This window comes from Achromobacter sp. Marseille-Q4962 (assembly GCF_943737005.1).
Classification (GTDB): domain Bacteria; phylum Pseudomonadota; class Gammaproteobacteria; order Burkholderiales; family Burkholderiaceae_B; genus Achromobacter.
Window position 1 is genome coordinate 169,161 of the sequence record NZ_CALSFU010000001.1, and the last position, 112,071, is coordinate 281,231.

105 protein-coding genes, 2 tRNA genes and 2 pseudogenes (2 of these 109 running past the window's edge) are annotated in these 112,071 nt (G+C 68.7%); 52 read left to right on the plus strand and 57 right to left on the minus strand.

Annotated features, from left to right (window positions below; translation table 11 throughout):
* On the minus strand, positions 1-933 hold the 5' portion of the coding sequence (locus tag NGJ44_RS00755; protein ID WP_251862820.1) for a TGL-type protein-glutamine gamma-glutamyltransferase. The gene continues 252 nt to the left of window position 1, outside the view; only the first 933 of its 1,185 coding nucleotides appear in the window; its start codon is at positions 931-933; its stop codon lies off the left edge, out of view.
* A 316-nt stretch (positions 934-1,249) separates the two neighbouring features.
* On the opposite strand from NGJ44_RS00755, the gene NGJ44_RS00760 reads away from it, so the two are divergent.
* From NGJ44_RS00760 to NGJ44_RS00785, 6 genes are all read left to right on the plus strand, one after another.
* The gene (locus NGJ44_RS00760) at positions 1,250-3,499 is read left to right on the plus strand and encodes a TonB-dependent receptor (protein ID WP_251862821.1); all 2,250 of its coding nucleotides are present in this window, start codon (positions 1,250-1,252) and stop codon (positions 3,497-3,499) included.
* Between the two features lie 136 nt (positions 3,500-3,635).
* Positions 3,636-3,908, plus strand: a complete 273-nt coding sequence (locus NGJ44_RS00765) for a hypothetical protein (protein WP_053245546.1) — start codon at positions 3,636-3,638, stop codon at positions 3,906-3,908.
* 1 nt (position 3,909) lies between these two features.
* On the plus strand, positions 3,910-4,203 hold the full coding sequence (locus tag NGJ44_RS00770; RefSeq protein WP_251862822.1) for a hypothetical protein: 294 nt from the start codon (positions 3,910-3,912) through the stop codon (positions 4,201-4,203).
* A gap of 34 nt (positions 4,204-4,237) precedes the next feature.
* Positions 4,238-5,857 (plus strand): PepSY-associated TM helix domain-containing protein, encoded by a 1,620-nt coding sequence (locus NGJ44_RS00775; protein WP_251862823.1) that lies wholly within the window; start codon positions 4,238-4,240, stop codon positions 5,855-5,857.
* A 208-nt stretch (positions 5,858-6,065) separates the two neighbouring features.
* Complete coding sequence (locus NGJ44_RS00780) at positions 6,066-7,748, plus strand: methyl-accepting chemotaxis protein (protein ID WP_251862824.1); 1,683 nt, start codon at positions 6,066-6,068, stop codon at positions 7,746-7,748.
* A gap of 203 nt (positions 7,749-7,951) precedes the next feature.
* A complete protein-coding gene (locus tag NGJ44_RS00785; RefSeq protein WP_251862825.1) occupies positions 7,952-8,656 on the plus strand; it encodes a hypothetical protein in 705 nt (234 codons plus the stop codon).
* Between the two features lie 57 nt (positions 8,657-8,713).
* Here NGJ44_RS00785 and NGJ44_RS00790 read toward each other — a convergent pair.
* A pseudogene (locus NGJ44_RS00790) lies at positions 8,714-8,902 on the minus strand (hypothetical protein); the annotation flags it as partial.
* 363 nt (positions 8,903-9,265) lie between these two features.
* On the opposite strand from NGJ44_RS00790, the gene NGJ44_RS00795 reads away from it, so the two are divergent.
* Positions 9,266-9,430 (plus strand): hypothetical protein, encoded by a 165-nt coding sequence (locus NGJ44_RS00795; RefSeq protein ID WP_251862826.1) that lies wholly within the window; start codon positions 9,266-9,268, stop codon positions 9,428-9,430.
* 220 nt (positions 9,431-9,650) lie between these two features.
* The gene (locus NGJ44_RS00800) at positions 9,651-10,157 is read left to right on the plus strand and encodes a LysR substrate-binding domain-containing protein (protein ID WP_251862827.1); all 507 of its coding nucleotides are present in this window, start codon (positions 9,651-9,653) and stop codon (positions 10,155-10,157) included.
* A gap of 119 nt (positions 10,158-10,276) precedes the next feature.
* Here the strand turns inward: NGJ44_RS00800 and NGJ44_RS00805 are convergent.
* Positions 10,277-10,351: transfer RNA gene (locus tag NGJ44_RS00805), tRNA-Arg, on the minus strand.
* Positions 10,352-10,577: 226 nt separating this feature from the next.
* Between NGJ44_RS00805 and NGJ44_RS00810 the strand changes: the two genes are divergently transcribed.
* Complete coding sequence (locus NGJ44_RS00810) at positions 10,578-11,471, plus strand: c-type cytochrome (protein ID WP_251862828.1); 894 nt, start codon at positions 10,578-10,580, stop codon at positions 11,469-11,471.
* A gap of 94 nt (positions 11,472-11,565) precedes the next feature.
* Here NGJ44_RS00810 and NGJ44_RS00815 read toward each other — a convergent pair whose 3' ends face one another.
* From NGJ44_RS00815 to NGJ44_RS00830, 4 genes are all read right to left on the minus strand, one after another.
* Positions 11,566-13,089, minus strand: a complete 1,524-nt coding sequence (locus tag NGJ44_RS00815) for a 3-hydroxyacyl-CoA dehydrogenase (protein ID WP_251862829.1) — start codon at positions 13,087-13,089, stop codon at positions 11,566-11,568.
* Positions 13,090-13,144: 55 nt separating this feature from the next.
* Entirely contained in the window at positions 13,145-14,374 is a 1,230-nt protein-coding gene (locus NGJ44_RS00820; protein WP_053245165.1) for a CaiB/BaiF CoA transferase family protein, read from the minus strand.
* A gap of 197 nt (positions 14,375-14,571) precedes the next feature.
* Positions 14,572-15,720 carry an acyl-CoA dehydrogenase family protein gene (locus NGJ44_RS00825; protein ID WP_053245164.1) on the minus strand — a complete coding sequence of 383 codons (1,149 nt, stop codon included), beginning with the start codon at positions 15,718-15,720 and terminating at the stop codon, positions 14,572-14,574.
* Positions 15,721-15,776: 56 nt separating this feature from the next.
* Positions 15,777-16,400: a TetR/AcrR family transcriptional regulator gene (locus NGJ44_RS00830; protein WP_251862830.1), complete on the minus strand. Its 624-nt coding sequence runs from the start codon at positions 16,398-16,400 to the stop codon at positions 15,777-15,779.
* 232 nt (positions 16,401-16,632) lie between these two features.
* On the opposite strand from NGJ44_RS00830, the gene NGJ44_RS00835 reads away from it, so the two are divergent.
* Together NGJ44_RS00835 and NGJ44_RS00840 are read left to right on the plus strand one after the other, a co-directional pair.
* Positions 16,633-17,604, plus strand: coding sequence for an NAD(P)H-dependent flavin oxidoreductase (locus NGJ44_RS00835; protein WP_053245163.1), 972 nt, complete (start codon positions 16,633-16,635; stop codon positions 17,602-17,604).
* A complete protein-coding gene (locus NGJ44_RS00840; RefSeq protein ID WP_251862831.1) occupies positions 17,601-18,395 on the plus strand; it encodes an enoyl-CoA hydratase-related protein in 795 nt (264 codons plus the stop codon). Before NGJ44_RS00835 ends, NGJ44_RS00840 begins: the two co-directional genes overlap by 4 nt.
* 21 nt (positions 18,396-18,416) lie before the next feature.
* Here NGJ44_RS00840 and NGJ44_RS00845 read toward each other — a convergent pair whose 3' ends face one another.
* Complete coding sequence (locus NGJ44_RS00845) at positions 18,417-19,250, minus strand: enoyl-CoA hydratase/isomerase family protein (RefSeq protein ID WP_251862832.1); 834 nt, start codon at positions 19,248-19,250, stop codon at positions 18,417-18,419.
* Between the two features lie 144 nt (positions 19,251-19,394).
* On the opposite strand from NGJ44_RS00845, the gene NGJ44_RS00850 reads away from it, so the two are divergent.
* The 3 genes from NGJ44_RS00850 to NGJ44_RS00860 all read left to right on the plus strand — a co-directional run bounded on the left by NGJ44_RS00850 (position 19,395) and on the right by NGJ44_RS00860 (position 22,610).
* Positions 19,395-20,246, plus strand: a complete 852-nt coding sequence (locus tag NGJ44_RS00850; RefSeq protein WP_251862833.1) for an NAD(P)H-hydrate dehydratase — start codon at positions 19,395-19,397, stop codon at positions 20,244-20,246.
* A gap of 111 nt (positions 20,247-20,357) precedes the next feature.
* Positions 20,358-20,591 (plus strand): hypothetical protein, encoded by a 234-nt coding sequence (locus NGJ44_RS00855; RefSeq protein WP_053245159.1) that lies wholly within the window; start codon positions 20,358-20,360, stop codon positions 20,589-20,591.
* A gap of 390 nt (positions 20,592-20,981) precedes the next feature.
* Positions 20,982-22,610, plus strand: coding sequence for an ABC transporter substrate-binding protein (locus NGJ44_RS00860; RefSeq protein ID WP_251862834.1), 1,629 nt, complete (start codon positions 20,982-20,984; stop codon positions 22,608-22,610).
* Between the two features lie 63 nt (positions 22,611-22,673).
* Here NGJ44_RS00860 and NGJ44_RS00865 read toward each other — a convergent pair whose 3' ends face one another.
* Positions 22,674-23,567, minus strand: a complete 894-nt coding sequence (locus NGJ44_RS00865; RefSeq protein ID WP_251862835.1) for a LysR family transcriptional regulator — start codon at positions 23,565-23,567, stop codon at positions 22,674-22,676.
* Positions 23,568-23,712: 145 nt separating this feature from the next.
* Between NGJ44_RS00865 and NGJ44_RS00870 the strand changes: the two genes are divergently transcribed.
* The 9 genes from NGJ44_RS00870 to dapD all read left to right on the plus strand — a co-directional run bounded on the left by NGJ44_RS00870 (position 23,713) and on the right by dapD (position 33,404).
* Complete coding sequence (locus NGJ44_RS00870; protein WP_251862836.1) at positions 23,713-25,149, plus strand: M20 family metallopeptidase; 1,437 nt, start codon at positions 23,713-23,715, stop codon at positions 25,147-25,149.
* Between the two features lie 69 nt (positions 25,150-25,218).
* Positions 25,219-26,190 carry a M14 family metallopeptidase gene (locus NGJ44_RS00875; RefSeq protein ID WP_053245158.1) on the plus strand — a complete coding sequence of 324 codons (972 nt, stop codon included), beginning with the start codon at positions 25,219-25,221 and terminating at the stop codon, positions 26,188-26,190.
* A gap of 70 nt (positions 26,191-26,260) precedes the next feature.
* Positions 26,261-27,238 carry an ABC transporter permease gene (locus NGJ44_RS00880; RefSeq protein WP_251862837.1) on the plus strand — a complete coding sequence of 326 codons (978 nt, stop codon included), beginning with the start codon at positions 26,261-26,263 and terminating at the stop codon, positions 27,236-27,238.
* A gap of 5 nt (positions 27,239-27,243) precedes the next feature.
* Positions 27,244-28,164, plus strand: a complete 921-nt coding sequence (locus NGJ44_RS00885; RefSeq protein ID WP_053245156.1) for an ABC transporter permease — start codon at positions 27,244-27,246, stop codon at positions 28,162-28,164.
* A 79-nt stretch (positions 28,165-28,243) separates the two neighbouring features.
* Positions 28,244-29,227, plus strand: coding sequence for an ABC transporter ATP-binding protein (locus NGJ44_RS00890; protein WP_053245168.1), 984 nt, complete (start codon positions 28,244-28,246; stop codon positions 29,225-29,227).
* Between the two features lie 44 nt (positions 29,228-29,271).
* Positions 29,272-30,282, plus strand: coding sequence for an ABC transporter ATP-binding protein (locus tag NGJ44_RS00895; protein ID WP_251862918.1), 1,011 nt, complete (start codon positions 29,272-29,274; stop codon positions 30,280-30,282).
* Between the two features lie 4 nt (positions 30,283-30,286).
* Complete coding sequence (locus NGJ44_RS00900; RefSeq protein ID WP_053245155.1) at positions 30,287-31,192, plus strand: prolyl oligopeptidase family serine peptidase; 906 nt, start codon at positions 30,287-30,289, stop codon at positions 31,190-31,192.
* 36 nt (positions 31,193-31,228) lie between these two features.
* A complete protein-coding gene (locus NGJ44_RS00905) occupies positions 31,229-32,359 on the plus strand; it encodes a M20 family metallopeptidase (RefSeq protein WP_053245154.1) in 1,131 nt (376 codons plus the stop codon).
* A 61-nt stretch (positions 32,360-32,420) separates the two neighbouring features.
* A complete protein-coding gene (gene dapD / locus NGJ44_RS00910; RefSeq protein WP_251862838.1) occupies positions 32,421-33,404 on the plus strand; it encodes a 2,3,4,5-tetrahydropyridine-2,6-dicarboxylate N-succinyltransferase in 984 nt (327 codons plus the stop codon).
* Between the two features lie 32 nt (positions 33,405-33,436).
* On the opposite strand, the gene NGJ44_RS00915 is transcribed toward dapD, so the two are convergent.
* From NGJ44_RS00915 to NGJ44_RS00995, 17 genes and pseudogenes are all read right to left on the minus strand, one after another.
* Positions 33,437-34,291, minus strand: coding sequence for a class II glutamine amidotransferase (locus tag NGJ44_RS00915; RefSeq protein WP_053245152.1), 855 nt, complete (start codon positions 34,289-34,291; stop codon positions 33,437-33,439).
* Between the two features lie 65 nt (positions 34,292-34,356).
* Entirely contained in the window at positions 34,357-36,420 is a 2,064-nt protein-coding gene (locus NGJ44_RS00920; RefSeq protein ID WP_251862839.1) for a UvrD-helicase domain-containing protein, read from the minus strand.
* A 132-nt stretch (positions 36,421-36,552) separates the two neighbouring features.
* Positions 36,553-38,640 (minus strand): primosomal protein N', encoded by a 2,088-nt coding sequence (locus NGJ44_RS00925; protein ID WP_251862840.1) that lies wholly within the window; start codon positions 38,638-38,640, stop codon positions 36,553-36,555.
* A gap of 368 nt (positions 38,641-39,008) precedes the next feature.
* On the minus strand, positions 39,009-40,082 hold the full coding sequence (gene hemE / locus NGJ44_RS00930) for a uroporphyrinogen decarboxylase (protein WP_251862841.1): 1,074 nt from the start codon (positions 40,080-40,082) through the stop codon (positions 39,009-39,011).
* A 115-nt stretch (positions 40,083-40,197) separates the two neighbouring features.
* Positions 40,198-41,172 carry a helix-turn-helix domain-containing protein gene (locus NGJ44_RS00935; RefSeq protein WP_502802094.1) on the minus strand — a complete coding sequence of 325 codons (975 nt, stop codon included), beginning with the start codon at positions 41,170-41,172 and terminating at the stop codon, positions 40,198-40,200.
* 208 nt (positions 41,173-41,380) lie between these two features.
* Positions 41,381-41,806: a F0F1 ATP synthase subunit epsilon gene (locus tag NGJ44_RS00940; RefSeq protein ID WP_053245417.1), complete on the minus strand. Its 426-nt coding sequence runs from the start codon at positions 41,804-41,806 to the stop codon at positions 41,381-41,383.
* A gap of 9 nt (positions 41,807-41,815) precedes the next feature.
* The gene (atpD, locus tag NGJ44_RS00945; protein ID WP_053244702.1) at positions 41,816-43,216 is read right to left on the minus strand and encodes a F0F1 ATP synthase subunit beta; all 1,401 of its coding nucleotides are present in this window, start codon (positions 43,214-43,216) and stop codon (positions 41,816-41,818) included.
* A gap of 43 nt (positions 43,217-43,259) precedes the next feature.
* Positions 43,260-44,165 carry a F0F1 ATP synthase subunit gamma gene (atpG, locus tag NGJ44_RS00950; RefSeq protein ID WP_053244703.1) on the minus strand — a complete coding sequence of 302 codons (906 nt, stop codon included), beginning with the start codon at positions 44,163-44,165 and terminating at the stop codon, positions 43,260-43,262.
* Between the two features lie 97 nt (positions 44,166-44,262).
* Positions 44,263-45,804 (minus strand): F0F1 ATP synthase subunit alpha, encoded by a 1,542-nt coding sequence (gene atpA, locus NGJ44_RS00955; protein ID WP_053244704.1) that lies wholly within the window; start codon positions 45,802-45,804, stop codon positions 44,263-44,265.
* Positions 45,805-45,832: 28 nt separating this feature from the next.
* A complete protein-coding gene (locus NGJ44_RS00960; RefSeq protein ID WP_053245418.1) occupies positions 45,833-46,372 on the minus strand; it encodes a F0F1 ATP synthase subunit delta in 540 nt (179 codons plus the stop codon).
* 12 nt (positions 46,373-46,384) lie between these two features.
* Complete coding sequence (locus NGJ44_RS00965) at positions 46,385-46,855, minus strand: F0F1 ATP synthase subunit B (protein ID WP_053245419.1); 471 nt, start codon at positions 46,853-46,855, stop codon at positions 46,385-46,387.
* Positions 46,856-46,993: 138 nt separating this feature from the next.
* Positions 46,994-47,236 (minus strand): F0F1 ATP synthase subunit C, encoded by a 243-nt coding sequence (atpE, locus tag NGJ44_RS00970; RefSeq protein ID WP_003815363.1) that lies wholly within the window; start codon positions 47,234-47,236, stop codon positions 46,994-46,996.
* 117 nt (positions 47,237-47,353) lie between these two features.
* Entirely contained in the window at positions 47,354-48,235 is an 882-nt protein-coding gene (gene atpB, locus NGJ44_RS00975; RefSeq protein WP_251862843.1) for a F0F1 ATP synthase subunit A, read from the minus strand.
* Positions 48,236-48,319: 84 nt separating this feature from the next.
* Positions 48,320-48,748: an ATP synthase subunit I gene (locus NGJ44_RS00980; RefSeq protein WP_053245425.1), complete on the minus strand. Its 429-nt coding sequence runs from the start codon at positions 48,746-48,748 to the stop codon at positions 48,320-48,322.
* Between the two features lie 376 nt (positions 48,749-49,124).
* Complete coding sequence (locus NGJ44_RS00985) at positions 49,125-50,696, minus strand: DUF1254 domain-containing protein (protein ID WP_251862844.1); 1,572 nt, start codon at positions 50,694-50,696, stop codon at positions 49,125-49,127.
* A 291-nt stretch (positions 50,697-50,987) separates the two neighbouring features.
* A pseudogene (locus NGJ44_RS00990) lies at positions 50,988-51,413 on the minus strand (transposase); the annotation flags it as partial.
* A gap of 220 nt (positions 51,414-51,633) precedes the next feature.
* Positions 51,634-52,410 carry an enoyl-CoA hydratase gene (locus NGJ44_RS00995; RefSeq protein ID WP_053245422.1) on the minus strand — a complete coding sequence of 259 codons (777 nt, stop codon included), beginning with the start codon at positions 52,408-52,410 and terminating at the stop codon, positions 51,634-51,636.
* Positions 52,411-52,440: 30 nt separating this feature from the next.
* Here NGJ44_RS00995 and NGJ44_RS01000 point away from each other — a divergent pair, with 30 nt between their 5' ends.
* The gene (locus tag NGJ44_RS01000) at positions 52,441-54,231 is read left to right on the plus strand and encodes a M61 family metallopeptidase (protein WP_251862845.1); all 1,791 of its coding nucleotides are present in this window, start codon (positions 52,441-52,443) and stop codon (positions 54,229-54,231) included.
* A 24-nt stretch (positions 54,232-54,255) separates the two neighbouring features.
* Here the strand turns inward: NGJ44_RS01000 and otnK are convergent, their stop codons facing one another.
* From otnK to ispB, 7 genes are all read right to left on the minus strand, one after another.
* Positions 54,256-55,530 carry a 3-oxo-tetronate kinase gene (gene otnK, locus NGJ44_RS01005; RefSeq protein ID WP_251862846.1) on the minus strand — a complete coding sequence of 425 codons (1,275 nt, stop codon included), beginning with the start codon at positions 55,528-55,530 and terminating at the stop codon, positions 54,256-54,258.
* Positions 55,527-56,432 carry an L-threonate dehydrogenase gene (gene ltnD / locus NGJ44_RS01010; RefSeq protein ID WP_251862847.1) on the minus strand — a complete coding sequence of 302 codons (906 nt, stop codon included), beginning with the start codon at positions 56,430-56,432 and terminating at the stop codon, positions 55,527-55,529. Before ltnD ends, otnK begins: the two co-directional genes overlap by 4 nt.
* Positions 56,433-56,459: 27 nt before the next feature.
* A complete protein-coding gene (gene denD, locus NGJ44_RS01015) occupies positions 56,460-57,434 on the minus strand; it encodes a D-erythronate dehydrogenase (RefSeq protein WP_251862848.1) in 975 nt (324 codons plus the stop codon).
* 84 nt (positions 57,435-57,518) lie between these two features.
* A complete protein-coding gene (otnC, locus tag NGJ44_RS01020) occupies positions 57,519-58,157 on the minus strand; it encodes a 3-oxo-tetronate 4-phosphate decarboxylase (protein WP_251862849.1) in 639 nt (212 codons plus the stop codon).
* Positions 58,158-58,343: 186 nt separating this feature from the next.
* The gene (locus tag NGJ44_RS01025; protein WP_251862850.1) at positions 58,344-59,414 is read right to left on the minus strand and encodes a glycosyltransferase family 9 protein; all 1,071 of its coding nucleotides are present in this window, start codon (positions 59,412-59,414) and stop codon (positions 58,344-58,346) included.
* Positions 59,415-59,732: 318 nt separating this feature from the next.
* Positions 59,733-59,809: transfer RNA gene (locus NGJ44_RS01030), tRNA-Pro, on the minus strand.
* A 63-nt stretch (positions 59,810-59,872) separates the two neighbouring features.
* Complete coding sequence (ispB, locus tag NGJ44_RS01035) at positions 59,873-60,838, minus strand: octaprenyl diphosphate synthase (RefSeq protein ID WP_251862851.1); 966 nt, start codon at positions 60,836-60,838, stop codon at positions 59,873-59,875.
* A gap of 496 nt (positions 60,839-61,334) precedes the next feature.
* On the opposite strand from ispB, the gene rplU reads away from it, so the two are divergent.
* The 4 genes from rplU (at position 61,335) to proB (ending at position 64,463) form a co-directional block, all read left to right on the plus strand.
* Positions 61,335-61,646, plus strand: coding sequence for a 50S ribosomal protein L21 (rplU, locus tag NGJ44_RS01040; protein ID WP_053244982.1), 312 nt, complete (start codon positions 61,335-61,337; stop codon positions 61,644-61,646).
* 33 nt (positions 61,647-61,679) lie between these two features.
* Positions 61,680-61,937, plus strand: a complete 258-nt coding sequence (gene rpmA, locus NGJ44_RS01045) for a 50S ribosomal protein L27 (RefSeq protein ID WP_053244983.1) — start codon at positions 61,680-61,682, stop codon at positions 61,935-61,937.
* 179 nt (positions 61,938-62,116) lie between these two features.
* A complete protein-coding gene (gene obgE / locus NGJ44_RS01050) occupies positions 62,117-63,253 on the plus strand; it encodes a GTPase ObgE (RefSeq protein ID WP_251862852.1) in 1,137 nt (378 codons plus the stop codon).
* A 70-nt stretch (positions 63,254-63,323) separates the two neighbouring features.
* Positions 63,324-64,463, plus strand: coding sequence for a glutamate 5-kinase (proB, locus tag NGJ44_RS01055; protein ID WP_251862853.1), 1,140 nt, complete (start codon positions 63,324-63,326; stop codon positions 64,461-64,463).
* 76 nt (positions 64,464-64,539) lie between these two features.
* On the opposite strand, the gene NGJ44_RS01060 is transcribed toward proB, so the two are convergent.
* On the minus strand, positions 64,540-65,238 hold the full coding sequence (locus NGJ44_RS01060) for a winged helix-turn-helix domain-containing protein (RefSeq protein WP_251862854.1): 699 nt from the start codon (positions 65,236-65,238) through the stop codon (positions 64,540-64,542).
* Between the two features lie 79 nt (positions 65,239-65,317).
* Here NGJ44_RS01060 and NGJ44_RS01065 point away from each other — a divergent pair, with 79 nt between their 5' ends.
* Positions 65,318-65,767, plus strand: a complete 450-nt coding sequence (locus NGJ44_RS01065; protein ID WP_200908016.1) for a helix-turn-helix domain-containing protein — start codon at positions 65,318-65,320, stop codon at positions 65,765-65,767.
* 81 nt (positions 65,768-65,848) lie between these two features.
* Here the strand turns inward: NGJ44_RS01065 and NGJ44_RS01070 are convergent, their stop codons facing one another.
* Positions 65,849-66,418 carry a SecDF P1 head subdomain-containing protein gene (locus tag NGJ44_RS01070; protein ID WP_251862855.1) on the minus strand — a complete coding sequence of 190 codons (570 nt, stop codon included), beginning with the start codon at positions 66,416-66,418 and terminating at the stop codon, positions 65,849-65,851.
* A 351-nt stretch (positions 66,419-66,769) separates the two neighbouring features.
* Between NGJ44_RS01070 and thiC the strand changes: the two genes are divergently transcribed.
* Entirely contained in the window at positions 66,770-68,683 is a 1,914-nt protein-coding gene (gene thiC / locus NGJ44_RS01075; RefSeq protein WP_251862856.1) for a phosphomethylpyrimidine synthase ThiC, read from the plus strand.
* A 381-nt stretch (positions 68,684-69,064) separates the two neighbouring features.
* Here thiC and NGJ44_RS01080 read toward each other — a convergent pair whose 3' ends face one another.
* From NGJ44_RS01080 to gpmA, 7 genes are all read right to left on the minus strand, one after another.
* On the minus strand, positions 69,065-70,477 hold the full coding sequence (locus tag NGJ44_RS01080; RefSeq protein WP_251862857.1) for an FAD-binding oxidoreductase: 1,413 nt from the start codon (positions 70,475-70,477) through the stop codon (positions 69,065-69,067).
* On the minus strand, positions 70,474-71,193 hold the full coding sequence (locus NGJ44_RS01085) for a FadR/GntR family transcriptional regulator (protein WP_053246459.1): 720 nt from the start codon (positions 71,191-71,193) through the stop codon (positions 70,474-70,476). The genes NGJ44_RS01080 and NGJ44_RS01085 overlap by 4 nt, the downstream gene beginning before the upstream one ends.
* A gap of 75 nt (positions 71,194-71,268) precedes the next feature.
* Positions 71,269-72,456, minus strand: a complete 1,188-nt coding sequence (locus NGJ44_RS01090; protein ID WP_053246460.1) for a GGDEF domain-containing protein — start codon at positions 72,454-72,456, stop codon at positions 71,269-71,271.
* A 68-nt stretch (positions 72,457-72,524) separates the two neighbouring features.
* Positions 72,525-73,307, minus strand: coding sequence for a HesA/MoeB/ThiF family protein (locus NGJ44_RS01095; protein WP_251862858.1), 783 nt, complete (start codon positions 73,305-73,307; stop codon positions 72,525-72,527).
* Positions 73,304-74,749: a S41 family peptidase gene (locus NGJ44_RS01100; RefSeq protein WP_053246462.1), complete on the minus strand. Its 1,446-nt coding sequence runs from the start codon at positions 74,747-74,749 to the stop codon at positions 73,304-73,306. Before NGJ44_RS01100 ends, NGJ44_RS01095 begins: the two co-directional genes overlap by 4 nt.
* Positions 74,750-74,837: 88 nt before the next feature.
* Positions 74,838-76,373: a murein hydrolase activator EnvC family protein gene (locus tag NGJ44_RS01105; RefSeq protein WP_251862859.1), complete on the minus strand. Its 1,536-nt coding sequence runs from the start codon at positions 76,371-76,373 to the stop codon at positions 74,838-74,840.
* A gap of 24 nt (positions 76,374-76,397) precedes the next feature.
* Complete coding sequence (gpmA, locus tag NGJ44_RS01110) at positions 76,398-77,150, minus strand: 2,3-diphosphoglycerate-dependent phosphoglycerate mutase (protein ID WP_251862860.1); 753 nt, start codon at positions 77,148-77,150, stop codon at positions 76,398-76,400.
* A gap of 188 nt (positions 77,151-77,338) precedes the next feature.
* Here gpmA and NGJ44_RS01115 point away from each other — a divergent pair, with 188 nt between their 5' ends.
* From NGJ44_RS01115 to NGJ44_RS01135, 5 genes are all read left to right on the plus strand, one after another.
* Complete coding sequence (locus tag NGJ44_RS01115) at positions 77,339-77,761, plus strand: rhodanese-like domain-containing protein (RefSeq protein WP_251862861.1); 423 nt, start codon at positions 77,339-77,341, stop codon at positions 77,759-77,761.
* 32 nt (positions 77,762-77,793) lie between these two features.
* Positions 77,794-78,054, plus strand: coding sequence for a glutaredoxin 3 (gene grxC / locus NGJ44_RS01120; protein ID WP_251862862.1), 261 nt, complete (start codon positions 77,794-77,796; stop codon positions 78,052-78,054).
* Between the two features lie 37 nt (positions 78,055-78,091).
* Entirely contained in the window at positions 78,092-78,625 is a 534-nt protein-coding gene (gene secB, locus NGJ44_RS01125; RefSeq protein ID WP_251862863.1) for a protein-export chaperone SecB, read from the plus strand.
* Between the two features lie 18 nt (positions 78,626-78,643).
* Complete coding sequence (locus tag NGJ44_RS01130; protein ID WP_251862864.1) at positions 78,644-79,696, plus strand: NAD(P)H-dependent glycerol-3-phosphate dehydrogenase; 1,053 nt, start codon at positions 78,644-78,646, stop codon at positions 79,694-79,696.
* Between the two features lie 68 nt (positions 79,697-79,764).
* A complete protein-coding gene (locus tag NGJ44_RS01135; protein ID WP_053246682.1) occupies positions 79,765-80,757 on the plus strand; it encodes a Bug family tripartite tricarboxylate transporter substrate binding protein in 993 nt (330 codons plus the stop codon).
* 48 nt (positions 80,758-80,805) lie between these two features.
* Here the strand turns inward: NGJ44_RS01135 and NGJ44_RS01140 are convergent, their stop codons facing one another.
* The gene (locus NGJ44_RS01140) at positions 80,806-81,276 is read right to left on the minus strand and encodes a tRNA (cytidine(34)-2'-O)-methyltransferase (protein ID WP_251862865.1); all 471 of its coding nucleotides are present in this window, start codon (positions 81,274-81,276) and stop codon (positions 80,806-80,808) included.
* 83 nt (positions 81,277-81,359) lie between these two features.
* Positions 81,360-82,082, minus strand: coding sequence for a ComFC family protein (locus NGJ44_RS01145; RefSeq protein WP_251862866.1), 723 nt, complete (start codon positions 82,080-82,082; stop codon positions 81,360-81,362).
* 91 nt (positions 82,083-82,173) lie between these two features.
* Here NGJ44_RS01145 and NGJ44_RS01150 point away from each other — a divergent pair, with 91 nt between their 5' ends.
* The gene (locus NGJ44_RS01150) at positions 82,174-83,112 is read left to right on the plus strand and encodes a methyltransferase domain-containing protein (RefSeq protein ID WP_251862867.1); all 939 of its coding nucleotides are present in this window, start codon (positions 82,174-82,176) and stop codon (positions 83,110-83,112) included.
* Between the two features lie 15 nt (positions 83,113-83,127).
* Here the strand turns inward: NGJ44_RS01150 and NGJ44_RS01155 are convergent, their stop codons facing one another.
* The 7 genes from NGJ44_RS01155 to rsmB form a co-directional block, all read right to left on the minus strand.
* Positions 83,128-84,375 (minus strand): YbdK family carboxylate-amine ligase, encoded by a 1,248-nt coding sequence (locus NGJ44_RS01155; protein ID WP_053246569.1) that lies wholly within the window; start codon positions 84,373-84,375, stop codon positions 83,128-83,130.
* Between the two features lie 330 nt (positions 84,376-84,705).
* Positions 84,706-86,175 (minus strand): TrkH family potassium uptake protein, encoded by a 1,470-nt coding sequence (locus tag NGJ44_RS01160; RefSeq protein WP_053246568.1) that lies wholly within the window; start codon positions 86,173-86,175, stop codon positions 84,706-84,708.
* A gap of 49 nt (positions 86,176-86,224) precedes the next feature.
* Positions 86,225-87,604 carry a Trk system potassium transporter TrkA gene (gene trkA, locus NGJ44_RS01165; RefSeq protein WP_251862868.1) on the minus strand — a complete coding sequence of 460 codons (1,380 nt, stop codon included), beginning with the start codon at positions 87,602-87,604 and terminating at the stop codon, positions 86,225-86,227.
* Positions 87,601-88,293, minus strand: a complete 693-nt coding sequence (locus NGJ44_RS01170; RefSeq protein WP_053246713.1) for a response regulator — start codon at positions 88,291-88,293, stop codon at positions 87,601-87,603. The genes trkA and NGJ44_RS01170 overlap by 4 nt, the downstream gene beginning before the upstream one ends.
* A gap of 11 nt (positions 88,294-88,304) precedes the next feature.
* The gene (locus NGJ44_RS01175) at positions 88,305-90,620 is read right to left on the minus strand and encodes a sensor histidine kinase (protein ID WP_053246712.1); all 2,316 of its coding nucleotides are present in this window, start codon (positions 90,618-90,620) and stop codon (positions 88,305-88,307) included.
* A complete protein-coding gene (locus NGJ44_RS01180) occupies positions 90,617-91,225 on the minus strand; it encodes a DUF4390 domain-containing protein (RefSeq protein ID WP_235491086.1) in 609 nt (202 codons plus the stop codon). The genes NGJ44_RS01175 and NGJ44_RS01180 overlap by 4 nt, the downstream gene beginning before the upstream one ends.
* Before the next feature lie 18 nt (positions 91,226-91,243).
* The gene (rsmB, locus tag NGJ44_RS01185; RefSeq protein ID WP_251862869.1) at positions 91,244-92,575 is read right to left on the minus strand and encodes a 16S rRNA (cytosine(967)-C(5))-methyltransferase RsmB; all 1,332 of its coding nucleotides are present in this window, start codon (positions 92,573-92,575) and stop codon (positions 91,244-91,246) included.
* 93 nt (positions 92,576-92,668) lie between these two features.
* Here rsmB and NGJ44_RS01190 point away from each other — a divergent pair, with 93 nt between their 5' ends.
* Positions 92,669-93,304, plus strand: coding sequence for a LysE family translocator (locus tag NGJ44_RS01190; protein ID WP_251862870.1), 636 nt, complete (start codon positions 92,669-92,671; stop codon positions 93,302-93,304).
* 64 nt (positions 93,305-93,368) lie between these two features.
* On the opposite strand, the gene NGJ44_RS01195 is transcribed toward NGJ44_RS01190, so the two are convergent.
* On the minus strand, positions 93,369-94,796 hold the full coding sequence (locus tag NGJ44_RS01195; RefSeq protein WP_251862871.1) for an amidase: 1,428 nt from the start codon (positions 94,794-94,796) through the stop codon (positions 93,369-93,371).
* An 18-nt stretch (positions 94,797-94,814) separates the two neighbouring features.
* The gene (locus NGJ44_RS01200) at positions 94,815-95,807 is read right to left on the minus strand and encodes a Bug family tripartite tricarboxylate transporter substrate binding protein (protein ID WP_053245093.1); all 993 of its coding nucleotides are present in this window, start codon (positions 95,805-95,807) and stop codon (positions 94,815-94,817) included.
* A gap of 151 nt (positions 95,808-95,958) precedes the next feature.
* Here NGJ44_RS01200 and NGJ44_RS01205 point away from each other — a divergent pair, with 151 nt between their 5' ends.
* Positions 95,959-96,897, plus strand: a complete 939-nt coding sequence (locus tag NGJ44_RS01205) for a LysR family transcriptional regulator (RefSeq protein ID WP_053245092.1) — start codon at positions 95,959-95,961, stop codon at positions 96,895-96,897.
* Between the two features lie 16 nt (positions 96,898-96,913).
* Here the strand turns inward: NGJ44_RS01205 and NGJ44_RS01210 are convergent, their stop codons facing one another.
* Positions 96,914-97,870 carry a LysR family transcriptional regulator gene (locus NGJ44_RS01210; protein WP_053245091.1) on the minus strand — a complete coding sequence of 319 codons (957 nt, stop codon included), beginning with the start codon at positions 97,868-97,870 and terminating at the stop codon, positions 96,914-96,916.
* 197 nt (positions 97,871-98,067) lie between these two features.
* On the opposite strand from NGJ44_RS01210, the gene NGJ44_RS01215 reads away from it, so the two are divergent.
* The 7 genes from NGJ44_RS01215 (at position 98,068) to rimO (ending at position 105,416) form a co-directional block, all read left to right on the plus strand.
* The gene (locus NGJ44_RS01215; RefSeq protein WP_053245096.1) at positions 98,068-98,754 is read left to right on the plus strand and encodes a hydrolase; all 687 of its coding nucleotides are present in this window, start codon (positions 98,068-98,070) and stop codon (positions 98,752-98,754) included.
* 35 nt (positions 98,755-98,789) lie between these two features.
* Complete coding sequence (locus tag NGJ44_RS01220; RefSeq protein ID WP_053245090.1) at positions 98,790-99,062, plus strand: XapX domain-containing protein; 273 nt, start codon at positions 98,790-98,792, stop codon at positions 99,060-99,062.
* A gap of 43 nt (positions 99,063-99,105) precedes the next feature.
* The gene (locus NGJ44_RS01225) at positions 99,106-100,998 is read left to right on the plus strand and encodes an amidohydrolase (RefSeq protein ID WP_251862872.1); all 1,893 of its coding nucleotides are present in this window, start codon (positions 99,106-99,108) and stop codon (positions 100,996-100,998) included.
* Positions 100,999-101,022: 24 nt separating this feature from the next.
* Positions 101,023-101,478 (plus strand): DoxX family protein, encoded by a 456-nt coding sequence (locus NGJ44_RS01230; protein WP_251862873.1) that lies wholly within the window; start codon positions 101,023-101,025, stop codon positions 101,476-101,478.
* Complete coding sequence (locus NGJ44_RS01235) at positions 101,475-103,124, plus strand: MFS transporter (protein WP_053245087.1); 1,650 nt, start codon at positions 101,475-101,477, stop codon at positions 103,122-103,124. The genes NGJ44_RS01230 and NGJ44_RS01235 overlap by 4 nt, the downstream gene beginning before the upstream one ends.
* A gap of 134 nt (positions 103,125-103,258) precedes the next feature.
* Positions 103,259-103,972 carry a TonB-dependent receptor domain-containing protein gene (locus NGJ44_RS01240; protein ID WP_251862874.1) on the plus strand — a complete coding sequence of 238 codons (714 nt, stop codon included), beginning with the start codon at positions 103,259-103,261 and terminating at the stop codon, positions 103,970-103,972.
* A 79-nt stretch (positions 103,973-104,051) separates the two neighbouring features.
* A complete protein-coding gene (gene rimO / locus NGJ44_RS01245) occupies positions 104,052-105,416 on the plus strand; it encodes a 30S ribosomal protein S12 methylthiotransferase RimO (protein WP_053245085.1) in 1,365 nt (454 codons plus the stop codon).
* On the opposite strand, the gene NGJ44_RS23180 is transcribed toward rimO, so the two are convergent.
* Complete coding sequence (locus tag NGJ44_RS23180) at positions 105,358-105,798, minus strand: hypothetical protein (RefSeq protein WP_369798731.1); 441 nt, start codon at positions 105,796-105,798, stop codon at positions 105,358-105,360. The genes rimO and NGJ44_RS23180 overlap by 59 nt on opposite strands.
* On the opposite strand from NGJ44_RS23180, the gene NGJ44_RS01255 reads away from it, so the two are divergent.
* Genes NGJ44_RS01255 through NGJ44_RS01275 form a run of 5 tightly spaced genes read left to right on the plus strand, consistent with a single transcriptional unit; the run spans position 105,782 to position 108,820 of the window.
* On the plus strand, positions 105,782-106,369 hold the full coding sequence (locus NGJ44_RS01255; protein ID WP_053245084.1) for an LOG family protein: 588 nt from the start codon (positions 105,782-105,784) through the stop codon (positions 106,367-106,369). The two genes, NGJ44_RS23180 and NGJ44_RS01255, sit on opposite strands and share 17 nt — an antisense overlap.
* Before the next feature lie 38 nt (positions 106,370-106,407).
* Positions 106,408-106,974, plus strand: coding sequence for a hypothetical protein (locus tag NGJ44_RS01260; protein WP_251862875.1), 567 nt, complete (start codon positions 106,408-106,410; stop codon positions 106,972-106,974).
* Between the two features lie 28 nt (positions 106,975-107,002).
* Positions 107,003-107,629, plus strand: coding sequence for an HAD-IA family hydrolase (locus NGJ44_RS01265; RefSeq protein WP_053245095.1), 627 nt, complete (start codon positions 107,003-107,005; stop codon positions 107,627-107,629).
* A 12-nt stretch (positions 107,630-107,641) separates the two neighbouring features.
* Positions 107,642-108,268, plus strand: a complete 627-nt coding sequence (locus NGJ44_RS01270; protein WP_053245082.1) for a pyridoxamine 5'-phosphate oxidase family protein — start codon at positions 107,642-107,644, stop codon at positions 108,266-108,268.
* A 15-nt stretch (positions 108,269-108,283) separates the two neighbouring features.
* A complete protein-coding gene (locus NGJ44_RS01275; RefSeq protein ID WP_053245081.1) occupies positions 108,284-108,820 on the plus strand; it encodes a class IV adenylate cyclase in 537 nt (178 codons plus the stop codon).
* A gap of 26 nt (positions 108,821-108,846) precedes the next feature.
* Here the strand turns inward: NGJ44_RS01275 and fmt are convergent, their stop codons facing one another.
* Together fmt and def are read right to left on the minus strand one after the other, a co-directional pair.
* A complete protein-coding gene (fmt, locus tag NGJ44_RS01280; protein WP_251862876.1) occupies positions 108,847-109,785 on the minus strand; it encodes a methionyl-tRNA formyltransferase in 939 nt (312 codons plus the stop codon).
* Between the two features lie 26 nt (positions 109,786-109,811).
* Entirely contained in the window at positions 109,812-110,324 is a 513-nt protein-coding gene (def, locus tag NGJ44_RS01285) for a peptide deformylase (protein WP_251862877.1), read from the minus strand.
* Positions 110,325-110,531: 207 nt separating this feature from the next.
* On the opposite strand from def, the gene dprA reads away from it, so the two are divergent.
* The gene (gene dprA / locus NGJ44_RS01290) at positions 110,532-111,629 is read left to right on the plus strand and encodes a DNA-processing protein DprA (RefSeq protein ID WP_251862878.1); all 1,098 of its coding nucleotides are present in this window, start codon (positions 110,532-110,534) and stop codon (positions 111,627-111,629) included.
* Between the two features lie 133 nt (positions 111,630-111,762).
* A protein-coding gene (locus NGJ44_RS01295) for a hydroxymethylglutaryl-CoA lyase (protein ID WP_053244969.1) crosses the window boundary here: on the plus strand, positions 111,763-112,071 show its 5' portion. The gene runs 600 nt beyond the window's last position; the window shows 309 of its 909 coding nt (coding positions 1-309); the start codon lies at positions 111,763-111,765; the stop codon falls past the right edge of the window.

Genomic DNA, 112,071 nt, shown 5'->3' on the forward strand with positions numbered 1-112,071 from the left:
GTCCGTGCGCGCGCCATGTCGCCAATGGTAGATCTCCACGCACTTCGAGGTCAGAGTGTAGGGCCGGTCGCGCTCCCAGAAATTATTGAAGCGCCCCGCGCCCAGGTAGAACACCCACGAACCTTCATAACCCTCGACGTTCGAGGAATGCTCGTCGGGATTGCGGAACCACAGCCTGTCTCCCGGCACGTAGAAACGCGGCGGCAGCGGACTGGCCAGCGAGCCGTATTCGCGCAGGAAGGCGTCGTGGAAGCGGCCCGACATCACCGCGCGCGTTTCCCACTGGCGCTGCAGGCGCGCCGCGAGCTCCGGATTGACCTGCTGGAGCTCCTGCGCGATGCCCAGCACCGTAACGTATTCCGTGGCCCGGTAGCACGAGAACGCATAGAGCTGGCCGGAAGCCTCCGGCTGCGTGGCGCGGCGCAAGCCCTCGACCAGCGAGCGGCCCGGCAGGATGGTGAAGCCGCGCGCTTCGTCGTAGGTCCAGTATTCGGGCGGCCGCTCCGCGTGCTCCGTATCGAAGGCCAGCGCGGTCTTGCGCGCGGCCTGCACGATGTAGCGGCGGATGCGCACCGCCGACTCCAGTTCCGCCACGTCGGGAAAGGTGAACGCCACCGGACAGGCCAGCATGGCGAGCACGATCTCGCGGTCCAGGTCCGCCTCGTCCGCGTCCGTGCGCAGGCCCAGCGAGGCGGCCGCGCCGGTCGTGTCGGCCTGGGGCAGATGCGCGGCCGCGAAGGCCGGACGCAGCGCGATCCGCACGCCCGGCGCGTCGCCGGACAGCCTGTCGCACGCCGCGGCTTCGTCCAGCGACAGGCTGGACAGGAACCGGCCGGCCTGCTCCCAGGCTTCGGCGGCGGCGGACGCGCCGGCCGTGTCGATACGGATGCCGCCCACGTCGGGGCGGCCCAGGGAAACCAGGGGCAAAGACATCGAAAACAGCTCCAGCGGTGGCCATGTCCGCCGCCGCGGAAGCGGCGGCGCGCGGACCCGGGTCCGCCATAGACGCCGATCATTGCCGATGCCGCACCGGCGCGCAAGCATCGGCGCGCGGGGCGCCGGGCCGCGTGCCGACAGGCTGCGGTCAGGATGCGCGGCCCCGCTCCCGCGCCGGGCCCGCGCAGCGGAAACGGCCAGGCAGCGGCAGGCCCGCGCCGTTGCGTCTTTCCAACAGAGTCTGCTTTCTCCTGCGGCCGCTGCGCCTATAATCGCAACAAAAATCATTATCAATATTGAAAGAGGAAATATTTTGTCCAAAGAACTCACCCCAGGGACGGCATTCTTCGGCCGCGCGCAGCGCCGCTGCCGCCTGTCGCCGCTGTCGCAGGCCATCAGGCGCGCCGCCCCGGGCATCGCACTTACAGCCCTGCTGCCCTTCCCTTCCGCCTGGGCGCAAGGCGCGCCGGCCGACAGCGCGTCGGGCGCCACCACCCTGCCTACCGTGACGGTCACCGCGACCTCCATGTCCGCGGACAGCGCGCCCGCGCCCTACGCGGGCGGCCAGGTGGCCGAAGGCGCCCGCCTGGGCATTCTGGGCAACCAGAACGTCATGGACACCCCTTTCAACATCACCAGCTACACCTCGGAGCTGATCGAGAACCAGCAGGCCCGCACCCTGGCCGACGTGCTGGCCAACGACCCGTCCGTCCGCTTCACCACTTCGACTGGCCACGCTTACGAGAACTTCCGCATCCGCGGATTCGACGTCAACCAGAACGACATCGCCATCAACGGCATGTTCGGGCTGGCGCCGGGCGGCCACGTGCCGCTGGAATTCGTCGAGCGCGTGGAAGTGCTCAAGGGCCCCAGCGCCATGTTCAGCGGCATGGCGCCCAGCGGCGCGGTGGGCGGCACGGTGAACCTGGTGCCCAAGCGCGCCGAAGACACGCCCAACGCCACAGCCTCGGTGAACTACCAGTCCGACGGGCAGCTGGGCACCGACCTCGACGTAGGCCGCCGCTTCGGCAACAACAACGAATGGGGCGTGCGCGTCAACGGCGCGTTCAGCGACGGCGCGACCGCGGTGGACGGGCAGAAGAAAAAGCGCGAGTTCATTTCGGCCGGGCTGGACTATCGCGGCAGCGCCCTGAGCGCCTCGCTCGACGCTTACCACAGCCAGGAATCGTTCCGGGGCGGCACGCCCGCGATGTACCTGTTCAGCGCGAACGCCACGCACATTCCCGCCGCGCCCGACCCCAGCATCAACCTGTTCAAGGGCACCTACGGCAGCCTGCAGAGCAATGCCGTGATCGGCCGGCTCGAATACCGCTTCAACGACAACCTCTCCGCCTTCGCCGGCCTGGGCAAGCGCGATTACGACGCGATGGGTTTCATCAACGGCACCCATGCGCGCAACGTCGACTCCAACGGCAATTTCAGCGGCATCATTACCGGCCAGCGCAGCTACACCGACACGACCTCGTCCGAAGCGGGCCTGCGCGGACGCTTCAATACCGGCAGCGTCGCGCACGAAGTGGTGCTGCAAGGCACCTTGATGAAGATCGAGGATGGCTCGGCCCCCACCAGCCCCCGCACGACCTTCACCTCCAACATCTACGATCCGATCACGCCCCCCATGCCGGCCGTGCCGGACTCCACTTCCAGGACGGCGAAAAACACGCTGTCCAGCGTCGCGCTGGTGGACACCATCTCCTTCCTGGACGACAAGGTGCGCTTCACGGCCGGCGTGCGCAACCAACGCGTGAAAACCACCTCGTACAACGCCACCACGGGCGATGTCACCGCGCGCTACGACAAGAGCGCGGTCACGCCCGCCTTCGGCCTGGTCGCCAAGCCCTGGGGGCCGGCCGTCTCGCTGTACGCCAACTACGTGCAGGGCCTGAGCAAGGGAGAATCGGTCACCGACACGCTGGCCACCAACTACGGCCAGACCTTCGCGCCCTACAAGACCGAGCAGAAAGAAGTGGGCGTGAAGTGGGACGCCGGCGCCTTCACCAACACGCTGGCGCTGTTCGAGATCACCAAGCCCACGATGGTGGCGTTTGGAACCACGAACAATCCCACCTACTCCGACGGCGGCGAGAAGCGTGTGCGCGGCATCGAGTGGAACACCTTCGGCGAACTGACGCGCGGCGTGCGCGTGCTGGGCGGCGTGACGTACACCCAGGGCGTGCAGACCAAGACCGCCTTCGGCCAATACGACGGCAACACCGCCGTGGGCGCGCCGCGCTGGCAAGGCAACATCGGCATGGAATGGGATACGCCCTGGGTGCCGGGCCTGACGCTCAGCACGCGCCTGCAAGCCTCCACCACGCAATACCTGGATGCCGCGAACAATCTGGAAATCCCCGGCTGGGGCCAGCTCGACCTGGGCGCGCGCTACGCCACCAAACTGGCCGGCCGCGACGTGGTGCTGCGCCTGAACGTCAACAACGTGTTCGACAAGCATTACTACTCGGGCGCCTTCAGCGACACCACGCCCGTCGCCACGCTCGGACCAGGGCGGTCGGTCATGGCGTCGGCGAGCGTGAGCTTCTGATTCTTCCCGGCTGGCCGGGCGCGGACGGGCCTTGCGGGGCCTGTCCGCGCCCGCGGCCTTTCGCTTCCAGCTCGGCGGCCCCCGCCGCCGGCCGCATTCCGCCGACATCATCCATGACTGCCTGGACCGAACAACGATGCAAGCCTTCATCCTCATTGGCCTGACCGCCGTGCTGGCGGGCTGTTTCTGTATCTACATGGCCTCTCCCAACCAGCGGTGGCGGGAGGCGGCCTGGCCCCGCCTGCCGGCCCGCGTCATCGGCGCCGCGCTGCTGGCGGCCGGCGCCTGGAGCTTCCTGCAGCGCATGGACACGGTCGCCGGTCTTTTCGCTTTCGCCACCGCGCTCATGCTTTTCTTCTGGCTGGTGCCCTACGTGGGCGCGCTGGTCGGCATCCGCCGGAGCCGCTGACATGATCCGCAACGAAAAACCCGCCCCCATCCGGCGCGACTGGACCTCCAAGACGCTTGCCGGCGTGCTGCTCGGCCTGGCGCTGGCCCTGGGCGCGAGCGGCCTGCTCTCGCACTTCACCCAGGACATTCCGCTGACCACGCGCGCGCAGCTCGTCATGTGGGTCGTGCCCCCCATCTGGCTGGGCATCGCCGGCTGCGTCTACTTCTTCTCCAGCGGCCTGCGCGCGTGGGCCTGGCTGGGCGGCGCCACGCTGCTCTTCCACGGCGGCCTGTGGCTGGCCCGGCTGGCCTGAAGCCCGCGCCCTTCCCTCCCCGGACACACCGATCATGAGAGCCGACTACATCCGCATCTACAAATCGGTCCACACCTGGACCGGCATCGTCGCCGGCATGGCGCTGTTCATCGCCTTCTATGCCGGCGCGCTCACGGTGTTCAAGGATCCCCTGACACGCTGGGCCTCGCCGCAGCCGGCCATCGAACTCGTGCCGCTGGACCAGGCGCAAGACCTCATCGCCAAGACGCTGCGGGCGCATCCCGAAGTCGCCCGCGATTTCAACATCCACCTCCGGGATGCCGAACACGTGCCCGCCCGCATGGAATGGGCGGTGCGCGACCCCGGCGCGGACGATCACGACGAGTCGTCCGTCCGCCACTACATGGCCTATCTCGACGGCGGCGGCGCGGCCCAGGTCGAGCCGGCCCATCCGTCGGGTCTGGGAGCCTTCATCGACGTGCTGCATCGCGTGGTCGGCCTGCCGGTGGACAACGACCCCAACCGCTGGATCATGGGCGTCATCGCCGCGCTGTACGCGGTAGCCCTGGTGTCGGGCGTCATCGTGCTGCTGCCCTCCCTCGTCAAGGACTTCTTCGCCCTGAGGGTCGGCAAGAACCTCAAGCGCATGTGGCTGGACGCCCACAACGTCGTGGGCATCGTCAGCCTGCCCTTTCACATCGTCATGGCCCTGAGCTCGGTCGTGTTCGCCTATCACGACGGCATCTATCTCATCCAGGACAAGCTGCTGCACGGCGGCCGGCTCGAGGCGTCCTTCCAGCGGCCCGGCGGCGCGGCGCCGGCCGCCGCGCCGCGCGACCCGGCCGCCATGCTGGCGCCGCAGGAACTGGTCGCCCGGGCACGCGCCCTCTCGCCCGGTTTCGAGCCCTACGGCCTGCAATACCAGCAAGTCACCGGCCCGCGCGCGCTCGTGCGCGTATGGGGCAAGGACGCCGCCGCCGTCTCGCCCCGCGCGCGCGGCGGCTTCGTCGCGCTGGATCCCTACACGGGCAAGGTTCTCAACAGCGACTACATGCCGGGCAGACAGAACGCGCCCAACCTGCTGATCAGCAGTTTCTTCGCGCTGCACATGGCCGCGTTCGGCGGCGCCGCCGTGCAGTGGATGTACTTCGTGCTCGGGCTGGCCGGCGCGTGGCTGTTCTACAGCGGCAACCTGCTGTGGATCGAAACCCGCCGCAAACGCGCCGACCGCCAGGGCGGCGCCGTGCCGGCGCAGCGACTGGACACCCGCCTCATGGCCTCGGCCACCGTGGGCGTCTGCCTCGGCTGCGTATGCGGGGTGTCGCTCATGATTGCCGCCTCCAAATGGCTGCATGGCCGCGTCGGCGATCCCGATGCGTGGATCCGGGCGCTCTACTACCTGGCCTTCTTCGGCAGTCTGGCCTGGTCCTTCGCGCGCGGCGCGGCGGCGGCGTCGGTGCACCTGCTGTGGCTGGCCACGGCCCTCACCCTGGCCATTCCCGCCACGTCGCTGCTGGGCTGGCTGTACCCCGCGGCCGGCCCCTGGGCCCATGCCGCCCCCGCCACGCTGGCCGTGGATCTCACCGCCCTGGCCGGCGCCCTGGGCTTCGCATGGATGGCGCGCGCCACGTCCCGGCGCGTCAAACACGGCCCGCGCGAAAGCGTCTGGAGCGCCGGCGCCCAAAGCGCATAACGCGCCGCCCGGCATGCGCCGCCACGGCGGCGCATGGCCGACTGCGCCGCGCCTTGATATAGGTCAAGCGCGCGGGTTTAAGTTCGGCGCCGCGGTCCTCGTAATTGAGACAAGCGGGGCGGGATCGAAGCAGCGAAGTCGACGAAGAATCCTCACTGTGACAACGGAGATTCGAAACAGGAGGGCTTTACGTTGACAGGAAAGAAGCATGGGTTTTCTTAAAAGGCTGCGGCTGGGCCAATTGCTGGGCATGGCGTTTGCCAGCGTTATCGTCTGCGGCGTGCTGGGGCTGCTCGTCGCGCGCCATTACCTCGGCCAGATCCAGACCGACATCAATCTGCTTACCCGCGTGCGCATCGGCAACCTGGTCTATGCCGGCAACATCAAGGACGGCGTGAACGTCCGCGCGCGCCTGGCCCGCGACGCGGTTTTCGAGGAAGACCAGGCCAGGATAGGCTTGCTCATGGCCGAACAACTGAAAGTGCGCGACCAGATCACGGCGGACATCGAGGCGCTCGAAAAGCGCCTGGTCAACGCCGAAGGACGGGAGTTCGTCGTGCGCCTGAAGCAGGCCCGGGGCCCATATGTCGCCACCATGGAAAAAGCGCTCGACCTGGCTTCGCGCAACCAGGACGACGCGGCGACCGCCGTGCTCGTGTCGGAGCTGCCGCCGAAACAGGCCGCGTATTTCAAGGTGCTGGACGACCTGGCGCGCTACCAGCGCGACCAGGCCGACCTGGTGGCCCTGCGGGCCGAAGACAGCGTAACGCGGGCCACGGTGCTCGCCTCCGTCCTGGCCGCCGCGATGGCCGTGCTCGGCATCGCAGTTTCCGTCGCGATCACGCGCTCCATTGTGCGCAAGCTCGGCGGCGAACCCGCCTACGCCGTGCGGATCGCGCAGCAGATCTCGGACGGCGACCTGTCCACGGCCGTGAAGCTGCGCGCGGGCGACGGAACGAGCCTGCTCTCCAGCATGGAATCGATGCGCGTGAAGCTCGCCGGCATCGTCGGGCGGGTGCGGCAAAACAGCGAAGCCATTGCCACCGGCGCCAACCAGATCTCGGCGGGCAATACCGACCTCAGCCAGCGCACCGAAGAACAGGCCGCCAACCTGGAAGAAACCGCGGCGTCCATGGAACAGATGACGTCCACCGTCCGGCAGAACGCGGAAACCGTACGCGCCACGTCGAGCCTGGCAATGCAGGCAAGCGAAACCGCCGAACGCGGCGGACAGGCGGTAGATGCCGTGGTCAGGACCATGGAGGAGATCACCCGCAGCTCCCAGAAGATCGGCGACATCATCGGCCTCATCGACTCCATTGCCTTCCAGACCAACATTCTCGCGCTGAACGCCGCCGTCGAGGCCGCCAGGGCCGGCGAGCAAGGGCGCGGCTTCGCGGTCGTGGCCAGCGAAGTCCGCACCCTGGCGCAACGGTCGGCCAACGCCGCGCGCGAGATCAAGGATCTGGTCGAACACAGCATCGGCAAAGTCCAGCTCGGCAGCCAGACCGTCGACCATGCCGGCCGCACCATCAACGACGTGGTGGAACAGGTCCGCCGCGTCGCCACCCTGATTGCCGAGATCGGGACCGCGACCGGCGAGCAGGAACAGGGCATCTCGCAAGTCGGCCTGGCCGTTTCCCAACTCGACGAAGTCACCCAGCAAAACGCCGCGCTGGTGGAAGAGGCGGCCGCGGCGGCGGAAAGCCTGAACTCGCAGGCCGCCGAACTGGTCCAGCTCATGAGCGTGTTCCGGATCGGGCATTCCCGGCACGACAACCCCGCCGCCGCGGCCGCGCCGCGCGTCTCCCGGCGTGTGTCCCCGCGCCTGGCCCATGGCGCTCCGAAGCCGGGCGAGGCGCCGGCCGCGCAGGACTGGTCCAGCTTCTGAAGCCGCAGGCCCTGGCCGGCATCCGGCATGGCCCAAGCCGTCCACTCGGTTGGAAACGGGCCCCTCAGCCGGAACGGCCGCGTGCGCGCTGAAGCCCACGCCCCGAGCGCGCTCGCTGCCTTCGTCTTCTTCGCGCCCGACCTCGTTTCTGGCATGCTAGACGGCATCGTCGGGCGCTGGCCGCCGCTTCCGGAGCCTTCCACATGCGAAATTTCGATTTCACCTCCTGGCACGGCCTGCTTTCCACGCTGCTGGGGCTGGCCCTCATCACCCTGATCGGCGTGGGCATACGCCTGGTCGTCATGCAGACGCTGCAGCAGCGCCGCGAACGCGAGAACCGGCAGATCAACGAACGGCTGCGCACGCTCATCGCGGCCTACAAGACGCTGGGCGGCTCCTTCACCGGCAACCTGGCCGTCGATCCCACCCACCTGCGCGACCTGCGGCAGCGCGGCGCGGCGGGCGAAGAACAGGGCGAGCCCGAGGAAGACAGCCCCTCCGGCAGCTTCGACCGCCCGCGACGCGTGCGCGACGCGGTCGAGGCCGCGCTTTCCGACATCATCCTGCTGGGCACGGAAGAACAGGTCCGGCTCGCCGCGCAGGCCGCCACGGAACTGGCCGAGGGCCGCCCCATCCATACGGCCGAGCTCGTGGTGTCGCTGCGCAACTTCATCCGCGAAGTGCTGGCCCTGGAACCCGTGCCCGCAAGCCTCGACATTCCGCGCCAGGGCCCCGCCCGCCCCTCCGCGTCCAGCCGCGCCAAGGGCGGCGACAACCGCGCGGCGGCCGGCGGCCGCCAGGGCGGAGGCCGGGGCGGCGGAGGCGGCGCGGCCGGCGCCGGCGTGGGCATGGGACTGGGCCTGGGTGTAGGCGGCAGCACAGGGCAGGACGAGCACGAGCCGCGCTGAGCGCGGCCGCGCCGGGCCGGCGGGCCGGACGTTCGCCGGCCCGCCGAAAACGCGGGATCAGTACGCGTAAGCGACTCCGACGCCGACGCTCCAATTCCGGCCGGGCGCCGGCTCGAAGTAACGTCCATTCCCTTCGTTCACGATCACCGACCCCGCGTACCGGCGGTCGAAGAGATTGTCGATCCGGCCGTAGGTCCGGACCTGCCACCCACCGGCGCGCCAGATATAGCCCGTGCTCAGTGCGGCGAAGCTTGCCGGTGACCGGCGCCCAGCCCGCGCCCTCGGGAACCTTCATGGGCGGCACGAGGAAGTTCTTCGCTTCGGGCAACGGAGGATTCGCGCCCGATTGCTGCGCGGGCTCATAGGCCGCCTTTTCGCAGCCGGCGAGCGCCATCGCCAGGACGACCGCGCACGCCTTGGCCAGATTTGCTTTATGCATGGCTGCCTCCCTGCGTTGCGGCCTGCCGCCATGCGCTGACAATGAACCCGAGGGCCATGAGAACGATTGAGCAGCGCGAACACGGTATATGCCAGCCGTGAGCGCGTCCGTACGGGAGACGTGAGCATTGGAAGCCTCTGGTTCGGGTTTGTTGAGCACAGGTGATCTTCATGATGCGCATCGTGCGCGTTGGCGACTTGCCGCAAGACCAGGGCTGGCCGCGCGGATGCTGCAACCACGCGGGCCAGCGCTCGACAGGCACCCGCAATAGATTCGATGATGGCCTATCAATCAAATCTATTGATAATTGGCAATTGCAGGTTTCGGGTAATTGAGTGAGAAGTAAGTGGTATGCGAATACTCTGGTGCAACGCATTCACCAATACCCAAGCAGAACCTCCACGATCTTCAAGCCTTCGTCGCCGTGGCCCGCGAACGCAGTTTCACCCGCGCGGCCGCGCAACTCGGGTTGTCGCGTTCGGCCCTGAGCCATGCGATGCTGGCCTGGAAGCCCGGCTGGGCGAAATCGAGCGGGAACTGGATTTTCTCGGCGCCATGCGCGAGCAACCGGCCGGCACGGTGCGCATCACGGCAAGCGATCACGCCATCACCACGGCCCTCTGGCCGCGGCGGCTGCCCGTGCTGCGGGACTACCCCGAGATCCAGGTCGAGTTCAGCGTGGACTACACGCTTACGGACATCGCGGCGCACCGCGACGACGCCGGCGTGCGCGTGGGCGACAGCGTGGACAAGAACATGGTGGCGGTGCGCATCGCGCCGGACCTGCGCATGGCTGTGGCGGCATCGCCCGGCTGCCTGGCTGGCAAGCCCCTGCCTGCCATGCCGAACGACCTCGCCGGACATCGCTGCATCAATCTGCGCCTGCCCACGCGAGGCGACCTGTACGCCTGGGATTTCGAAAAGAACGGACAGGCGGCGCGTGTCCGCGTGACGGGCCAGGCGGTTTTCAACAACCCGTTTCTGATGCTCCAGGCCGCCCTGGACGGCATGGGCTTCGCCTATGTGCCCCATGACACCATGCAGCCGCACTACCCTGGATGACTGCCCTGTACGCGGAACATCGGGCCGCGAAACAGACCCACGCAACCTTTAAGGAACCCGCACCAAGTTGCGCGTTTTGGGCCCGATCCGGGCTCAAAAAAGGTAAGTTTTTGATTTTGTGGCGCGCCCGACAGGAATCGAACCTGTATCAAGAGCTTCGGAAACTCTCATTCTATCCATTGAACTACGGGCGCAGTGCAAGGGAGGCGGTATTGTACCCAAGTTTCGGCTTCGCGCATGAATTGCGTCGAATCCGAGGTTCGTGGCGGGGCAGGCGGGGCCCGGGGCGCGGCCAACCAGACCCGGCACCGTTATATAATCCAGCGTTTGCTTTAGGTCGGTGACGCCGACTTCCCTCGTGCAGTTCTGATTTTCTGTTGCCGCCGCAAGGCGCCCCATACCCGTTCGCAGGATTAGGTCATGAGCAACGAGCAGGAACACATAGAAGAGCACACCTCCCCCATCAAGACCCCGAAGCAACTGATCGTCACGGTCGTTCTCGCCTTCGTGGTGCCCATTTCCATCATCATCCTGCTGGTGAACATGGTGGCCTCGGGTTCCAAGACCGGCGCCGGCTCCGACTCCCTGTCCAGCGAGGCCGTGGCCAAGCGCATCGCCCCGGTCGCCGGCTTCCAGCTGGTCGACGCCAACGCGCCCAAGGTATTCAAGACCGGCGAACAGGTCTTCGCCTCGGTCTGTACGGCCTGTCACGCCGCCGGCGTGGCCGGCGCGCCCAAGGTGGGAGACAACGGCGCCTGGGCCCCGTTCATCAAGACGGGCTTCGACGCCATGCTCAACGTGGCCCTGCACGGCAAGGGCGCCATGCCGGCCAAGGGCGGCAACCCCTCGCTGTCCGATTACGAAGTGGCGCGCGCCGTGGTCTATATGGCCAACAAGTCGGGGGCCTCGTTCCCCGAGCCGGCCGCGCCCGAAGGCGACAAGAAGGAAGAGGCCGCAGCGAGCGCCCCCGCGACGGCTGCTCCGGCAGCCGCTGCCGCGCCTGCCGCCGCGCCGGCGCCCGCGGCTGCGCCCACTCCGGCTCCCGCCTCCTCGGCGCAGACCGCCGCCGTCAACCCGGCGGGCGAGAAGCTGTACAAGAGCACCTGTTTCGCCTGCCACGCCACCGGCGTGGCCAATGCGCCCAAGTTCGGCAGCAAGGCCGACTGGGAGCCCTACATCAAGACGGGCCTCGACGCCATGGTCAAGGTCGCCATGGAAGGCAAACCGCCCATGCCGCCCAAGGGCGGCGCGGCCAACGCCACGGAAGAAGACATCCGCGCGGCCGTGCAGTACATGGTGGACCACGCCAAGTAAGCCAACGGCCCGCGCGCAGGCCGGACATTGCGCGCCCGCCAAGACAAAACGCCCCTTGCGGGGCGTTTTGTCTTGGCGGGCGCGGCGGCGCGGCCTAGCCGGCGGCGCTGGCGGTGAGCGGCATGCCCAGCTGCACGCGGCGCTGCAGCCAGAGGCTGGGACGGTAGCGGGGATCGCCCGTGACGCGCTCCATGTTTTTCAGGATTTCGTAGATGCGCGGGGCGCCGAGCTTGTCGCCCAGCGACAGCGGCCCGACCGGATAGCCCAGGCCCAGGGTGACGGCGCGGTCGATGTCCTCGGGCGTGGCGATCTGCTGCTGGGCGATGTCGCTGGCGATGTTGACGATGGTGGCCACGATGCGCTGCGCCACGAAGCCGGGCGAGTCTTGGATCACGGAGACGGGCACGCCGTCCTTGGCAAACAGGGCGTGCGCCGCGTCGCGCCAGCGCGGCTGCGTGGCGGGCGACACCATGACGGTGCGGCGCTTGGCGCCGGCAAAGGGATGCAGGGTATCGAGGCCCACGGTGCGGGCGGCGTCCAGGCCCTGGGCCGACACGGCGGTGGACACGTCTTCGCCGAACGGTGTCGCCACGATGAGCGCGTCGGCGGGCGGCTGCGCGCCCTCCGCCAGGGCCGCGCCCAGATCCTGCAGCAGTTGGACAGCGCGCGCGCGGCCTTCGGCGTGCTGGGGGCTGACCCAGACCTTCAGGCCCTCGGGCAGCGCCGGCACGGACGGCTCGGGCGGCACCTGCTTCTGGCCGTCGACATAGGCATAGAAGCCTTCGCCGGTCTTGCGGCCGATGAGGCCGCCCGCCAGGCGCACCGTCGTGATGGGAGACGGACGGAAACGCGGCTCGTCGAAGAACTGGCGGTAGATGGATTCCATGACCGGGTGCGACACGTCCAGCGCCGTGAGGTCCAGCAGCTCGAACGGCCCCATGCGGAAGCCGGCCTGCTCGCGCATGATGGCGTCGACCTGGGCGAAGCTGGCGACGGCCTCCTGCGCCACGCGCAGGCCCTCGGTGTTCATGCCCCGCCCCGCATGGTTGACGATGAAGCCCGGCATGTCCTTGGCGCGCACGGGCGTGTGCCCCATGCGGCGCGCCAGCGCGGCCAGGGTGTCGCCGACTTCGGGCGCGCTGCGCAGGCCGTCGATCACTTCCACCACTTTCATCAGCGGCACGGGATTGAAGAAGTGGTAGCCCGCCACACGCTGCGGACGCTTGCACGCGGCGGCAATGGCGGTGATGGAAAGCGAAGAGGTGTTGGACGCAAGAATGCAATCGTCAGAAACCACGCCCTCCAGGGCGGCGAAGAGATCCCGCTTGACGTCCAGGCGCTCGACGATGGCCTCGATCACGACCTGGCATTGGGCCATGTCGGACAGGGCCGTGGCCGACTCCACCCGCTCCAGCGAAGCGCGCGCATCGGCCTGCGCCATCTTGCCCTTCTGGACCAGCTTTTCCCAGGTGCCGCGCAGCGACTCGCGCGCGGCGGTGATGGCCTCGGCGCTGGTGTCGTACAGGCGCACGCGCAATCCGGCCTGCGCCGCGATCTGCGCGATGCCGCGCCCCATGGCTCCGGCGCCCACGACGCCGATGGTTTGAATCTCCGTCATCAACTATCTCCTGCCTGTATTGTGAAACGACAACCGCGCCGCGCGGCGGACGGCGTCAGCCGCCCGACTGCGCCAACGCCTGGATTTCTTCCTGGGACAGGCCCAGCCGTTCGGACAGCACCTGGGCCGTGTGCTCGCCCAGCATGGGCGGCGCGCGGCGGTATTCCACCGGGCTGTCCGAGAACTTGAGCGGGCTGGCCGCCATGGGCACCACGCCGGCCGCCGGGTGCGGCAGCTCGCGCTTCATGCCGCGCGCCAGCACCTGCGGGTCTTCGTAGACCTGGTCCAGCGTATTGATGGGGCCGGCCGGCACGCCCACCGCCTCCAGCGCCGCCAGCCAGTGGTCGCGCTCGCCCGTGGCCATGCGCTCGGCCAGCAGCGGCACCAGCTCCTCGCGATTCTTCACGCGCTGCGGGTTGGTGGAAAAGCGCGGGTCGGCCGCCAGCTCGGGCAGCCCGATCGCGCCGCAGTAGTTGCGGAACTGGCTGTCGTTGCCCACCGCCACGATGAGGTGGCCGTCGCTGGCGGCGAACACCTGGTAGGGCACGAGGTTCTGGTGCGCATTGCCGGCGCGCCTGGGCGCCTTGCCCGAGGTCATGTAGTTGAGGTTCTGGTTGGCCATCATGGCCACCTGGCAATCGAGCAGCGCCATGTCGATGTGCTGGCCCAGCCCGCTGCGGCCGCGCTCGTGCAGCGCGGCCAGGATGCCCACGGTGGAGTACATGCCGGTCATCAGGTCGGCCACCGCCACGCCGGCCTTCTGCGGGCCGCCGCCGGGCAGGTCGTCGCGCTCGCCCGTGATGCTCATCAGCCCGCCCATGCCCTGGATCATGAAGTCGTAGCCGGGACGGCTCGCGTAGGGGCCGGTCTGGCCGAAGCCCGTGATGGAGCAATAGATGAGGCGCGGATTGACCTGCCTGAGGCTTTCGTAGTCCAGGCCGTACTTGGCCAGGCCGCCCACCTTGAAGTTTTCGACCAGGATGTCGCTCTGCTCGGCCAGGGCGCGCACCAGTTCGGCGCCGCGCGGCGACGCGATGTCCAGGGCCACGGAGAGCTTGTTGCGGTTGGCCGAGAGGTAATAGGCGGCCTCGCTGGTGTCGTTGCCCGCGGCGTCCTTGAGGTAGGGAGGCCCCCATGCGCGGGTGTCGTCGCCGCTGCCGGGACGTTCGATCTTGATGACCTCGGCGCCGAGGTCGGCGAGGTTCTGGGTGCACCAGGGGCCGGCCAGCACGCGGGTCAGGTCCAGCACGCGGATGCCGGTGAGAGGAGCGGGACGTTGCGACATGGGTATTTTTCGCCAGGGAATGGATGAATACGGATGACGTCCGGCTCGCGGCATGCGCCAGCCGGGGAATCTCGACCATGCCGGCGGCGCGGGCCGCCGGCGCCGTGCGGCCGGGGACGCGCCCCGGACCCGCGGAACCAGACAGGATATTAGCCTTTCGGGCGCGCGCGGCGCGCGCCTGTCCGGAGGCCGGACTCTCAGGAATTCGCCTTGATCGTCTCGCGCGCGATCACCAGTTGCTGGATCTGCGAGGTGCCCTCGAAGATGCGGAACAGGCGCACGTCGCGATAGAAGCGCTCCACCGCGTATTCCGACATGTAGCCCGCGCCCCCGTGGATCTGCACCGCGCGGTCGGCCACGCGGCCCACCATCTCGGTGGCGAAGAGCTTGCAGCAGGCGGCCTGCAGGGTGGTGTTCTCGCCGCGGTCGCGCATGCGGGCGGCGTCCAGCACCATGCAGCGCGCCGCGTACAGCTCGGCCTGGCTGTCGGCGATCATGGCCTGGATGAGCTGGAACTCGGAAATCGGCTGGCCGAACTGCTTGCGTTCGGTGGCGTACTTGACCGCGTCGCGCAGCAGCCGGTCGGCGATGCCCACGCACAGCGCCGAAATATGCAGCCGGCCCTTGTCCAGCACGCGCATGGCGGTGCGAAACCCGTTGCCTTCCTCGCCGCCCAGCAGGGCCGAGGCCGGCACGCGGCAGTTGTCGAACACCACGTCGCTGGTCAGCGCGCCGGCCTGGCCCATTTTCTTGTCGGGCTTGCCGATGGACAGGCCGGGCGTGCCGGCCTCGACCAGGAAACACGAAATGGAACCGGCCTTGCGCTCGGGCGCCGTGCGCGCCATGACGGAGAACAGGCCGGCGATGGGCGCGTTGGTGATGAAGCGCTTGGTGCCGTTGAGCACGTAGTGATCGCCGTCGCGCTCGGCGCTCACGCGCAGCGACATGGCGTCGGAGCCCGCGTCGGGCTCGGTGAGCGCGAAGGAGCCGATGAGCTCGCCGCTGGCCAGCCTGGGCAGGTAGCGCTGGCGCTGCTCGTCGGTGCCGGCCAGCACGATGGCCTGCGAGCCGATGCCGATGTTGGTGCCGGCCAGCGAGCGGAAGGCGGGCGAGGTCTGGCCCAGCTCGAACACCACGCGCACCTCTTCTTCCATATTGAGTCCCAGGCCGCCGTACTCGGGGGCGATGGACAGGCCGAACAGTCCCAGCTCGCGCATTTCATTGACGATGTCGGGCGGAATCTCGCCGCTGGCGGCCAGCGCGTCTTCGGCGGGAATGAGGCGTTCGTGCACAAAGCGGCGCACGGCGTCCAGCAGCAGGTTCAGGGTTTCGGTATCCAGGGCCATGGCGGGTTCTCCAGGTATGTCTCGAATATGTCGGAAAAGATTGCGCGACGGCGCGCTCAGGCGCGCATGCCGTTCACGACCAGATCGAAATAGCCGGCGGCGATCTGCTCGGCGCTGTCGCCCTGGCCGGGCTTGTACCAGCGCACCATCCAATTCAGCAGCGACAGCACGGCGCGTCCGGTTGCGGCGACGTCCAGGGCGCGGAAGCTGCCGTCGTCCACGCCCTGCGCGATGATCTCGCGCAGGCGCTTTTCGTAGTCGTCGCGCAGGCGCGCGGCGTCTTCGCGCTCGGGCAGCGCCATGCCCGAATAGCCGATCAGCATGGTCACGAACTCGGCGTGGTGCGCCTCGAAGTAGCCCGCGTGCGCCAGCATGAAGGCGCGCAGCCGCTGCGCCGCGCCCTGCGCGCGCGCCACTTCCTGGCCCACCGCCTGGACCAGGCCGCCGAGCACGGACAGGATGATGGCGTCGTAAATGTCCTGCTTGGTGGTGAAGTAGTGATAGATCGCGGCCTTGGACACGCCCAGCGCGGCGGCCAGGTCGGACACCGAGCTGCCGTCGTAGCCGCTCCTGGCGAACAGGCGCGCGGCCTCTTCGAGGATGCGCTCGCGGGGCGCGGCCAGGGTGGGCGGACGGCCGGCGCGGGCGCGTTTGGGGGAAGCGGCGGTGGCGGTGTCCATGGGATTTCGGGGCAGGCAGCCCCCGGCCCGCCGGAAGCGCGCGGCTCCATTGACAGGGATTTGGGGCATGCCGTTAAATAAGGATTAATTAATTACCGGACGGTCGGTAGGTAATTATAGGCATGGTGCCGGCGCGCGCTCAAGTCCTGCGTTCGGGCCCGTCGCTCGGGCCCGGCTTCGCGCCGCGCATCCGCCCCGCTTGCTCCGACCCCACCACGCTGCTCCAGAAGCCATGCCCCACTCCCTCGTGACCGAGCTGTACGGCCAGATGACGCTGCCTGTCATCAGTTCCCCGATGTTCATCGTGTCCAACCCCAAGCTGGTGCTGGAGCAATGCACCAGCGGCATCGTGGGCGCTTTCCCGGCGCTCAATGCGCGCCCCCAATCGCTGCTGACCGACTGGCTGGACGAGATCCAGGCCGGGCTGGCCTCCTACCGCGAGGCCAACCCCGGCGCCCGCGTGGCGCCCTACGCCGTCAACCAGATCATCCATCAGTCCAACGACCGGCTCGAGCAGGATCTCTCGGTCTGCGCCAGCCACCGCGTGCCGCTCATCATCACCAGCCTGCGGGCGCCCGGCGACCTGGTCAAGGGCATCCACGAGTGGGGCGGCAAGGTCTTTCACGACGTCACCACGCTGCGCCATGCCGAAAAGGCCCTGGAAGCCGGCGTGGACGGGCTGATCCTGGTGTGCGCGGGCGCGGGCGGCCATGCCGGCACCCTCAGCCCCTTCGCCCTGGTGTCCGAAGTACGGCGCTTCTACGACGGCCCGCTGGTGCTCTCGGGCGCGATCACGCGGGGCGAGCACATCCTGGCGGCCCAGGCGATGGGCGCGGACTTCGCCTATATGGGCACGCGCTTCATCGCCAGCGCCGAAGCCAATGCCAGCGAAGGCTACAAGCAGGCCATCGTCCAGGCCAGCGCCTCGGACATTCTCTATACGCCGTTTTTCACCGGCATTCCGGGCAACTACCTGAAATCCAGCATCGTGGCCGCCGGGCTGGACCCGGCCAACCTGCCCGAGCCGGACCGCGGCGCCTCCAATTTCGGCTCCACCCGCGTCAAGCCGTGGAAAGACATCTGGGGCGCGGGCCAGGGCGTGGGCGGCATCGCCAGCGTGGCGCCCACCCGCGAAATCGTGGCCACCCTGCGCCATGAATACGCCCAGGCCCGCGCCCGCCTGTCCGAAGGGAGCTTCGCATGAGCCCGCCGGACCGCCCCGCGGGCGGCTACCGGAACGCGCCGCACGAGGACACGCCCGCCAGCCTGCTGGCGCAGCGCGAGGGTTCGGTCGTCACGCTGACGATCAACCGTCCCGACCGCCGCAACGCGCTGGACGCGGCCACCTATGGCGCGCTGTCGGAACGGATCGCCCAGGCCTCGGCCGACGCCTCGGTCAGCGCGGTGATTCTCACCGGCGCCGGCGAGCACTTCACGGCCGGCAACGACCTGCGCGATTTCCAGTCCGGGCGGGGCCCGGGCGACAGCGCCGGCCTGGCGTTCCTGCGCGTGCTCTCGACGTGCGAGGCGCCCGTCATCGCTGCGGTGGAAGGCTACGCCATCGGCATCGGGGTCACGCTGCTGCAGCACTGCGATTTCGTGCATATCGGCGACGCCGCCACGCTGCGCATGCCCTTCGTGGCGCTGGGGCTGTGCCCCGAAGGCGCGTCCAGCCTGCTCATGCCCCGGCTCGCCGGCGCGCGGCGCGCGGCCCGCTGGCTGATGCAGGGCAAGGCGTTCACGGCGGCCGAGGCGCTGCAGGCCGGGCTGGCCACCGCCGTGGAGCCCGCGGGCCAGGCGCTCGCGGCCGCGCGCCAGACCGCGGCCGACCTCGCCGCGCAGCCCATCGCCGCGCTGCGCCTGACCAAGGCCATGCTCAAGCGCGCCGACCGCCAGGCCATCCAGGAAACGCTGGACTACGAAGCCGGGCAATTCCGCGCGCGCCTGCAAACCGAGGAGGCCCAGGCCGCCTTCGCGCGCTTCTTCAAGAAATGAGACGCGGCGCCCCGGCCCGCCTCAGAAGGGGGAGTCGGGGCGGAAATGCGGCGCGCGGCGCTCGCGCAGCGACTGGATGCCTTCCTGCACGTCCGGTCCGGCAAAGCCCATGAATTCCAGCGCCAGCGACGTGTCGAAACTGGGACCGGCCTGGCGCAGCCAGTTGTTGAGCGCGTACTTGGTCCAGCGGATGGCGGTCTGCGAGCCCGCGGCAAGCCGGTTGGCCACCTCGAAGGCCCTTTCGATGAGTTCGGCCTCGTCCACGCAGAGCGACACCAGGCCGATACGCTCGGCCTCCTCGCCGGACACGGTTTCGCACAGCAGCAGGTAGTACTTGGCCTTGGCCATGCCGCACAGCAGCGGCCAGACGATGGCGGCATGATCGCCCGCCGCCACCCCCAGCCGGGTGTGGCCGTCGATGATGCGCGCGTTGCGCGCCGCGATGGAAATATCGGCCAGCAGGCCGGCCACCAGCCCCGCTCCCACCGCCGCACCGTGCATGGCCGACACGATGGGCTTGTTGCAATTGACGATGTTGTAGACCAGGTCGCGCGCCTCGCGCCACACGCGGGCGCGCACGTCGAAGTCGTTGGCCATCTGCTCCACCAGCGCCAGGTCGCCGCCGCCCGAGAAGCCCTTGCCTTCGCCGCGGATGACCACCACCCGGGTATCGGGATCGGTGTCGATGTCGCGCCAGATGTCGGCCAGCTCGCGGTGCAGCCGGTCGTCGGCCGTGGACAGCTTGCCGGGCAGGCCGTCCTTCGAGCCCATGACGAGTTCCAGCACGCCGCCGGGATGGCGGCGCAGTTTCAGGGCTTCATAGGCCGAATAATGTTCCAGCGTGATATCGCTCATTGTCTGCTCCGGGGTGCTGTTTCGTGTTCCGCGCCCGGCGCGGGCCGGGCCTGGTCCGGCCGGACCGGAAAGCGGGCGCGTTTTTGGGCACTATAGAGGATGTGCGGGGCCTCGCGCGCCCCACGCCTGCCAGGAGCCCAGCCCATGAACACCGTCTTGCCCGTCATCGACCGCGCCAGCCTGCCCGCCCTCTTCGCGCCGCGCGCGCCCGACACCCACAAAGGCAGTTTCGGCACCGTGGGCGTAGTGGGCGGCGGCGCCGGCATGACGGGCGCGGTCCTGCTGGCCGCCCGGGCGGCGCTCAAGATCGGAGCGGGCAAGGTGCTGGCGGGTTTTGCCGCCGAGTCCGCCCCGCTCCCCTGCGATCCCCTGCAGCCCGAACTCATGCTGCGCGACGCGCGTTCGCTGCTGGAAGAAGACTGGGGCGTGACGGCCTGGGTGGCGGGCTGCGGCATCGGCGGCGGCACGCTGGCGGCCAATGCGCTGTCCGAGCTGTTCGTGCTGCGCCGGGGCGCGCCCCTGGTGCTGGACGCCGACGGCCTGAACCTGCTGGCCCGGGGCGACATTCAGCCCAACTGGGGCAAGGGGCCGGTGGTGCTGACGCCGCACCCGGCCGAAGCGGGCCGCCTGCTCGGCGCCGACGCCGCCCGCGTGCAGGCCGACCGCCCGGCCGCGGCCCGCGAACTCTCCGCCCGCTACGGCGCATGGGTGGTGCTCAAGGGCGCGGGCACCATTGTGTGCGCGCCCGACGGCCGCTGCCAGGTCAATGCCAGCGGCAACCCCGGCCTGGCGACCGCCGGAACGGGGGACGTATTGGCGGGCATGCTGGGCTCGCTGATCGCCCAGGGCCTGCCGCTGGAGCAGGCGGTGCCGGGCGCGGTATGGCTGCATGGCGCCGCCGCCGACGCGCTGGTGGCGCGCGGCATCGGCCCCATCGGCCTTACGGCCGGCGAACTGGCCGACGCGGCCCGCGCATTGCGCAATCAGAAACACTAGGGTAAACCCTATTTACAACATTCTTCTCCTGCGGCAGGAAATTCGATTGCCTTTTCATTAGGGTTATCCCTATAATGGTTTACCCCAAGACGAAACGGACTGGAGAGAACCATGAGCGAACTGACCCTGAACCACAACGCCCGCCTGACCGACGCGCTGGAGCGCGACCTGCTGCGCGGCGCCCTCGAACGCCAACCGAACGCCCACCCCCTGACCAGCCTGAAGAAGGCCGGCCACGCCGTCGCCGGCGCCATCGGCAGCTTCTTCGATTTCATCGACGAAGTGAACGAGTCGATGAACCGCGCCCGCGCCGCCAGCGCCCGCTTCTCCGGCTCCCAGTGGTAATCGCTGCCGCGCCCGGCAGGCCCGCCGCGTCCCGACCGCCGCGCAGCCTGCCGGGCGCAACACCGTAGCGGCGCCCGCGTCTTCCCCGCGCCCGCCGTGCCGGTGCGGCTGCCCGACCCCTCTGCGGGCGCCGATCCGCGCCGCGCCGGCCTGCTTTGGCCAGGCCCCCGCGACGCGCCTTCCCCGTCCGCCTTCCGGCGGCATCCTAGGCGTTTTCCCTAGCGCCCCTTGCGCCTGCGGCGCATTGACAGCTTCCGAACCCCCTACCGATAATCGGCCCCTTGCCGTCGCGCCCGGCGTCCGCCCCTGCCCCCGCGCCGTCCGCACGCGGCCGGCCGCCAGGCAGGCGCCGCGCACGACCCGGTCCGTTTTCCCTCCGGAGTTGTCACCATGAAGTTGCGCACCACCCTGGCCCTCGCGGCCGCCAGCGCCGGCCTGGCCGCCCTGCCCCTGGCCTCGCAGGCCCAGACGCTGAAGATCGGCCTGTCTTCCGAGCCCACCTCGGCCGACCCCCACTATCACAAGATGACGCAGAACGACGCGTTTTCCGCGCACGTCTACAGCTCGCTGGTGGGCCGCGACGCCGACATGAAGCTGGTGCCCGCCCTGGCCACGTCCTGGAAGAACCTGGACGACCTGACCTGGGAATTCAAGCTGCGCGACGACGTCAAGTTCTCCAACGGCAAGCCCTTCACGTCCGAGGACGTGCTGTTCACCATCTGCCGCACGCTGAACAACGAAACCAACGTGTCGCAGTCGTACATGGACATGACCAAGCGCATCACCGATGTGCAGACGCCGGATCCCCACACCGTCATCGTCAAGACGGCCCAGCCCTTCCCGCTCATGCCCGCCGAAATGGCGCGCTCGCTGCCCATCATCTGGAATGGCATCGTCGAGCACGGCAAGCTGACCTTCGATCCGAAAAAGGGCTGCGGCGTGACCGGCCCCTGGCCCACCGTGGCCGACTTCAACAACGGCAAGGACGCCATCGGCACGGGCCCCTACCTGCTCAAGTCCTACGTGAAGGGCACAGGCATCGAGCTGGTGCGCAATGAGAACTACTGGGGCCCCAAACCCTACTGGAAGGAAGTGAAGTTCGTGCCGGTGCCGGCCGCGGGCCCGCGCCTGACCGGCCTGCTGTCGGGCGACTTCGACATGATCGAGAACCCGGCCGCGCGCGACCTCACGCGCCTGAAGGACAATCCCAAGTTCGGCTACGTGGCCACGCCGTCCACCCGCCTGATCTTCTTCCAGCCCGACGTGGCCCGCAGCCCGAGCCCGTTCGTCAAGAGCGCCGACGGCAAGAACCCGCTGCAGGACCTGCGCGTACGCAAGGCCATTTCCATGGCCATCGACCGCAAGGCCATCACCGCCCGCATCATGGACGGCATGGCCACCCCGGCCTACCAGTACATGCCCGACGGCATGTTCGGCGCGCTGCCCAAGGCGCCCGAGATCAAGTACGACCCCGAAGGCGCCAAGAAGCTGCTGGCCGAAGCCGGCTATCCCAACGGTTTCGAGCTCACCATCTCCACCACCAACGACCGCTACGTCAACGACGGCCAGGTCGCCCAGGCGGTGGCGCAGTATCTCTCGCGCATCGGCATCAAGGCCAACGTGGACGCGATGACCGCCTCCATCTACTTCCCCAAGCGCGCCAAGCGCGAGTTCAGCTTCTCCATCGGCGGCTGGCCGGCGGAAACGGGCGAAGCCTCGGCGCTGTTCCAACTGTGGGTCGCCTCGCTGGATTCGCCCAACAGCCTGGGCACCAGCAACTACGGCGGCTTCTCCAACGCCGATTTCGACAAGGTCTACAAGCAGGCCATCGTCACCGTGGACGCGCCCAAGCGTGAAAAACTGCTGCAGGAATCCACCCGGATCGCCCTGGACAACGTGCCGCTGATCCCGCTGCACTTCGAAAGCAGCATCTGGGCCTTCCGCAAGGGCATCACCTACGAAGGCCGCCGCGACCAGTACACGCTGGCGATGTCGGTCAAGCCTGCCGGCCAGAAGTAAGGCGGCCCCCCGCCCCCCCGAAAAGACGCCGCCGGCCCGCGGCGTCTTTTTTTTCCGCCGGGCCTACAGCTCGTCCAGCCGCCGCGCCAGCAGCGCCGCGAAAGCCTCGGCCTCGGCCGGCAGCAGGCGGCCCTGCATCACCTGGATCTGCAGCGTGCGCGACTGCAGCTCCGCATTGGCGATCGGCACGGCGGCGAGTTCTTCTTCCGCCAGTCGCCACGCCACCGATACATGGCCGCTCAGCATGATGGCGTCGGACCGCCGCACGAACGCATGCAGGGCGCCCGAGTAATTCGTGGTCAGGGCCGGTTCCAGCGTCACCGAATCCAGGGCGCAGCCCAGCTCGAACAGGCGACGGGTGGTGGTGGCCGCGCCGGTCAGCGCCAGCGGATAGCCGCCCAGCTCCGATAAGTCCAGGCTGGCGCGCGAGGCCAGGGGATGGCCGGCGCGCATGACCGCATAGACGGGCGCGCGGCGGGAATGCCGCACGGTCACGCCCTGGCCGCGCTCCATATTGAAGGTCACGGCCAGTTCGGCCTCGCCGCTCGCCACGCGCCGCGTGGCTTCGAGCGGCGAGGCCACGTGGAGGTCGAAACGCACCCAGGGCCATTCGGCGTGGAATTCGGCCATGGCCTGGGGCAGAAAGCCCTGCGCCGGCCCTTCGGACGAGGCCACCCGTATCTCGTTGCGCGGCGAACCTTTCAGCCCGGCGATCTGGCGCAGCACCGATTCGGATTCCAGCAGCGAACGGCGCGCATGCGCCAGCAACAGGCGGCCCGCCTCGCTCAGCACCATGCCGCGCGCCGCGCGCTCGAACAGCGGCGCGCCCGCCTCTTCCTCCAGCTTGGCGATCTGGCGGCTGATGGCGGACACGGCCACGTGCAGCCGCGCCGAGGCCGCGCTCAGGCTGCCGGCGTCGGCCACTTCCACGAAATACTTCAGGGCGATGCCGTGCATGCGCGGCTCCGGGAAAAGAGATCCTTGCCGAAAAGGCAAAGCAATGAACAATTATTCTAATTGTCGAGAAAGGACGCGCGCTCCTAGAATTTTTCGCCATTGCCAACGAAAACGGCGCGCCACGACGCGCCGGGATGGGAAAACCGTGTCAGCAGCAGTTTCGAGCGCCACCCGCGAGGCCGCCATCGCCCGCGCCGTCGCGCAGGCCGATGGCGGCGCCTTGCAGCGCGAATTGGCCGGCCTGGTGGCTTACCGCAGCGAAAGCCAGAACCCCGCCCAGCGCCCCACGCTGTATGCCTATCTGCGCGAAGCCGTGGCGCCGCGCCTCGAACGGCTGGGCTTCGCCTGCCGCATCGCCGAAAACCCGGCCGCGGACGGCCCGCCCTTCCTGCTGGCCCACCGGGTGGAAGATCCCGCCCTGCCCACCGTGCTGCTCTATGCCCATGGCGACGTGGTGCGCGGCTACGACGAACAGTGGCGCGCCGGCCAGGGCCCGTGGCGGCTCGCCGCCGAAGGCGACCGCTGGTACGGACGGGGCACGGCCGACAACAAGGGACAGTACTGCATCAACGTAAATGCCCTGGAACAGGTGCTGGCCGAACGCGGCGGCCGCCTGGGCTTCAACGCGCGCATGCTGGTGGAATGCGGCGAGGAAGTCGGTTCGCCGGGCCTGCACGACGCCTGCCGCCTATGGAAACAGGAGCTGGCGGCCGACGTGTTCATCGCTTCCGACGGGCCGCGCCTGGCCGCCGAACGGCCCACGCTGTTCCTGGGCTCGCGCGGCACGCTGCTGTTCGACCTGACCGTGGACCTGCGCGAACACGCGCACCATTCCGGCAACTGGGGCGGGGTACTGCCCAACCCGGGCCTGCTGCTGGCCCATGCGCTGGCCGCCCTGGTGGACGCGCGCGGCCGCCTGCTGGTCGAAGGATTGCGGCCGCCTCCCGTGCCGCCCGCCGTGCGCGAGGCGCTGTCCACCATCGAGGTGGGCCGGGACGAGGACGCCCCCGAGCTGGACCCCGGCTGGGGCGAGCCGGGGCTGACCGTGGCCGAGCGCCTCTTTGCCTGGAACACGCTGGAAGTGCTGGCCTACAAGACCGGCAACCCCGACAACCCGGTGGGCGCGATTCCGCCGCGCGCCTGCGCCACCTGCAACCTGCGCTTCGTGGTGGGCACGGACTGGCGCGGCGCCGCGGGCATCCTGCGCCGCCATCTGGACGCGCACGGCCTGCAATGCGTGCAGGTTTCGGTGCGCAGGGGCACGCCCGCCACGCGCCTGGACCCGGACGACCCCTGGGCGCGCTGGGCCCTGGAATCGCTGGCGCGCACGACCGGCAAGGCGCCCGCTCTGCTGCCCAACCTGGGCGGCACCGTGCCCAACGATGCATTCTCGGAAGTGCTGGGCCTGCCCACCGTGTGGGTGCCGCATTCCTATCCGGCCTGTTGCCAGCACGGCCCGGACGAACACCTGCTGGCCAGCGTCGCGCGCGAAGGACTGGCCGTCATGGCCGGGCTGTTCTGGGACCTGGGCGAACAGGGCCCGGCCCTCGCCGCCCGGCGCCGCGCGCCCCCGGCCGCTTAGGGCGGGCGCGCCCCCGGGACCGCATCCGCCGGATCGCCTATACAATGCCCCCGCTTTACCGGAGTCGCCATGTCATCGCCTGAATCCGCGCCGCGTCCGCGCCCCTTCCTGCTTGCCTGTCCGGACCTGGCCGCCGAGCGCCAGGGCAATACCGGCACGCCGGGCGTATGGCACTTCGACTCGGGCGTCGCGGGCCGGCGCGTCATGCTCACCGCCCTCGTCCACGGCAACGAGCTGTGCGGCGCCTGGGCGCTCAAGGCGGCGCTGCAGGCGGGGCTGCGGCCGCGCCGGGGCTCGCTGACCCTGGCGTTCTGCAACCTGGCCGCGTTCGACCGCTTCGATCCCGCCAATTACGCGCCGTCGCGCTTCGTGGACGAAGACATGAACCGCGTCTGGAGCGAAGACAAGCTGTCGCGGCCCGACACCCAGGAACGCCGCCGCGCCGCCGAGCTGCGCCCCTGGGTGGAGCGGGCCGACTGGCTCATGGACTTCCATTCGATGAGCAACTCCGACGTGCCGCTGCAGCTCACCGGGCTGGAGCCGCGCAATATCGCGCTGGCGCGCTCGCTGGGCAACCCGGCCTACGTCATCGCCGACGCCGGCCACGCCGCGGGCGTGCGCATGCGCGACTATGGCCGGTTCGGCGAGACGGGCGATAATGGCACGCGCTCGCTGCTCATCGAGTGCGGCTTTCATGGCGCGCCCGAGGCGCGCGACGTGGCGCTGGACCAGCTGGCGCGCTTCCTGTGCGCGGCAGGCACGCTGGACCGCACCGACCTGCCGGCCGCCTGGTTCGCGCCCGACGCGCCCGCGCAGCGCGCGCTGCGCGTCACGGAGGCCATCGCGGCCCGGAGCGCAGATTTCCGTTTCGCGCAGCCCTGGAAGGGGCTCGAAACCCTGCCCCGCGCCGGCACGCTGATCGGCTGGTCCGAAGGCGAGCCCGTCGTCACGCCCTACGACGACTGCGTGCTCATCATGCCCTCCACCGCCAATCTGCGGCCGGGCGTGACCGTGGTCCGGCTGGCCCGGCCTATCGCCTGACCCCGCCAGCGCGCGGCCTGCCCGCCTCTCCCGGAAACGAAACCATCATGCCCAGCAAGGAACTCATCTCGTGGCCCTGTTCATCCTGCGCAGACTGATACAGAGTCTGTTCGTCCTCCTGGCCGTGTCGGTCGTGGTGTTCTTCGCGGTCTACGCCGTGGGAGACCCGATCGAACTGCTGGTCAGCCCCGAAGCCAGCCAGGCCGCCCGCGAAGCCATGATCGCCCGGCTGGGGCTGGACCTGCCGGTCTGGCAGCAATACGCCCATTTCCTGTGGCGCGCGCTGCACGGCGACCTGGGCACGTCCTTCGTGCACAACATCCCCGCCGTCGATCTCATCGTGCAGCGCATTCCCGCCACCTTCGAACTGGTGGTGGTCGCCATCAGCCTGACCTGTCTGATCGGCATTCCGCTCGGGCTGGTGGCCGGCCTGTACCGCGACGAGCCGCTCGGGCGGGGCATCATGGCCTCGTCGGTGCTGGGCTTCTCGCTGCCCAACTTCTGGCAGGGCATGATGCTCATCCTGCTCTTTGCCGTCTGGCTGGGCTGGCTGCCGGCCACCGGCCGCGGCGAGACGGTCACCGTGCTGGGCGTGCCGCTGTCCATTCTCACCGCCGACGGCTGGTCGCATCTCATCATGCCGGCCATCAACCTGGCGCTGGCCAATATCGCGCTGGTGCTGCGCCTGACCGCCTCCGGCGTGGTCGAGGCGCGCAGCCAGGACTACGTGAAGTTCGCCCGCGCCAAGGGCGTCAGGCCCGGCCGCATCGTGCGCCGCCATATCCTGCGCAACATCCTCATCCCCGTCGTCACCGTGATCGGCATGGAATTCGGCACGCTGATCGCCTACTCCACCATCACCGAAACCGTGTTCGCGTGGCCCGGCATGGGCAAGCTGCTCATCGACAGCGTCTACCAGCTCGACCGCCCCGTGGTGGTGGCCTACGTGATGCTGGTCACGCTGATCTTCGTCATCATCAACCTGGTTGTGGACATTCTGTATGCCGCGCTCGACCCGCGCGTACAGCTCGTGACTCCCGCTCAATGAATACCATGCCCCATACTCCCAATCCCGGCCGCACCCGCACGGTCCAGCCGCTGGCCGACACGCCCCGGCGCGCCGCCATCTTGAAAAAGCTGCACGCGCGGCCCACCGTGAAGGGGTCGGCCATCGCGCTGGCCATTCTCGTCGTGCTCGTCATGGCCGCGCCCTTCTTCGCGCCGCAGAATCCCTACGATCTCGCCAATCTCTCGCTCATGGACGGCCGCCTGGCCCCCGGGCAGGCGCTCATGGACGGCAGCATCGCCTGGCTGGGCACCGACGACCAGGGCCGCGACATGCTCAGCGCCATCCTGTACGGCCTGCGCATCAGCCTCATGGTGGGCCTGAGCGCCGTGGTGCTGGCCACGGCCATCGGCGGCGCGGTCGGGCTGGTGGCGGCCTATATCGGCGGGCTGGTCGACACGGTGCTGATGCGCCTCGTGGATTTCATCCTGGGCTTTCCCACCATCCTGGTGGCGCTGGTGCTGCTGGTGGTGCTGGGGCGCGGGGTGGACAAGGTGATCCTGGCGCTGGTGCTGGTGCAGTGGGGCCACTATGCGCGCATCATGCGCAGCCGCGCCCTGCAGGAACGGCGCAAGGAATACGTGGAAGCGGCGGCCAACCTGGGCTTTCCGGCCTGGCGCATCATGGTGTTCCACCTGCTGCCCAATTGCCTGGGCCCGGTGATGGTGTTCGCCACCATCCAGATCGCCACCGCCATCGCGCTGGAAGCCACGCTGTCCTTCCTGGGCGTGGGCGTACCCATTACCGAACCCTCGCTCGGCCTGCTGATTTCCAACGGATTCCAGTACCTGTTGTCCGGCGACTACTGGATCAGCCTCTTCCCGGGCATCGCCCTGCTCGTGCTGATTCTTTCCATCAACATCGTGGGCGACCGCCTGCGCGAAGCCCTGGACCCGCGACGAGCATGAACAAGGCCCACCCCTCGCAGCGCTGCGCGCTTTCCCCTCGACGCGGCGCCGTGGCGGACCGGCGCAACGGATGAATGAAATGAAGGAAACCATCCTGGAGGTGCGCGGCCTGCGCACCGCGTTCCATACCGAGGCCGGCGCCTGGCTGGCCGTCGACGGCGTAGACCTGACCGTGCGCCGCGGCGAGATCGTGGGCCTGGTGGGCGAATCGGGGTCGGGCAAATCCGTCACCGGCTTTTCGCTGCTGGGCCTGATCGACCCGCCCGGCGAAGTCGTGGACGGAGAAGTGAAGTTCAAGGGCACGGACCTGCGCAAGCTCGACGAAGAACAGATGCGCCAGCTGCGCGGCAACCGCATCGCCATGATCTTCCAGGACCCGCTCATGACGCTCAACCCGGTGCTGCGCGTGGGCGAGCAGATGATGGAGGCCATCCTCACGCACGAGGACGTGCCGCGCGCGCAGGCGCTGGAACGCTGCCGCGAAGCCCTGGAAATGGTGGGCATCCCCTCGCCGGAAAAGCGGCTGCGCAGCTATCCCCACGAGTTCTCGGGCGGCATGCGCCAGCGCGTGGCCATCGCCATCGCCATGCTGAACAAGCCCGACCTGATCATCTGCGACGAGCCGACCACGGCGCTGGACGTGACCATCCAGGGCCAGATTCTCTACCGCATGCAGCAGATCTGCCGCGAGCACGACACCGCGCTCATCTGGATCACGCACGACCTGGGCGTGGTGGCCGAGCTGGCCGACCGCGTCGCCGTCATGTATGCCGGACGCATCGTCGAGTCCGGCCCCGTCGACCAGGTGCTGGACGCGCCGCGCCATCCCTACACCAAGGGCCTGCTCGACTCCATGCCCGGCGCCGCGCCGCCCGGCGGGCGCCTGCACCAGATCGACGGCATGGCGCCCAGCCTCGCCGGCCGGCCCTCGGGCTGTCCGTTCCGCCCGCGCTGCTCGCACGCGATCACGCGCTGCACGGAACAGGCCCCGGCCGTCACCACCGAAGGCCCGCGCAGCTACCGCTGCTATGCGCCCATTGCCCGCGAGGCGGAAAAAGCATGAGCGCCGCCGAGACATCCGCAGTGCGCAGCACGGAGGACCATTCCTTGACCCAGGCCGATACCCCCGTCATCGAGCTGAAGAACATACACAAGCGCTTCGAGCAGCGCCCCGACCTGGCGCAGCGCATCCTGGCGCTGGGCGGCCGGCCCATCGACCGCCGCACGGTCTACGCCGTCAACGGCGTGGACCTCGCCATCCGTCGCGGCGAAGTCGTGGGGCTGGTGGGCGAGTCCGGCTGCGGCAAGTCCACGCTGGGCCGCATCGTGGCGGGCCTGCACCGCCAGAGCGAGGGCGAACTGCGCTACCTGGGCCAGGACGCCTCGCGGCTGCGCGGCGCCAGCAAGCTGGCCTACACGCTGGGCGTGCAGATGATCTTCCAGGATCCTCAGGCCTCGCTCAATCCGCGTCAGCGCCTGCGCCAGATCCTGGGCGAGGCGCTCAAGGTGCACAAGCTCGCGCCGCCGCGGGACATCCCCGCCCGCATCGACCGCGCGCTGTCCGAAGTGGGGCTGGACCGCGAATACCGCGACCGCTTTCCGCACCAGATCTCCGGCGGCCAGCGCCAGCGCATCGGCATCGCCCGCGCGCTGATGGTGTCGCCCAAGTTCCTGGTCTGCGACGAGCCGGTGGCGGCGCTGGACGTGTCGATCCAGGCGCAGGTCATCAACCTCTTCATGGACCTGCGCGCGCAGCACGGTTTCACGTACCTGTTCATCAGCCATGACCTGGGCGTGGTCAAGCACATCTCCGACCGCGTCGCCATCATGTACCTGGGCAAGATCGTGGAGATTTCCACCGCGGCGGAAATCTTCGCCCATGCCAACCACCCGTATACCCAGGCCCTGATGGCCGAGGTGCCCGACGTGGCGCGGCGCGGCCGCAAGTTCACGCCGATCCGCGGCGAGATCCCCTCGCCGCTGAATCCGCCGCCCGGCTGCACCTTCCATCCGCGCTGCCCCCACGCCATGCCGCGCTGCCGCGAACAGGCGCCCGCGCTGCGGGAAATCTCCCCGGGCCACTGGTCGGCCTGTCACCTGAACGACGCCAACGCATAACGCCATGAAAGCCTCAGAGATGTCCAATGTGGACCGTATCGCCATCGAGCTGGGTCATGCCGGCCGCAACGCCATTCACTACGTCGACGACGACCGCAACGCCGACCGCCCCTTCAAGCTCCAGACCTACCGCCCCTACGGGTACACGCCGGACCGCCCGGTCGTGATCGTGCAGCACGGCGTGCTGCGCAACGGCGACGAGTACCGCGACTTCTGGGTGCCGGCCGCCGACCGCCACAAGCTGCTGATCGTGGCCCTCACCTTCTCCAACGAGATCTGGCCCGGCGTCGAGAGCTACAACAACGGCCGCGTCTTCACGGCCACGGGCAATCCGCGCCACATCGCCGGCTGGACCTATGCCCTGGTGGGCAACGTCATCCGCGACCTGGTCGCGGCGGACATCGCCGACGGCCGTAACGTCTATCTCTTCGGGCATTCCGCCGGCGGCCAGTTCGTGCACCGCCTCATGAGCAGCCAGCCGCACGACCTGTTCAAAGCCGTCGTCGCCGCCAATCCCGGCTGGTACACGCTGCCCACCTTCGATTACCCCTTCCCCGAGGGCATGGACGGCGTGGGCCTGACCGAAGACCATCTCGTCAAGCTGCTGGGCTACCCCATGACTATCCTGGCGGGCGACCAGGACATCGCCACCGACGACCCGCACCTGCCTTCCGAGCCCGCCGCCCTGCGCCAGGGCCCGCACCGTTTCGCGCGCGCCCACTACTATTTCGAAGCTGGCCGCCGGGAGGCCGGGCGCCGCGGCGTGCCGTTCAACTGGAAGCTGCAAGTCGTGCCGGGCATCGGCCACGATGGCCGCGCCATGTCGGCGGTCTGCGCCAGCCTCTGGTTCGAGGGCGGCATGCCCGACGCGGCCGAACTGGCCCGGCTCGCCGGCCAGCAAGTCGCCTGACCCTCCTTTCCAAGACGCCAACGCGCGGAGATTCCCATGTCCAACCTTCCCAACACCGAACAGCTCGTCGCCGGCATCCAGCAATGGCTGCGCTGCGAATCGCCCTCCAACTACCCGGAAGGCATCGCCGCGATGGCCCGCATCATCGCCGACCAGGCCGCCGCCGCCGGCCTGACGGTGGAAGTGTCCTCGCTCGGCTCCGCCACCGGCCCGCTGCTCTACGTGACCAACCGCGCGCCCGGCGACACCCGCCCCGGCATCCTCATCCTGGGCCACATGGACACCGTGCACCCGGTCGGCACGCTGCTCGAAAACCCCGTGCGCATCGAAGGCGACCGCCTCTACGGCCCCGGCGGCTACGACATGAAGGCGGGCATCTACCTGGCGCTCTCCGCCCTCGCCGCGCTGGCGCGGCCGGGCGCCACGCGGCTGCCCGTGGACTTCCTCATGGTGCCCGACGAGGAAACCGGCAGCCACGCCTCGCGCGTGCACATCGAACGCTTCGCGGCCAATGCGAAGTACGCCCTGGTCTGCGAGCCCGCCCGCCCCAACGGCGGCAAATGCGTCACCGCGCGCAAGGGCACGGGTATGCTCACGCTGAACGTCAAGGGCCGCCCCTCGCACGCCGGCATGGCGCACGAGAAGGGCCGCAGCGCCATCCGCGAAATGGCGCACCAGGTGCTGGCGCTGGAAGCCATGACCGACTACGAGCGCGGCGTGACCGTCAGCGTGGGCACCATCGCCGGCGGCACCGTCACCAACACCGTGCCGGCGCAGTGTCGCTGTGTCGTGGACTTCCGCGTGCCCGACATGGGCGCCGCCGAAGACGTGCTGCGCCGCATGCGCGAGCTGTGCGCCGTGGGGCCGGACGTGGAGCTGGACATCGACGTGGAGCTCAACCGTCCGCCCATGGTCAAGACCGAAGCCGCGGCCGCCCTGCTGGCCCTGGCCCAGGGCTATGCCGAGCGCGCCGGCTTTCCGCTCGAAGACGCGCCCATGACCGGCGGCGGCAGCGACGCCAACTTCACCTCCGCCCTGGGCGTGCCCACGCTGGACGGCCTGGGCGCGGACGGCGACGGCGCGCACACGCTGCACGAGTACGTGCTCGTGCCCACGCTGGAAATGCGCCTGAAATTCTGGGAGCTGCTGCTGAAGGAACTGGCCTAGGCGCTGTTCACGCTGGCCCCCTGCAATAGGGGCCGTCATGCAATCCGGTCAGGCGATTTCCATGAACACTTCTCCCCAGGCAACGGGCGCGGTCGCGTACGGGCTGGCGACCGTCGCGGATGACGGCGCCGTGCTGGATACCTGGTATCCCCGGCCCGCACTTGCCGGGCAGGTGCCGGCCAGCGGCACGCGGCGGCTTTCGGCGGAGGAAGCCCGCGCCGCGCTGGGCGAGCAGGCAGCCGCCGCGCTGACGCGCGACCCGCGGCGCAAGGTGGAAACCGTGGCGGTGCGCACAGCCATCGCCGCGCTGGCCGACCCGCCGGCGGACGCGCATGACGCCTACCTGCGCCTGCACCTGCTCAGCCACCGCCTGATTCGCCCGCATGGCGCCAATCTCGAGGGGCTGTTCGGCGTGCTGTCCAACGTGGCCTGGACTTCGGCCGGCCCCTGCCCGGTGGACCAGGTGGACGCGCTGCGCTGGCTGCTGCGCGCGGCGGGCCAGACGCTGGAAGTCCACGCCATCGACAAGATCCCGCGCATGACCGACTACGTCGCACCGGCCGGCGTGCGCATCGCCGACGCCAGCCGCGTGCGGCTGGGCGCGCACCTGTCGCCCGGCACCACGGTGCTGCACGAAGGCTTCTGCAACTTCAACGCGGGCACGCTGGGCGCCTCCATGGTGGAAGGCCGCATCAGCGCCGGCGTCATCGTGGACGACGGCACCGACATCGGCGGCGGCGCCTCCATCATGGGCACCATGTCGGGCGGCGGCAAGCAGGTGGTGTCCATCGGCAAGCGCTGCCTGCTCGGGGCCAATTCCGGCCTCGGCATCTCGCTGGGAGACGACTGCGTGGTGGAGGCCGGCTGCTACGTCACCGCCGGCACCCGCGTGCTCACTCCCGAAGGCGCGGTCGTGAAGGCCGTGGCGCTCGCGGGCCAGCACGGCCTGCTGTTCCGGCGCAATTCGCAGACCGGCGCCGTCGAAACGCTGGTGCGCACCGCCGCGTGGGGCACGCTCAACCCTGCGCTGCACACCGGGCACTAGGGCATGTCAACCCTGGCCGCGCGGCGGCGGCGCTACGGCCCGGGGGCGATCGGCGCGAACGGATAGCGCCGCAGCTCCCCGCCGCCCGCGATGATGGCGGTGGCCTCGGGCACTTCCTCCCAGGCGCCCGGCAGTTCCGACAGCGGCTCCGAGAGCAGCAGATAGGCATCGTCGCTCAGCGCGGCGACGCGGGGATCGTCGGGATACAGCTCGCGCAGATGGCGCACGCTGGTGTTGTGAAACAGCGTGCGCGAATCGCCCTCGCTGGAATAGCGCACCGCGACGAGCCGGGAACCGTCGAGCGCGCACACCGTCATGTTGACGGGATACGCCACGCCGTGCCGCCTGCCGGTTTCCTCCACCGCGCCCACCATGCGCGCCAGCGCCGGCAGCGGGTCGTTTTCCAGGCCGAAGCTCAGGGCCAGCAGGAACATGACCTCCGAATCGGTGGAACCCTCCAGCGATCCGAAATACGCGGGCGCGATCATCAGCATCAGGTCGCGCCGCAGCAGCGGATAGTCGCGAATGAGGCCGTTGTGCGCGAACAGCCAGTTGCCGTGGCGGAACGGATGGCAGTTGGTTTCCTGCGCCGGCGTGTCGGTGGCGGCGCGGATGTGGGCCACGAACAGCGGCGAATGGATGGCGCGGGCCGCCTCGCGCAGGTTGCGGTCGTTCCAGGCGGGACGCACGCTGCGGTAGCGGAACGGCGGCTCCAGCGGCTGGCCGCCCGGCGGGCGGGCATACCAGCCCAGGCCGAAGCCGTCGCCGTTGGTGGTGGCGGCGCCCAGGCGAGCGTGCAGGCTCTGGTCGATGAGCGAGTGCTTCGCCTTGAAGAGCACGCTCTCCATTTGCAGCGGACTACCCGTATAAGCCAGCCATCGGCACATGATGCGCTCCTCGCGACAAAGAGTTGGGACCGGCGCGCCGCCGCCGCGGTTCCGCGGCCGCGGCGCTATTTCTTCAGCAGGGCCTTGAGCATGTCCAGCCGCGCTTTGGGGTTCATGGCCCGCGTGGCCTCGTCTTCCTCGATGCGCTGCTCGCCCAGCCCCATCTCTTCGATGAAGCGCGACGGCTCGCGCACCAGGTCCTCGCGCGCGCGGCGGCGGCGCTTGCACCAGCTCAGGTTCAGGCTGCGCTGCGCGCGCGTGATGCCCACGTACATCAGGCGGCGTTCTTCCTGGATGCGCGTGGCGAGGTTCTCGGCGGCGCGGGCCGGGTCGCCGACCTCGTCGTCCTTGCCCAGGTGCGGCAGCAGGCCCTCTTCCACGCCCGCCAGGTACACGTGCGGATACTCCAGGCCCTTGGAGGCATGCAGCGTGGAGAGCTTGACCGCGTCGGGCTCTTCCTCCTCGCCCCGTTCCAGCATGGTGACCAGGGCCACGTGCTGCACCAGGTCGAAAAGGCTCATGCCGTCTTCCTCGGCCTTGCGCTTGAGCCAGCCCGTCAGTTCGAGCACGTTCTGCCAGCGCGTCTGCGCCGGCTTCTCGTCGAAAAGCTCGTACAGGTGGCGCTCGTACTGGATGGCTTCGAGCAGGTCGTCCAGGATGCGGCCCGCCGGCTCGGCGGGCGCGTCCGCCCCCCCGGACGCCGCGCCCCGGCCCGCGCGCCATTGCATGCGCCGGATGAATTCCGTGAAGGTGCGCAGCGGCTCGAGTTGTCGCGGGGCCAGCAGGCTCTCCAGTCCGGTTTCGGCCACGGCCGCCAGCAGCGATATCTCGCGGCTGGCGGCATACTGCCCCAGCGTCTGCAGCGTGGCCTGCCCGATGCCGCGCTTGGGCGTGGTGGCCGCGCGGATGAAAGCCGGATCGTCGTCATCGTTGGCGAGCAGGCGCAGATAGGCCAGGATGTCGCGCACCTCGGCCTTGTCGAAGAAGCTCTGCCCGCCCGCCACCGTATACGGGATCTTCAGGTTGCGCAGCGCCTGCTCCAATATGCGCGACTGGTGGTTGCTGCGGTACAGGACGGCGAAATCCTTCCACTGGGCCTGGCGCTCGAAACGGGCCGCAGACAGCTTGATGGCGATGGACTCCGCCTCGTGCTCCTCGCTGTCCATGGCCGAAACCACAATAGGTTCGCCCATGCCCAGGTCCGACCACAGCTTCTTCTCGAAGAGCTTGGGGTTCTTCTGGATCACCTGGTTGGCCGCGGCCAGGATGCGTTGCACCGAGCGGTAGTTCTGCTCCAGCTTGATGAGCTTGATGTCGGGATAGTCGGTGGTGAGCTTGGCCAGGTTCTCGATGGTGGCGCCGCGCCACGCGTAGATGGCCTGATCGTCGTCGCCCACCGCCGTGAACATGGCCCGGTCGCCGGTCAGGAGCTGCACCAGCCGGTACTGGCAGACGTTGGTGTCCTGGTATTCGTCCACCAGCAGGTAACGCACGCGGTTCTGCCAGCGCGTGCGCACGGCTTCGTTGTTCTGCAGCAGCAGCGCCGGGATGCGGATCAGGTCGTCGAAATCCACGGCCTGGTAGGCGTTCAGGGTGGCAGCGTAGCTGCGGTACACGTTGGCCGCCTCCACGTCGCCCGGCGTGATGGCCTGGCGAGCGGCGTCGTCGGGCTCCATGAGCGCGTTCTTCCACAGCGAGATGATGCCCTGCACGTGGCGCAGCCGGGCCTTGTCGGTAGTGGCCAGCAGCTCCTGGATGATGGCCAGGGCATCGTCGGCGTCCAGAATGGAAAACGTGGGCTTCAGGCCCGCGTGGCGGGCCTCTTCGCGCAGCATCTTCACGCCCAGCGAGTGGAACGTGCTGATCGTCAGGCCCTTGGCCAGCTTGCGGTCCACCAGCGTCTTCACGCGCTCGCCCATTTCGCGCGCGGCCTTGTTGGTGAACGTCAGCGCCACCACGTTGCGGCCCATGTAGCCGCACTCCCGCAGCAGGTAGGCGATTTTCTGGGTGATGACGCGCGTCTTGCCGCTGCCTGCGCCGGCCAGCACGAGGCAAGGGCCGTCCAGGTACAGCACGGCGGCTTTCTGCGCGGGATTCAGGCCGTGGCCGATGGGTTCGCTGGCGGACATGGATTGCGGAATGGCTCAAGAGCGGCGCCTTGCGGCGGCCGCGTCGGAGGTCAAAGATGATAGAACAATCGGCGCTGCGCCGCAGCGATGCGCGCCGGGGCCGCGCGAGGCTTCTTGCGGAGTCAACCGGCCCTAGATCTCCAGCGGATCCACTTCGAGCTGCCAGCGCACCCGCGCCTCGTTGGCGAGATAGGGCAAATGATGCGACCACGACGCCAGAAACGCCTGCAAGGCGGGCCGGTTGACGCTTTCGACCAGCAGCTGGGCGCGCTCCACGTTGGCGACCCGCACGATGCGCAGCGGCACCGGATCGTAGAGCATGACGGCATTCAGTGTAGGGAAGTCGGCCGCCCACTCGCCTTCGGGCAGCGCGCGCGCCTGCTGCAGGAATGCCACCGCCGTGGCCAGCTCGCGCGACTCGGCGGTCAACAGGGCCTGGTAGGCGTAGGGCGGCAGGCCGGTGCTCTCGCGCTCCTGCAGCGCGTGGCGGGCAAAGCCGGGGTAATCGTGGCGCAGCAGCGCCTGGTAGACGGGCTGCTCGGGGTAGCCGGTCTGGATCAGCACTTCGCCGTTGCCCTGGTGCCGGCCCGCCCGCCCCGCCACCTGCATGAGCTGCGCGAACAGGCGCTCGGGCGCGCGGAAATCGTGGGCGAACAGCATGGAGTCGGCATTGAGCACGCCCACCAGCCCCAGGCGCGCGAAGTCATGCCCCTTGGCCACCATCTGCGTGCCGACCAGGATGTCCACTTCGCCGGCATGCACCGCCGCGAACAGTGCCTCGGCGCTGCCCTTCCTGCGCGTGCTGTCGGCGTCGATGCGCAGGATGCGCGCCTGCGGAAACAGCTCGGCCAGGTGCTCTTCCACCCGCTGCGTGCCGCGTCCCATGGGCGACAGATCCTGGTCGCCGCACTCGGGACAGGCGCGCGGCACGGGCGCCTGGTAGCCGCAATGATGGCAATGCAGGCGATGGCCCCGCCCCTCGGTGCGGTGCAGCACGGTAAACGCGGTGCACCGCGGGCAATTGCTCACCCATGCGCAGGACGGGCAGTGCAGCACCGGCGCATAGCCCCGGCGGTTCAGGAAAATGAGCGATTGCTCGCCCCGCTCCAGGCGCTCGCCCACCGCCTCCAGAAGCTGCGGCGACAGCCCCTGCTTCATCTGCAGCCGGCGCGTGTCGATCAGCCGTATCGCGGGCAGGCTGCTGGAACGGGCGCGCGACGGCAGATCCAGCTTCAGGTAGCGCCCGCGCAGCGCGTGCTGCCAGGTTTCCAGCGAAGGCGTGGCCGAGCCCAGCACGACCGGAATGTCCAGATCGTGCGCGCGCCACACGGCGAGGTCGCGCGCGGAGTAGCGCAAGCCCTCCTGCTGCTTGTAGGACGGGTCGTGTTCTTCATCCACCACGATCAGTCCCAGCTCGCTCATGGGCGCGAATACGGCCATGCGCGTGCCCAGCAGCATGCGCGCCTGGCCACGCTGCGCGCGCGCCCAGGCCTGCAGACGCTCGCCGTCCGACAGGCCGCTATGCAGCACCGCCACGCCCTCCGGCCCCACCAGTCCTTCCAGGCGCGCCCGCAGCGCGCCCTCGAGCTGCGGCGTGAGGTTGATTTCGGGCACCATCAGCAGCACCTGCCGCCCCTGGGCCAGCACGCGCTCGGCCGCGCGCAGGTAGACCTCGGTCTTGCCGCTGCCCGTCACCCCGTACAGCAGAACGGGCTTGAAGCTGCGCAGCGCGGCAATGGCGTCGGCCGCGGCGCGCTGGGCCTGGTTCAGCTCGGGCGGCTGGTCGGCCGCGGCGGGTGCGCGCGCGGCTTTGCGCTTACGCGCGTCCAGCCGCGCCACCGGACCGCCGGCCGAGCGCTTGCCCAGGTAGGCGCTGGTCTTGCGCAGCGGCGGCGGCAGCGTGGGCAGCATGACTTCGCCCAGCGGACGCTGGTAGTACTCCGCGGCAAAGCGCGCCAGGCGCAGCCAATCCTCGGCAAAGGGCGGCAGGTCGTCCAGCACCTGCTCGATGGGACGGATCTGGGCCGGGTCGTAGGACGGCCCTGCCGGGTTGTCCACCACTACCCCGATCAGGCGGCGGCGACCGAATGGAACGATGACCCGCAGCCCCGCCGCCACCGGCTCATGGTGGCGGTAGTCGAACGGGCCGGGCAGGGGCACGTCCAGGGCCACGCGCACCCAGCACGGCGGCGAAACGTCTGCGGGCCGTTCCTCAGACATGGACAGAGCGACGAGACGAAAGAATGGGACGGCCGGCCGGCCATCCTATGGCCGATCCGGCGCGGTCGCGGATCGGGGCGTCAAATGGGGCCGGTTTCCGCCCGGCCGCCGCGCATAGCGGGGACGGCGCTGTGGATAACTTTGGGGAAAAGGCCGGGACCACATGGAAAAACGGCAATCTGCAGAATTGCTTCAGTTCTTGCAAACCTGTTGAAAACCCGTTTTTTTCTTTAAAAAACATATAGTTATGCAAGCTTCCGAGATTGTAAGCCAAGTATTAGAGGGTTTTCCCCGAGGCCCATCGTGCTGTGCACAACTGTGACGCCGAACCACGGGCTTCGGCCTCCCGGACCGAAGCGTACACTCACTTATCGCCGCAGCGAGCGGCTGTGATGGTGGACTTCTTCCACCAATTCGGCTACGGCATCCGGCGGAGTAAAACGCGAAATCCCGTGGCCCAGATTGAAGACGTGCCCCCCCTCGCCGACCGGGCCGTAGGCGTCCAGCACGCGGCGCGCCTCGGCCCGCACGGCCTGCGACCCGCCGAACAGCGCCATGGGATCCATATTGCCCTGCAGCGCGACGCGGTCGCCCGTGCGCCGCCGCGCCGCGGCCAGGTCCACGGTCCAGTCCAGCCCCACCGCGTCGCACCCGCAGGCCGCGATCTCTTCCAGCCACTGTCCGCCGCCCTTGGTGAACACGATGACCGGCACCCGCCGGCCTTCGTTCTCGCGCCTCAGGCCCGCCACCACCTTGCGGGTGTAGGCCAGCGAGAACTGTTGGAACAGGCCGTCGGCAAGCACGCCGCCCCAACTGTCGAACAGCATGACGGCCTGCGCGCCGGCGTCGATCTGCGCGTTCAGGTATTGCAGGGTGGCCTGCGCATTGACCTCCAGGATGCGGTGCAGCAGATCCGGACGGGCATAGAGCATGGTCTTGACGAGACGGTAGTCGTCGCTGCCCTGCCCTTCGACCATGTAGCACGCGATCGTCCAGGGGCTGCCGGCAAAGCCGATGAGCGGCACTTTGCCGTCCAGCTCGCGGCGTATCACGCGCACGGCATCGAACACATAGCGCAGCTTGTCCATGTCGGGCACGGCCAGGCGCGCCACGTCGTCTTCGGTGCGCACCGGGCGCGCAAAGCGCGGCCCTTCGCCGGCCGCGAAATCCAGCCCCAGGCCCATGGCGTGGGGAACGGTCAGGATGTCGGAGAACAGGATGGCGGCGTCCAGGGCGTAGCGGGCCAGGGGCTGCAGCGTGACCTCCGCGGCATAGTCCGGATTCTGGGCCAACCCCATGAACGAGCCCGCGCGGGCGCGCGTCTCGTTGTATTCGGGCAGGTAGCGGCCCGCCTGGCGCATGAGCCAGATGGGGGTATAGGGCACGGGTTCGCGCAGCAGCGAGCGCAGGAACACGTCATTCTTCAGGGCGGAAGCAGGCACGGCTGTCCTCGATGATCGGAAGCCGTGATTTTACTGCCCCGGGAACGCGCGGCCCGCCGCGGCCCGCGCCGCATTCTTGTGCGGACGCAAGCGCCCGCGCGGCGCGCCGCCGCGGTCAGGGGTTTTCGTCGTCCTCGTGCAGCGCCGCGCCGTCCAGGCCGTCGGCCGCGGCCTGCCGGTACGGCGCGGCCTGGATGCCGTGCTTGCGCATCAGCGCCCAGAAGGCGCGGCGGTGCTTGCTCGACGCGCGCGCGGCCTGCGCCACGTTTCCGCCGTGGCGCGACAGCGCCCGATGCAGGTATTCGCACTCGAAACCGTTGACCACCCGCGCCTTGGCCTGCCGGAAAGGCTCCTGCGCATGACGCGGCAGCCGGCGCGGCAGGGCGGACTCCGGCAGGCGATTTCCGGGCCAGCCCGGGCGGCCCGCCCATGGCGCGGAATGCGCGCCCGGTCCGTGCGCATCCGGCCCACTCGGCCCCGGTTCATATGGCCCTGGCGGATAGGCGCCCGGGAAGTGAATTTCCGGGGTATGAGTGCCCGGGACATGAGTTCCTGGAACATGCGCTCCCCGGGCATGGGCGCCATAGCGCGGCGGCGCCGGCTCGCGCACGCCCCGCCCGGCGCCGCAGGCAAACCGGGTCAAGTCCGCGCCATCGCGGCGCGGGCCGGCCGGCAGAAGCCGGGCCGGGCCGCCCGCCCAACGGCCGAGCCGCACGCGCAGGTCCTCCGTGCATGCCGGCTCGGTGACGAAGTCGGCCGCGCCCAGCGCCAGCAGGTCTTCGATGGCGGGCGCCTTCAGCTCCCGCACCAGCAACAGCAGGGGCGTGTCCAGGCGCCCCTGGCATTGGGCCAGCGCCGTGCGCGCCCAGCCGAGCGAGGGCGCCGAGACGGGAAGCAGGCAGCTATCGTAGCGTCTGAGCGCCACGGCGAGCCGCGCAATGGCGTCCGCCGGCCCGGACGGCGCGCCGTCCGTTGCGCCCAGGTCTACCGCATGCAGCCGCACGCGGGGCAACAGCGGCTGCCGCCCCGCCATCCATGCCCGCATGGCCCCCACGTGGGCGGGCGCGAGCAGCACGCCGCAATCCAGCATTTCGCGCATGCTCCTGGCCTCCTATTCCGTATGAACAGCGGCAAGGCTACGCCGCGCGCCGCGCCGCATCCATTCGTGGATCACGCATTGCGGCAGGCCGCAGGGGCATCGCCCCGGCGGCGGGTCGGAGCCGCAGCGGCCGCATGGCGCCGCCGCGAAAGCAAAAACCCGCCACGAGGGCGGGTTCTTGCATGCCGCGAGGGCCGGCTCAGTGCGAGCGGCGGCCTTCGCGCAGCCGGCGCGCCGCCGCGGCCTGGGCCGCGAGCATGGCGAGCTCGGCTTCGACGACAGCGATGTCGGCCTTGTCCTTGGCGTTGCGCAGCGCCTCTTCGGCGCGCTTGCGCGCGTCCAGGGCGCGGGCCTCGTCGAGGTCGGCCGCACGGATGGCCGTGTCGGCCAGCACCGTCACGCTGCCCGGCTGGACTTCCAGGATGCCCCCGGCGACGAAGATGTTTTCCTCGCCTTGGTCGGCACGAACGATCTTTACCGTCCCGGGGCGTATGCGCGAAATCAGCGGGGTGTGGCCAGGCAGGATGCCCAGCTCGCCCGCCTCGCCAGGCAGCACCACGAACTTCGCCTCGCCGGTGAAGATCGCTTCCTCTGCGCTGACGACATCCACATGCAGGGTAGCCATATCGGTTCCTTATTGCAGTTTCTTGGCCTTCTCGAAGGCTTCGTCGATCGAGCCGACCATGTAGAAGGCCTGTTCCGGCAGCGCGTCGCACTCGCCGTTCACGATCATCTTGAAACCGCGGATGGTCTCGGCCAGGGGCACGTACTTGCCGGGCGAGCCGGTGAACACTTCGGCCACGTGGAAGGGCTGCGACAGGAAGCGCTGGATCTTGCGCGCGCGCGCCACGATCTGCTTGTCTTCCGGCGACAGTTCGTCCATGCCCAGAATCGCGATGATGTCGCGCAGTTCCTTGTAGCGCTGCAGCGTCTGCTGCACGCCACGGGCCACCTGGTAGTGCTCTTCGCCCACGACTTGCGGGTCGAGCTGGCGGCTGGAGGAATCGAGCGGGTCCACGGCCGGGTAGATACCCAGGGCGGCGATGTCGCGCGACAGCACCACGGTGGAATCCAGATGCTGGAAGGTCGTGGCGGGCGACGGGTCGGTCAAGTCGTCGGCGGGCACGTACACGGCCTGGATCGAGGTGATCGAGCCCGTCTTGGTGGAGGTGATGCGCTCCTGCAGCTTGCCCATTTCTTCGGCCAGCGTCGGCTGGTAGCCCACGGCGGAAGGCATGCGGCCCAGCAGCGCGGACACTTCGGTGCCGGCCAGGGTGTAGCGGTAGATGTTGTCCACGAAGAACAGGATGTCGCGGCCTTCGTCGCGGAACTTCTCGGCCATGGTCAGGCCAGTCAGCGCCACGCGCAGGCGGTTGCCCGGGGGTTCGTTCATCTGGCCGAACACCATGGCGACCTTGTCCAGAACGTTCGACTCTTCCATTTCATGGTAGAAGTCGTTGCCTTCGCGGGTACGCTCGCCCACGCCGGCGAACACCGACAAGCCGCTGTGCTGCTTGGCGATGTTGTTGATGAGTTCCATCATGTTCACGGTCTTGCCCACGCCGGCGCCGCCGAACAGGCCCACCTTGCCGCCCTTGGCGAACGGGCAGACCAGATCGATCACCTTGATGCCGGTTTCGAGCAGTTCCACGGAGGGCGACAGCTCGTCGAAGGCCGGCGCATCCTGGTGGATGGCGCGCTTTTCGTCGCTTTCGATGGGGCCGGCTTCGTCGATGGGACGGCCCAGCACGTCCATGATGCGGCCCAGCGTGCCGGCGCCCACCGGCACCGAGATCGGGGCGCCCGTGGCGGCGACCTTCATGCCGCGGCGCAGGCCGTCGCTGGAGCCCAGGGCGATGGTGCGCACCACGCCGTCACCCAGCTGCTGCTGCACTTCCAGCGTCAGGCCCTTCTCGGCGAACGAGGAACCCTCGTCGACCAGGGTGAGCGCTTCGTAGATCTTGGGCATGTGATCGCGGGGGAACTGAATGTCCACCACGGCGCCGATGCACTGAACGATGGTTCCGTTGCTCATGTCGATTCCTTGCTTGATAGCTTTTGACGGGATGCCCCTCGCCTCAGACGGCGGCGGCGCCCCCTACGATTTCCGAAATTTCCTTGGTGATCGCGGCCTGGCGGGTCTTGTTGTAGACCAGCTGCAGATCGCCGATGACCTTCTTGGCGTTGTCCGACGCCGCCTTCATGGCGACCATGCGGGCCGACTGCTCCGAAGCCATGTTCTCGGCCACGGCCTGGTACAGAAGGCCTTCGACGTAACGCTGCAACAGGTCGTCGATCACGCTACGAGCGTCGGGTTCGTAGATGTAATCCCAGCTGTATTGCGTCTTCAGCTCGGCGGCCGGCGCCAGGCTTTCGGCGCCCGTCTGGAACGGATCGTCCAAACCGCTGGCCAGCGGCAGCAGGCGCAGGAACACCGGCTCCTGGCGCATCGTGTTGACGAAGCGGGTGGTCGCGACGTACAGCGCGTCGATGCGGCCTTCCAGGTAGTCGTCGAGCTGCACCTTGATGGCGCCCAGCAGGCGGTCGAGCTGCGGCTTGTCGCCCAGTTGCACTTCCTGCGACACCAGCTTGGCGCCGATGCGGGTCAGCACGCCCAGGCCCTTGTTGCCCAGCGCGGTCGCCTGCACGGAAATGCCGCGCTGCGCGAATTCCCTGAGCTTGGCCAGCGTCACGCGGGTGACGTTGGTGTTCAGGCCGCCGCACAGGCCCTTGTCGGTGGTCACCAGGACCACGCCGACCGCCTTCATTTCGCGTTCGACCAGGTACGGGTGGCTGTATTCGGGGTTGGCCTGCATCAGGTGCGCGGCAATCTCGCGCACCTTGTTGGCGTACGGACGTCCGGCGCGCATCCGCTCCTGCGCCTTGCGCATCTTGGATGCGGCGACCATTTCCATCGCCTTGGTGATCTTGCGCGTGTTTTGCACGCTCTTGATCTTGGTTCGGATTTCCTTGATTCCGGGCATTGCGCTTTCCTGTGAAGACTGGCCGATGAGGCGGGGCGCACGCCCCGCCTCATCCGAAGGACGGGGCGCACGCCGCGGCGCGCGCCCCGTCACTTACTTAAAAAGCACCGTGCTTCTTGAAATCCTGGATGGCGGCGGACAGTTCGGCCTCGTCATCCTTGGACAGTTCCTTGGTGTCTTCGATGCGCTGGACCAGGGCGGCGTGCTTGGCCTTGAGCTGATCCTTGAGGGACTTCTCGAAAGCCAGCACCTGGCCGACTTCCACGTCGTCCAGATAGCCGTTGTTCACGGTGTACAGCGTGACGGCCAGTTCCCAGACCTGCTGCGGCTGGTACTGGGGCTGCTTGAGCAGTTCCACCACGCGCTTGCCGCGCTCGAGCTGGCGACGGGTGGCGTCGTCCAGGTCGGAGGCGAACTGCGCGAAAGCGGCCAGTTCACGGTACTGCGCCAGGTCGGTACGGATGCCGCCCGACAGCTTCTTGATGACCTTGGTCTGGGCGGCGCCGCCCACGCGGGACACCGAAATACCGGCGTTGATGGCCGGACGCACGCCCGCGTTGAACAGGTCGGTTTCCAGGAAGATCTGGCCGTCGGTAATGGAAATGACGTTGGTCGGAACGAAGGCCGACACGTCGCCCGCCTGGGTTTCGATGATCGGCAGCGCGGTCAGCGAGCCGGTCTTGCCCTTGACGGCGCCGTTGGTGAACTTCTCGACGTACTCTTCGTTCACGCGAGCGGCGCGCTCCAGCAGGCGCGAGTGCAGGTAGAACACGTCGCCCGGGTAGGCTTCGCGGCCCGGCGGACGGCGCAGCAGCAGCGAAACCTGGCGGTAGGCCCAGGCCTGCTTGGTCAGGTCGTCGTAGACGATGAGGGCGTCTTCGCCGCGGTCGCGGAAGTATTCGCCCATCGTGCAGCCGGCATAGGGGGCCAGGTACTGCATGGCCGCCGAATCCGAAGCCGAGGCGGCCACGACGATGGTGTATTCCATGGCGCCGTGCTCTTCGAGCTTGCGGACCACGTTGTTGATGGTCGACGCCTTCTGGCCGATGGCGACGTACACGCAGGTGACGCCCTTGCCCTTCTGGCTGATGATGGTGTCGACGGCCACGGCGGTCTTGCCGGTCTGGCGGTCGCCGATGATCAGCTCGCGCTGGCCGCGGCCGATGGGCACCATCGAGTCGATGGCCTTGATGCCGGTCTGCAGCGGCTGCGACACCGAGCGGCGGGCGATGACGCCAGGCGCCACCTTCTCGATGATGTCGGTTTCCTTGGTATTGATCGGACCCTTGCCGTCGATGGGCTCGCCCAGCGTGTTCACCACGCGGCCCTTCAGCTCGGGGCCGACCGGCACTTCCAGAATGCGGCCGGTCGTCTTGACCTGGTCGCCTTCGGACACGCCGGTATAGTCGCCCAGAATCACGGCGCCGACAGAGTCGCGCTCGAGGTTCAGCGCGAGGCCGTAGACGTTGTTGGGGAATTCGAGCATTTCGCCCTGCATCACGTCGGACAGGCCGTGGATGCGGGTGATGCCGTCGGTCACGGAGACGACGGTGCCCTGAGTGCGGACATCAGCCGAAGCGCCCAGGCCCTCGATGCGGCTCTTGAGCAGTTCGCTGATCTCGGAGGGATTGAGTTGCATAATGACTCCTGGAATCCTGTAAGTTGCCTCAAGCGGCGAGCGTGTCCCGCATGCGGGCCAATTGGGCTTTGACGGAAGTATCGAGCACCTGGTCGCCGACCGACACGCGCACGCCGCCGATCAACGACGGGTCGACCGTGACGGCGGGCTTGATCTTGAGACCGAATTTGAGTTCGAGCGCGGAGACCAGTTCTTTGACCTGAGCTTCGCTGAGTTCGAACGCGCTGGCGATTTCCGCCTGCGCCGTGCCTTCGCGACGATTCTTCAACGCCGTGAACTGCTCGGCGATGACGGGCAAGAGGAGCAGCCGGCCGTTCTGCACCAGCAGCTCGATGAAATTGCGGGCGGCCTGGGGAAGCTCGCTCTTGAGCAGGCCGCTGAAAAGCTGCACGCGCTGCTCGTCGCCCAGGCGCGGATCGGACATGGCCTCGCGCACATCGGGATTGGCGGCAACCTGCGCCATCTCGCTCACCAGGTTGGCCCAGGCCTCGAGGCCGGCCTTGTCGTCGCACGCTGCGCCGAAGAGCGCTTCGGCGTAGGGACGGGCAACAGTGGAAAGTTCAGCCATGGCGTTCCCGGATCAAAGCTGCGCCTTGAGCTGGTTGAGCAGCTCGGCGTGAGCGCGGGCGTCGACCTCGCGCTTGAGGATTTGTTCTGCACCCTTGACGGCCAGAGCGGCGACGTCATCGCGCAGCGCATCGCGGGCACGCTGGACTTCCTGAGCGGCATCCTGCTCAGCCCGGGCCACGATGCGGGCGCGCTCGGCTTCCGCCTCGCGGCGGGCCTGTTCGATCAGCGCGGCAGCCTGTTTCTCCGCCTCGATCAGACGGGCGTGGTTTTCAGACTTGGCAGACGCCTCGATCAGACTGATACGCGCCTGGGCCTGAGCCAGATCGGCCTTGCCCTTCTCGGCGGCGGCCAGGCCGTCGGCGATTTTTTGGCGGCGCTCGTCCATCGCCTTCGTCAGAGGGGGCCACACGAATTTCATCGTGAACCAGCCCAGAACGAAGAACACGAGCATCTGGAAAATGATCGTCGCGTTCAGATTCACGGTCGTTCCTTTAACACCTTTCGGCCCCACCACGGCATCATGCCGCACGGAGCACTCGATACTTTGCCGACAGGCGACGGGTTGTTCGGCCCGTCGCCGCCGGCGTCATGACCCGCCTCTTCGCCGGCGGGCAGTGCCTTAGCCGACGAACGGGTTGGCGAAGGCGAACAGCATGGCGATACCCACGCCGATCAGGAACGCCGCGTCGATCAGGCCGGCCAAGAGGAACATCTTGGTCTGCAGAGCGTTCATCAGTTCAGGCTGACGAGCCGAAGCTTCCAGATACTTGCCACCCATCAGTGCGATGCCGATGCAAGCGCCGATGGCGCCCAGACCGATGATAAGACCGCAAGCGAGAGCGACGAAAGCGACGTTGGTCATGACAACTCCTTGGTTAGAAATCTGAAGTCAAAAATTAAGGAATAAGGGTACAGCTCAATGCAAGAGGATCTTGCCATCCGGCGCCGGCCGCTGGGCCGTCGCCGGAAATCCGGGGGGTCAGTGTCCTTCGTGGGCCTGGCCGATGTACACCAGCGTCAGCATCATGAAGATGAAGGCCTGCAGCAGGACGATCAGGATGTGGAAGATCGCCCACACCGAGCCGGCCAGGACCTGGCCGATGCCCAGGCCGACGCTGGTGGCGTTGAAGCCGGTCCAGGCGCCGCCCAGCAGGGCGATCAGCATGAACACCAGTTCGCCGGCGAACATGTTGCCGAACAACCGCATGCCCAGCGAGACGGACTTGGCGGCGTATTCGATCAGGTTCAGCAGCAGGTTGAAAGGCGACAGCAGGATGGAGCCCACGCCGTGCGCATGGAACGGGGCCGTGAAGAGTTCTTTGACGAAACCGCCCGGATGCTTGATCTTGATGCCGTAGTAGAACATCAGCAGCAGCACGCCCAGCGACATGCCCATGGGCACGTTCAGGTCGGCGGTGGGCAGAATGCGGTGGTAGTAGAGGGGATCGCCGTGGTGCGCGCCCAGGCCGGTCCAGCGCCAGATGGAGGGCAGCAGGTCGACGGGCAGCAGATCGAGCGCGTTCATGAGCACGATCCAGAGGAAGACGGTAAGGGCCAGCGGCGCCACGAACAGGCGGCTCTTGGCATTGTGGACGATGCCCTTGGCCTGATCGTCGACCATGTCGACGATCATTTCGACGAAGGCCTGGAAGCGCGAGGGAACGCCGCTCGTGGCGCGGCGCGCGGCGCGCCACAGGAAGAAGATGACGACCAGCCCGGTCAGGGCGGACCAGAACAGCGAGTCGTAGTTGATGACATTGAACTGAGCGATAGCGCTCTGCTTTTCGCCGATATTGTTCAGATGCACCAGGTGGTGCTGAATATATGCGGACTGAGGCGACACGTCGCTGGCAGCAGCCATTTGAATCCTACCCTATTTGCTGTATGCCCGAACCCTTGCGGATCCCGGCGATTCCACGATTTCGTTTGCCGCAACTGCTCGGCGCTATGACAACTTGCGGAACATCATTAGCAGGAGATAGCCCTTCAGGGTGAGTATCAGCCCCAGCAGCGCGGCGGGCCATGACAGCCAGCCCTGGGCGACACGCGAAAGCAGCCACAACAGCAGCGCCGTTGCGAACAGCTTGATCAACTCACCGAAGAGAAAGGTAAAGGGACTGGCCTTGCCGGTCCGCACGCTGACAACCAGGCGCAATGCAAACAATGCATTGGGTAAGAAATACGCTACCGCCCCCGCCAGCGCCGACAGACCTGCCGCCGCCCCTCCGACAACCCCCGCAATTACCGCCGCCGCGAGCCCCATGGCGCCCTGCGCAGCCAAAGTCAGCAGCAGTCCGCGCAGAGCCTGGGCATTCAGCGCCGCGCGATCCGCGTCGGTGAACTCCCTGGGACGATGCTCCTCGTGTTGCGGCATCAGGCTTTCTCCCACCTTGTGCTGCATCGCGTTCTGCATCGGCCAGCCCCGGTTTCCTCGCTCCTACCTGCTGAAACGGCGCGTTATTTTACCGCCAGATCGATCCATGAATTTGCCGGCTTTTGTCACCGCGCCCACTCCGTCCTCTGGTGCAAACCAAAGCCAGAGAATCAGACAGAAGTCGAAGACAATTCCCGGCGGAAATTCCTGGCGCCACCCGTCGGCAAAGGCGCTATGTGTTCTAGTCCCGCAAGCGTCAAACCCGCAGAGTATAGCGTGATTCTTTTTGGACGGGCAAATTGCTTTCGGCCCGTTGTAAGGCGCCGCGGCACGCCAAAAAGGGGACGCGAATCCGCGTCCCCCCCGGCGCCCGCGATCAGTCTTCCTGGACCGGCGGCGGCGCCCAGAGGCCGTCCAGCGCGGTGTTCTTCGGCCAGTACAGCCGCATGCTGAGCAGGAAGGGCCCGTCGGCCGTCGGCGTGGGCAGCCAGTTCGAGCGCTTGTTGTCGCCCGGGTCCGAGCGCCGGATGTAGATGTCGAGCGACCCGTCGCTGTTGTATTTCAGGTCGTCGGTGCTGCGGATGACGTAGCGCTTGGCCGCGTTGTCCGCGAAGTTGTGCTTGTCGTTGTACAGATGCAGCGACCAGAACGCGTTCACGGGCGGCAGCTGCCCTTTGTCGAAATGCAGCACGTAATCCTCGTCGGCCTGCAGCGGGTCGCCGTCGGCGTCGGAGACGGTCACCGGGTACAGCACATCCTCGGGCGTGGGCGCGCCCAGGCCCGCATAGGCGATGGCCGCGCGCCGCGTGTAGTCGGCGCCGTAGGTGCCGATGCCCGTGAGCACGGTGTTCCAGCCGTTCATCGGCGTACCCAGGCGCCAGACGCTGTCGGCGATGCGGCGGCCGGCCACGGGCTGCGCATCCGTGAGGGCCTGCTGCACCGCCGGGCTGAGGCGCGCATAAGAGAACGGCGCGCGCGTGTCCAGCCCGATGCGGCGCATGCGCTCCAGCATGGGCGTGTCGTTGGCGTGCGGCGGGTTGTTGCGCAGCACGTCGAAAAACAGCCCGAAGAACGTGGCCGCGTCCAGACTGGCCGCCTGCTCGGCGGGCGTGCCCGCGGGGAGCTGGACCGGCGTCGGCATGGGCACGTCGCTGCCGATGGGCGCCGTGCCTATGCCCGAACCCGTCATGGGATACGGCGAAACTCCGCCGCGGTGACGGGCCGGCCTGGACGAAGCCGAAGCCGCGGCCGGCGCCGCCATGGGCGTGGCCGTCATGGCCGACTGGATCTGATTCACGGCCGCATAATCGGACGGACTGCCCGTCTGGGTCCAGCCCAGCAGCCAACCCGTGGAGGTGGGGCTGTGTATCACATCCATGCCCGCCGGCGGCGTGCCCTGCCAGCCCGGCCCCACCAGCAGGAACGATTGCGCACCCGGCCCGTTGGTGCGGGTGCCGCGCGAGGCGAAGACGTCGCTCCACATGTCCAGCGCGGACAGCACGGTATAGCGCCCGCCCGTGTCGGGCAGGCGCACGACCAGCGGCGTGCGCGATACGTCGAACCACAGGCTGGAGTACAGGGTGTCGGCGCTGGGCCAGGGCGTATCGGTCGCCTGCGGATCGGGGAAGGCCGCCTTGTGGCCGAACTGATTCATGGGCGCCTTGCCGTCCAGCGGCGTCTGCACGGCCGTGGCCTGGCGGCGCGCCAGCTCCATCAGCACCATGGGATAGGCATACACATACGCGTCGACCGCGGTGTCGCGCAGCTCTTCCTCGCTCATGGGCGCGGCGGCGGGCGCGCCGCCGGGCTGATAGGGAGTCTCGGACACCAGACGCAGCGACGGCTGCGGCGCGGGGGGCTGCGCGGAAACGGCGGCAGCGAAGCAGACGCCCAGCGCTCCGGCAAGGGCGGCCGCGGGCCAGCGGCGGGTGGCAATGAAAGTACGCATGCAGGGCTCCTTGTTCATTTTGTTGGCAAGCAAGCCGCCGCGCGGATCCTGGGATGCGCGGCACCTTCAGTTATCACGCCCAGCCAGCATAGGACCGAAGCATGAAACAAGGTGCATTTCAAACGTTTCAAGGCGCAACGATTCCGTCCGGCCCGCGCGCCGCGCAAATGAAAAGAAATCTATGGTCAGCCCGATTTTTGCCAGGTTTCTTGCCAGGCCGTCGAGCCGTTTATGTCTGCACGTACTCGCGTCGCAAAACCAGGAAGTGACAGCGTAAAACGGTGATGAAGGTCAGGCTGCGCCAACCGCCTGCTCACTTCGGTCGTGCGTTCCGTTGGCGAGGATGGCCCAGGCTATCCTCGCCAATTTGTTGGCCAGCGCGCAGGCCGCCACATTCGAGTGACGCCTTGCCGGCAGCTCGCGCCCCCGGATGCCGAGTCGATCCGTGCGCCGCCCGATGCGTTGCATGACCGCTCGCGCGCCTTGCACCAACAATCGTCTGAGATTCTTGCCGCCGCGCTTGCTGATACCCAACAGCGTGGGTGTGCCGCCCGTGCTGTACTGGCGAGGCGCCAAGCCCGCCGAGGCGGCGAACTGGCGTGCCGAGCCGACTTGCCGCGCATCGCCCGGTTCTGTCATCAGCACGCTCGCCGTGATCGGCCCGATGCCGGGGAGTTCCGGGAGCCGCTGGCCGCGCTCAGCCTCGCGCAGCCGCTGGCGCGAGCACTTCTTGCGAAACACCATTCTGCCGGTCGCGTCCTGCCCGTGCAAATGAAAGCCATGCTTGCCCAGATCAATGCCAATTAGCGTGACGGTGTTCATGAGAGGGCTCCCAGAAAGACCGATCCCCACTCAGCGTACCGCTTCGTGGGGATCGGGCTGACCATCTCATTAGCGCCCCTGGCGGGGCGCTGACGGCCGGACAGGCCGCGACGGCTCAACGATGCTTGAAGTCGGGCTTGCGTTTCTCGGTGAAGGCGGCCATGCCCTCCTTCTGGTCTTCGGTGGCGAACAGCGAATGGAAGACCCGGCGCTCGAACAGCAGCCCTTCGTTGAGCGGGCTTTCATAGGCGCGGTTCACGCATTCCTTGGCCATCATGACCGAAGGCAGCGACATCGACGCAATCACGGCGGCCGCCTCCAGGGCTTCGTCCAGGAGCTTGTCGGCCGCCACCACGCGCGACACCAGGCCGGCGCGCTCGGCTTCTTCGGCGCCCATCATGCGCGCCGTCAGCACCAGGTCCATGGCCTTGGCCTTGCCCACCGCGCGTGGCAGCCGCTGCGTGCCGCCCGCGCCGGGAATCACGCCCAGCTTGATCTCGGGCTGGCCGAACTTGGCGGTGTCGGCGGCGATGACGATGTCGCACATCATGGCCAGCTCGCAGCCGCCGCCCAGCGCATATCCCGCCACCGCGGCGATGACGGGCTTGCGGATGCGCTTGAGCGTTTCCCAATTGCGGGTGATGTACTCGCTGCCGTAGACGTCCATGTACGACCAGTCTTTCATGGCGCCGATGTCCGCGCCGGCGGCGAAGGCCTTTTCGCTACCCGTGATGACGATCGCGCCGATGTCCGCATTGGCCTCGAAGGCCAGCAGCGCCGCGCCCAGCTCGTCCATCAGCCGGTCATTCAGCGCGTTGAGGGCCTTGGGACGGTTAAGCGTCAGCAGGCCGACGCGCCCGCGGGTTTCGACCAGCACAAACGACTCGCTCATTGATGTCTCCAGCAATATGAAAGTTAAGATATGAACATGGAAAAAACTCCCCTACTTTACCGCCTCTGGCCGCACGATCCGGCAGGACATCGCTACCGGATTACCCTGACCGTGCCCTCCCCCTCGCCCGAGGGGCAGCGGCTGTCCATGCCGGCCTGGATTCCCGGCAGCTATCTCATCCGCGACTTCTCCCGGCAGGTCGAATCGCTCGCCGCCCACGCGGGCGGGCGGCGCGTGCCGGTGCGGAAGTTGGACAACCACACCTGGCAGGCCGCTCCCTGCGACGGCCCGCTGCGGGTCGAGTACACGGTGTACGCCTGGGATCTTTCGGTGCGCGGCGCCCACCTTGACGAAACCCACGGGTTTTTCAACGGCACCAGCGTGTTCCTGCAGGTGCACGGCCAGGAACACCTGCCCTGCCTGCTCGATCTGCAGCCGCCGCGCGGCATCGCGGGCTGGAAAGTCCACACCAGCCTGCCCGAGGCGCGCGGCCATGCCGGCGCGGCGCGGCGGCATGGTTTCGGCCTGTACCGCGCGCCCGACTATGACGCGCTCATCGACCATCCGGTCGAAATGGGCACGCCGCAGGTGGCCCGCTTCACGGCGCACGGCGCCGAGCACGAACTGGTTTTCACCGGCGTGGCGCCCAATCTCGATCTCGCGCGCATCGCGCAGGACGTGCGCCGCATCTGCGAAACGCAGATCGCGTTCTTCGAGCCGCGCAGCCGGCGCGCCCCGTTCCTGGACAGCGCCGACCGCTACGTCTTCATGACCATGGTCACCGGCGACGGCTACGGCGGCCTCGAGCACCGGGCCAGCACCGCCCTCATGACCTCGCGCAAGGACCTGCCCGTACTGGGCCAGAAGGGACAGGGCGAAGGCTACCGGGGCTTCCTGGGGCTGGTCAGCCACGAGTACTTCCATACCTGGAACGTCAAGCGCATCAAGCCGGCCGCCTTCGTGCCCTATGACCTGTCGCGGCCGGACCTGACCCGCCTGCTGTGGGTGTTCGAAGGCTTCACGTCGTACTACGACGACCTGCTGCTGCTGCGCTCGGGCGCCATTACGCGGGCCGACTACCTGCGGATGCTGGGCAAGACCATCACCAGCGTGGCGCGCACGCCGGGTCGCGCCAAGCAGTCGGTGGCCGAAAGCTCGTTCGATGCCTGGACCCGCTACTACAAGCAGGACGAGAACTCGCCCAATGCCCTGGTGAGCTATTACACCAAGGGCGCGCTGGTGGCCCTGGGACTGGACCTGCTGATACGCCGCGACACCGCCGGCGCGCGCTCGCTGGACGACGTGATGCGCCTGCTTTGGCAACGCTACGGCCGCGGCTTCTACGCGCCGGGCGCGAAGCAGCAGGGGCTGCCCGAAGATGGGCTGCCCGGCCTGGTCGAAGAGGCCACGGGCGTGGACGCGCGCCGCTACATCGCCCGCCACGCCTACGGCACCGCGGACGTGCCGCTGGCCGAACTGCTGGCGCCGCAGGGCGTATCGCTGCAATGGAAGCCCGCCTCCAACCTGCCCTCGCTGGACGCGCGCACGCGCAAACAGGGCGACTCGCTCGTGCTGGCCACCGTGTTCGAAGGCGGCGCGGCGCATCGGGGCGGCCTGTCGGCCGGCGACGTGCTGGTGGCCATCGACGGGCTGCGCGTGGATGCGCCGGCGGGCCTGGAATTGCTGCTGGCGCAGTACCGGCCCGGCGACCGGGTGCGGGTGCACGTATTCCGCCGCGACGAGTTGCGCGCATTCGACGTCAGGCTGTCGGCGCCCGAGCCCCTGGACTGCGTACTGTCCGACGCCGCGCAAGACCAGTGAGCCCGGCGCGGCGCGGGCGGCGCGCTACGCCTGCCCGCCGCCCGCGCCGAAAGCGCGGGTGAAGAAATCCCGCGCGCCGAAATTGCCCGACTTGAGGGCGATGGAGATGTCGGCCCCCGCCGCCCGGGCAAGCCCGGCGCACCAGGGCACGCCGGGGTCGATCTGCTCGCCGATGGCCATTTGCTGCAGGTCCAGGGCCTGCACCACCGCTCCCGAGGTTTCGCCGCCGGCCACGATGAGCTGGCGCACGCCGCGCCGCACCAGGCCCAGCGCGATGCGCGCGATGGCGTCTTCGACCAGGCTGCCCGCGCGCTGCGCGCCCAGCTCCGCCTGGGCCGCCTGCACGGCCTCGGGCCGCGCGGTGGAATAGATGAGCACCGGCCCTTGCGGCAGCAGCGGTTCGGCCCAGGCCAGCGCCTGCGCCGCCACGTCCACGCCCGCCGCCAGTTGCAGCGGGTCGATGGCCAGCGCCGGCCCGCCGGCGCCGATGAACGCCGCCACCTGCGCCTGCGTGGCCTGCGAGCAGCTTCCGGCCACCACGGCCTGCAGGCCCGGACGCAGGGGCAGGCTGCGGGTCCGCGCCGAGGGCGCCAGCCCCCAGTTCGCCGGCAGCCCGATGGCCACGCCCGATCCTCCCGTCACCAGCGGCATGCCGCGCAGCGCCGGCCCCAGCGCCAGCAGGTCGGCGTTGGACACGGCGTCCACGATGGCGATCTCCACGCCTTCGGACTTCAGCTCGGCGATGCGTTCGGCGATGGCGGCTGCGCCCCGGGCCACCGCCTTGTAGTCGATCAGCCCCACCCGGCGCGCGGTCTGCGCGGCCAGCACGCGCACCAGGTTGGCGTCCGCCATGGGCGTCAGAGGATGGTGGCGCATGCCCGATTCGTTGAGCAGCATGTCGCCCACGAACAGGTAGCCCTTGAACACGGTGCGCTGGTTGTCGGGGAACGCGGGCGTGGCAATGGTGAAGCCCGTGTCCAGCGCGCGCATCAAGGCGTCGGCCACCGGCCCGATATTGCCCTGCGGCGTGCTGTCGAAAGTGGAGCAGTATTTGAAGTAGATCTGCTGCGCCCCCTGCCCGCGCAGCCAGGCCAGCGCCGCCAGCGACTGCGACACCGCCTCGGCGGGCGGCGCGGTGCGCGTCTTGAGCGCCACCACGACGGCGTCGGCCCGGGCCTGCAGCGGCCCCTGCGGAACGCCCATGGTCTGCACGGCCCGCATGCCGGCCCGCACCAGGTTGTTGGCCAGATCGGTGGCCCCCGTGAAATCGTCGGCGATGCAGCCCAGCTTGATGCTCATTCGGCCTCCGGCAGCGTGATGCCCGGGAATATCTTGATGACGGCGCTGTCGTCTTCGCGCCCATGACCGGCGCTGGACGCCTGCATGAACATCTGGTGCGCCGTGGACGCCAGCGGCAGCGGAAACTTGCCGTGGCGGGCCGTGTCCAGCACCAGCCCCAGGTCCTTGACGAAGATGTCCACCGCCGACAGCGGCGTGTAGTCGCCCGCCAGCACGTGCGGCATGCGGTTCTCGAACATCCAGCTGTTGCCGGCGCTGTGCGTGATGACTTCATACAGGGCCTGCGGATCCACGCCTTCGCGCAGGCCCAGCGCCATGGCCTCGGCCGCCGCGGCGATGTGCACGCCGGCCAGCAGCTGGTTGATGATCTTGACCTTGCTGCCCGTCCCGGCCCGGTCGCCCAGGCGATACACCTTGCCCGCCATGGCCTCCAGCACGCCGCCGCAGGCGGCATACGCCTGCGGGCTGCCGGCGGTCATCATGGTCATTTCGCCGGCGGCCGCCTTGGCCGCGCCGCCCGAGATCGGCGCGTCCAGGTAAAGAATGCCGCGCTCGCGCAGCCTGCCCTCCAGCGCCGCGGACCAGTTCGGATCCACCGTGGAGCACATAACGAACACCGATCCCGGCCGCAGGCCGGCCGCCAGGCCGCCCGCGCCGAACAGCACGTCTTCGGTCTGCGCGGCATTGACCACCACGCTCACCACCACGTCGCAGGCCTGCGCCATCTGCGCCAGCGACGCGCAGGCCACGCCGCCCTGCGCCGCGAAGGCGGCGCAGGCTTGCGGCCGTATGTCGTAGACGTGCACGGCATACCCGGAGCGGCGCAGGCTTTGCGCAATGCCGGCGCCCATGGCGCCCAGCCCGATCACGCCCACGTTCCTGCCTGCCTGGGAAGATTCCATGTGTGCCTCCTTTGCGGCCCGCGCGCCTCAGCGCCCGAGATCGTCGTCCATATAGGCGCGAACGATGGCGGCGAAGTCGCCGTCGCCCTTGAATCCCAGCCGTTCGGCCCGCGCCGTGTCCCAGCGCGCGGGCCAGCTCCCCACGATGCGTTCCACGCGCTCGTCGGCCTGCCAGCGGATGCGCGACGCCGTTTCTTCGCCCGCGATGTCGCGCAGGGCCTGCACCATATCGGCCACCGTGACCGACACGCCGGGAAGATTGATGGGGCGGCGGTCGGCCGCCGCATGGGCGGGCAGTTCCGCGCCCGCCACCAGCGCCTGCACGGCGCGGCGCGGCGACAGCAGCCACAGCCGGGTGCCCGCCGCCACGGGGCAGATCGCGGATTCGCCATTGAGCGGCTCGCGGATGATGCCGCTCGCGAACGAAGAAGCCGCCGCATTGGGCCGGCCCGGCCGCACGCTGATGGTGGGCAGGCGCAGCGTCCATCCGTCGACGAAGCCCCGCCGCGTGCAGTCGGCCAGCAGCAGTTCGGCCATGGCCTTCTGCGCGCCGTAGGACGACTGCGGGTTGAGCGCGGTGTCGTCCCGCACCACCTCCGGCAGCGCGCCGCCGTATACCGCCACCGAACTGGTGAACACCACGCGCGGGCAATGGCCCAGCTGGCGGCAGCGCTCCAGCAGCGCCCGCGATGCGTCGAGATTGATGCGCATGCCCAGGTCGAAGTCGGCCTCGGCCTGCCCGCTCACCACCGCGGCCAGGTGGAAGATCACGCGCGTCTTCGCGTCGATGGCGCGCTCCAGCACGGCCGGGTCGGAGATGTCGCCCGCCATGGCCCGCACTCTGGCGTCGCCGAAGTCGGGGGCGGCGGCGAGATCCAGCAGATCGATGCGGGCAATGGGTTCCAGCGAGCCGTCTTCGCGCCGCAGCCCGCCCTGGGCCAGCAACTGGCGGGCCAGGCGCTGGCCCAGGAAACCGGCGCCGCCGGTAATCAGGATATTCATGGAATGTGCTCGGAAAGCGGCGCCTCGGGCGCCGGACAGGACGGAAAGAAAAAGAGAACGCGGAGCGCAGACATGCCCGGCCGCTCAGTCGCGCGCGCCGAAAACGGCGCGCAATTCCTCGATGGCCGCGGGCGGCAGCGGCTCGGGGCGGGGCGAGGTCATGAGCCACAGACGCGCGGTTTCCTCCAGCTCCTCCAGCGCGTGCGCGGCCTGCGACACCGAGCGCTCCCACACGATGGGGCCCAGCCGCTCGAAAAGCGCGCCGCGCACCCTGCCCGCCAACGCCGCCACCTGCGCGGCCGCCTGCGGATCGCCCGGCCGCCGGTAGCGGACCAGCGGGATGCGCCCCACTTTCATGACCTGATAAGGCGTGATCGGCGGCAGCACCTCGTCTTCGCGCCACACGCCGGCCAGGGTCAGCGCCACCAGGTGCGTGGAATGGGTGTGGACGATGCCGCGCGCCGAGGGATCGGCCGCATAGACGCCCCGGTGCAGCGCCAGCGTCTTGGAAGGCCTGCCGCCCGAAACCGGATTGCCGCCTGCATCCACCTTGGCCAGCTCGGCGGGATCGAGCCGGCCCAGGCAGGCGTCGGTGGGCGTGATGAGCCAGCCATCGTCCAGGCGCGCGCTGATATTACCGGCGGACCCGACCGTATAGCCGCGGTTGTAGAGACTCGCTCCCACGGCGCAGATTTCCTCGCGGATGCGGGACTCCTGGCTCATGCCGCGCTCCGGCGCGATAAAGCGCGGCATCGCCTCGGGGCCTGCGTCATGCTCGTCTCCTCGATGATTTATCGGATCATCATACAAATTTGGCGACAAGGCGGCACGCGGAGTAACCCTGAAACCCCTGGCCACGCCCCTCGCGGCAGCCTCTCGCCCCGTATCGTCTCGGACGAACGGACGCGCTCAGAGACTGCGCGCCCTCAGCGCGGCGGCGCCCAGCGCGCTTGGCCGGCGCCCTCGAGCGAAGGGCCGTCCGCGCTCATGAACGGACGGCGCGGCGCCATGAGGGCTGGTGGCGGACTGGCGCGCCGGCCGCGCCCGATAGGCCGCCAGCGCCGCGAGGCAGGCATCGCGCACCCGGTGCGGAACAATGGAGTCGATGTTGTCCGAGCCGTCGTCCGGCACCACGTCGCGGGCATGATCGCGCCGCCAGAACCATTCGGGATTGGGCTCGTTGAAAACGCCCACGTATGGCACGCCGGCCGCCTGCGCGATGTGCGAAGGGCCGCAGTCGTTGGCCACGATCAAACGGGCGGGCAGCATCATGGCCGCCAGCTCCGGCACGGAGCGGCAATGCTCGATGCGGAAATCGGGGCGCGCCAGCGCGCGCAGCAGGGCCAGCTCCCGCGCCTCGTCGGGCCCCAGCACGAAGGTGAATCGCGCGTCCGGCCCCAGCGCGGGCTTGAGCAGGCCGGCCAGCGCGATGTAGCGCCCGATGTCCCAGCGCTTGAACGCGCCCGAACCGCCGCCCGGAATGAAGACCACGTCGGCGGGGGCCACCCGGCCGCGCACGCGCGCGGCAAGCGCGCCGAAACACTGCCTGGCGGCGGTTTCCGGATCCACCGGACGATAGGTCGAGAGCATGCGCAGGCCCGACAGGCCGATGTACTCGGACTCGTCTTTGACGTGATGGTGCGTCCACACCGCGTCGGTGAGCCGCGCATGGCGGTAGCCCATGCGCAGGGGCGGGCGGCGCAGCAGATTGATCAGGCCGAAGCGCTCGCTGGTGTGATGGAGGTTGACCGACATCATCGCGTGGCGCGGCAGGCTGGCGAGCTGGCGGCGAAAGTCCGGCGCCATGACGAACTCGTCCACCCACGGCAGGTCGCGGTAGAAACTGCCCACGTCATACTTGGACACCACGCGCAGCCGCTTGCGCGGCCACCATTGCGCGAGCTGGTACAGCGTGGGAAACGCCACGATCTGGTCGCCGTAGCGAAAATGGCTGCGCAGGAAAACAACGATATCGGACATGAACCGGCATTGCGGGGCAACCGCCCGCCAAACAAAACACGCGGGCAGGCTAGCACGCGCGACTCGGCTCAATGTCTCGAAGGTTTACGAAAGCGCTCAGCGTTGCAGCGTCTTGGACGCGCTTCGCCCGCGCGGCCGCACGATTCGGAGAAAAGGCGATACAGACCGGATACATTACATCGGCACGGGCCATGCCCGCGCCGTTCCGCGGTTTCGATTGCACTCCCCAGCCAGCGCCGAGGCAACAAAAAAACCGGCACCGCTTGCGCGATACCGGCTCTTGCCGATGGAATTCCACCGAGAATTCGACCACATGAGTGGTCGGGGCGAGAGGATTCGAACCTCCGACTCCTGCGTCCCGAACGCAGTACTCTACCAGGCTGAGCTACGCCCCGATTCCGATGCAGTGGTTTCCTGCGGTTTTAGTACACGGGAAAACCGCCTGCTCGTCTTTTTCGCTAGCGATCTCTGTTCACCGCGAAAGCGCAGAATTCTAGCAGAGATTTTCGGTAAATGGAAGCGGGGTAGCAGGAAAGCGCATCGCTGGCCAGCCTGGCTTCGGCCTCGGCGGCCTTCATGGCGTGGTCCAGCGCGTCGGTGGCCTGGATGGCGGCCGCCACGGCGGCGAAGTCGGCATCGCCCGTGCGGATGGCATCGCGGATCAGTTGCTGCTGCTGCGGGGTGCCCACTTCCATGACGCGGATGAGCGGCAGGGTCGGCTTGCCTTCGCGCAGGTCGTCGCCCACGTTCTTGCCCAGGGCGGCCGCATCGCCACGGTAGTCGAGCACGTCGTCCACGATCTGGAAGGCCGTGCCGACGTGGCGGCCATAGGCCGCGGCCGCGTCTTCCTGTTCGGGCGTGGCGCCGGCCAGCACGGCGCCCACCCGGGCGGCCGCCTCGAACAGCTTGGCCGTCTTGTAGCGCACGACCTGCAGGTAGCGCTCCTGCGAAACGTCGGGGTCGTGTACGTTGAGCAGTTGCAGCACCTCGCCTTCGGCGATGACGGTGGTGGCCTCCGACAGAATGCTCATGATGCGCATCGAGTCCGCCTCGACCATCATCTCGAACGACCGGGAATACAGGTAGTCGCCCACCAGCACGCTGGCCGCGTTGCCGAACACGGCGTTGGCCGTCTCGCGCCCGCGGCGCAGGTCCGACTCGTCCACCACGTCGTCGTGCAGCAGCGTGGCGGTATGGATGAATTCGACCACGGCGGCCAGCAGGTGGTGCCGCTCGCCCTCGTAGCCCAGCGCGCGCGCCACCATGAGCACCAGGGCCGGACGCATGCGCTTGCCGCCCGCCCCGATGATGTAGTCGCCTATCGTACGGATCAGCACCACATCGGAATTCAGCCGCTGGCGGATGACCGCGTCGACGGCTTTCATGTCGTCAGCTATGGGGGCAATGAGCGCGGGGAGATTCAAGACGTATCCGGAGAGTGAAGCGAGCCAGGGTAGGCTCTTGCCGCAAGGCCGCCACGGGGCGGGGGATTCGACCAGCGATTATACGGGCTGCGACCGGATCGTTCCGGCTCCGGCCGCGCCGGCGTTCGCCGCGCGGGCGGCTGCCCGCCCGATGCGCGCGCGCCACGGCTAAGCCCTTAGTGGGCAAGGTCTTTTTGACTTTTTCCACAGGCGCGGCTAGAATTTCCGATTCGGCTAGCAATGGCCGGAATTGCGTCGGCTGCGGGCGTTTGCCTGGGCGGGTGCGCGGAAAGCCGCAGGCAGGGGCCAGGCATTGTGTCCGGAGGCGCCAGTTGAAAGCCCGCGGCAAATCCGAGGCCCAAGCCGGGAATCCCGAACAAACCCGGGATGTCCGGCCCGGATGCCTATCTCGGATACCCAACCCGGATACCCGAACCTGGCTTCCGAAACTTCCGCGAGCGCCCCACAGCCATTACCCATTTAAGGAAATACCCCCATGTACGCGGTCATAAAAACCGGCGGCAAGCAATATCGTGTTGCTGCTGGCGAAAAACTCAAGATAGAACAGATACCGGCTGACATTGGGCAAGAAATCACCCTGGACCAGGTGTTGTCCGTGGGCGAAGGCGACCAGCTCAAGGTTGGCACGCCCCTCGTCTCGGGCGCCGTGGTCAAGGCGACGGTTCTTGCGCAAGGCCGCCACGACAAGGTCAAGATCTTCAAGATGCGCCGTCGCAAGCACTATCAGAAGCATCAGGGCCACCGTCAGAACTACACCGAAATCCGCATCGAAGCCATCACGGCCTGATCGGATCCGGCACCACATTAGCAGGAGCTAAACATGGCACAGAAAAAGGGCGGCGGCTCTACGCGTAACGGTCGCGACTCAGAATCGAAGCGACTGGGCGTCAAGGTTTTTGGCGGCCAACAGATCCCGGCTGGCTCGATCATCGTGCGCCAGCGCGGCACCCGTTTCCACGCTGGCGTGAACGTCGGCATGGGCAAGGACCACACGCTGTTCGCGCTGGTCGACGGCAAGGTTCAATTCGGCTACAAAGGCGCATTGAACAAGCAGACCGTGTCGGTCGTGGCCGAATAATCGGGCCACCCATCCGCTGGCGCGGCATGCCGCGCCGGCACACGGCAAAAGCCCTGCCGCATGCGGCAGGGCTTTTTGTTTTAGGGCAGAATGAACGCCATGCCCCCGGCGCCGCTGCGTGCGGACGCCCGGCGCCACCGGCGCGACGCCCCTCTTCATTATTCACACGCGCAGACATCATGAAATTCGTAGACGAAGCCACCATCGAGGTCATCGCCGGCAAAGGCGGCAATGGCGTGGCGAGCTTTCGCCGCGAGAAATTCATTCCCAAGGGCGGCCCGGACGGCGGCGACGGCGGCCGGGGCGGCAGCATCTATGCCGTGGCCGATCGCAACATCAACACGCTGATCGACTTCCGCTACGCGCGCCTGCACCGGGCCAAGAACGGCGAAAACGGCCGTGGTTCCGACCAGTACGGCGCGGCGGCTCCCGACATCACCCTGCGCGTGCCTGTGGGCACCATGATCCACGACGCCGAGACCGGCGAGCTGCTGTTCGACCTGAACCGGCATGGCCAGAAGGTCACGCTGGCCGCGGGCGGACAAGGCGGCATGGGCAACATCCATTTCAAGTCCAGCGTGAACCGCGCGCCGCGTCAATGGACGCCCGGCAAGGAAGGCGAGCACCGCGTCCTGCGCATGGAGCTGAAGGTGCTGGCCGACGTGGGCCTGCTGGGCCTGCCCAATGCGGGCAAGTCCACGCTCATCAGCCGCATCTCGAACGCCAAACCCAAGATCGCCGACTACCCGTTCACCACCCTGCACCCCAACCTGGGCGTGGTGCGCACCTCGCCCTCGCGCAGTTTCGTGGTGGCCGACATCCCGGGCCTGATCGAGGGCGCGTCCGAAGGCGCGGGCCTGGGCCACCTGTTCCTGCGCCACCTGGCGCGCACGCGCGTGCTGCTGCACCTGGTGGACGTGTCCAGCCCCGATCCCGACCAGGATCCCATCGAGCAGGCCGTACAGGATGCGCGCGCCATCGTGGAGGAACTGCGCCGCTACGATCCCGCGCTGGCCGGCAAGCCGCGCTGGCTGGTCCTGAACAAGCTCGACATGGTCGAAGACCCGGACGCGGTCAAGAAGCGTTTTTGCGAGTTGTACGGCTGGACCGGCCCCGTGTTCGGCATCTCCGGCCTGTCCGGCGAAGGTACGCAGGACCTGATCTGGGCGCTGCAGGACTACCTGGACGCCCAGCGCGAGAAAGACCAGGAGGCGCAAGACCGCGCCGACGGCTCCTACGTGGCCGAAGACCCCCGCTTCGACGAAACGCGTTCCGACGCCCTGCCCCCCGACGCGCCGCGCGGCGGTGACGAATAAGCCATAATCGCATTCCTTCCGATCGGGTTTTTTCGCGCCGCAGTCCGTTTACACGCAGTACGCCGTCATCATGTCCGTCGAATCCGCTTCCTCCGTGTCCGTCGTCGCCAGCGCCCAGCGGCTGGTCGCCAAGGTCGGTTCCTCGCTGGTCACCAATGAAGGGCGCGGCCTGGACCGCGCCGCCGTGGCGCACTGGGCCGCGCAGATCGCCGCGCTGCGCAAGCACGGCAGGCAGGTGGTGCTGGTGTCCAGCGGCGCCATCGCCGAAGGCATGGCGCGCCTGGGATGGCGCAAGCGTCCGTCGGTCATGCACGAGCTGCAGGCTGCGGCCGCCGTCGGGCAGATGGGTCTTTGCCAGGCCTACGAGGCCGCCTTCGCCGAACATGGCCTGCGCACGGCCCAGATCCTGCTGACGCACGAAGACCTGGCCGACCGGCACCGCTACCTGAACGCGCGCAGCACGCTGTTCGCCCTGCTGCGCATGGGCGTGGTGCCCATCGTCAACGAGAACGACACCGTGGTCACCGACGAGATCCGGCTGGGCGACAACGACACGCTGGGCGCGCTGGTGACGAATCTCATCGAAGCCGATGCGCTCATCATTCTTACCGATCAGCGCGGCCTGTACGACGCCGATCCGCGCAAGAACCCGGACGCGCGATTTCTCTCGCACGTGCAGGCCGGCGACCCGGCCCTGGAAGCCATGGCGGGCGGCGCCGGCACGGGCATCGGCACGGGCGGCATGCTGACCAAGGTGCTGGCGGCCAAGCGTGCCGCGCACAGCGGCGCCCACACCGTGATCGCCTCGGGGCGCGAGCGCAACGTGCTGACGCGGCTGGCCGAAGGCGAATGCATAGGCACCGAACTGCGGGCCGTGCTGCCAGTGTGGTCGGCGCGCAAGCAGTGGCTCGCCGATCACCTGCGGCTGCGCGGCCGCGTGGTGCTCGACGACGGCGCCGTGCAGGCGCTGCTGCAAGACGGCAAGAGCCTGCTGCCCATCGGCGTCACCGCCGTGGAAGGCGAGTTCGGGCGCGGCGACGTGGTGTCGTGCGTGGACGGCGCCGGCCGCGAATGCGCGCGCGGACTCATCAATTACTCATCGGCGGACACCCGCCGCATCCTGCGCCAGCCATCGAGCCAGATCGCGCGCATCCTGGGCAGCATGACCGACCCGGAACTCATGCACCGCGACAACATGGTAGTGCTGTAGCGGGTGGTGCTGCCGCGCCGCCGGCCGAAGCGTCCGCCCGCGCGGCAGCGGGGCGAAGCATGAGCGGCGCGTGCGTTCAGGCCTCGACGATCGCTTCGCAGAACTCGGCCTGTGCAGGCAGCATCATGTAGCCCCAACCCCGCACGGCGACCACCGGCAGGTCGATGTTCAGCCGGCGGGCCTTGCTGCGCAGGCGCGATACCAGCACGTCGACCCGTCGCGCGCCGTCGTGAGCGGCTTCGGAACAAGATGGAAAGAAGCGTTCGCGCGCCAGGCACTGGCCCGGCGCGTTCAGCAGGCGGATGAAAAAGGCACGCTCGTTCGCGGTGAGGGGCAGCCGCTCGCCGGCGGGCCCGGCCAGCACGCTGGCCTGCCCGTCCACGTGCCAGCACGGGGCGGGGCCGGGCACGGCTCGCCGGCGCCCGCTCAGGTTGCGCAGCAGCGCGTCCCATTCGCGCGCCTCGATGGCGGCGGACAGGCAGGTGTCGGCCCCGGCATCGAGCGCGGCAATACGCTGGCAGGCGCTGGCGTGGGCCTGCCATACCAGGGCGGCGCCCGGCGCGGCCTGGCGCAAGGCGGCAATGCGCTGCGGGATCTGCTCGCACTCGCCCTGCACGACGACCGCTTCGGCGCTGAAATTGCGCAGGTCGGCGAATACGCGCTCCCAGGATTGGTATTCGACGACACGCCAGCGATAACCGCGCAATGCCTGCGCAAGCGCGGCGTCGGCCGCGTTGTGGATCTGCACCATGAAGACGCAGCCCGTTTGCCGCATGGGATGTCTCCTACGCTCATATCACCTAGGTGATAGTTATAACCACCAACGTGTTTCAGCGGCAAGCTTCAATCGACGCGTGAGAACATTTTCGGACCGACTGAAGCATGCCCGGCTTTTGCGTGGCTACACGCAAAAGGATCTTGCGCGGCTGTCGCGCCTGTCGCAAAGCGCCATCGGCAGTTACGAGAGCGGGCTGCGCCAATCCAGCCGCTCGCTGCGCAAGCTGGCGCACGTGCTGAAGGTCGAGGTGGAGTGGCTGGAAACGGGCAAGGGCCCCATGGAGCCGCCGCTCGAAAGCTACGATCTGAGCAATACGCTGCCGCCCGTCATCGTGGCCGACTCGGCCAACCGCACAAGCCGGCGCCCGCGTCCGCAGGCGCCGTGGCCCTTCCCCAATATCTCTCCTTCGCGGTTCGACGCGCTGTCTCCCGCCGAGCGCCTGCTGCTCGAGGAACTGAACAAGACTTTTCTCGATACCGTGCAGGCGCAGCGGACGCCGCGTCCGCGCGGCCGCAAATCCGGCTGAGCACGCCGCCGTCCGGCGCGCCAATGCAAAACCCGGCCTGACGGCCGGGTTTTGCATTGAGAGCCCCGCGCGCTCGAGGAATCAGGGCTTGGAAGCGGGCGCGGGCGCCGTGGGAGCGCCGGCCGGCGGCGGGGCGTCGCCGCGAATCTTGGCCGCGATTTCGGAGGCCGCCTGGGCCGAGGATACGCTGAACGCCAGCACGCCGCGGTTGAGCGGCTCGCCGATGCGCGGCGCGGCGATGAGTTCGCGGTCGATCACGAGCGCGAGCATGTTGCCCACGTTCTTGGTGCTCACTTCGGTCAGCTTGCGCGCGCCGGCTTCGGAAAAGCGCAGACCCACGAAGTTCTTGCCCTGGCGGTCGACCAGGGCCGCCGCTTCGGTGAGGTCGGCGCGCGTCAGTACGGGCTGCTGCTGCATGTACAGCTTGCCGTCGGGCAGGCTGACTTCGACCAGGCCCGGCGCCGACTGCGTCTGCGCGACATAGAACTCCACCGTGGAAGCAGTGGCCGGAGAGCTCGCCGGGGCCTGCTGCTGGCCCGCCTGCGGCGTGGCGTCGGCGCCGGAGCTCTTAGTCGGGGCGGTCTTGCAACCCGCAAGCGCCAAAGTCACGACCATGAGGGCGGGCGCCAGTTTGCGTAGTGTCAGTTGCATGCTCGATTCCTTCTTTAATGGACTAAGAAGCCGGACGGCTTTGCGGCGTCCGGCGCACTGAAAAAAGTGTACAGAAGCTGAAAGGCGGTGTGGCCGCAGACTGATTCCAAATGTAAAGCGTTAATACGACCCGCGGATTGCAGCGTGCGTAGCCGCCCCGCGCGCGCAGGCTCTATACTTCGGCTTCGTGCAGGGGTACTCGCCGCTGCCCTTTCCGGGCCGCGGCGTGTTGAGAGAGTCCCTTCGTACCAGTACGGATAATGCCGATGCTGGGAGCCGTCTTCCCGTCCAGCGTGCCGCGCCGCGGGAATTCCTTCCCGATCGGCTCCAACCTTTCGTTTGGAGCTTTCCATGAACGCCAATCCCAAATTCCTGGCCGCCACCGCCGAAGTGGACGCGGCCGCCGTCGCGCCTTTGCCCCGTTCCCGCAAGGTGTACCAGACCGGCACGCGGCCGGACATCCGCGTGCCCTTCCGGGAAATCGAGCAGGACGACACGCCGACCATGTTCGGCGGCGAGAAGAACCCGCCGCTGACAGTCTACGACACCAGCGGTCCGTATACGGACCCGGACGTCAAGATCGACATCCGCCGCGGCCTGCCGGAGCTGCGCCGCGCCTGGATCGAAGAACGCGGCGACACGGAATTGCTGGCTGGCCCGACCAGCGAATACGGCAAGCAGCGCCTGACCGACCCGAAGCTGACCGCCATGCGCTTCGACCTGCGCCGCCCGCCCCGCCGCGCGCGCAGCGGGGCCAACGTAACGCAGATGCACTATGCCCGCCGCGGCATCATCACGCCCGAGATGGAGTTCGTGGCCATCCGCGAGAACCTGCGCCGCGAGCAGTACCTGCAATCGCTGCGCGACAGCGGCCCCGAAGGCGAGAAGCTGGCCCGCCGGCTGCTGCGCCAGCATCCGGGCCAGTCTTTCGGCGCGTCCATTCCCGCGGCCATCACGCCCGAGTTCGTGCGCGACGAGGTCGCGCGCGGCCGCGCCATCATCCCGGCCAACATCAACCATCCGGAAATCGAGCCCATGGCCATCGGCCGCAATTTCCTGGTGAAGATCAACGCCAACATCGGCAATTCCGCCGTCAGTTCCGGCATCGGCGAGGAAGTGGAGAAAATGACCTGGGCCATCCGCTGGGGCGGCGACACGGTCATGGACCTCTCCACCGGCAAGCACATCCACGAGACGCGCGAGTGGATCATCCGCAACTCGCCGGTGCCGATCGGCACGGTGCCCATCTACCAGGCGCTTGAGAAAGTGGACGGCAAGGCCGAGGAGCTGACCTGGGAGATCTTCCGCGACACGCTGATCGAGCAGGCCGAACAGGGGGTGGACTACTTCACCATCCATGCCGGCGTGCGCCTGCCCTTCATTCCCATGACCGCCGACCGCATGACGGGCATTGTCTCGCGCGGCGGCTCCATCATGGCCAAGTGGTGCCTGGCGCATCACAAGGAAAGCTTCCTCTACGAACGTTTCGAGGAAATCTGCGAAATCATGAAGGCGTATGACGTGAGCTTCTCGCTGGGCGACGGCCTGCGGCCGGGCTCGGGCTACGACGCCAACGACGAGGCGCAGTTCGCCGAACTCAAGACGCTGGGCGAACTGACCCGGATCGCCTGGAAGCACGACGTGCAGGTCATGATCGAAGGCCCGGGCCACGTGCCGATGCAGATGATCAAGGAGAACATGGACCTGCAGCTCGAGCACTGTCACGAAGCGCCGTTCTATACCCTGGGGCCGCTCACCACCGACATCGCGCCGGGCTACGACCACATCACCTCGGGCATCGGCGCGGCGCTGATCGGCTGGTACGGCACGGCAATGCTCTGCTACGTGACGCCGAAGGAACACCTGGGCCTGCCTAACAAGAAAGACGTGAAGGACGGCATCATCACGTACAAGATCGCGGCCCACGCGGCGGACCTGGCCAAGGGCCATCCGGGCGCAGCGATCCGCGACAACGCGCTGTCCAAGGCGCGTTTCGAGTTCCGCTGGGAAGACCAGTTCAACCTGGGCCTGGACCCGGATACGGCGCGCGAGTTCCACGACGAGACGCTGCCCAAGGATTCGATGAAGGTCGCGCATTTCTGCTCCATGTGCGGCCCGCACTTCTGCAGCATGAAGATCACCCAGGACGTGCGCGACTATGCCGCGTCGCTGGGTGTGAGTGAAAAAGAAGCCCTGCAGAAGGGCATGCAGGAAAAGTCGGTGGAGTTCGTGCGGAAGGGGGCCGAGGTTTATCACCGGCAGTGAGGGCCTGCTGAAGCGGAGTTTGCGGGTCTGCCGGGGCGCGGCTTGGGTTCTTGGGCCGCCCGGCACTCGAACCTCGACCGCCGGCCGGGACGGGCCGCGTGCCTGGGGGTTGCGCCACGGGCGCAGGCGGAGGGGGAATCCTGCGACGCCCGCCCCGCACCGGCCGCGCGAGCGGCCTTGCGGGGCTCGCGCGGCGTCTTGCGTCGTGATGATGACGCTTCGCGTGCGGCATGGGCGCCGGTTTGGCGTCCGCCTCTTTGGAGGCAGTCAAGCCGGGCTGACATGGCGGGTCCGCCGGCATCCCTCCGCAGTCTCGCCCGCGCACGCTCTCCCGATGCGCGCCAGCGCGCATGCCAGACTGACATCCGGGCGCCCGAAAACTTAGAGCAACTTCCCCGGATTCATGATCCCCGCAGGATCCAGCACCGCCTTGATCTCCCGCATCAAGCGCAACTCCAGCGGATTCTTGCTGTGCAGGAAATGGTCCCGCTTCAACTGCCCGATTCCGTGCTCCGCCGAAATGCTGCCGCCGTAGCGATTCACCTCGTCCAGCACGGCATCCGTGATCGCCGCCCCGTGCGCCGCCGCCCAATCGCGGTCGGCGCCGGCCGGGCGCGACAGGTTGTAGTGGAGATTGCCGTCGCCGAAGTGGCCGAAGATGTACGGCCGGATATCGGGGTACAGGGCCCGCACCCGCGCCTCGGCGGAAGCCATGAAATCGGGAATGCGCTCGATAGGCAGCGAAACATCGTGCTTGAGGTGCGGGCCATCGGCGCGCTGCGCCTCCGAGATTTCCTCGCGCAGCTTCCACAGCGCCTGCAGCTGCGCCAGCGAGGCCGAAACGGCCGCGTCCAGGCACAGCCCCTCTTCGAGCGCCTGGCCGATCACGCTTTCGAGCAGCGCATTGAGCGCCGCCTCGTCGGCCGTGTCGGCCAGCTCCACCAGCACGTAGGCCGGATAGCGCTGGGCAAAGGGTTCCTGCACGCCCTCAGCGTGCTTCAGCACCAGGTCTACGCAGTCGCCGGAAAAGAATTCGAACGCCTGCAGGCGCGCGCCGCACTTCTGGAACAGCAGCTCGAAAAGCCGCAGGGCCTGCATGGGCGACTCCACCGCCGCCAGCACCACCGAACGCACGTCGGTCCGGGGAAACAGCCGCAGCGCCACCGCGGTGATCACGCCCAGCGTGCCTTCGGAACCGATCAGCAGCTGCTTGAGGTCGTAGCCCGTGTTGTCCTTGCGCAGCGTGCGCAGGCCGTGGAACACCTCGCCGGTGGGCAGCACGGCTTCCAGGCCCAGCACCAGCTCGCGGGCCATGCCGTAGCGCACCACGTTGACGCCGCCGGCATTGGTGGCGACGTTGCCGCCGATCTGGCTGGAATCCTCGGCCGCCAGCGACAACGGCAGCAGGCGCCCGGCTTCCTGCGCCGCGCGGCGCAGATTGCCCAGGATGCAGCCCGCCTCGGCCACCATGGTATTGGCGATGGTGTCGATGGAACGGATGGCGTTCATCCGATCCAGGCTGAGCACCACGTTGGCGGGCGAGGCGTCCGGCGTCGCGCCGCCGCACAGCCCGGTATTGCCGCCGCGCGGCACCACGGCCACGCCGGCCTGCTGGCACAGCGCGAGGCAGGCCGCGACCTCTTCCGTGCTGCGGGGACGGACGACGGCCTGGGCCTGCCCCTTGTACAGGCCCCGCCAATCGGCAAGCCAGGGCGCGATGTCGTCGGCAGCGGTGAGAACAGTGTCCGGCCCCAGGGTCTGGAGCAGGCGCGCGGGGAAATCGGAGGGACTCATGATTGCGGACTCGGGTCGGATAAAGGGAGATCGAGGTTCAGCCGGGCGGCGGCCAGCTTCAGATGGCCGGTGGCGGCCTGGCGGGCGCCCTCCGGATCCTGGCGGCGTATGGCCTGGAGCACGGCCACGTGTTCCTGGTGGACGGCGGCGGCCAGCCCCTGCTGGCGCGCGGTATGCGAGCGCGCCGTGGCAACCGCCATGCGCAATTGCAGATTGAGGTAGCGCAGCAGCTCCTGGTAATAGCCGTTGTGCGTGGCGGCCGCGATGGCGACGTGAAAGGCGATGTCGTGCTCCACGCCGTGCTCGGGATGGTCCAGGTGGGCCTCCAGGCGCTGCAGCGCGCGCTCCATGGCGCGCAGGTCGGGCTCCGTGCGGCGCAGCGCGGCCAGCGCGGCGGCCCCGCCTTCCAGTTCCATGCGCAGTTCGTAGACGCTGGCGAGCTGGCGCCGGTCCAGGCCCACGTCGGCCGATACCTGGAACCCCTGGGCTCCGGTGCGCGCCAGCACGGTGCAGCCCGACCCCTGGCGGCTCTGGATCAGGCCCTGGGCGCGCAGCCGTTCGGTGACTTCGCGGATTACCGCGGCGCTGACGCCATACTGGTCCGCAAGCGCGCGGCCGGCGGGCAGCTTGGCGCCCACGGGGTACACGCCGTTGGCGATGTCTTCGGCAATGCGGTGGGCCACCTGTTCGGTCAATGTGAGCGTGCGGGCGAGCATGGCGGGATTATAGGCATAGTTTTCAGGTTATATGAAAACTTTTGGGGCGGCCTAGCCGGCGTCGAGCCGCCGCTCTCAGGCCGCGGCGGCCGCCTGGTCCAGGCCGAGATCGGTGATTGCCTGCGCGTCGGCCACGGCACAGCGCCGCCCGCCCATGGCCTTGGCGCGATACAGCGCCGTGTCGGCGGCCAGCATGGCCGCCTGGGGCGTGCGCTGCGGGCCGGCCAGGATGGAAATGCCGGCCGACAGCCCCACCGACACCAGGGTGCCGTCGGCCAGGGCGATGGGCTTGGAGACTTCGAGCAGCAAGTGCTCCCCAAGCCGCACCGCGGCTTCGGCGTCGATGCCCGTCACCAGGACCACGAACTCGTCGCCGCCGATGCGCGCCGCCACGTCGTCCACGCGCAGCATGCCGCGCATGCGCGCGGCGATGGTCTTGAGCACCTCGTCGCCCGCGGCATGGCCATGGGTGTCGTTGATGATCTTGAAATCGTCCATGTCCAGGTACAGCAGCGCCGCAGCCGCGTCGTGCTCGCGCTTGCTGGCGCAGACGCGCTCGAGCGCGGCTTCGAGCCCGGCCCGGTTGGCCAGGCCCGTCAATGCGTCCTGGCTCGCGCGGCGCTCGTTTTCGCGTTCGGCCTGCATGGTGGACACCAGGATGCGGTTCAGCCGGTGCGACGCGATGCTCATGCTGACGAGGTAGAACGGAATCTGGATGAACACAATGCCCATGACCACTTCGCCCGTGAACAGCGCCGCCAGGCACATCGGCCCCAGGCTGAGGAAGATCATGGCGCCCACCAGCCTCGGCGCGCCGTAATTGCGGAAACAGATGCCGCCCGCCATGGCCCCGCAGGATATCCCCGCCAGAGTGGCGGCCAGCCAGTCGCCGTTGATGAAGGTCGCGAAAACGCCGTAGCCCACGCTGAAAGCCCAGGCCAGGGCCAGCATGATGTACAGGTCGGTGTGGGTGTTGCCGCCGGCGCGCGAGGCTTTCAGGGCATGCCGCAGGACCAGCACGCGCACCAGCGCCAGCAGCACCTCCAGGATCAGCCACGAAATGTACATGGGCTCCGGGCGCCGCCAGGTGACCACGCCGGAAACCATGAGGGTATTGATGACCCCGCCAGCGAAGATCGGCAGCGTGCCGAACAGGCTGCCCACCAACGCCACGCGGATGTCGGGAGGGGTGTCTGGGCCGGAATCGGTAAGCCAGCGCGTCAGGCGCCACCTGGGTAATCGGAAACTGGGTCCTGTATCCACGCCGTGGGGTCCAAGGTTTCCCGCCAGAAACGCGGGACTGGCTGCGTTATAGCAGGAATTTGATCTTATTAATATTCCGAAACAGTTTCACCGGCAGCAACGGGCCGGCGCCCGCAGACCGCGCATTCGGGATCGCGCAGCACGTTTACGCTGCGCCACTGCATGGTGCGCGCGTCCAGCCAGAGCAGCCGGCCGGACAGGCTCTCGCCGACGCCGGCAAGCAGTTTCAGCGCCTCCGCCGCCTGCATGCTGCCGATGATGCCCACCAGCGGCGCGAACACGCCCGTGGTGGCGCAATTGACCGCTTCGACGTCGTCGGCTTCCGGAAACAGGCAGTGATAACAGGGAGCGCGCCCGTCGCGCAGGTCATAGACGCTGACCTGGCCGTCGAAGCGGATGGCCGCGCCCGACACCAGGGGCTTGCGGTGCCGCAGGCAGGCGCGGTTGATGGCGTGGCGGGTGGCGAAATTGTCGGTGCAGTCCAGCACAACGTCGGCCTGGGCCACGGCATCGGACAGCGCCTGCCCCTGCAGGCGCTCCACGCGGGCATGCACGCGCACCTGCGGGTTGAAGGCGGCCAGCAGGTCGCGCCCGGATTCGGCCTTGGGCCGGCCCACGCTGGCCGTGGTGTGCAGGATCTGGCGCTGGAGATTGCTCAGCTCGACCGAATCGTCGTCGGCCAGGGTGATTTCGCCCACCCCCGCCGTGGCGAGATACAGCGCGGCCGGGGAGCCCAGCCCACCGGCACCCACGACCAGCGCGTGCGAAGCCAGCAGCTTTTCCTGCCCTTCGATGCCCAGCTCATCGAGCAGGATGTGCCGGGCATAGCGCAGCAGTTGCTCGTCGTTCATTTGCCCTTGGAGGGTTCCACTCCGGACGGGGTGATCTTCATGCGCTCGGTGGAGCCCATGGCGGGCTTGGAGTCGGCCTTGGCCTGGGCGCGCGCCGACCCCTTCTCGACCGGCTTGCCCGCCAGCAGGTTCAGCGCCTGCTGGAGCTGGAAGTCGTCCTTGCCGCCAAACTCGAAGACCTTGGTCGGGACGTCGACGTTGTCCTGGTCGGCGTTGGACTTCACCTCGTTGGCGGTCTGCTGGTTGGACAGGTGGCGCTGCAGGTCGGCTTCGCGCGGCAGGCGGAACAGGTCGCCCTGCGCGGTGTCGGCCACCACGTAGTCGGGCTCGATGCCCGTGGCCTGGATGGAACGGCCGCTGGGCGTGAAGTAGCGCGACGTGGTGAGCTTGACGGCCGTGGACTCCGACAGCGGCAGGATGACCTGCACCGAACCCTTGCCGAAGGTACGGTTGCCCAGCACCTTGGCGCGCTTGTGGTCTTGCAGCGCGCCGGCCACGATTTCGGAGGCCGAGGCCGAGCCCACGTTGACCAGCACCACCATGGGCACGGTCTTCACCCAGGCCGGCAGGCCGGCCAGATAGTTGCTTTCGCCGCGCGCGTACTCGGCCGGGGTGGCCAGGTACTTGTGGCGGGCGTCGGGCGTGCGGCCGTCGGTGGTCACCACCAGCGCGTCGGGCGGCAGGAAGGCGCCGGCCACGCCGATGGCGCTGGTAAGCAGGCCGCCCGGATCGTTGCGCAGGTCGAGCACCAGGCCCTTGGGCGCTTCCTTGGCGCCGAGATCCTTGAGCTGCTTGGCCAGGTCGGCGCCAGTCTTTTCCTGGAACTGGGCGATGCGCACGTAGCCCACGCCGTTGTCCAGCATCTTGCTGCGCACGCTGCGCACCTTGATGATGTCGCGGACGATCTTCAGCACGATGGGCTGGGGATGGTCGGCGCGCATGATGGTGAGCGTGATGGGCGACTTGGGCGCGCCGCGCATGAGCTTGACGGCGTCGCTCAGCGACATGCCCTTGGTGGGCGTGTCGTCGATCTTGATGATGAGGTCGCCGGCCTGCACGCCAGCCCGCGCGGCGGGCGTGTCTTCGATGGGGGAGATCACCTTGACGAAGCCGTCTTCGGCGCCGACTTCGATGCCCAGCCCGCCGAACTCGCCCTGCGTGGCCGTCTGCATCTCGCGGAAGGCGTCGGCATCGAGGTAGGCCGAGTGCGGGTCGAGGTTGGACACCATGCCCGAGATGGCGTTGTCGATGAGCGTCTTGTCATCGACCGCCTCGACGTAGTTGTTCTTGATGGCCGCAAAGACGTTGCTGAGCTGCCGGAGCTCGTCCAGGGGCAAGGGGCTGCCGCGCTGCGCGACTGCCGTCACGCCCACGCTCAGCAGCGCGCCCGCCACCGCACCGATGGCAATCAGACCGAAACCGCGAAACTTGCGAGTGCTCATGCACACTTCCCGAATATGTTTTCGCCGATGGGATTCAGTAGAACGGCACCGATATACCAGCAGCCTTCGACCAACGACTCATTCAACCCTATGGCGCCAGCCACTGGGCCGGATCCACAGGAGCGCCACGATGGCGAATTTCAAAGTATAGGCCGGATTCCACTTGGCCGCCGGTCGCCCCCACGCTGGCGATGGTGTCGCCCGCCGCCACGGGATCCCCCACCCTCTTGAGCAGACTTTGGTTGTAAGCATAGACCGTCAGGTATTGCTGACCATGATCCACAATGATGAGGTTGCCGAAACCCCGCAGCCAATCAGCGTAGACCACCGTACCCGGCGCCACCGCCTTGACGGGGGTGCCTTCCGGGGCGCGCAGCACGATGCCCCGCCACACGCCGCCGTCCGGACGGTCCACGCCGAAGCGGCCCTGCACCTGGCCGCGCACCGGCGGCGTCAGACCGCGGTGCAGGCCGTTGCCCGGCGGCGCGGCGCGCGGCGCGGGTTGCACGGACGCACTGCGGGTTGGAGTGGCGGCGGCGGCTTCCGGTTCCGCTTTGCGCGGCGGTTCCACCTGTTTTTCCGGAGCGCCCGCGCCCCGCGCCTTCCAGCCCTGATCGCCCTCCGCGGGCCGCAGCCCGGCCGCATCGGGATCGGCCAGCGCCACCGGACCATGAGGCGGCTGGCCCTGGCGGGTAGCCGCCTCGACCTGCTCGCGCGCCTGGGCCGCCTCGCGGGCCTCGCGTTCGCGGCGGGCGCTGTCGGCCTGCCGGCGGGCGGCCTCGGCCCGCCGCTGCGCTTCCTCGGCGGCGCGGCGGGCCTCTTCCTGCCGGCGCGCCTCTTCCGCCTTGCGGCGGGCTTCCTCGGCGCGCCGCGCTTCCTCCGCCTGCCGGGCAATGGCGGCGTCCAGATCGGAAATCAGGCGCGACAGCCGCTGGTCGTCGCGGCCCAGCTTGCTGGCCTCGGCGCGCTGGGCGGTAATCTGGCCCTCCAGCTGCGCCAGGAGCGTCGCGCGCTCTTTCTGCTGTTGGACCAGGGCCGACTTCTGCTCGGAAGTCTCGGCCGTCACCTTCTGGATTTCGTCGCGGCGGGCGTCGGCGCGGCCCTGCAGGGCGGCAAGGCGGTCGATGTCGGTCCGCAGCGCCTGCACGGCCTGGGCGCGGGCGCGCGACACGTAGTCGAGATAGCCCAGGTTGCGCCCCAGCTCCTGCGGGTCGTCGCCCGAAAGCAGGGCCGTCCAGGGCGACAGGCCGCTGGTGTATTGCGTGCGAAGCTGGCCGGCCAGCTCGGCGCGCCGCCTGGCGAGCACGGCCTGCTGTGCGGCGATCTGCTTTTCCAGGCTGGCCAGGTCGGCCTCGGCCTGGCTGCCGGCCTCGGCGAGTTCGCGCAACCTGAGATTGATGCGGGAAATGGCCGACTCGGACTGCCGCAACGCGTCGGCCGCCTCCTTGCGGGCCGCCTCCCGGACGTCGATGTCCTTTTGCAGGGCCTCGATGCGTTCGCGCAGCCGGGCCTGCTGCCGCTCGGCCTCGGACTGCCTGCCGGCCAGATCGGCGGGCGCGCCGCGGGCGGCATGCGCCCCCGCGGCCAGCATGACCGACAACAGCAACCCCGCGGCGCGACGCATGTGTGCCAACCTTTTCCCTGGAGATCAGTCCTTCTTGGCCTTGCCCTGGGCAGCCACGGCGGCCATGGCCGCCTCGATCTCGGCGGCATCGCCCAGATAATAGTGGCGGATGGGGCGCAGGTCATCATCCAGCTCGTAGACGAGCGGCTGGCCGGTCGGGATGTTCAGGTTGACGATGTCGTCTTCGGACATGCCGTCGAGGTATTTGATGAGCGCGCGCAGGCTGTTGCCGTGCGCGGCGACCAGCACCTTGCGGCCGGAGCGGATGGCCGGGGCGATGGACTCGTTCCAGAACGGCAGCACGCGGGCCACGGTGTCTTTCAGGCATTCGGTGGCCGGAAGCTGGTCGGCCGGCACCTTGGCGTAGCGGCTGTCGAAGCGCGGGTGGCGCGGATCGTCCAGCGAGAGCGGCTCGGGCGCGATGGCATAGGCGCGGCGCCAGATCAGCACTTGCTCGTCGCCGAACTTGGCGGCGGTTTCGGCCTTGTTCAGCCCCTGCAGCGCGCCGTAGTGGCGCTCATTCAGCCGCCAGCTCACGCCCACGGGGGTGTACATGGCGTCCATGGCGTCCAGCGCGATCCAGAGGGTGCGGATGGCGCGCTTGAGCACCGAGGTGTAGGCCAGGTCGAAGGCATAGCCTTCTTTCTTGAGCAATTCGCCCGCCTTGCGGGCCTGTTCGCGGCCGGTTTCGGTGAGGTCGACGTCGGTCCAGCCCGTGAAGCGGTTTTCGAGGTTCCACTGGCTTTCGCCGTGGCGCATCAGAACGAGTTTGTGCATGGCGTGGCGCGCTTTCGGCGCGGGTTAAAGTTGAGGAATGCGCTCATTTTATAATTGCGCGATTTTGCCCTTGATTTCACCCCGGCGCACCTCGTCCGTCCATTGGCGGGGCGCGCGGGGCCGGCTTTCATTCGGTTCTTACTCCGGACCCGGCCGCTTCCGGCCGGCGCCGCACTTCAGGATGCCTCGTGGACTTTCTGCACTTTCTGCTTGACAAGAACAACCTCTTCATCGTCGCTATCGCCGTGGTGTCCGGCGCGATGCTGGCCTGGCCGGCGCTGCGCAAGGGCCGCGCCGGCGGCGCCGTCAGCACCGGCGAAGCGATCCAGATGGTGAACCAGCGCCAGGCCGTGTGGGTGGACGTGCGCCCCGCCGAGCAGTTCCAGGCCGGGCACATCGCCCAGGCCCGCAGCGTGCCGGCCGCCGATCTCGAAAAGAAGGCCGCCAGCCTGCCCAAGAACAAGCCCCTCATCGTGGTCTGCGAAAATGGCCGCGATTCCACGCGCATCGCCGCCCGGCTGCGCGCCCAGGGCTACGCCGACGCGACGCCGCTCGAAGGCGGCATGCGCGCCTGGCTGGCCGCCGGTCTGCCCATCACCCAGAAGGGCTGAGCCCGGCAACGAACGCATCATCAGGAGCGCCTATGAAAAAAGTGGTCATGTACAGCAAGGACTATTGTCCGTATTGCGCGCGCGCCAAGGCGCTCTTGGAGCAGCGCGGCGTGGCCGACCTCGAAGTCATCCAGATCGACCGCGACCCGTCGCAGCGCGACATCATGATCGAACGCACCGGACGACGCACCGTGCCGCAGATCTTCATCGGCGATACTCACGTCGGCGGCTGCGACGACCTGATGGCGCTGGACCGCGCCGGCGGCCTCGCTCCGCTGCTCAACAACGGCTGACAACCGCCTTTTGCCCATCCCACCAACGGAAACACTCATGGCTGATCAAGACCAAAACACCCAGCAGGAAGGCGGCAACGACGCGCCCTCGTTCAATCTGCAGCGCGTCTACCTGAAAGACCTGTCCCTGGAAATGCCGAATGCGCCCCACATCTTCCTGGAGCAGGAAGCGCCCCAGGTGGAAGTGAGCATCAACGTCGGCGGCCAGCGCCTGGCCGAAACCGTGTTCGAAACCACCGTCACCGTCACGGTCACCACCCGCGTGAACGACAAGGTGCTGTACCTTGTGGAAGGCACGCAGGCCGGCATCTTCGAGGCCGCCAACATCCCTGCCGAGCAGCTCGATCCGCTGCTGGGCATCGTGTGCCCCACCATGCTGTACCCGTACCTGCGCGCCAACATCGCCGACGCGATCACGCGCAGCTCGCTGCCCCCGCTGCACCTGACCGAGGTGAACTTCCAGGCCCTGTACGAACAGCGCCTGGCCGAGCTGGCCCAGCAGCAAAGCGCCTCCAATGGCAACGGCGCCGATTCGGGCATCATCCTGCCCCCGGGCGCCACCCGCCAGTAAGCCGGGACGCGGCGCCCCATGGCCACTCCCGCCGCCCGCAGCCTGCGCGTCGCCGTCCTGGGCGCGGGTAGCTGGGGCACCGCGCTGGCGGCGGCCGCGAGCCGCCGCCATGCCGCCGTGCTCTGGGCGCGCGATCCCGCGCAAGCGGCCGCCATGGCCGCCACGCGCGAGAACGCGCGCTATCTCCCGGGCATTGCCCTGCCGCAAGCCCTCGAATTCTCCGGCGACCTCGACGCCGCGCTCCTGCACCTGCGCCATGCCGACGCCGACCGCCTGATCGTGCTGGGCGTGCCGGTGGCCGGGCTGACCGCCCTCTGCGGCGAGCTTTCGCGCCGCCTGCCGGCGCTGGGCCTGGAAGACACCCCCATCGTCTGGACCTGCAAGGGCTTCGAAGCCGACACCGCGCGGCTGCCCCACGAAATCATGCGCCAGGCGCTGCCCGGCGCCACCGGCGGCGCGCTGTCGGGTCCGTCGTTCGCGCGCGAGGTGGCCCGGGGCCTGCCCGTGGCGCTCACCGTGGCCAGCGCCAGCGCCGCGCTGCGCGAAACCACCACCCGCGCCTTCCATGGCGGCGCGCTGCGCGTCTATGCCAGCGCCGATCTGGTCGGCGTCGAGGTCGGCGGCGCGCTCAAGAACGTCATCGCGGTGGCCTGCGGCATCTGCGACGGACTGGCGCTGGGCACCAATGCCCGCGCCGCGCTCATTACCCGCGGCCTGGCCGAAATGACCCGCCTCGGCGTGGCCCTGGGCGCCCAGGCCGAAACCTTCGCCGGCCTGACGGGGCTGGGCGACCTGGTGCTGACCGCCACCGGCGAGCTCTCGCGCAACCGCAAGGTGGGCCTGGAAATCGGCGCGGGCCGCAAACTGGCCGACATCCTGGCCAGCGGGATCACCGCCGAGGGCGTGCGCTGCGCGCGCGCCGCGCTCGAACGCGCCCGCGCCGCCCGGGTCGAGCTGCCCATCACCGAGGCCGTCTGCGCCGTGCTCTTCGAAGGCGTGGCGCCCATGACGGCGGTTTCGGCCCTGCTGGCGCGCGACGCCCGCTACGAAAGCGGCAACGCGCCCGGCTGAAAGCCTCATACGCCCCCGATTTCCGTCCGCACGATCACAACGCCCACAACACTCTGGAGACCTCCGTCATGTCGATAGCCCGCAATTTCCGGGTCGGTTCCCTGCTGCGCAAGCTGTGCCTGGGGCTGGCGGCCCTGCTGCCGCTGGCCGCCCACGCCGATTGGCCCGAGCGCCCCATCCACCTGGTGGTGCCCTTCCCGCCCGGCTCCTCGCCCGACCTGCTGGCGCGCACCATCTCCGAGCCGTTGTCGCAGGCGCTGGGCCAGCCCATCGTGATCGACAACAAGCCGGGCGCGGGCGGCAACATCGGCACCCGCATCGTGTCGCAGGCCAGGCCGGACGGCTACACCCTGCTCTACACGATCAACGGCCCGCTGGTCACGGCGCCCACGCTGTACAAAAAGACCCTGGGCTACGATCCGCTGCGCGACCTGGCGCCCATCACGCTGGTAGGCACCAGCCCCAACGTGCTGGTGGTGCCGGCCAGCCTCAAGGTGGACACGGTGCAGGACTTCGTCAAGCTCGTGAAATCGCGGGGCAATTCGCTGAACTACGGCTCCGTGGGCCCGGGCAGCTCGGCCCATCTGGCCATGGAAATGTTCAAGGGACGCGCCGGCATCGACCTGGCGCACATCCCGTACTCGGGATTCCCGCAGGTGATCTCGGCCATCATCGGCGGCGACGTGCAGGCCGGCTTCATGGTGCCCGCCATTGCCGTGCCCCAGGCGCGCGACGGCAAGGTCAGGCTGCTGGCCGTGACCAGCCTGCAGCCCAGCGACGCGCTGCCCGGCGTGCCCACCATGGCGGCCGAAGGCTATCCGGGTTTCGAGGCAATTTCCTGGAACGCCGTGCTGGCCCCCGCCGGCACGCCCACGCCCATCATCGAGCGCCTGAACGGCGAGCTGTCGCGCATCCTGGGCAGCGAATCGGTGCGCAAGCAGTTCACGCAGCAGTACTTCACGCCCGCGCCTTCCACGCCCGAGGCGCTCACCCGCCGCATCAAGGACGAAAAGGCGCTCTGGGACCCAGTGATCCAGAAGCTGAATCTCTCGCTGGATTGACGCCTGTTGCGCCAGGGGCCCCGCGCGGGCGCCTGGGCCGGCGGCCGCTCACAGGCCGCCGTCGTATCCCTGCTGGCGCCACGCCTCGAATACGGTGACGGCCACGGCGTTGGACAGGTTGAGGCTGCGCTGCCCCGGACGCATGGGCAGGCGCAGCCGCTGCTGCGGGGCGAAGAGCGCCTGGTGGGCTTCCGACAGGCCCGAGGTTTCGCGGCCGAACACGAACACATCCCCCGGGCGGAACGCCACGTCGCCCACGCTGCGCTGCGCCCGCGTGGTGAGCGCATAGATATGGGAAGGGTCGGCCCCGGTGTCTGCCAGCGCCTCTTCGAGGCTGTCGTGCACGCGCACAGGCTGCCATTCGTGATAGTCCAGCCCGGCGCGGCGCAACCGCGCGTCGTCCATGTCGAATCCCAACGGGCGCACCAGGTGCAGCTGCGCGCCGGTGTTGGCGCAAAGCCGGATGGCGTTGCCGGTGTTGGGCGGGATTTCGGGGCAGACCAGGATGACGTGAAACATGGCGAAGGCGCAGAAAACGGCGGCGTTCCGAACGGGACGCGGATGTGGCGGATTGTCGCCGATTTGCCGTTCTCCCGGGCGCTCTACGGCGCGCCGCCGGGGGTGCGCGCCGCCACCAGCACCGTTACGTCCTGCGCGCCGCCGGCGATGAGCGCCTGGGCGGCGGCACGCACGGTGCTGCCGGTCGTCATGACGTCGTCCACCAGTACCGCGTGCCGGCCCGCCAGGGGCTCGCGGCAGACGTACAGCCCCTGCGCCGCGCGGCGGCGGGCCCGGCGGTCCAGCGTGGCTTGGCGCGGCGTTTCGCGGCGGCGCGCCAGCACGGCGCGCGCCAGCGGGATATCCAGCTCGCCGGCCAGGGCGCGGGCGATCTCGGCCGCGGGATTCATGCCGCGCCGGCGCAGCGAGGCGCGGCCGGCCGGCACCGGCACCAGCACCGCGCCCGCGGGCAGAACCAATCCCTGTCGCGCGCAGGCGCGCGCCATCATGCCCGCCAGCACGGGGGCCATGCTCAGCCGCAGCCCGGACTTGAGCATATGGACCAGGATGTCGGCGGGCGGCTCGTAATCGAACGCCGCCACGCAGCGCGAGAACGGCGGCGCGCCCGCCAGGCAGGCCGCGCAGTGGCCGTGCCTGAGGCGCAGGGCGCAGCGCGGGCAGCGCGGAACCGCCGGATCGACCATGGACCCGGCGATATCGGACTCACACCCGGCGCACAGCCGCGCCCCCGCGACGCGCGCGCCGCATAGCGGGCAGTCGCAGCCGATGCGGGCCAGCAGCGATCGCCCCGCGCGGCGCAGGGTCAATCGGAAGGCTGAGCCCGTATGCGCAATAATGTCGGACATCGCTTCATGTAATCATGCTCCGCCCCGCGCCGCCAGTACGGGCGCGATCCCAATGTCCCTGCCAGAAACCTCCCCCCCGCCTTCCCTGCCCATCGTCAGCGCCGACGTGCCGCGCCAGTTCGCCCGCCGCGGCGACCTGTCCGAGGCCCAGTTCCTCTATGGGGAAGTGGCCCGGCGCATGCTGGGGCGGCTGCGCTATATCCGCCTGCGGCCGGCCGCCATGCTGGACGCCGGCTGCGGGGCGGGCGACAACCTGGCCCTGCTGCGGGAGCGCTATCCCGAGGCCGCCTATACCGGGCTGGACAACTGCGAGCCGCTGCTGGCGATCGCGCGCAAGCGCCATGCGGCCGGCGGCCTGGGCGCCTGGATCGGCAGGCTCGCCCGTCGCGGCCCGGCCGGGCCGGCTTTCCTGAACGCCGACCTGGCGGCCAGCGGACTGCCCCCCGAGTCGCTGGACCTGGTGTGGTCGAACCTGGCGCTGCACTGGCACCGCGAACCGCACGCCGTGCTGGCCGAATGGCGGCGCGTGCTCAAGGTGGGCGGACTGGCGATGTTCTCCTGTCTGGGGCCCGCCACGCTGCGCGAGCTGCGGCAGGCGCTGGACGACGCCGGCCTGCGCACGGCCACGCCCTCGTTCGTGGACATGCACGATTTCGGCGATCTGCTGGTGGAGAACGGCTTTGCCGATCCGGTCATGGACCAGGAAATACTGACCCTCACCTACCGCGGCCCCGACAAGCTGCTGGCGGACGTGCGCGCGCTGGGCGGCAATCCGGCCGAAGGCCGCCGGGCGGGCCTGGCCGGCAGGCGCTGGCGCGAGCGGCTGTGCGCAGCCCTGGAAGCGCAGCGGGGCGAAGACGGCCTGATACGGCTTTCGATAGAGGTGGCTTACGGACACGCCTGGCGCGCCGCGGCGCATCGGACCGGGGCCGGGGAAACCCGCCTGTCCGTCAGCGCCATCGGCGGCCGCAGGCAGGGCGCCGCGCCCTGACCTGTCCCGGGCGGGTCAGTGCAGGTGCTCGGGCAGGGGCTCCACCCCGGGCTCCGACAGCGGCTGCACGGCAACGTGCATGGGCTCGGAAGTGGCGCGGATGCGCCGACGCAGCACGGCGGTGGGTTCGGGCGCGGGCGCGGTGGCGCAAGCCTCGCCGCGGAAGGTCTGGGTCATGCTTTCCACCACCAGCGGCAGCTCGCGCAGGCGATGGAACTGGTTGCGCAGCCAGCGGGAGTCGTTGCCGCTGCGGATGGCCTCGTCGCGCAGCGCGGCGATCATGTCGGCCGTGCCGAGCTCCTGGGCCACCGGCATCAGGCGCTGGAACAGGGCCCGCAGGTGGTCGATGAGGCGCACGCGCTGGCCGTCCGGCGTGACGTAGCTGCCTTGCAGGCCGAAACGGCAGGCCTGGAAATGGTTGCTGCGGTAGGACAGCCAGGCCCCGTCGGAAGGCTCGTCTTCGCGCAGCAGCAGCACCGAGAGGGCCTGGGCGAAGGCCGCGATCTGGCAGGCCCGCTCCACGGTCAGGGGGGTGTCGCACACGCGGATTTCCACCGTGCCATATTCGGGCTTGGGCCGGATATCCCAGTACAGGTCCTTGATGCTCTCGGCCAGGCCGAACGCGCGCAGCTGCGACAGATGCGCCTCGAACTGGTACCAGTCCTTGACTTCGGGCGGCAGGTGGCCAGCCAGGGGAAAGCTGTTGACCGCGTTCAGGCGCGAGCACGAGAACAGGGTGTCCACGCCTTCGCAGTACGGCGAGGAGGCCGACAGGGCAATGAAGTGCGGAACATAGGGCGACAGGCGGCGCAGCAGGCCGATGGCCTCGTCGCCGGTCTTCACGCCCAGGTGAATGTGCTGGCCGAACACCGTAAATTGACGCGCCAGGTAACCATACATTTCGGCCAGGTACTGGAATCGCGGCGTGTCCGAAATGGAGCGCTCCTGCCAGCGCATGAAGGGGTGCGCGCCGCCGCCGGCGACAGAGACCCCCACGGCGTCAGCGGCCTCGACCAGCGCGTCGCGCATCTCGCGCATTTCGGCCAGCAGGCCCATGGGGTGCTCGTGCACCGAGGAATTCAGTTCGATCATGGACCGCGTGATCTCGGGTTTGACGCGGTCGGCGATGGGATGGTTGGCCATCTGGGCCAGGAGCTCATCGGAAGCGGCGGCAAGGTCGAAGCTGCGCGGATCGATGAGCTGCAGTTCGAGTTCGATGCCCAGGGTGTTGGGGGCCGACGAAATGAACGGGATGTGTTCCATCTCGGACTCCTTGATATTTGTGGTGGGGGATTGCGCCGTTCGACCTTGAAGCCCGGCAGCTTCCCGGGGGGCACTAGACGGCTGCTTATGCGTGCATGATAGCCGCAGCTTTATGGCAAAACGATTGTAAATCGTGACATTTGTGTGCAACATCGGGAAGCATCCCGTTTTACCCGCACAGAGCCGGTAAGCAAGCACTTACAACATAGGATTGACGGGGGATTGCGGCCGGCGGCTCCCGGAAAGCAAGCGCTGGCAGGGCCTGGAGAGGGGTTCGGGATATCCCGGATTAGGGATATCCCGGGGGAATGGCGGCAGATCCGGCGGCCGCTATTTGCGCCAGAAGATAGGGGTGAACAGCACCAGCACCGTCATCAGCTCCAGGCGTCCGATCAGCATGGCGAAGGTGCACACCCAGATCTGGAAATCCGAAAGCACCGCGAAATTGCCCATGGGGCCGACCGGGCCCAGGCCCGGACCGGTGTTGTTCACGCTGGCGAACACGGCCGAAAAAGCGGTGATGGGATCCAGCCCCGACAGCAGCAGCAGGCTGGTGAACACGGCGATGGACAGACCGTAGAACAGCATGAACGCCAGCACCGACGACATGGTGCGGCCTTCCACCGCCCGACCGTTGATGCGCACCGGGCTCACCGCGTGCGGGTGCAGCATGGTGACCAGCTCGTTGCGCGCCTGCTTGATGAGGAGAATGGCGCGGATCATCTTGATGCCGCCGCCGGTGGACCCCGCCGAGGTGGCGAAACCCGACAGCAGCAGCATGGTGAGCGGCGCGAAGAGCGGCCACTGGGCGAAATCGGTGTTGGCGTACCCTGTGGTGGTGGCCATGGAGATCGTGTTGAACATGCCGTAGCGCAGGGCCTGCAGCGGCGCCGTGTACACCCCCTTGATGTACAGGTATGCCGAGATCACCAGCCCCACGCCCAGCACGACGACCAGGTAGGGCACGGCTTCGGGGCAGCGCAGGTACGCGCGGGCGCTGCGCTGGCGCAAGGCGTTGAAATGGGTGGCGAAGTTGATGCCCGCGATCAGCATGAACACCATGGCCACCGCCTCCACCGCCGGGGAATCGAAGTGGGCGAAGCCGTCGTCCCAGGTGGAAAAGCCGCCCAGCCCCATGGTGGTGGCCATGTGGCACCAGGCGTCGAACCACGGCAGCCCCACGGCGCGGTAGGCCAGGAAACAGAGGATGGAAAACGCGAAATACACCGCGTAGAGCGCCTTGGCCGTGCTGGCGATGCGCGGGGTGAGCTTCTCGTCTTTCATGGGGCCGGGCGTCTCGGCCCGCACCACCTGGTGGCCGCCCACGCCCAGCAGCGGCAGAATGGCCACGGCCAGCACCAGGATGCCCATGCCGCCCACCCAGATCAGGGTGGCGCGCCACAGGTTGATGGACGGCGGCAGCGCGTCGAGATTGGTCAGCACGGTGGCGCCAGTGGTGGTGAGGCCGGACATGGCCTCGAAATAGGCGCTGGTGAACGACAGCGGCAGGCCGGCGTGGCGAAAATAGATGAGCAGCGGGATCGCGGCCAGCAGCGGCAGCCCCGCCCACACCGCCGACACCAGCACGAAACCGTCGCGGGCGCGCAGCTCGCTGCGATTGCGCCGGGTAAGCGCGGCCAGGCCCGCGCCGATGCCGATCGACAGCAGGAAGCCCTCCAGGAAGGCCTGGCGCGCGGCATCCTCGCCCAGGTACGCCACGCCCAGCGGAATGACCATGGTGAGCGCGAACATCACCATGGTCAGGCCGAGAATGTGCAGGGTGGCCAGCACGCGCTTCATGATGCTCGTCCGGCCGCGCCGGCCCCGGCGTTGAGGTCTGGGGCGCGCATCAGAAGAACGAAGCCGAGACCTGGAACAGTTTTTCCACGCGCGGCATCTGCTTGCGCGAGGGCACGAAGACGATCACGTGGTCGTCGGACTCGACGACGGTGTCGGCATCGGGCAGCAGGATTTCCTCGCCGCGCACCAGGGCGCCAATGGTGGCGCCCTTGGGCAAGTGGATTTCTCCCACGGGCCGGCCCACCACCTTCGAGGTGGAGCGGTCGCCGTGGGCGATGGCTTCCAGCGCCTCCGCCACGCCCTGGCGCAGGCGGTGCACGGCCGCCACGTCGCCGCGGCGCACGTGGCGCAGCAGCTCGCTCATGGTGGCCTGCGAGGGCGACACGGCGATGTCGATGTGGCTGCCCTGCATGAGCTCGCCATAGGCCTGCCGGTTGATGAGCGCGATCACCTTGCGCGCGCCCAGGCGCTTGGCCAGCAGCGATGACATGATGTTGTCCTCGTCGTCGCTGGTGAGGGCGAGCCAGGTGTCCATGTCCTCGATGTTCTCGCGCTCCAGCAGGCTTTCGTCGGTGCCGCTGCCGTGCAGGACGAGCACGCTGTCCGGAAGCTGCGTGGCGAGGTATTCGCAGCGCTTCCGGTCGCGCTCGATGATGCGCACGCTGTAGTTTTCCTCGGCGAGCTGGCGCGCCAGGCGCAGGCCGATATTGCCGCCGCCGGCGATCATGACGCGCCGCACGGCGCGCTCGGCCTCGCGCAGCTGCCGCACGGCGCGGCGCGCATGGCGCGTGTCCACCACCAGCACGACCTCGTCGCCGGGGGCGATCACGGTGCCGCTGCCGCCGCGCAGGGGCCGCCCGCCGCGCAGCACGTCCACCACGCGCGCCTGCACGTCAGGCCAGACGTCGCGCAGCTCGTCGATGGGATGATGCGCCATGGGACTGCCGTGGCTGACCCTCACGGTGACCACGCTGACCCGCCCTTCGGCGAACTCGACCACCTGCAGGGCCTCGGGAAACTCGATGAGGCTGTGCAGATAGGTGGTGACGCTGCGCTCGGGGCTGATGAGCGCGTCGATACAGAAGCCGTCCTCGCCCATCAGTTCGGGGTGCTCGGGAAACTCCGGCGACCGGATGCGCGCGATGCGGCGCGGCACGTTGAACAGCTGGCGCGCCATCTTGCACGCCACCATGTTGGCGGCGTCGGAAGCCGCGCAGGCGATGAGGAGATCGGTGTCGGCGGCGCCGGCCGCCTCCATGATCGAAACCTGCGTGCCGTCGCCGTGGATGACGCGCAGATCGAAGTGTTCCTGGAGATACTGCAACTGCCCGGCATCCGTATCGACGACCGTGATGTCGTTCTCTTCGGAAACCAGGTTTTCCGCCACGCTGGTGCCCACGCGCCCAGCGCCCATGATGAGGATCTTCATGTGCCCCGCTTGCGCGCGGATTCGATGCCCAGTTGCTTGAGCTTGCGGTAGAGGTGGGTGCGCTCCAGGCCCGTGCGCTCGGAGACGCGGGTCATGCTGTGGCTTTCGCGGACCAGGTGGTATTCGAAATAGATGCGCTCGAACTCGTCGCGCGCTTCGCGCAGGGGCTGGTCGAGCGAGATGCTGCCGAGCTGGCCGTTGGCGGTGACCGGCACTTCGCCGGACGGCGCGGGAGCCAGCGTGGGCGGATCGAGCTCGTCTTCGAGCGCGACCGGGGCGCTGGGCGCCGCCTGGTGCGCGGCGGCGGGAGCGGGATGCGGGGCGCGCCCGCGCGCCAGCCCGGCCGCCACGGTCTTGAGCAGGCGCTGCAGCGTGATGGGCTTTTCGAGGAAATCCATGGCGCCGATGCGCGTGGCCTCGACGGCGGTATCGATGGTGGCGTGGCCGCTCATCATGATGACGGGCATGTCCAGGAGGCCCTGCGAGCCCCATTCCTTGAGCAGGCTGACGCCGTCGGTGTCGGGCATCCAGATGTCCAGCAGCACGAGGTCGGGACGCATGCGCAACCGCGCGGCGCGCGCCTGCGCCGCATTTTCGGCCAATTCGACCGTATGCCCCTCGTCGTAAAGGATTTCCGACAAAAGTTCGCGAATACCGACTTCGTCGTCAACCACCAGGATTCTGGCCATAAAGCATCCACCTATTGCGTAGCCGCATTATGCTTTTGTTGCGCGGTCGCGTCCATAGTATCGGCCCCGGGCGCCAGCCGGGTCAACAGAATGGATATCCGCGCCCCCCCTTCCTTGCGATTCGCAAGATCGATGCGCCCGCCGTGTTCTTCCACGATCTTGCGCACGATGGCCAATCCTAACCCAGTGCCATGCGCCTTGGTGGTGACGTATGGCTCGAAGGCGCGCTGCATGACCTGCTGGGAGAAGCCCGGGCCGGTGTCGGCCACGGTGAGGCGCACGGCCTGCTGGTCGGAGCCGTCGGGCTGTTCGCTGTGCGTAAGCTGGGTCTTGATGCTCACCTGCCCCTGCCCGCCCTGCTCGGCCACCGCGTCGCGCGCATTGGCCAGCAGATTGTGGATGACCTGGCGCAGCTGGGTGGGATCGCCCTCGATGGCCGGGAGGTCGGGCGCCAGCGCCACGTCCAGCATGAACGCCTTGGCGCCGTGGCGCGTCATGCCGCCCTCGGCCGGATCCCAGCCGTAGAGCGACAGCACGTCGGCCACCAGCGCGTTGAAATCCAGGCGCTGCATGACGGCCGGCGGCGTGCGGGCGTACTCCCGGAAATCGTCCACCATCTGCTTCAGCGAGGCGACCTGGTTGATGATGGTATTGGTGGAGCGCTCGACGATCTGCGCCTCCGCCTCGGGCAGCTTGCCGGCGAGCTTCATGGCCAGCCGCTCGGCGGAAAGCTGGATGGGCGTGAGCGGGTTCTTGATTTCGTGCGCCAGGCGGCGCGCCACTTCGCCCCAGGCCACCGTGCGGTTGGCCGAAATGACCTCGGTGATGTCGTCGAACACCACCAGGTAGCCGTTGCCGCGGCCGTCCACCCGCAGGTGCGTGCCGCGCGCGAGCAGCGTGAGCGTCTGTGGCGACTCGTCGCCGCCCGGCTGCGCCAGCGATATCTCGAACTGCTGCTGCCAGTGCTGGCGCTCCGAGCCCACGGCCGCGTGCGCGGAAAACGCCTGGCGCACCACGTTGGCGAATTCCAGCATGCCGTCGGCCGTTTCGAGCGGACGTCCGATCACCGAGCGCAGGTCGGCCTGCAGAATGGTCTGGGCCCCCTGGTTGACCGTGGTGACGCGAAAAGACTCGTCGAACACCAGCACGCCCGACGACAGGTTGGAGAGCACGCTCTCCAGGTAGACATTGGAGCGTTCCAACTGCTGGCGGTTGCTCTCCACCATGCGGCGCGCCTCGTCCAACTGGCGCGTCATGGCGTTGAACGAACGGGTAAGCTGGCCCACCTCGTCGCGCTCCGGCGGCTCGGGCAGCGGCCGGTAGTCGCCCACGCCCACGGCCTGCGTGCCGGCCGCCAGGCTCAGCAGCGGGCGCACCAGCCGCTTGGACAGCGAAAGCGCCACGGCAATGGCGCCGAAGGCCGCCAGCAGCAGGGCCAGCGTCAGCGTGATGCCGTACAGCTTGCGCAGGCCCAGCCGCGAAAGCGCCAGTTCCTGGTAGTCGCGGAACCCTTGCTGCACGCGGTTGGCGTTGTGGGCGATCTGCTCCGGCACCGGCTGCACCAGTTGCAGCCAGCGCGGCTCGGACGCGCCCAGCAGCCCGTCGTAGCGGTCGGGGCCGGACAGCGGAATGACCACGCGCAGGTGCAGCCCGCCTTCGTCGCCCGGGGCCACGGGGTCGTCGGCTTCCGCCGCCGAATAGCCGCGCGCCAGCCGCAACTGGTTCATCACGGCCGGCGGCGGCATGGCCGGCATGAGCTGGCCGTACTGGCTGGTGGAAAACGCCACCATGCGGCCGCTGCCGGTGAACACCATGGCTTCCTGCACGCCGTTGCTTTCGCGCAGGCGGGTGAGCGCCAACGAAATGCCCGTGTCGCTGTTGCGGCTGAGCTCGGTGGCCATGGAGCGGGCGCGCGCGTCCAGGTCGGCCAGCAGCGAATCGAGCGCCGCGCGCCCCAGGTTGAGGCCGGCCTCCAGCGCGGAATCGACCCGCACGTTGAACCACGATTCGATCGAGCGCGACATGAACTGGACCGACACCGTGTAGATCAGCGCGCCCGGCACCACGCCGATCAGGGCGAACGCCAGCGAGAAGCGCGCGGTCAGGCGCGCGCCGAACTGGCGGCGCCGGATCTGGCGCGACAGCCGCACCGTCAGCGCCACCACCCAAATGAACAGCGCCAGCGCGAAAATGCCGTTGAGCACCAGCAGCACGTCGTAATAGCGCGCGAACCGGGACGCGTTTCCGGTCGACCAGGCCAGCAGCCCCAGCAGCGCCAGGCCGCTGACCGCGCCTATCAACAGGGCAAGCCGCAGCAGCAGCCTCATGACGGGTCTTTCTCCTGTTTCACGGTGAAGGTGAAATCGCTCCAGGGAGTGGATTGGGTCCAGGCGCTGCTGTTGAGCGCATTGACCTGGAAGGGCCGCGGCAGCAGCGAGGTGTCCAGCCGCAGGCGCAGCTGCCCGCCGTACTCCACGTCTTCGTCGAACTCGCCGGCATCGGCCACGGCCCAGTTGCGCACGTGCCGGATGACGCTCATGGCGTCGTCGAGCGAGGCCACGGGAAACGTCAGTTCGCCCACGCCGGCGCGCCACTGGCGGGTCAGGGCGTTATAGCCCACGCGCCAGGTGCGGCTGGTTTCGACGATGGACTTGTCGAACCACCACCAGCGCTCCCGGGTGATGGTGAGGTCGGCCGTGAAATACAGCGACAGCCCGCGCTGCGCCGCCTCGCGGAGCTGGTCATTGAGGTCGAAACGGATATCGGCGTCGATTTCCAGCATGCCGTTGCGGATGACCGGCTCCACTTTCAGCACTTTGGGCTCGTCCGCATGGGCGACGCCGCCCGGCAGGAACCAAAACAGGGCAGATGCCAGCAACAAGCCTAGAAATGAGCGCGAAATAATGGACATACGACACCAGACCAACGTCACGCCCTTATTCTTGGCGATTCATGACAGCTTGGCAAACAAGGCATAGAAAAAACCGTCGCGCTGGGCGGCCGGTGTTGCGCCGATGGCAACAGGCAGCAGCTGGCCGGGCGCGTCCAGCCTGCGGGCGTCGGGGTGGCGCTCGAGAAAAGCCTCGGCCTGGCGCTCGCCTTCGGCCGGGAACACCGAGCAGGTGGCATACAGGAGCCGCCCGCCCGGCGCCACGGTGCGCCACAGGGCGTCGGCGATGCGGGCCTGCAGGGCGGCGGTGCGGCGCAGGTCGTCCTCGCGCCGCAGCCAGCGGATGTCCGGATGGCGGCGCACAATGCCGGAGGCCGTGCAGGGCACGTCGGCCAGCACCGCGTCGAAGGGCCGGCCATCCCACCAGGCGTGCGGGTCGGCCGCGTCGGCGGCCTGCAGCCGCGCGCGTTCGCCGCCCAGGCCCAGGCGGTCCAGGTTCTGCCGCACGCGCGCCAGGCGGGCGGCGTCCACGTCCAGCGCCAGCAGCTCGATGTCGGCCAGCTCCAGCAGGTGCGCGGTCTTGCCGCCCGGGGCGGCGCAGGCGTCCAGCACCCGCATGCCGTCGCGCGGGGCCAGCAATTCGGCGGCACGCTGCGCGCCCGCGTCCTGCACCGACCACCAGCCTTCGGCGAAACCGGGAATCTGCGCCACGGGACGCGGCGTCGCCAGCACCAGGCCCGATTCGCCGGCCGGCTCCGCGGCCAGGCCCGCGGCCGCCAGGGCGCCGAGCACCTGCTCGCGGGTGGCGCGGCGGCGGTTGACGCGCAGCGTCAGGGGCGCCGGCGCATTGGCCGCCTCCAGGATGGCCTGCCAATCCTGCGGATAGGCGCGGCGCAGCGCCTGCACCCACCAGCCGGGATGGTTCCAGCGCGCTTCGGGCCGGTCGGCCACGGCGGCTTCCAGGGCTGCGCGTTCGCGCAGAAAGCGCCGCAGGCTGCCGTTTAGCAGGCCCTTGTAGGCCGAAAGGTTGCGCGCACGCGCGGCGGCGGTCACCGCCTGGTCCACCACGGTGTGCGGCGCGTAGGCGGGCATGCCCGGCACGCCCGCCTCGTCGCCGCGCACGAGCAGCGCCAGGGAGACGAGCAGCAGGGCCTGCAGGCGCGTGTTGGGGTAGCGCTGGACCAGTTGCCCCGCGATGGCGCCGGCCCAGCCGAGGTGGCGCATGGCATGGAAGCTGACGGCCTGGGTGGCCGGACGCAGGGCCGGCTCCACGGCGGCCAGCATGTCGGTCAGCGAGCGCCCTTCCAGCACGCCCTGGACGGCGTCCGCGCTGGAAAGCAGCACGGCCGACAGCGGCGGCGCCAGGGAGGGGGAATCGGAACGCGCAGACATAAGACGATTTTTTGACACAAGACCGCTATGGTAGCCGCAGCTGGACACCCGGCGCGCGCCTGCGGCACACTGGCTCCCTATCCGGAGCCGCCCATGTCCGCCGCCACCCTGCTGCTTTTCGTCCTGGCGTCCGCCGCCACCATCCTCACTCCCGGCCCCACCATGCTGCTGGCCATGGACAACGGTTCGCGCCACGGCGTGCGCGCGGCCGGCTGGGGCATGGCCGGCGCCGTGCTGGCCGACCTGGCGCTGATCGGCGCGGTCGCCTCGGGGCTGGGCGTGCTGCTGGCGGCGTCGGAAACGGCCTTCCAGGCCGTCAAATGGGCCGGAGCCGCCTACCTCGCCTACCTGGGCTGGAAGATGCTGCGCGCCGACGCGGCGCTGCCTCCGGCCCTGGCCGGCCAGGGCCCTGCGCCGCGCCCGTCGGGGCTGGCCCTCGGGTCGCGCAGCTTCCTGGTGGCCATCACCAACCCCAAGGCGCTGCTCTTCATGTCCGCCTTCCTGCCCCAGTTCATCGACCCGCGCGCGCCGCTGCTCGCGCAATACGCCACGCTGGCCGCCATCATGGCCGCCCTGAACGTCGCGGTGATGACGGCCTATGCGGCGCTGGGCGCGCGCCTGGTGCGGGCGCTGCGCGCCGGCGGGCTGCGGTGGCTGAACCGCCTGTGCGGCGGCGCCATGATCGTCCTGGCCGCCACGCTTGCGCTCTACCGCCGCAACGCCCCGTGAACAGAAACAGAAAGCGCGCAGGCGCGCCAGCCGCGGCCTGGCCGCGGCCCCGGTTCCGCGCAGGCTATTCCGGCTGCGGCGGCCAGGACCAGCCCGGCCCGGCGTCCTCGAACGCTTCGGCGGCCAGCAGCAGCTCCCGGTCGGCGCGGCAGCGGCCGACCAGCTGCAGCCCGATGGGCATGCCGTCCCGTCCCAGCCCGCAGGGCACGCTGATCGCCGGATTGCCGGTCATGTTGAACAGCATGGTCCACGGATACCAGTGGCCGCGGATATCGGCGCACTGGCGGCCGTCGATGACGATGGAATCGAAAATGTCCGTGCCCAGCGGCACGGCGGTCCGCGACAGGGTGGGCATGGCCAGCAGATCGGCCTCGTCGAACAGCGCCTGCACCTTGCGGTAGAGCGCCGTGCGCGCAAACATGGCCTCCTGGTACTGCACCGCGCTGAACTGCATCGCGGATTCGATCTGCCGGCGCAGCGACGCGCTGTAGGCGTCGGGCGCCTGCGCGATCAGGGGCAGGTAGCGCGCGCGCCATACCGTGTGGTTGATCACACGCCAGACCGGCTCCACGTCGAAACCGGCGCCGTCAAACGGTTCGATGCGCGCGCCCAGGCCGGCCAGGCGCTCGAGCGCGAGCGCGAAGGCGCGCCGCACGTCGGCGTCCACCGGCCGGCCGGGCGGCGCGACGCAATAGCGCACGCGCTTTCCGCGCAGGGTGTCCGGCGGCTCCGCCTGCCCCAGGTAGTCGGTCTTGGGCGCCCCCATCGACCAGGGATCGCAGGGATGCGGCCCGCTCATGGCGGCCATCATCAGGCGGGTGTCCGCGACGGTCCGCGTGGTGGGCGTGACGTAGGTCTGGTTGCCGATGGCGTCGGGCGCCTGGCTGTGGGGAATGGCCCCGATGCTCTGCTTGAACCCGACCACGCCGCAACAGGCGGCCGGAATCCGGGTCGAGCCGCCGCCGTCGGTCGCGACCGCCAGCGCGGTGACGCCCGCCGCCGTCGCCGCCGCCGCGCCGCCGCTCGAACCGCCGCAGGTGCGGTCCGGGCTCCACGGATTGCGGGTATGGCCGAAGAGCGGGGAGTCCGTCATGGACTTGGTGCCGAACTCGGGCGTGGTGGTCTTCCCGATCAGTATCGCGCCCTGCCCGCGCAGCCGCGCCACGGCCACGGCGTCTTCGGCCGGCACGTTGTCGCGAAAGGGCACGGCGCCGAATGTGGTGCGCACGCCGGCGGTATTCACGAGGTCCTTGACCGTGAAAGGCAGGCCGTGCAGCAGGCCCGGCGCTTGCCCCCGCATGAGCGCCTGCTCGGCCGCGCGCGCCGCTTCGAGGGCCTGCTCCGGGCACAGCGTGATGAAACAGTTCAGGGCCGGCTGCAGGCGTTCGGCCCTTTCGATGGCTGCGCGCACCAGTTCCACGGGAGACAGGGCCTTGCCACGCACCAGGCGCGCCGCTTCGACGGCACTCAACTGCCAGAGGGAATCGCTCATTTGCGCTCGACGGCCGGGCTATTCGTCGAAGACGATGCCGGCCTCCTTGACGATGGGAGCCCAATGCTCGCGCTCGGCGCGCATGCGGCGCGCGGCCTCGGCGGCGGGCCGGGGCGCCACCAGGAAGCCGCCGGCCTGCAGCTTGGCGACCAGCGCCGGATCCTTGCCCGCGGCCAGGAATGCCTGCTCCAGCTCGCCGACGGCCGCGTCCGGCGTGCCGGCCGGCGCATAGACGGCGTACCAGCTCGACGCGTGCTCATACTGCGGATACCCCTGCTCCAGCAACGTGGGCACGTCCGGCAGCATGGGCAGGCGCCGGGCGCCGGCCACGCCCAGGATCTTCAGCTTGCCGCCGCTGTAGAGCGGCATCATGCTGGCCACGGCGTCCCACCCCATGGAAACCTCGCCGCCGACCACGTCGACCAGCATGGGCGCGGCGCCCCGGTACACCACCGGCTCGATCTGCAGGCCGTTCTGCCTGCCCAGTTCGATCGTGCCGAGCTGGCCGGGGCTGCCCTGCGTGGCCAACCCGAGATTCGCCTTGCCCTGGGCCTGTCTGGCCCATTTCACGTACTCGGCCATGTTGCCGTAGGGCTGGTTCGCCCCGGCCGCGGCTGCCGTGGGCACGTCGGCCACCACGGCGACGGGGCGCAGGTCATGATCGGGGTCGTAACCCAGCTTGCGGTAGGTCAGCGGAAAAATCACGAACATCGGCGAGGAGCCGAGGTAGAGCGTCAGCCCGTCCGCCTTGGCTTTCTTCACGGCGTCCAGGCCCAGGCGCCCTGATGCGCCGGGCCGGTTCTCGACAATGACGTTGGCGAATCCGGCGGCCTGCAGGCGCTCCGCATAGGCCCGGGCCACCGCATCGGCCGCGCCGCCGGCCGCATAGCCGACCACGAGTTTCACCACTTTGGCGGGCTCGCCCGCGCCTTGGGCGGCGGCGTCGGACGAAACCCAGAAGGCCGCGGCGGCGGCGAGCACGCAGGCATGGATACGGCGTCTGGCGGTCAAGGCGATTCTCCCGTCTGATGGACAAGGTTGCGGCGGCGGGACCGTCGGCGCGTTGCGCAGCCGCCAGCCGGACCGAGCTTCCGGCATCGGGACATGATCGTCCCTGCTTGACTTGCCGTATAGTGAATTTTTTTACAGTTCAGTTGAGAAAATGGTCAACCCAAAGACCGTGGAAGCGCTGGCGTCCCGGATCAAGCTGCGCCATCTGCAGATCGCCCTGGCCCTGCGGGACGCGCCCACCGCCAAGGAAGTGGCCCGCCGCGCGAACGTCAGCGAATCCGCGGTTTCGAAGACCCTGGCGGAACTGGAGGAGCAGCTGGGCTTCAGGCTGTTCGAGCGCGCCGGCAACGGCAGGCGGCCGACGGCCATGGGCGCGCAGGTGCTGCCCGTCATGGAAGCGCTGGTGTCGCGGGCGCGTTCGATGGCGGAGATCATCGCCGAGGTGCGCTCGGGCAGCCAGGGCGGCCTGCGGGTCGGCGTGGCGACCGACATGGGCAAGCTCATCCTCGCGCCGCTCATCCATGCGTTCAACCAAGCCCAGCCCGGCATCGCGCTCAACGTGCAGACCGGCGGATTCCAGGCCATGGCGGACCTGCTCCGTGAAGACGGGCTGGACGCGCTGGTGTGCTATGACGACAGCAAGCTGGTTTCGCCGGAACTGGGGCGCCTGCGCCTGGCGCCCCCGCAGCCGCTGGTGGTGGTGGCCAACGCCCGCCTGTCGCCGCTGGCGTCCCGGACGGCCGTCACGCTGCGCGACCTGCACGGGCAGCCGTGGTGCAGGCCCCGGCCCGGCACCATGATGCACGCCAGGCTGTCGGAACTGTTCCTGCGGGCCGACCTGGATCTGCCGCCCCGCGGCATCGAGGCGAGCGACCTCCTGCTGACCGACGAATTCGTGCGCGCCACGGATTACCTGGTCATGCTGCCCGTCGCGGCGGCGCGCCGGCTGGCCGATGCCGGGGATGCGGCGATCCTGCCGATCGACCTCGGCCTGCACAACCCGCCCACCCTGGTTGCCTGGGAACGCGCGCGCGAATGGCAGCCCTCGCTGGCGCGGTTCCTGGACTTCTGCCAGCGCCGGACGCCCTGAAGCGCACCGGGGGCGCTCACCGCAGGCCGGCGCCGGCCGCCAGCGCCTCATGGCCCGGCGCCTCCTTGGCCCAGGGCTCGCCGGACAACTGCCCGGCCAGGTATTCGATGAGGGCCTGCACCCGCGCCGGACGGCGGCGTCCCGGCGGCGTGATGATGTGCAGCGAGATCGGGTCCACCAGCCAGTCGTCCATGACCGTTTCCAATTCGCCTGTCTGCAGCTCGTTCCAGGTCAGGAATTCAGGTTGCAGCGCCAGGCCCAGGCCGGCCTTGAGGGCGGGCACGAGCGCTTCCGCATTGTTCACGTGCAGGTAGGCGGGCATGGACAGGGAATGGTCGCCGTGCACCGGGTGGCGAAAGCGCCAGTTCGGCCCGTGGCGCGAATACATGTAGCGCAGCGCGCGGTGATGGACGAGATCGCGCGGATGCGTGGGCCGCCCGTAGCGCGCGAAATAGGCGGGCGCGCCGACGAGCAGGATGCGCACCGAGCACAGCCGGCGGGCCAGGAGGCTGGAATCGGTCATCGAGGAGATGCGCAAAGCCGCGTCGAAGCGTTCGGAGACGACATCGACCAGCTTGTCGTTGAATTCGATCTCCAGCCCGACTTCGGGATGGGCGCGCATGAAGCCCGGCAGCATGGGCGCCAGGCGCGAAACGCCGAAGGACATGGGCGCGGCGAGCCGGACGGTGCCGCGCAGGCTGCCGGATTGCTCGGTGACCTCGGACTCCACCGCCTCGCCTTCTTCCAGGATGCGCGCGGCGCGCTCGATGGCGGCGTAGCCCGCGTCGGTCAGCGACAGCTGGCGCGAGGTGCGGTGGATGAGCATGGTCTGCATGCGGGATTCCAGTCTCGAGACCGCTTTCGAGACGGTGGCCTGCGACAGCGAAAATGCCGCCGCGGTCTTGGCGAAAGAGCCGGTTTCGGCGACTTTGGCAAAAATCGCCCAGGCTTCCAGGTCCGGTAGTTTCTTCATTGCGCGCTTCCCGAGTCCGCAAAAGGCAGGCGTTTTAGCACGCCATTCTGTCATCCAGGCGCGCCGCATTCCCGAAAAAACGGAAAACATGGAATTCCGTTTTTCGCATTCTCCACGCAATTTCCCGAACGTAAACTGGTTGCGCCACATGCGGATACTTCCGCGTCCTCTTTTTTCTCCGCCCGCAGGTGATCGCCATGACCAGCAACAAATACCTCGAAGTCCTCACGCCCCAGAACAGCCAGATCATTTTCATCGACCAGCAGCCGCAAATGGCTTTCGGCGTGCAGTCCATCGACCGTCAGACCCTGAAGAACAACGTGGTGGGCCTGGCCAAGGCGGCCAAGGTCTTCAACATTCCCACCACCATCACCACCGTTGAAACCGACAGTTTCTCGGGCAATACTTATCCCGAACTGCTGGCCGTGTTCCCCGACCACAAGATTCTCGAACGCACCTCGATGAACTCGTGGGACGACCAGAACGTGCGCGATTCCCTGGCCGCGCACGGCCGCAAGAAGGTCGTGGTGTCGGGCCTCTGGACCGAAGTGTGCAACACGACCTTCGCGCTGTGCGCCATGCTGGAAGGCGGCTACGAGATCTACATGGTGGCCGACGCCTCCGGCGGCACCTCGACCGACGCGCACAAGTACGCGATGGACCGCATGGCGCAGGCCGGCGCGGTGCCCGTGACGTGGCAGCAGGTCATGCTGGAATGGCAGCGCGACTGGGCCCGCAAGGAAACCTATGACGCCGTCACCGCCATCGTCAAGGAACACTCCGGCGCCTACGGCATGGGCATCGACTATGCCGTCACGCACGTCCACAAGGGCCCCGAGCGCGTTCGGCACGGCGAGCGCATCGGCCCCAACCCCGCCAAGTGACGCCTTGCACGGCAGGCTGCGCACCGAGGTGATAGATGAAACTCTACCTACTGTCCCTGGGAGCCGGCCTGCTGGTCGGCATCATCTACAGCCTGCTGCAAGTCCGCTCGCCGGCGCCGCCCCTGGTGGCGCTGGTCGGGCTGCTCGGCATCCTGCTGGGCGAACAGGTCATCCCGGTGAGCAAGCAACTGCTCAAGGGCGCCGGCTTTTCCTCCGCGTGCTCGCAAACCCGGGCCACCGAACACGTGCTGGGCGAGCTGCCGGGCCGCCATGCCGCCAAAGCCCCGGACGGCGCGGACCGGGCCTGATTCCGCCGCGCCCGCCCGCGCTACCACGCAGAGAGTATTCATCGTGTCCGCTTCCCACCCCGACATCATTTTCCATAACGCGCGGATCACCACGCTGGACCGCGCCAGGCCCGAAGCCAGCGCGGTCGCCATCGAGTCCGGCAGGTTCTTCGCCGTCGGCTCCGACGAGGAAGTGCTGGCGCTGGCGGGCCCGTCCACCCGCGTCGTCGACCTGCAGCGCCGGCGCGTGCTGCCGGGCCTGTTCGACAACCACACCCACGTGGTGCGCGGCGGCCTGAACTACAACCTCGAACTGCGCTGGGACGGCGTGCGCTCGCTGGCCGACGCCATGGACATGCTCAGGCGGCAGGTGGCGGCGACGCCCGCCCCGCAATGGGTGCGCGTGGTGGGCGGATTCACGGAGCACCAGTTCGTCGAAAAACGGCTGCCCACGCTGGACGAGATCAATGCCGTGGCGCCCGACACGCCGGTCTTTCTGCTGCACCTGTACGACCGCGCGCTGCTGAACGCGGCGGCGCTGCGCGCGGTGGGATACACCAAAGACACGCCCGAGCCTGCGGGCGGCGAAATCACGCGCGACGCGCAGGGCAATCCCACCGGGCTGCTGCTGGCCAAGCCCAACGCCGCCATACTCTATGCCACCCTGGCCAAGGGCCCCAAGCTGCCTTTCGAGTACCAGCTCAATTCCACCCGCCACTTCATGCGCGAACTGAACCGCCTGGGCGTGACGGGAGTCATCGACGCGGGCGGCGGCTTCCAGAACTACCCCGAAGACTATGCCGTCATCCAGAAGCTGGCCGACGAGGGCCTGATGACGGTGCGCCTGGCCTACAACCTCTTTACGCAGAAGCCGAAGCAGGAAAAACAGGACTTCCTCGACTGGACCGCCAGCGTCAAATACAAGCAGGGCGACGATTACTTCCGCCACAACGGCGCGGGCGAAATGCTGGTGTTCTCCGCGGCCGATTTCGAAGACTTCCGCCAGCCGCGCCCGGACATGCCGCCGGAGATGGAAGGCGAGCTCGAGGAAGTGGTGCGCATCCTGGCCCAGAACCGTTGGCCGTGGCGGCTGCACGCCACCTATGACGAAACCATCTCGCGCGCGCTCGACGTCTTCGAGAAAGTGAACCGCGACATTCCGCTGCAGGGCCTGAACTGGTTCTTCGACCACGCCGAAACCATTTCCGAGCGCTCCATCGACCGCGTGGCGGCGCTGGGCGGCGGCATCGCCGTACAGCACCGCATGGCCTACCAGGGCGAGTACTTCGTCGAACGCTACGGCGCCGAGGCGGCCGAAGCCACGCCGCCCATCCGGCGCATGCTGGAAAAAGGCGTGCAGGTATCCGCCGGCACGGACGCCACGCGCGTCGCGTCCTACAACCCGTGGGTGTCGCTGGCCTGGATGGTCACCGGCAAGACGCTGGGCGGCCTGCGGCTTTACCCGCAACGCAATCGGCTGGACCGCGAAACGGCGCTGCGCATGTGGACCGAAAACGTCGCCTGGTTCTCCAACGAGGAAGGCCGGCGCGGCCGGATCGAAGCGGGCCATTTCGCCGACTTCATCGTGCCGAGCAAGGACTACTTCGCCGTCGCCGAAGACGAGATCTCCTTCCTGACTTCCGACCTCACCGTGGTGGGCGGCCGCGTCGTCTACGGCGATGGCGCTTTTGCCGGCCTGGACGACACCCCCCCGCCGCCGGCCATGCCGGACTGGTCGCCCACGCGCCTGTTCAAGGGCTATGCCGCATGGGGCGAGCCGGACGGCGCGGGCCGCAACTCGCTGTATCCGCGCTACCAGGCCCTGGCGGCCTGCGGCTGCGCCAGCGCCTGCGGCCTGCACGGCCACGACCACGCCCGCGCCTGGGCCGCCCGGGCGCCCGTCTCCGACGTCAAGGGCTTCTTCGGCGCGCTGGGCTGCTCCTGCTGGGCGGTCTGAGGCGCAGTCGGCGGAACCGCGGCCATGCGCCCCCCAACCGATTCCGCGCACGGGCCGGCCGGACTCGCCCGTCGCGCGCTGGGCGGCAGGGCGGCGCGCCGCCTTGCCCATCTCGGCCTGTGCGCCGCGTACCTGCAAGGCGGGCTGGCCAAGCTCGGAGACTTTCCCGGCGCCGTCGCTGAAATGGCCCATTTCGGGCTGACCCCCGCTCCCGTGTTCGCCGCCCTGGTGATCGCGCTGGAACTGGGCGGCAGCGCCCTGCTGCTCATCGGCTGGCAGCGCTGGCTGGGCGCGCTGGGCCTGGCCGTCTTCACCGTGCTGGCCACGTTTCTGGCCTTGCGTTTCTGGGAACTGCGGCACGGCCCCGCGCGCTTCGCCATGGCCAACGCCTTCTTCGAACACCTGGGCCTGGCCGGCGGCCTGCTGCTGGCCGCCTGGGCCAGCCTGCAAGAAAGCCTGCGAGAGAGAAACCCGCCATGAACCCGAACGCGCCACCCGCTGCGGCCAGCAGCTTCGCGCCGCTGCGCCAGACCGTCTTCGCCGTGCTGTGGATCGCCACGGTGATCGGCAACACCGGCAGCTTCATCCGCGACGTCGCCAGCGCCTGGCTGATGACCGATCTGTCGCCGTCGCCGGCGGCGGTCGCGCTGGTGCAGGCGGCCGCCACGCTGCCCGTCTTCCTGCTGGCGATTCCGGCCGGGGTGCTGGCCGACATTCTCGACCGCCGCCGGTTTCTCGTCGGCATACAGGTGCTGCTGGGCTGCACCAGCCTCGGTCTGATGGCGCTATCGGCCCTGGGGCTGCAATCGGTGGCCTCGCTGGTGGCGCTCACATTCCTGGGCGGCATCGGGGCCGCGCTGATGGGGCCCACCTGGCAAGCCATCGTGCCCGAGCTGGTCGAGAAAAAAGACCTCAAGAGCGCGGTCGCGCTCAATTCACTGGGCATCAACATCGCGCGCGCCGTCGGCCCGGCCCTGGGCGGCCTGCTGCTGGCCGCCGTGGGCGCCGCCGTGGCCTACGGGGTGGACGTGCTCACCTACGTTTTCGTCATCGCCGCGCTGCTGTGGTGGCGCCGCCCGGCAGCCGGGCAGGACGCGCTTTCGGAACAATTCGGCGGCGCCTTCCGCGCCGGCCTGCGCTATGCGCGCGCGAGCCGGGAGCTGCACGTCGTCCTGGCGCGGGCATTCCTGTTCTTCGCGCTGGCCAGTTCCGTCTGGGCGCTGCTTCCGCTCGTGGCGCGCAGCCTGCTCGACGGCGGCCCGGGCTTTTACGGCGTGTTGCTGGGAGCGGTGGGCCTGGGAGCCATCGGCGGCGCGGTCGTGCTGCCCCGGCTGCGCGCGTGGCTCAGCCCCGACGGCTTGTTGCTGGCCGCCGCGCTCGTTACCGCCGCGGTCATGGCGCTGCTGTCCTACGCGCCGCCCAAGTGGCTGGCCACCGCCGCGCTGCTGGTGCTGGGCGCGGCCTGGATCACCGCGCTCACCACCCTGAACGGGGTGGCGCAGGCCATCCTGCCCAACTGGGTGCGGGGCCGCTCGCTGGCCGTGTACCTCACCGTCTTCAATGGCGCCATGACCGCCGGCAGCCTGGGCTGGGGCGCGGTCGCCGAGGGCGTCGGCGTGCCCGGCGCGCTGCTGGCGGGCGCGGCCGCGCTGGCGCTGGTGGGCCTGGCCGCGCACCGCATCAAACTGCCCGCGGGCGAGGCCGACCTCGTGCCCTCGAACCACTGGCCGGAGCCGCTGACGGCGACGCCGGTCGAGCACGACCGCGGCCCCGTGACGGTGCTGATCGAATACCGGATCGCGGCCGGCGACCGCGCCGGCTTCGTTGACGCGCTGTATCGGCTCTCGGCCGAGCGGCGCCGCGACGGCGCCTATGCCTGGGGCGTCGCGGAAGACTCCGCCGACCCGACGCTGATGGTGGAGTGGTTCCAGATCGAATCGTGGGCGGAGCACCTGCGCCAGCATCACCGCGTCTCGCGGGCGGATGCCGACATCCAGGCCGAGGTGCTGCGATTCCACCAGGGCGGCACGCCGCCCGTCGTCAGGCACCTGCTGGCCGTCGAGCGCCCGGACAGGCGGCGCGGCCGCAACGGGAGGAACGGCGTTCCGCCGCCTTCCCCCGGCTGACCGCCGCTTCGCCGGACGGCGGTCAGCCCAGGGAAGGCATGGACATCGCAGTCGAAATTGATGGTTGTTCTCGTTCTCTAAATCCGCCGCCCTCCCGCATCGTCCTCCATGCGCGCTTTACCCACAGAGCAGCCATGAGCGCCGAGGATGAGTCCACCCTGGTGCGGACGTACCTGTGGTGGCGGACACCCCTGCTGCGCCTGTTGAGCCGCAAGCTGGGCTGCCGCGACGATGCGGAAGACCTGGTGCAGGAATCGTTCACCCGCTGGATGGCCCAGGGCGGCGCGCGCCAGATCGCCAAGCCGCAGACCTACGTCGACACCAACGGCAAGAACCTGGATCCCGCGTACGGACACAATTACGAGCTCGGCATCAAGGGCGCATTCCTGGACAAGCGCCTCAACGCGTCGCGCGCGCTCTTTCTCACCAACCAGAAGAACGTGGCCGAGTACGTGGACTACAACCCGGGCGCGCTGAATCAACCCACCGTCGGCGGCGGCCTGCGCTGGCAGAGCAAGACCGAGAACCTCGGCTACTGGGTGGACGAGTCGCGCAGCATCGTGCAGAAACCTTACGCGGTCGCCGACCTGATGGCGCGCTACGACATCACGCCCATGATGCCGCTGACCCTGAACGTCAACAACGTCTTCGACAAGCGCTACTTCCGCACCATGGGCTTCAACAACAGCGTCTACTACGGCGACGGCCGCACCGCCGCACTGACGCTGCGGGCGTTGTTCTGGCGTCGGAAGACGCCGCGGCGGGTCCGTGCCGGCGGCAAGCGCGGGCCCGCCGCCGGCGAGGGGCGAACGCCCCGCGCAAGGCAGGGCGCGGCCGCGGCAGGGTAAAATGCTGGGTTGGCTTGAACCTTTGGCGTCCCCATTTTCTGCGGCGGCGCCCGCACTCGCAAAGCCGCACGGAAGCCTTATGAAGACCCCTGCCTCCCCTACCCAAACCGAAGCCCATGTGCCGCGCGTCGGATTCGTCAGTCTTGGATGCCCCAAGGCGCTGGTCGATTCCGAACGCATCCTGACCCAGCTGCGCACCGAGGGCTACGAAGTCACGCCCGACTACGACGACGCCGACGTGGTGGTGGTCAATACCTGTGGATTCATCGACAGCGCCAAGGCGGAGTCGCTGGAAGCGATCGGCGAGGCGCTGGCGGAGAACGGCAAGGTCATCGTGACCGGCTGCATGGGCGTGGAAGAGTCGGCCATCCGGGACGTGCATCCCAACGTGCTGGCGGTGACGGGGCCGCAGCAATACGAAGAGGTGGTGCGCGCGGTGCACGACGCCGCCCCGCCGCGCAAGGACCACAACCCCTACGTGGACCTGGTGCCGCCGCAGGGCGTGAAGCTCACGCCGCGCCATTACGCCTATCTCAAGATTTCCGAAGGCTGCAATCACCGCTGCAGCTTCTGCATCATCCCGTCCATGCGCGGCGACCTGGTCAGCCGGCCCGTGGGCGAGGTGCTGAACGAGGCCGAGCGGCTGGTGCGCGCGGGCGTGAAGGAACTGCTGGTCATTTCGCAGGACACCAGCGCCTATGGCGTGGACCTCAAGTACCGCAGCGGCTTCTGGAACGGCCGTCCGGTGCGCACGCGCATGACGGAGCTCTGTACGGCCTTGTCCGAGCTCGGCGTCTGGACGCGCCTGCATTACGTGTATCCCTATCCCCACGTGGACGAGGTGATTCCGCTCATGGCGCAGGGCAAGGTGCTGCCCTACCTGGACATTCCGTTCCAGCACGCCAGCCCGCGCATCCTGAAGGCCATGAAGCGGCCGGCCTTCGAGGACAAGACGCTGGCGCGCATCAAGCGCTGGCGCGAGGAATGCCCCGATCTCACCATCCGCTCCACGTTCATCGTGGGCTTTCCGGGCGAGACCGAGGAAGACTTCCAGTACCTGCTCGACTGGATGCGGGAAGCCCGGCTCGACCGCGTGGGCTGCTTCCAGTATTCACCCGTGGAAGGCGCGCCGGCCAATGCGCTGGACAACCCCGTGCCGGACGAGGTAAAGCAGGAGCGCTGGGAGCGCTTCATGGAGCAGCAGCAAGCCATTTCGGCCGAACGGCTGCAGGCCCGGATCGGGCGCGAGATCGAGGTGCTGATCGACGAGGTGGACGAAGACGGCGCGGTGGGCCGCAGCAGCGCCGACGCGCCCGAGATCGACGGCTGCGTCTACGTGAGCGCCGAACGCGCGCTCAAGCCTGGCGACCTGGTCCGCGCCCGCGTCACCGACGCCGACGAATACGATCTCTGGGCCGACGACCTGGGCGCGGCCGCCCGTTGAAACCGGCCCCGGCGCCCCGGCCCGGGGGCCCTCCGCGCGTCAGTTGCCGTCCAGGAAATCTGGACAGATCGTCGGCGTGCTCTTCCTCCACCGCCAGGATTTCCTCCAGCAGGCGGCGCGTGGTGGGTTCCCGTTCGCCGATCCTTGAGCGACCTGCCTTCCACGCACTCGGAATGGCTGCGCTGAAGTAATGGCGCTTGTAGCGCAGCACGCAGACGACATCCGTGGCGAGCGCTTTGTTGAGCAGCTTGCGCACGGTGCCGCGGCGCGCCATGAAGGGCCGGCGTTCCTTGCGTACACTATCGGCTTTCCCAAGCGCCTGTGACGCAATCTGTAACGGGACCAGCGGCTCCCTGATTTTTTCCATGACCCTGAAGAACATCTGCGTATATTGCGGCTCCAACCCCGGCAGCCGCCCCGAGTACATCGAACAGGCGCGCGTGCTGGCGCGCGAGCTGGTCAAGCGCGACCTGGGGCTGGTCTATGGCGGCTCGGTGGTGGGCATCATGGGCGTGGTGGCCAACGAGGTGCTGGCCGCCGGCGGCCGCGTGATCGGCGTGATCCCCGAACTGCTGCTCAAGAAAGAACACGCCCACAAGGGCCTGACCGAACTGCACCTGGTGCAGACCATGCACGAGCGCAAGGCCCTGATGATGGAAAAGGCCGACGGCTTCGTCGCCCTGCCGGGCGGGTCGGGCACGCTGGAGGAATTCTTCGAGGTCTGGACCTGGGCCCAGCTCAATATGCACAGCAAGCCGTGCGGCCTGCTCAATATCGCCGGTTATTACGACGCGCTGGTGCGGTTCGTGGACCACGCCGTCGAAGAGGCTTTCATCCGCCCGCAGCATCGCGACATGCTGGTGGTGGAGCACGACCCTGCCCTGCTGCTGGACCGCTACGCCGCCTACGAGCCGCCCAACATCTCCAAATGGTTCGATCCGGTCAAGGCCTGAAACGGCCCTGCTAAACGACAAAGAGGGGAATCCGCGCCATGTCAGACGTATTCATGCACAACGCCACCACCGAATCCGTACTGCGGGATTACTTCCACGCCAAGGACGAGAACCGCCCGCTCTACATGACGCGGGCGTTCGCCAGCGACGCGGTGCTGCGCATGGCCCTGCGCACGCAGGCCATCGCCTTTCCGCCGGAGTCGCACGGGCTGGCGGCCATTACCGACACCCTGGTGCGCAAGTTCGGCCAGACCTACGAAAACGTCCATACCTTCTACCTGTCGCGCCCGGAGCCCGGCGCGCGGCTCGCGGCCTACAACTGCGACTGGCTGGTCGGCATGACCGAAAAGGCGACGGGCGACGCGCGGGTGGGCTGCGGCCGGTACGAATGGGAGTTCCAGCCCGAGCCCTATCGCGCCAGCTCGCTGGTCATCACCATCGAGAGCATGGTGACGCTGCCGGCGGGCGACGCCGGGGCCGTCTTCGGCTGGCTGCTGGGGCTGGAGTACCCCTGGACCACCGCGCGGCGCGCCGCCGACAGCGCGCCGCCGCTCGAGGCGCTGGCGCCCGTGGTGCATTACCTGCTGCATCCGCAGGGCCTCTGATCCGGCGAACGCATCCCGGATGGCCGACGTGAAATACGACATCGCCGCGTTCGATTTCGACGGAACCCTGGCCGACACCATGCCGTGGTTCAACTCCATTCTCAATACGGTGGCCGACAAGTACGGCTTTCGCAGGATCGACGCCGCCGAACGCGAGCAGTTGCGCCATCGCGAGGCCGCCGAGATTCTCAAGTACCTCGGCATTCCCTTGTGGAAGCTGCCGGCCATCATGGCGCACGTGCGCGCGCTGATGCAGGACATCGACCCTGCGGTGCAGGTTTTCCCCGGCATCCCGGAGGCGCTGCAACGGCTGAAGGCGGCGGGCCTGAAGCTGGCCGTGGTGAGCTCCAATTCGCTGCAGAACGTGCAGCGCGTGCTGGGCGGCCGGACCTCGGCGCTCTTCGACGCCTATGAGTGCGGCACCGACCTTTTCGGCAAGGCGGCCAAGATCCAGCGCCTGCTCCGGCAACAGGACGCGGATCCCGCGCGCTTCCTGCTGGTGGGCGACGAAATGCGCGACATCGACGCGGCGCGCAAGGCCGGCGTGCGCGTGGGATCGGTGGCCTGGGGCTATAACCACATTGATGCGCTGCGCGGACGCCAGCCCGACGAAGTGTTCTACACCGCCGCCGACCTGCCCGCGGCGCTCGCCTGACACGGAGACATCATGCACGCCGATCCCGCCTATCTGGTCACCGACGCCGCCGCCCTCGAAGCCCTGTACGGCCAGCCCGGCGAAGCCTCGCTGAAAAAAGAAGTGGACCACGTGCACCCGCACTACCGGGCCTTCATCGAAGCCGCGCCCTTCGCGGTGCTGGCCACCGCCGGCCCCGACGGGCTGGACGCCTCGCCACGCGGCGATCCCGCCGGCTTCGTGGACGTGCTGGACGAGAAGACGCTGGCGCTGCCCGACCGCCGCGGCAACAATCGCATGGACAGCCTGCGCAACATTCTGGCCGATCCGCGCGTGGCGCTGCTCTTCCTGGTGCCCGGCGTGGGCGAGACGCTGCGCGTGAACGGCGTGGCCCGCATCAGCGTGGAGCCGGCGCTGCTCGAGCGCTACGCCATGGACGGCAAGCCGGCGCGCTCGGTGCTCATCATCGACGTGCAGACCGTGTATTTCCAATGCTCGCGCGCCCTGCTGCGCTCGCGCCTGTGGGATCCGGCCACCCAGGTGCCGCGCGATACGCTGCCCAGCGTGGGCCGCATCCTGTCGGACATCACCGCCGGCACTTTCGACGGGCGGGCCTACGACCGCGACCTGCCCGGCCGTCTCGCCGGCTCGCTGTACTGATCCCGGAGCACCGCCATGCCGCGCAATGTGGAAATCAAGGCCCGGGTGGCCGACCTGGCCGCCATCGAGCCGCTGGCTGCGGCCCTGTCGGGCCGCGAACCCGTCATCATCCGGCAGGACGACACCTTCTTCCGCTGCCCCAACGGCCGCCTGAAGCTGCGCGACTTCGGCGACGGCACGGGCGAGCTCATCTTCTACCGGCGCGACGACTCGCCCTCCCTCAAGGAGAGCTTCTACGAGATCTCGCCCACCCGCTCTCCGGACACGCTGCGCAAGACGCTGACACTGGCCTGGGGCGTCATCGGCCGCGTGCGCAAGACGCGCCTGCTTTTCCTGGCGGGCCGCACGCGCATCCACCTCGACCGCGTGGAAGGGTTGGGCGAATTCCTGGAGCTGGAAGTCGTGCTGCGCGACGGCGAGAGCACACAGGCCGGCATGGCCGAGGCGCGAACCCTGATGGCCAGCCTGGGCGTGGCGCCCGGCCATCTGGTGGCGGGCGCCTACCTGGACCTGCTGTCCGCGGCGGGCAAAACGGAAGACCCGGCGCCCTGAAGGCGCGCCGGCCGCGCGCGGGCTGGCTAAGGCTGCCAGCCGCGCACGAACACGTCCGCGGCCTGGCGCTTGCCGCCCGCCTTCTGCAATTCGAGCAGGCGCAGCACGCCGTCGGCGGTGGCGATGTCCACGCCTTCCGCCGTGGCGCGCAGCACGGTGCCGGGCGCGGCGCCCGCGTCGCCGGGCAGGGCGCGGGCACGCCACACTTTCACGGGGTCGGCCAGGCCCGGCAGGCGAATGCTGGCGCCGGGCACGGGGTTGAAGGCGCGGACGCGGCGCGCCAGCAGCCCGGCCGGCTGCGCGCAATCGAGCGCGGCTTCGGCCTTCTCGAGCTTGGCGGCATAGGTCACGCCCTCGGCCGGCTGCGGGCGGCGCGGCAGGCCGCCGCTTTCCAGCGCGGCCAGCGTCTCCACGATGGCCTGGCCGCCCGCCTGCGCCAGCGCATCATGCAGTTGCGCCGCGTCGGTGTCCGCGCCGATGGGCACGATTTTTTCGAGCAGCATGTCGCCGGTGTCCAGGCCGGCGTCCATCTGCATGATGGTCACGCCGGTCTGCGCGTCGCCGGCCTCGATGGCGCGCTGGATCGGCGCCGCGCCGCGCCAGCGCGGCAGCAGGCTGGCGTGGATGTTCAGGCAGCCCAGGCGGGGCAGGTCCAGCACCCACTGCGGCAGGATCAGGCCGTAGGCGGCCACCACCATGACGTCGGGCGCCGCGCGCCCGAGCAGGGCGCGGGCCTGCGCGGCCTCGTCGGGGTAGCGCCCGTCCAGCTTCAGGCTGCGGGGCTGGGCCACCTCGACGCCGGCCGCCAGCGCGGCCTGCTTGACCGGGCTGGGCGTGAGCTTCAGGCCACGGCCGGCCGGGCGGTCGGGCTGCGTGAGCGCCAGCACGATGTCGTGGCCGGCGGCCCGCAGGGCCTCGAAAGCGATACGGGCGAACTCCGGCGTGCCGGCAAAGACGATGCGCATGAATGAAACCCGGAAGAAACTGGCGGTCAGGCGCGCAGCGCTTCGCGCTCGGCCTTCTTCAGCTTGGTCTTGATGCGGTTCTGCTTGAGATTGGAGAGGTATTCGACGAACACCTTGCCATCGAGATGGTCCAGCTCGTGCTGCACGCACACGGCCAGCAGGCCGTCGGCCTCGAACTCGAAGGGCTTGCCCTCGACGTCGAGCGCCTTGCAGCGGATGCGCGCCGCGCGCTCGACTTCGTCGTAGATGCCGGGAACGGACAGACAGCCTTCCTCGTAGACCTTGCGCTCTTCGCTCTTCCAGGTGATCTCGGGATTGATGAGCGCCAGGAGCTGGTTGCCTTCCTCGGATACGTCGATCACGACCACGCGCTCGTGCACGTCGACCTGGGTGGCGGCCAGGCCCACGCCCGGCGCGTCGTACATGGTTTCGGCCATGTCGCGCACCAGCTGGCGGATGCGGTCGTCAACCTCGGCGACCGGCTTGGCCTTCTTGTGCAAGCGCGGATCCGGGTAACGAAGAATGGGAAGTAAAGCCATTGGAAGAAAATTGCCGGTAAAAGAGGATTGGATAAGAGTTTAATTCATTAGAGTCTTGATTTCTAATAGTTTTCAGCTAAACGCCAGATTGCGCGGGCTTGTTTTGTCCCCGTTTCATTGACGCAGGCGCGCGCTTTTGCAGCCCTCTGTCCGCCTGCTCCGCCCGGCCCGTGCGACACTCACGCCCTGGCCTTTCATGCACCCGCCATGCCGCTTTCCCACGCTCCCGAAGAATTGTCCGCCTGGCTGCGCCTATCGCTCGAACCGGGCATCGGCGCCGCCACCGCCTGCACCCTGCTTTCCGCGCTGGGGCTGCCCGAGCAGATCTACGCGCAGCGCGCCGCCGCGCTGGCGCGCTGCCTGCCCGACAACCTGGCGCGCCAGCTCGCCGCCCCCATGCCCGCGGACATGGCGCGCCAGGTGGAGCAGACCCTCGAATGGAACGAAGCGCCCGGGCACCACATCCTCACCCTGGCCGATGCCGCCTACCCGCAGAGCCTGCTCACCACGGCGGGCCCGCCCATCCTGCTCTACGTGAACGGCGACCCCGCCCGCCTGCAGGGCCCCGCGCTGGCCGTGGTCGGCGCGCGCAACGCCACCCCGGGCGGCGAGCAGAATGCGCGCGCCTTTGCGCGCCACCTGGCCGCCAACGGCTGGTGCGTGGTGAGCGGCCTGGCGCGCGGCATCGACGCCGCCGCGCACGAGGGCGCGCTGGAGGCCGGCCCCGAAGGCGCGGGCACCGTCGCCGTCATGGGCACGGGCGTCGACCGCGTGTATCCCCCCGCCCACCGCGACCTGGCGCACCGCATCGCAGCCCGGGGCGCGGTGGTGTCGGAACTGCCGCTGGGCACCGGCGTGCAGCGCCATCACTTTCCGCAGCGCAACCGCATCGTGGCCGGACTGGCGCGCGGCGTGCTCGTGGTGGAAGCCGCGCGCCAGAGCGGTTCGCTCATCACCGCCCGGCTGGCCGGCGAAAGCGGCCGCGAGGTGTTCGCCATTCCCGGCTCCATCCATTCCCCGCTCTCGCGGGGCTGCCACGCCCTGATCCGCCAGGGCGCGAAGCTGGTCGAAACCGCCGGCGACATCACCGACGAGCTGGGCGGAGCGGCGCCGCCCGCGCCCGCCGCCCCTCCTGCCCCGGAATCCCCGCTGCTGCGGGCCATGGGATACGACCCGCTGCACCTGGACGCCATCCAGGCCCGCAGCGGCCTGGACGTACCCGCCCTGCAGGCGGCGCTGATGGAACTGGAGCTGGACGGCGCCGTCGCGCGGCTGGACGACGGGCGCTACCAGAGGCTGCGCTGACGTCCGCGGCGGCGCGCCGGAATGCGGAAACGGGGCTACGGCGAATACGAAGCCCGGCCCGGCGCCCGGGGGGCTAATATTGGTTGTTGCCGCGCCTGTCCGCGGTCCGGTCCATACTTACACAGGAAGAGACATGGCTTTGCCCTCACGCGTCAAGATCGTCGAAGTGTCGCCGCGCGACGGTCTGCAGAATGAAAAGGAATTCGTCTCCACCGACATCAAGGTGGAACTGGTCGACCGCCTGTCCGCGGCCGGCTTTCCCAATGTGGAAGCCGCCTCGTTCGTTTCGCCCAAGTGGGTGCCGCAGATGGCCGACGGCGCCGACGTCATGGCCCGCATCGCGCGCCGCCCGGGCACCATCTATTCGGTGCTCACGCCCAACATGAAGGGATTCGAAGGCGCGCTGGCCGCCCGCGCGGACGAGATCGTCATCTTCGGCGCG

What these genes read in the sequence shown, in the direction of transcription:
- NGJ44_RS01175 (WP_053246712.1), bottom strand. Translation starts at nt 90,620, where the DNA reads ATGAGGCTGCTGCTGCGGCTTGCCCTGTTGATAGGCGCGGTCAGCGGC.
- NGJ44_RS00800 (WP_251862827.1), top strand. Translation starts at nt 9,651, where the DNA reads ATGCGCGAGCAACCGGCCGGCACGGTGCGCATCACGGCAAGCGATCAC.
- atpA (WP_053244704.1), bottom strand. Translation starts at nt 45,804, where the DNA reads ATGCAACTCAATCCCTCCGAGATCAGCGAACTGCTCAAGAGCCGCATC.
- NGJ44_RS01255 (WP_053245084.1), top strand. Translation starts at nt 105,782, where the DNA reads ATGACCCTGAAGAACATCTGCGTATATTGCGGCTCCAACCCCGGCAGC.
- NGJ44_RS00810 (WP_251862828.1), top strand. Translation starts at nt 10,578, where the DNA reads ATGAGCAACGAGCAGGAACACATAGAAGAGCACACCTCCCCCATCAAG.
- NGJ44_RS00840 (WP_251862831.1), top strand. Translation starts at nt 17,601, where the DNA reads ATGAGCCCGCCGGACCGCCCCGCGGGCGGCTACCGGAACGCGCCGCAC.
- fmt (WP_251862876.1), bottom strand. Translation starts at nt 109,785, where the DNA reads ATGCGCATCGTCTTTGCCGGCACGCCGGAGTTCGCCCGTATCGCTTTC.
- atpG (WP_053244703.1), bottom strand. Translation starts at nt 44,165, where the DNA reads ATGCCCGGAATCAAGGAAATCCGAACCAAGATCAAGAGCGTGCAAAAC.
- NGJ44_RS00905 (WP_053245154.1), top strand. Translation starts at nt 31,229, where the DNA reads ATGTCCAACCTTCCCAACACCGAACAGCTCGTCGCCGGCATCCAGCAA.
- grxC (WP_251862862.1), top strand. Translation starts at nt 77,794, where the DNA reads ATGAAAAAAGTGGTCATGTACAGCAAGGACTATTGTCCGTATTGCGCG.
- NGJ44_RS01190 (WP_251862870.1), top strand. Translation starts at nt 92,669, where the DNA reads ATGTCCGCCGCCACCCTGCTGCTTTTCGTCCTGGCGTCCGCCGCCACC.
- NGJ44_RS00855 (WP_053245159.1), top strand. Translation starts at nt 20,358, where the DNA reads ATGAGCGAACTGACCCTGAACCACAACGCCCGCCTGACCGACGCGCTG.
- rimO (WP_053245085.1), top strand. Translation starts at nt 104,052, where the DNA reads ATGAAGACCCCTGCCTCCCCTACCCAAACCGAAGCCCATGTGCCGCGC.
- NGJ44_RS23180 (WP_369798731.1), bottom strand. Translation starts at nt 105,798, where the DNA reads ATGTTCTTCAGGGTCATGGAAAAAATCAGGGAGCCGCTGGTCCCGTTA.
- NGJ44_RS01220 (WP_053245090.1), top strand. Translation starts at nt 98,790, where the DNA reads ATGAAACTCTACCTACTGTCCCTGGGAGCCGGCCTGCTGGTCGGCATC.
- NGJ44_RS00780 (WP_251862824.1), top strand. Translation starts at nt 6,066, where the DNA reads ATGGGTTTTCTTAAAAGGCTGCGGCTGGGCCAATTGCTGGGCATGGCG.
- NGJ44_RS01070 (WP_251862855.1), bottom strand. Translation starts at nt 66,418, where the DNA reads ATGCAACTGACACTACGCAAACTGGCGCCCGCCCTCATGGTCGTGACT.
- NGJ44_RS00980 (WP_053245425.1), bottom strand. Translation starts at nt 48,748, where the DNA reads ATGCCGCAACACGAGGAGCATCGTCCCAGGGAGTTCACCGACGCGGAT.
- rplU (WP_053244982.1), top strand. Translation starts at nt 61,335, where the DNA reads ATGTACGCGGTCATAAAAACCGGCGGCAAGCAATATCGTGTTGCTGCT.
- NGJ44_RS00995 (WP_053245422.1), bottom strand. Translation starts at nt 52,410, where the DNA reads ATGAGCGAGTCGTTTGTGCTGGTCGAAACCCGCGGGCGCGTCGGCCTG.
- NGJ44_RS01150 (WP_251862867.1), top strand. Translation starts at nt 82,174, where the DNA reads ATGTCCCTGCCAGAAACCTCCCCCCCGCCTTCCCTGCCCATCGTCAGC.
- NGJ44_RS00865 (WP_251862835.1), bottom strand. Translation starts at nt 23,567, where the DNA reads ATGCACGGCATCGCCCTGAAGTATTTCGTGGAAGTGGCCGACGCCGGC.
- ltnD (WP_251862847.1), bottom strand. Translation starts at nt 56,432, where the DNA reads ATGGAATCTTCCCAGGCAGGCAGGAACGTGGGCGTGATCGGGCTGGGC.
- dprA (WP_251862878.1), top strand. Translation starts at nt 110,532, where the DNA reads ATGCCGCTTTCCCACGCTCCCGAAGAATTGTCCGCCTGGCTGCGCCTA.
- NGJ44_RS00915 (WP_053245152.1), bottom strand. Translation starts at nt 34,291, where the DNA reads ATGTGCCGATGGCTGGCTTATACGGGTAGTCCGCTGCAAATGGAGAGC.
- NGJ44_RS01275 (WP_053245081.1), top strand. Translation starts at nt 108,284, where the DNA reads ATGCCGCGCAATGTGGAAATCAAGGCCCGGGTGGCCGACCTGGCCGCC.
- NGJ44_RS01215 (WP_053245096.1), top strand. Translation starts at nt 98,068, where the DNA reads ATGACCAGCAACAAATACCTCGAAGTCCTCACGCCCCAGAACAGCCAG.
- thiC (WP_251862856.1), top strand. Translation starts at nt 66,770, where the DNA reads ATGAACGCCAATCCCAAATTCCTGGCCGCCACCGCCGAAGTGGACGCG.
- NGJ44_RS01100 (WP_053246462.1), bottom strand. Translation starts at nt 74,749, where the DNA reads ATGAGCACTCGCAAGTTTCGCGGTTTCGGTCTGATTGCCATCGGTGCG.
- NGJ44_RS00785 (WP_251862825.1), top strand. Translation starts at nt 7,952, where the DNA reads ATGCGAAATTTCGATTTCACCTCCTGGCACGGCCTGCTTTCCACGCTG.
- otnC (WP_251862849.1), bottom strand. Translation starts at nt 58,157, where the DNA reads ATGAGCCAGGAGTCCCGCATCCGCGAGGAAATCTGCGCCGTGGGAGCG.
- NGJ44_RS01095 (WP_251862858.1), bottom strand. Translation starts at nt 73,307, where the DNA reads ATGAACGACGAGCAACTGCTGCGCTATGCCCGGCACATCCTGCTCGAT.
- NGJ44_RS00900 (WP_053245155.1), top strand. Translation starts at nt 30,287, where the DNA reads ATGAAAGCCTCAGAGATGTCCAATGTGGACCGTATCGCCATCGAGCTG.
- NGJ44_RS00850 (WP_251862833.1), top strand. Translation starts at nt 19,395, where the DNA reads ATGAACACCGTCTTGCCCGTCATCGACCGCGCCAGCCTGCCCGCCCTC.
- NGJ44_RS00885 (WP_053245156.1), top strand. Translation starts at nt 27,244, where the DNA reads ATGCCCCATACTCCCAATCCCGGCCGCACCCGCACGGTCCAGCCGCTG.
- NGJ44_RS01260 (WP_251862875.1), top strand. Translation starts at nt 106,408, where the DNA reads ATGTCAGACGTATTCATGCACAACGCCACCACCGAATCCGTACTGCGG.
- NGJ44_RS00940 (WP_053245417.1), bottom strand. Translation starts at nt 41,806, where the DNA reads ATGGCTACCCTGCATGTGGATGTCGTCAGCGCAGAGGAAGCGATCTTC.
- NGJ44_RS01235 (WP_053245087.1), top strand. Translation starts at nt 101,475, where the DNA reads ATGAACCCGAACGCGCCACCCGCTGCGGCCAGCAGCTTCGCGCCGCTG.
- NGJ44_RS00765 (WP_053245546.1), top strand. Translation starts at nt 3,636, where the DNA reads ATGCAAGCCTTCATCCTCATTGGCCTGACCGCCGTGCTGGCGGGCTGT.
- obgE (WP_251862852.1), top strand. Translation starts at nt 62,117, where the DNA reads ATGAAATTCGTAGACGAAGCCACCATCGAGGTCATCGCCGGCAAAGGC.
- NGJ44_RS01160 (WP_053246568.1), bottom strand. Translation starts at nt 86,175, where the DNA reads ATGAAGCGCGTGCTGGCCACCCTGCACATTCTCGGCCTGACCATGGTG.
- dapD (WP_251862838.1), top strand. Translation starts at nt 32,421, where the DNA reads ATGAACACTTCTCCCCAGGCAACGGGCGCGGTCGCGTACGGGCTGGCG.
- def (WP_251862877.1), bottom strand. Translation starts at nt 110,324, where the DNA reads ATGGCTTTACTTCCCATTCTTCGTTACCCGGATCCGCGCTTGCACAAG.
- NGJ44_RS01205 (WP_053245092.1), top strand. Translation starts at nt 95,959, where the DNA reads ATGGTCAACCCAAAGACCGTGGAAGCGCTGGCGTCCCGGATCAAGCTG.
- NGJ44_RS01080 (WP_251862857.1), bottom strand. Translation starts at nt 70,477, where the DNA reads ATGAGTCCCTCCGATTTCCCCGCGCGCCTGCTCCAGACCCTGGGGCCG.
- NGJ44_RS01135 (WP_053246682.1), top strand. Translation starts at nt 79,765, where the DNA reads ATGTCGATAGCCCGCAATTTCCGGGTCGGTTCCCTGCTGCGCAAGCTG.
- denD (WP_251862848.1), bottom strand. Translation starts at nt 57,434, where the DNA reads ATGAATATCCTGATTACCGGCGGCGCCGGTTTCCTGGGCCAGCGCCTG.
- secB (WP_251862863.1), top strand. Translation starts at nt 78,092, where the DNA reads ATGGCTGATCAAGACCAAAACACCCAGCAGGAAGGCGGCAACGACGCG.
- NGJ44_RS01230 (WP_251862873.1), top strand. Translation starts at nt 101,023, where the DNA reads ATGCGCCCCCCAACCGATTCCGCGCACGGGCCGGCCGGACTCGCCCGT.
- NGJ44_RS00825 (WP_053245164.1), bottom strand. Translation starts at nt 15,720, where the DNA reads ATGGCCCTGGATACCGAAACCCTGAACCTGCTGCTGGACGCCGTGCGC.
- NGJ44_RS01195 (WP_251862871.1), bottom strand. Translation starts at nt 94,796, where the DNA reads ATGAGCGATTCCCTCTGGCAGTTGAGTGCCGTCGAAGCGGCGCGCCTG.
- NGJ44_RS01130 (WP_251862864.1), top strand. Translation starts at nt 78,644, where the DNA reads ATGGCCACTCCCGCCGCCCGCAGCCTGCGCGTCGCCGTCCTGGGCGCG.
- NGJ44_RS01085 (WP_053246459.1), bottom strand. Translation starts at nt 71,193, where the DNA reads ATGCTCGCCCGCACGCTCACATTGACCGAACAGGTGGCCCACCGCATT.
- NGJ44_RS00860 (WP_251862834.1), top strand. Translation starts at nt 20,982, where the DNA reads ATGAAGTTGCGCACCACCCTGGCCCTCGCGGCCGCCAGCGCCGGCCTG.
- rsmB (WP_251862869.1), bottom strand. Translation starts at nt 92,575, where the DNA reads ATGTCTGCGCGTTCCGATTCCCCCTCCCTGGCGCCGCCGCTGTCGGCC.
- NGJ44_RS00845 (WP_251862832.1), bottom strand. Translation starts at nt 19,250, where the DNA reads ATGAGCGATATCACGCTGGAACATTATTCGGCCTATGAAGCCCTGAAA.
- trkA (WP_251862868.1), bottom strand. Translation starts at nt 87,604, where the DNA reads ATGAAGATCCTCATCATGGGCGCTGGGCGCGTGGGCACCAGCGTGGCG.
- NGJ44_RS00835 (WP_053245163.1), top strand. Translation starts at nt 16,633, where the DNA reads ATGCCCCACTCCCTCGTGACCGAGCTGTACGGCCAGATGACGCTGCCT.
- atpD (WP_053244702.1), bottom strand. Translation starts at nt 43,216, where the DNA reads ATGAGCAACGGAACCATCGTTCAGTGCATCGGCGCCGTGGTGGACATT.
- gpmA (WP_251862860.1), bottom strand. Translation starts at nt 77,150, where the DNA reads ATGCACAAACTCGTTCTGATGCGCCACGGCGAAAGCCAGTGGAACCTC.
- NGJ44_RS00830 (WP_251862830.1), bottom strand. Translation starts at nt 16,400, where the DNA reads ATGGACACCGCCACCGCCGCTTCCCCCAAACGCGCCCGCGCCGGCCGT.
- NGJ44_RS00795 (WP_251862826.1), top strand. Translation starts at nt 9,266, where the DNA reads ATGATGCGCATCGTGCGCGTTGGCGACTTGCCGCAAGACCAGGGCTGG.
- NGJ44_RS00875 (WP_053245158.1), top strand. Translation starts at nt 25,219, where the DNA reads ATGTCATCGCCTGAATCCGCGCCGCGTCCGCGCCCCTTCCTGCTTGCC.
- NGJ44_RS01025 (WP_251862850.1), bottom strand. Translation starts at nt 59,414, where the DNA reads ATGTCCGATATCGTTGTTTTCCTGCGCAGCCATTTTCGCTACGGCGAC.
- atpE (WP_003815363.1), bottom strand. Translation starts at nt 47,236, where the DNA reads ATGACCAACGTCGCTTTCGTCGCTCTCGCTTGCGGTCTTATCATCGGT.
- NGJ44_RS00920 (WP_251862839.1), bottom strand. Translation starts at nt 36,420, where the DNA reads ATGTCCGCCAGCGAACCCATCGGCCACGGCCTGAATCCCGCGCAGAAA.
- NGJ44_RS00820 (WP_053245165.1), bottom strand. Translation starts at nt 14,374, where the DNA reads ATGTCGCAACGTCCCGCTCCTCTCACCGGCATCCGCGTGCTGGACCTG.
- NGJ44_RS01140 (WP_251862865.1), bottom strand. Translation starts at nt 81,276, where the DNA reads ATGTTTCACGTCATCCTGGTCTGCCCCGAAATCCCGCCCAACACCGGC.
- proB (WP_251862853.1), top strand. Translation starts at nt 63,324, where the DNA reads ATGTCCGTCGAATCCGCTTCCTCCGTGTCCGTCGTCGCCAGCGCCCAG.
- NGJ44_RS00935 (WP_502802094.1), bottom strand. Translation starts at nt 41,172, where the DNA reads ATGCTGGATTGCGGCGTGCTGCTCGCGCCCGCCCACGTGGGGGCCATG.
- NGJ44_RS01210 (WP_053245091.1), bottom strand. Translation starts at nt 97,870, where the DNA reads ATGAAGAAACTACCGGACCTGGAAGCCTGGGCGATTTTTGCCAAAGTC.
- atpB (WP_251862843.1), bottom strand. Translation starts at nt 48,235, where the DNA reads ATGGCTGCTGCCAGCGACGTGTCGCCTCAGTCCGCATATATTCAGCAC.
- NGJ44_RS00815 (WP_251862829.1), bottom strand. Translation starts at nt 13,089, where the DNA reads ATGACGGAGATTCAAACCATCGGCGTCGTGGGCGCCGGAGCCATGGGG.
- NGJ44_RS00925 (WP_251862840.1), bottom strand. Translation starts at nt 38,640, where the DNA reads ATGTCTGAGGAACGGCCCGCAGACGTTTCGCCGCCGTGCTGGGTGCGC.
- NGJ44_RS00770 (WP_251862822.1), top strand. Translation starts at nt 3,910, where the DNA reads ATGATCCGCAACGAAAAACCCGCCCCCATCCGGCGCGACTGGACCTCC.
- NGJ44_RS01105 (WP_251862859.1), bottom strand. Translation starts at nt 76,373, where the DNA reads ATGCGTCGCGCCGCGGGGTTGCTGTTGTCGGTCATGCTGGCCGCGGGG.
- NGJ44_RS00960 (WP_053245418.1), bottom strand. Translation starts at nt 46,372, where the DNA reads ATGGCTGAACTTTCCACTGTTGCCCGTCCCTACGCCGAAGCGCTCTTC.
- NGJ44_RS00985 (WP_251862844.1), bottom strand. Translation starts at nt 50,696, where the DNA reads ATGCGTACTTTCATTGCCACCCGCCGCTGGCCCGCGGCCGCCCTTGCC.
- NGJ44_RS01060 (WP_251862854.1), bottom strand. Translation starts at nt 65,238, where the DNA reads ATGCGGCAAACGGGCTGCGTCTTCATGGTGCAGATCCACAACGCGGCC.
- rpmA (WP_053244983.1), top strand. Translation starts at nt 61,680, where the DNA reads ATGGCACAGAAAAAGGGCGGCGGCTCTACGCGTAACGGTCGCGACTCA.
- NGJ44_RS01270 (WP_053245082.1), top strand. Translation starts at nt 107,642, where the DNA reads ATGCACGCCGATCCCGCCTATCTGGTCACCGACGCCGCCGCCCTCGAA.
- NGJ44_RS01240 (WP_251862874.1), top strand. Translation starts at nt 103,259, where the DNA reads ATGAGCGCCGAGGATGAGTCCACCCTGGTGCGGACGTACCTGTGGTGG.
- NGJ44_RS00890 (WP_053245168.1), top strand. Translation starts at nt 28,244, where the DNA reads ATGAAGGAAACCATCCTGGAGGTGCGCGGCCTGCGCACCGCGTTCCAT.
- otnK (WP_251862846.1), bottom strand. Translation starts at nt 55,530, where the DNA reads ATGAGCATCAAGCTGGGCTGCATCGCCGACGATTTCACGGGGGCCACC.
- NGJ44_RS01155 (WP_053246569.1), bottom strand. Translation starts at nt 84,375, where the DNA reads ATGGAACACATCCCGTTCATTTCGTCGGCCCCCAACACCCTGGGCATC.
- NGJ44_RS01170 (WP_053246713.1), bottom strand. Translation starts at nt 88,293, where the DNA reads ATGGCCAGAATCCTGGTGGTTGACGACGAAGTCGGTATTCGCGAACTT.
- NGJ44_RS00775 (WP_251862823.1), top strand. Translation starts at nt 4,238, where the DNA reads ATGAGAGCCGACTACATCCGCATCTACAAATCGGTCCACACCTGGACC.
- NGJ44_RS01000 (WP_251862845.1), top strand. Translation starts at nt 52,441, where the DNA reads ATGAACATGGAAAAAACTCCCCTACTTTACCGCCTCTGGCCGCACGAT.